The sequence below is a fragment of the Zeimonas sediminis genome (assembly GCF_023721795.1).
Lineage (GTDB): Bacteria > Pseudomonadota > Gammaproteobacteria > Burkholderiales > Burkholderiaceae_E > Zeimonas > Zeimonas sediminis.
On the sequence record NZ_JAMQYE010000001.1, the window covers coordinates 949636 to 1062163 of the forward strand.

Sequence of the window (112528 nt, forward strand, 5' to 3'; positions counted from 1 at the left end):
TCTACACCGGTCTGATCTACGAAGGGCCGGCGCTGGTGGGCGCCTGCGCGCGTGCGCTGCGCGACGCGGCGCGCGTCAGTCGGCCTTGAGCAGGCTCGCCGAACGGGCCACCCGCGCGTAGGCGCGGATCGCCTCGCGGTGCGAGGCCAGCTGCAGCGGGCCAGCCAGGTCCTTGTCGTGCAGCAGGCGCTCCAGCGCGTCGAGCCAGTGCAGCCAGTAGGTGTCGCCGAGGTCCGGGTCGCCGTCGGCCTGCGCGTCGCGGATCGCCTGCGACAGGCAGCGCACCCACTCGGGCCAGGAGAAGTGGCCGGCCTCGTGCATCGCCAGCGTGATCGCGAAGAGTTGCGCCTGCCAGGGCTCGGCGAAGGCCGCGCCGGTGCTCTCGGGCAAGCCGCAGGCGGCGACCGCGTCGGCGATCGAGCGGATCTCGCTCACGCCGGCTCCAGGTACGGCTCCCAGCAGTCGACGTAGACCGCCGAAGCGGTCGTGTCGGGCCCCCACAGGTCGGCCGCCTCGAAGCGCACCGAGTACAGCCACTGCGGGTTCTCGCCCTTGCCGTTACCGCTCGAGTCGGGGAACACGTGCACGCCGTGCACGATCGCGATCGTTCCGGGCCTGCCACGCGCGTAGCGCGGCAGGCGGGTGTGGCCGACCGGGTTCATCAGCTGCGTGCGAACCCGGTCGCCGACCGCGAAGCGCGCCGGCTGCGCGGCCTCGCGCTCGCTCGGGCCGCCGCGCGCGAGCATCGGCCCCACCTGTCCGGCCGACAGCGCCGGCGGGATCGCCGCCCGCGGGGCGAGCGCCTTGCCGGCAGCGATTTCCTCCGCGCTCAGGATGCCGCGCTCGGTCATCAGTTTCTCGAGCCCGGCGAGCCAGATCTCGTAGTAGCTGCTCGACAGGTACTGCGCGGGCGGCAGCGACTCGCGCGCCGCGCGCGACTGATCGATGTTCCAGCCGCCGATCGGGCCCATCAGGATGGTCATCGCCATCGCGTGGCGCTCCCACTCGTCGTGGAAGACCGGCTCGTTCGGCTCGGGGACGACCGGGCCGAAGCCGTGCTGGCCGCCGAGGTCCTGCGCGCCGTTCATTGCCTGTCCTCCAGTTGCACCAGGGCCGTGCCGATCATCGAATCGCGGGTCACCCGCTCGGCCAGCGCCTCCGCACTCCAGCCTTCGGTGCCTGCCGGCCGCATCGGTATCACCAGGTAGCGAATCTCGGCGGTGGAGTCCCAGACCCGCACCTCGACATCGGGCGGCAGCTCGACGCCGAACTCGGCGAGCACGCCGCGCGGATCGGCCACCGCGCGGGAGCGGTACGGCGCCGACTTGTACCAGACCGGCGGCAGGCCCAGCACCGGCCACGGGTAGCAGGAGCACAGCGTGCAGACCACCAGGTTGTGCACCGTGGGCGTGTTGCGCACGACGACCATGTGCTCGCCCTGCCGGCCGGTGTAGCCCATCGAAGCGATCGCGGCGGTGGCGTCGCGGTCGAGCCAGCGGTCGAACTCGGGGTCGGTCCAGGCCCGCGCCACAACCCGCGCGCCGTTGCGCGGACCGATCCGGTTCTCGTAGGTGTCGAGCAGTTCGTCGATCGCGGCTGGCTCCACGTAGCCCTTGGCGACGAGCAGCGACTCGATCGCCTTGACCCGCACCGCGATCGGCGATGCCGGATCGCCGTGCGCCGCCGCCGGCTGCGCCTGCGCCGCGCCGCCGCCCGTGTTGCCCGCCCCCGGCCCGGGGCCCTTGCTCGCTGTCGATGACACGTGACGAATCCTCCTCGGTGCGAGAATAACGCGATGGCCGACATCCTGCTCGTCACGCTGAACGCGCGCTACAGCCACGCCTCGCTGGGGCTGCGCTGGCTGAAGGCCAACCTCGGCGAGCTCGAGCCGCGCTGCGAGATCCTGGAGTTCGTGACCGGCGCGCGAAACGAGGCCATGGCGCAGCGGATCCTCGCGCGCCGGCCCCGCATCGTCGGCTTCGGCACCTACATCTGGAACGTCGACGAGACCGCGCGGCTCGCGGCGATGCTGCGCGCGATCGATCCGTCGCTGAAGATCGTGGTGGGCGGCCCCGAGGTGAGCCACGAGACCGACGCGCAGCGAATCTGCCGCGAGGCCGACCACGTGATCACCGGGCCAGGCGAGCTGGCCTTTCGCGCGCTCTGCGAGCGGCTGCTCGGGGGGCGGGCGGCGACGGCGGCCGATGGCGGCAGCGCGGCCGCCGATGCGGCAGCGCCGAACGCGCCGCCGAAGGTCATCGCCGGCGCCGTGCCCGACCTCGACGCACTGGCCCCGCCCTACCGGCTCTACGACGATCGCGACATCCGCGAGCGCTACCTGTACGTGGAGGCCTCGCGCGGCTGCCCGTTCAAGTGCGAGTTCTGCCTGTCGGCGCTCGACCGCACGGCGGTGCCCTTCGACACCGACCGGCTGCTCGGCGAGCTCGACGCGCTGCACAGGCGCGGCGCGCGCACCTTCAAGTTCGTCGACCGCACCTTCAACCTGAAGGTCGACACCAGCCGGCGCATCCTCGAATTCTTCCTCGCGAAGATCGAGGCCGCGCCCGAGGACCCGGTGTTCGCGCACTTCGAGCTGGTGCCCGACCACCTGCCCGAGCGGCTGCGCGAGACGATCGCGCGCTTCCCGCCCGGCGCGCTGCAGTTCGAGATCGGGATCCAGACCTGGAACCCCGAGGTGCAGAAGCTGATCAGCCGGCGGCAGGACGACGCGAAGGCCGAGGCCAACATCCGCTGGCTGGTCGAGAACAGCCAGGCGCACCTGCACGTGGACCTGATCGCCGGCCTGCCGGGCGAGGACCTGGCCAGTTTCGGCGCCGGCTTCGACCGGCTGCTCGCGCTGCGGCCGCACGAGATCCAGCTCGGCATCCTGAAGCGGCTGCGCGGCGCGCCGATCGCGCGGCACACCGAGGCCTACGGGCTGCGCTTCAACCCCGACCCGCCGTACAACGTGCTGGCGACCGACCGGATCCCGTTCGCCGACATGCAGCGGATCGCACTGTTCGCGCAGCTGTGGGACCGGGTCGCGAACTCCGGGCGCTACCCGCGGGCGCTCGCGGCGATGCTGGGCGACGTCGAGGCGGGCGGCGGCGACACCGCCCCCGGGTCGGCTCACGGCTCGCCGTTCTCGCGCTTCCTGGCATTCACCGACTGGATGGCCGCGCGCGACGACGGAACCGCGCGCTGGTCGGACGAGCGCCTGCGCGCATCGATCGGCCAGTGGCTGCGCGAGGAAGCCGGTGTCGACCCCCAGGCGGTGGACGCCGCGCTGGCGCCGGCAGACCGCCGCGCGCAGCGATCGGGCCGACGCGGCGCGACCGGTGAGCCGGCGTGCGCCGATGCTGCCCGCAGCGAGCGCAAGCGCGCCGGCCTGGAGCGGCAGTCGCGGCGCTGAGCGCCGCCTGCGAGCGCCTCAGCGCGTGCGCTGCTGCCAGCGCTCCTTGAAGGTCGGGCCCGACGGCGTCGGCATGTCGCGGGTACCGGTCCAGCCGCCGGCCAGCGGCAGCGAGCTGACCCGGCGCTTGTCGCCGCCGATCCACTTGAGCACCCGCGCGGCCAGCCGCACCATCGGCCGGTAGAGCGCCGGCCGCGTGGCCGCGAAGCGCCAGGCCGCCAGACCGAGCCGCTCGCCGAGCGGGCGCAAGCCGCGGTCGAACTGCTTCTCGCGCAGCTTGCGCAGCAGGTCGGGCAGCGGGATCTTCATCGGGCAGACCACGTGGCACTCGCCGCACAGCGTGGCCGCCTGCGGCAGGTCGAGCGCCTTGTCGATGCCCACGTACGAAGGCGTGAGCACCGAGCCCATCGGCCCCGGATACACCCAGCCGTAGGCGTGGCCGCCGATCTTCTGGTAGACCGGGCAGTGGTTCATGCAGGCGCCGCAGCGGATGCAGCGCAGCATGTCCTGGAACTCGCCGCCCAGCAGGCCGCTGCGCCCGCCGTCGACCAGCACCACGTAGGAGTGCTCGGGGCCGTCGCTGTCGCCCTCGCCGCGGGTGCCGGTCAGGATCGAGAAGTAGTTCGAGACCGACTGGCCGGTGGCCGAGCGCGGCAGCAGCCGCGCGATCGCGGCCAGGTCGTCCAGCGTGGGCAGCACCTTCTCGATGCCGGTGACGGCCACGTGCACCTTGGGCAGGATCGTGCACATGCCCTCGTTGCCCTCGTTCGTGAACAGCGCGACCGAACCGGTCTCGGCGATCACGAAGTTGCCGCCCGACACGCCCATGTCCGAGGACAGGAAGTGCGGGCGCAGCACTTCACGGGCCTCGTGCGTGAGCTCGCCGATGTCGGTGAGCCTGGGCTTGCCGTGCACCTTCGCGAAGAGCTCCGAGACCTCTTCCTTGTCCTTGTGCACCACCGGCGCGATGATGTGCGACGGCGGTTCCGAGTCGTTGATCTGCAGGATGTACTCGCCGAGGTCGGTCTCGACCGGCTGGATGCCGGCGGCCTCGAGCGCCTTGTTCAGCGCCATCTCCTCCGAGACCATCGACTTCGACTTGGTCACCTTGCGAACGCCGTGCTTCTTCGCGATCTCGACGACCAGGCGCGAGGCCTCGGCCGGGGTCTCGGCGAACAGCACCGTGGTGCCGCGCGCGGTGGCGGCCTTCTCGAATCGCTCGATCCACACGTCGAGGTCGGCCAGCGCCAGGTTGCGGCGCGCGACCGCGTCGTCGCGCGTGGCCTCGAAGTCGTCGAGCTCGGTGATCGCCTGCGCGCGGCCGGCCACGAACTTGGTCGACAGCTTGCGCAGGTTGGCCTGCAGCCGGACGTCGGCGAGCTTCTGGCCGCTGCGCGGCTTGAAATGCATCGACTGGACCTGCATCGCTCAGCCCTCCCCGGCCAGCACTTGCGCCACGTGCAGCACGCGGGTCTCGTTGTCGCCCTCGCGGCGCAGCCGCCCTTCGATGTTCAGCATGCAGCCGAGGTCGCCGAGCACCACGCACTTCGTGCCGGCGCCGCGGATGTTCTCGATCTTCTCGTCGACGATCGCGGTCGAGATGTTGCCGTACTTGACCGCGAAGGTGCCGCCGAAGCCGCAACAGGCGCGCGCGTCCTTCATCTCGGTGACGCGGATCTTCGGGTTCAGCGCCATCAGCGCGCGCGGCTGCTGCTGCACGCCGAGCTCGCGCAGGCCGCTGCACGAGTCGTGGTAGGTGACCTCGCCCTCGAACTCGCCGGGCAGCCTGTCGATCTTCAGCACGTCGTGCAGGAAGGAGGTGAGCTCCCAGGTGCGCGCGGCGAGCGCCTCGATCCGGTTGCGGATGTCGGGGTCGTCGCGGAACAGGTCCGGGTAGTGGCAGCGGATCATGCCGCCGCATGAGCCCGACGGCGCCACCACGTAGTCGAAGGACTCGAACTCGGCCAGGTACTTCAGCGCCAGCTCGCGGGCGGCGCCGGTGTCGCCCGAGTTGTAGCCGGGCTGGCCGCAGCAGGTCTGGCTCATCGGCACCTCGACGGTGCAGCCGGCCGACTCGAGCAGCTTCACCGTGGCCATGCCGATCTCCGGCCGCATCACGTCGACCAGGCAGGTAACGAACAGTCCGACTCTCATGGATTCTCCTCCGGGCACCGGATTATCGACGCTGTCGCTCCGCCCGCCAAACGCTCCGGGGCTCCGCGGTCTTCCCGATGCGTTGCCGCGGGGGCGCGAACGCGCTGCCGTGACAGCCATTTCACGACATGGTATAAGATCCCATCCATATGCTGCACCGCCGCATCGCCGCGGCATCCTCGCTCCATGGCCCGACCGAGAACCTCGACGAACGACGAAGGCAAGACCGCGATCCAGGTGATCGAGAGAATGGTTTCGCTGCTCGACGCGCTGGCCGAGCAGCCCGATCCGGTCAGCCTGAAGGACCTCTCCGGCCGCACCGGCCTGCACCCGTCGACGGCGCACCGCATCCTGAACGACCTGGTCACCGCCCGCCTGGTGGACCGTGCCGAGCCCGGCACCTACCAGCTCGGCATCCGCCTGCTCGAGCTCGGCAACCTGGTCAAGGCGCGGCTGAACGTACGCGACGCGGCGCAGGGCCCGATGCGCGAACTGCACCGCGCGACCGGGCAGCCGGTGAACCTGTCGATCCGCCAGGGCGACGAGATCGTCTACATCGAGCGCGCGGTCTCCGAGCGCTCGGGCATGCAGGTGGTGCGGGCCGTGGGCGGCCGCGCGCCGCTGCACCTGACTTCGGTGGGCAAGCTCTTCCTGGCCTTCGACGACCCCAGGAACGTGCGCGCCTACGCGACGCGCACCGGCCTGGCCGGGCACACGAAGAACAGCATCACCGACCCGGCGCGGCTCGAGCGAGAGCTGGCACTGGTCAAGGCGCGCGGCTACGCGCGCGACAACGAGGAGCTGGAACTGGGGGTGCGCTGCATCGCCGCCGGCATCCGCGACGACTCCGGCAAGCTGGTGGCCGGGCTGTCGATCTCCGCGCCGGCCGACTTCGTGCAGGACGACTGGATCGACCAGGTCTGCCGCACCGCCGCGCAGATCTCGGCGGCGCTGGGTTACGAGTCGCGCGAGGCCTGAGCCGACGCGTGCGGCACGCCGTTGCTGCGCGGCTGGCCCTCGAGCCAGGTGCGCAGCCGCTGGGCGTCGCCGAAGCGCGAAAGCTTGCCGGTGGCGTCGAGCAGCACCAGCACGACCGGCCGGCCTTCCACGCGCGCCTGCATGACCAGGCAGTTGCCCGCCTCGGAGATGTAGCCGGTCTTCTGCAGGCCGATGTCCCAGTCCTCGCGCGAAACGAGGCGGTTGGTGTTGCGGAAGGCGACGAGGCGGGTGCCGGCCTCTACGGTCAGCGACGGCGCGGTCGAGTACTCGCGGATCAGCGGATAGCCCGAGGCCGCGCGGACCAGCTTGGCCAGGTCGAGCGCGCTGGACACGTTGCGGCTCGACAGGCCGGTCGGCTCGACGAACCAGGTGCTCTCCATGCCGAGTTCGGCCGCCTTCTCGTTCATCCGCGCCACGAAGGCATCGAGGCCGCCGGGGTAGTGCCGGCCCAGCGCGTTGGCGGCGCGATTCTCGGAAGCCATCAGCGCCAGGTGCAGCATCTCGTCACGGGTGAGCACGGTGCCCACGCGCAGGCGCGAGCGCGTGAACTTCTCGGTGTCGATGTCGTCGTTGGTGACGGTCAGCCGCTCGTCGAGCGGCAGGCCGGCGTCCAGCACGACCATCGCGGTCATCAGCTTGCTGATCGATGCGATCGGCAGCACCGCTCGCGCGTTCTTCTCGAAGAGGACCTCGCCGGTGAGCGCGTCGACGGCGAGCGCCACCGACGAATGCAGCGACAAGGGATCGTAGACCTCGTGCAGGCCGATCGCCTGGCCGATGGACGGGCGCGCGGTCGAGACCGCGGCGGCGCCGGCGGCCGCCTTGACCGCCACCGTGCGCGCGCTGCCGGAGTCGGGACGCGCCGGCTTCTTGCCCTTGGCCACCGACTGCTTGCGGGCCTGCGGCGCCTTGTCGGTCGCCTTGCGGGTGGACTTCCGCGCGACCGGCTTGCCGGTGCCCTTGTTCGCGGCGCCGGAGACACGGGATTTCGACGGCGACTCGGCGCGCGCCTCGCCGGCGCTGCCCGGGGCTGCGAAACCTGCCGCCAGCGCGAAGGCCGCGGCAAGCGCGCCCGAAGCGATTCGCCCGAAAAGCCTTGCCCGCAAACGGCCGGGGCGCGAACGCCCGTCCTCGGTTCTTGCCTGATTCACCCGAAATCCCCCTCACCCGATAGCGCAAAATCGGGCGCGTACGCCCGATTCGTCGACAGTCTAACCAAAAATTCCAGAAAACAGAGAGGTTTAGCGAAAGAATCTGAGCCGGAATCTAGAAACCGTCGCCGATCCACCGCTCGCCGGCGGCCTGGACTGGACCGACGGCAAGCTCCGGGAGCCGCCGGCCCGGGCCGCCGCCGGCTCACCAGCCCAGGAAGCGAGTGAAGGCCTCCACCGGCTCGCGCTCGGTCACCAGGCCGTTCTCGGGCGCGTCGGGATCGGCGTAGCCGAGCGACATGCCGCACACGAGCATCCGCTCTGGCGGCAGTTCCAGGAACTCGCCGATGATCCGGTGGAAATGGGTGAAGGCTGCCTGCGGGCAGGTGTCGAGCCCGCGGGCGCGCGCGGCGACCATCAGGTTCTGCAGGAACATGCCGTAGTCGAGCCAGCTGCCCTGCTGCATCACCCGGTCGATCGTGAAGATCAGGCCGACCGGCGCGTCGAAGAAGCGGAAGTTGCGCGCGTGCTGCGCGTGCATCCGCTCCTTGTCGCCCTTGGCGATGCCGAGCAGCGTGTACAGGTCCCAGCCGACCTTGCGCCGCCGGTCGATGTAGGGCGACACCCATTGCCGCGGGTAGTAGTCGTACTCGTCGCGCTCGGCGGCCATCGCGGCGGGGTCGTCGTACACGGCCAGGATGCGCCGGCTCAGCTCGACCTTCGGCTCGCCGGCGAGCACCGTCACCTGCCAGGGCTGGGTGTTGGTGCCCGAGGGCGCCCGGGCGGCGACCTCGAGGATGTCCTCGACGACCTCCTTCGGCACCGGCTTGTCCAGGTAGGCCCGGATCGACCTGCGGCCGGTGATCGCCGCGTCGACGTAGCGGTAGCTGTGCGGGTAGTCCATCGCCTTCTCCTCAGATCGTCAGTGGCTCGAGCGCCGCGCGCAGCGCAGGCGGCAGCGACACCGGGCGCCGCGTGGCGCGGTCCACGCACACGTGCACGAACTGGCCGAAGGCGGCCGCCTCGTCCTCGTCGTCGGCGAACAGGCCGATCTCGTAGCGCACGCTGCTGTTGCCGAGCCGCGCGATCCGCAGGCCCGCCACCACCGTCTGCGGGAACGCGATCCCGGCGAAATAGCGGCAGCCGCTCTCGACGACGAACTGGATCACGTCGCCGGCCTCGTAGTCGAGGACCCCGCGTTCGATCATGTAGTGGTTCACCGCGGTGTCGAAGTAGCTGTAGTAGACGACGTTGTTCACGTGGCCGTAGACGTCGTTGTCCATCCAGCGGGTGGTGATCGACACGAAGTGCCGGAAGTCGGCGCGGCGGGGCCGCTGCTCGCGCGCGGCGTCGGCCTTCGGCTCGCTCGATCGGGATTTCTCTTCGTTCATCGGGTCTCCGTCGGAATGTCGTCTCTCGTCGAGCTCGTCGCGGGCCTCGTGTCCGCCGCGTCGCGCAGGGCCGGCGCGCCGTGAGCATGCCTGAATGCTTCGCCGACCGTGGCCAGGTGGATCTCGACGATCTCGTCGACGCTCGGGCAGTAGCCGCCGCCCATCGCGACCGCCACCGGCAGGCCGCGCCGGCGCGCGAAGCCGAACACCCGTCGGTCGCGCTCGAGGATGCCGGCGCGGGTCAGCGAGAGCCGCCCGAGCCGGTCGCCTTCGTACACGTCCGCACCCGCCAGGTAGAGGACCAGGTCCGGGGCGAAGCGCCGCCCCATCTCGCCGAGCGCGCGATCGAGCGCGTCGAGATAGGCGTCGTCGCCGGTGCCGTCGGGAAGCGCGACGTCGAGGTCGCCGACCGCCTTGCGGAACGGGTAGTTGCGCTCGCCGTGCACCGACAGCGTGAACACGCTGTCGTCGCGGGCGAGTATCTCGGCGGTGCCGTTGCCCTGGTGCACGTCGAGATCGACGATCGCCACCCGCCGCGCCCGCCGCTCGGCCTGCATCAGCCTCGCCGCGATCGCCAGGTCGTTGAAGCAGCAGAAGCCTTCGCCGCGCGCGGCGCCGGCGTGGTGGGTGCCGCCCGCCAGGTTGACCGCCGCGCCGTCGCGCAGCGCGCTGCGCGCCGCCTCGACGCTCGCGCCGGCCGAGCGCCGCGAGCGCTCGACCATGCCCGGGCTCCAAGGGAAGCCGATCGCGCGGATCTCGTCGGCCTGCAGCCGGCCCTCCGTGAGCCGCGCGACCCAGTCCGGATGGTGCGCCAGCGCCAGCACGCCGTCACTGGCGGCCGCGGGCTCGAGCAGGCGCACGCCGGGCAAGGCCGCCGCGACCCGGTGGCGCAGCCGCTCGTACTTGACCATCGGGAAACGGTGGCCGGCCGGCAGGGGCAGGACGAAACGATCGCTGTAGAAGGCGTCCACGATGCTCGGAAGTCCGGAAGGCCGCCGCATTGCGGGAAGGCCGCCGCGTTGCGCGGCGCGGCGGCCGAGTCTAGCACGAGGCCTCCCCTCGCCTCGTCACGGTCCTGAAAAATTCCTTTTGCATCATGTGCTTGCAGTCGTTCCAGCCAGACCCCCGGCCGATTTATGCTGCGATGCAAAAATTTCTCTTGACATCCCGTGCCGGGTCACTAGAATGACGATTGTTGCGATGCACAAATGCATCGATCCGAGTTAACCAGCCCATCACGGAGGCTCTCATGATCTCTACTCCCGAACAGTTCGTGCAGCTGCACAAGTCCGCGCTCGACTCGTTCCAGGCCGCCGCGCTGGCGTCGATGGAAGGCTTCGAGAAACTGGCCGAGCTGAACATCCAGGCCGCCAAGGCCTCGATCGACGAAACCACCGAGACGATGAAGTCGCTGCTCGAGGCGAAGGACGTCAAGGCGATCGCCGACCTGACCAGCGCCGGCGCCCAGCCCGCCGCCGAGAAGTTCGCGGCCTACGCCAAGCACGTCTACGAAATCACCAGCGCCACCAACGGCGAGCTGGTCAAGCTGGTCGAGAAGCAGTTCGCCGACTCGAACAAGCAGCTGTACAGCGCGATCGACGCCATGGCCAAGAACGCCCCGGCCGGCAGCGAAGGCGTCGTGAACATGGTCAAGCAGGCCGTCTCGACCGCGAACACCGCGTTCGACCAGGTCAGCAAGGCCACCAAGCAAGTCGTGGAACTGGCCGAGGCCAACATGGCCGCCGCCGCCAAGAGCTCGCCGGTGCGCGCCGCCAAGAAGGCCGCCTGAGTGCTCTGAAGTTCCGGAGGATGCTCTCCTCCTGACGCTGCCTCCCCTCCTCCTCGGGTGGCGTCATTGGGCCCGGTCGAAAGACCGGGCTTTTTCTTTGGTGCGCGGCCCCGGCCGGAACATCCAGGCCAGCGCCGCCCCGGCGCCGAGCGTGAAGCCGAGCATCAGCAGGCCGAGATTCGTCGCGTCGTCGTGGGAGACCAGGCCCACCGCGTAGCCGCCGGCGGCGCCGATCGACTGCTGCATCAGCCCTGCCACCGCCGCGGCCGAGCCTGCCAGCGCGGGCACCATGCCGAGGGTGCCGGTGAGCGCGGCAGGCGTCAGGAACCCGTGCCCGATCCCGAGCAAGGCCAGGGGCATTGCGAAGGCCAGCGGCGTGTGCAGGCCGGCCAGCCCCAGCGCGAGCATCGACGCGATGCCGGCCAGCGTGCACAGTTGCCCGCCGATCATCATCGCGCGCTCGCCGATGCGGTGCACCAGGCGGCTGGCCAGGAAGTTCCCGACGATGTACGCCGCCGGCACGAACATGATGTACCAGCCGATGCTCTCCGGGCCGACACCGTAGCTGCGCAGCACGATCGGCGCGCCGGCCAGGAAGGTGTAGAAGGTCGCCGTGGTCAGCGACAGCACGCACACGTACAGCGGAAAGGCCGGCTCGCGCGCCAGGCGCGCATACGCCGCGGCCATCGCGCGCAGCCAGTGGGAATCCCGCGCGTGAAGACCCTGGTGCGCCGGCAGCCCTCGCCAGGCCGCGAGCAGCAGCACGAAGCCGAGCGCGGCGATCAGCACGAAGTTCGCCCGCCAGCCGAGGTGCACGTGCAACTGCCCGCCGACCAGCGTCGCCAGCGGCGGGCACAGGCCCATCGTCATGCCGACGTAGGCCATCACCCGCGTGCGCTGGCTGCCTTCGTAGCGGTCCTGCACGAGCGCCCTGCCGACGACCATGCCCGCCGCGCCGCCCGCGCCTTGCAGGATTCGCGCGAGGATCAGCGTTTCGATCTGCTGGGCGAAGAGCGCGAGCATCGAGCCCGCGCTGGCCACCGTCAGACCGGCGAGCAGCACCCGCTTGCGGCCGAACCGGTCGGACAGCGGGCCGTAGACCAGCTGCAGCGCGCCGCTGGCCATGACGTAGCCGCTGAAGGTGAGCTGGACCGACGCCTGGTCTGTGCCGAAGATCGAGCCCCACTCCTGCATCGAGGGCAGGCAGATGGTCATCGCCAGCAAGCCGAAGGCCAGCTGGGCCAGCAGGTTGAGCATCAGTCGCGCAGCGCGGCCGAGAGCGCCTCGAAGCCCGGGTAGCGATCGGCCGCGATGCAGTACTTGCGCGCGAATCCGCTCCACGGCTCGCCGCGCGCCATCGCGTCGACGAAGCCGTCGCGATCGACGATCGCGGTGCCGCCGAGCACGGTGACCCCGCGCGCGAACAGCGGATCCGGCAGGCAGCCGCCACCTGGCCCGACCAGCGCCAGGTAGCGCGCGCCCGTGCAGGCGGCAAGCACCTGCTCGACCGTGTCGTTGAGCAGGATCGTGGTCGTCGACAGGATCTTGTCGCAGCCGGCCAGCTCGCCCGGATCGAGCGTGACGCGCCAGCCGTCGAAGTCGCCGGCCAGCTCGGGCTTGAGCTCGAGCACGGTGAGCCGCGCGCCCTTTCCGACGATGCGCTCGACCAGGCCGCGGAACAGCCCGACCATGCCGATCCGCTCGCCGGGCTGCGGATCGAGCATCCCGATCGAGTCGACCGACGTGTCGAACCGGTAGCCGCTCTCCCTGAAGAAGCGCTGCGAGATCGCGTTGACCGCCGCGAAGCCGAGGGTTCTGCGGACCGGATCGGCGTCGGCGTACCAGCCGGCCAGCTCGCGCGCCGGCATGCCTGCCAGGCTGGCGCCGGGGCGCGATGCCAGCAGCGCCTGCAGCGTGTCGCCGAGCAGCACGTAGGAAAGGCCGAGCGAGCGGTCGGCCAGTTCAACCGCGCAGAATTCGCCGTCGCGCGTGCCCTCGGCCTCGGGGCTGGGCAGGTGCAGCGCAGCGACCGGCGGCAGCGGACCGAGCGCCTCGATCCGGTCGATCAGCGCGAGCATCTCGGCGGTCAACGCACCCGGCATGTCCGGCCTTCCTCGCGCCGTTCGCGCAACGCTCGCGCACCCCGCAGGGCGTTCGCGCGCCTCGACCGGCTCGCCGGCCTCACGCCGCCGCCTGCAGCGGCCGGGCCGCCTCGAAGGCCTGCAGCAACTCGGCGCGCCGCGCCTTCGCGGCAGCCAGGTTGCGTTCCTTGACGTGACCGTACCCGCGGATCTCCTCGGGCACCGAGGCGATCTGCACCGCGATCGACAGCTTGTCGCGATCGAGCCTGCCGAGCAGGCCCTCGATCGTGCGCCGGTACTCGTCGATCAGTGCCCGCTCGGTGCGCCGCTCCTCGGTGCGTCCGAACACGTCGAGCGGCGTGCCGCGCAGGCCCTTGAGCTTCGCCAGGATGCCGAAGGCCTTGAAGACCCACGGGCCGTACTCGGCCTTGACCAGTTCGCCCCTGGCGTTGCGCTTGGCGAGCAGCGGCGGCGCGAGATGGAAGCCGAGGCGGAAGTCGCCCTCGAACTGCCGGTTCAGCTTCTCGAGGAAGCGGCCGTCGGTGTACAGCCGCGCGACCTCGTACTCGTCCTTGTAGGCCATCAGCTTGGAGTAGTAGCGGGCGACGGCCTCGGTGAGCTTCAGCGCCGCCCCCTCGCCGACCACCCGCTTCTCGGCCTCGCGCACCTTCGCGACCAGCTCGGTGAATCGCCTCGCGTAGCGCGCGTTCTGGTAGCCGGTCAGGAACTCGGCGCGCTGCGCGATCAGGTCGTCGAGCGACACCGGCGCCGGCTTGCGCACGATGCTGATCGCGGTGACCGGCGCGGCCGCCTTCTCGACCCGCTCCGGGTCGACCGCCGCGACGCGACCCCAGGCGAAGGCCGCCTTGTTCTGCTCGATCGCCACTTCGTTCAACTCGATCGCGCGCTCGATCGCCTCGGCCGAGACCGGCACCAGGCCGCGCTGCCACGCATAGCCGAGCATGAACAGGTTGGTCGCGATCGCGTCGCCGAGCAGCGCGGTGGCCAGGCGCTGGCCGTCGATGAAGTCCGCCGCCGCCCGGTCGCCGACCGCCTCGACGATCTTCGCTTCCATCTCGCCCAGCGGGAACTTCCAGTCGGCGTTGCGGGTGAAGTCGGCGGTGGGCGTGGACGCCACGTTCGCCACCACGCGTGTCCGCCCGGGCACCATGCGCGCCAGCGCCTCGCGCCCTGCGGTGACGACGATGTCGCAGCCGAGCACCGCGTCGGCCGAGGCGGTGCCGATGCGCGGCGCGTACAGCGGCTCGCCCGACTTGCCGAAGCGCACGTAGCTCATCACCGCGCCGTTCTTCTGCGCGAGCCCCGCCACGTCGAGCACGGTCACGTTCTTGCCTTCCAGGTGCGCGGCCATGCCGAGCAGCGCGCCGATCGTGACGACGCCGGTGCCGCCGATGCCGGTGATCAGCATCGCCCAGGAACCGTCGATCGACGGCAGCGCGGCGGCGGTCAGGCCCTCGGCGAGCGACTGAGCGATCGGCGTCTTCACGGTGGCCGGCGCCCCGGCCTGCGCTGCTGCCGCGCCCCCTGACATTGCACCCGACCCCGCGCCCTGTCCCGCGCCGCCGGCCACGCCGATGCCGCGGCGCAGCTTGCCGCCGTGCACGGTCACGAAGCTCGGGCAGAACCCGTTCACGCAGGAGAAGTCCTTGTTGCAGGCCGACTGGTTGATCTTGCGCTTGCGGCCGAACTCGGTCTCGACCGGCTCGATCGACACGCAGTTCGACTGCACGCCGCAGTCGCCGCAGCCCTCGCAGACCGCCTCGTTGATGAAGGCGCGCTTGGGCGGGTCGGGGAACTCGCCGCGCTTGCGCCGGCGCCTCTTCTCGGCCGCGCAGGTCTGGTCGTAGATCAGCACCGACACGCCCGGGTACTCGCGCAGCTCGCGCTGCACCTCGTCGAGCTTGCTGCGGTGATAGACCGGGATGCCGGCCTCGAAGTAGCCGGCCGGGTACTTGTCGGGCTCGTCGGTGACCACCACGATCTTCTCGACGCCCTCGGCGGCGACCTGCCGGGCGATCATGCGCGGCGACAGCTGGCCGTCGTGCTTCTGGCCGCCGGTCATCGCGACCGCGTCGTTGAACAGGATCTTGTAGGTGATCGGCGTCTTCGCGGCGACCGCCTGGCGGATCGCCAGCGAGCCGGAGTGGAAGTAGGTGCCGTCGCCGAGGTTCTGGAAGACGTGCTTCGTCTCGCTGAACGGGAACTGGCCGACCCAGCTCGTGCCCTCGGCGCCCATGTGCGTGAAGGTGGCGGTGCTGCGGTCCATCCACATCGACATGTAGTGGCAGCCGATGCCGGCCAGCGCGCGCGAGCCCTCGGGCACCCGGGTCGAGGTGTTGTGCGGACAGCCCGAGCAGAAGTACGGGATCCGCTCGATCGAAGGCGGCTGCGCGGCGAGCGCCTGCTCGCGCGCGTCGATCCGGGCCAGCTGGGCGTCGCAGCGGGCGAGCACGTCCTCGAGCCGGCCGCCGCGCTCGTCGGCGCCGACCTCGTTCGAGCGGCGCAGCCGGGCGACGATCGTGCGCGCGCAGATCGCCGGCGTCAGCTCGCCCCACTCGGGCAGCATGGTCGCGCCGCGCTCGTCGAGCTTGCCGACGATGCGGGGCCGCCAGTCGAGCGCGTACAGGTGCTCCTTGAGCTGCGCCTCGATCAGCGAGCGCTTCTCCTCGATGACCAGGATCTCCTCGCAGCCGGCGCAGAATTCGCGGATGCCCTCGGGCTCGAGCGGCCAGGGCATCGCGACCTTGTAGACGCGCAGGCCGATCGCCTTCGCGGTGGCGTCGTCGATGCCCAGGTCGGCCAGCGCCTGCATCGTGTCGAGCCAGCTCTTGCCGGTGCTGACGATGCCCAGCCGCGCCGGCTCGCCGTCGGGCCGGCCGAACACGTTGCGGTCGAGCCGGTTGGCGCGCGCCCAGGCGAGCGCCGCCGGGATCTTCCAGCGGGTGAGCCGCTCCTCCATCTTCAGGAAGGGCTCCTCGGGCCAGCGCAGGTTCAGCCCGCCCTCGGGCATTGCCACGCCCTCGGGGGTGACCAGCTGCAGCCGGTCCGGCGAGACGTCGACGATGCCGGCGACCTCGATCGTGTCGGTCACCGCCTTGAAGCCGACCCACAGGCCCGAGTAACGGGACATCGCGAAGCCCTGCAGGCCGAGATCGACGTAGTCCTGCACCGTGGCCGGCGCCAGCACCGGCATCGAGACCGCCTTGAAGATGAAGTCGGTCTGCGCGGCCATCGTCGACGACTTGGCGCCGTGATCGTCGCCGCCCACCGCCAGCACGCCGCCGTGCCGCGAGGTGCCCGCCTGGTTCGCGTGGCGCAGCGCGTCGCCGGAACGGTCCACGCCCGGGCCCTTGCCGTACCAGATGCCGAAGACGCCGTCGTACTTCGCGCCCGGGAACTCGTTGAGCTGCTGCGTGCCCCAGATCGCGGTGGCGGCCAGGTCCTCGTTGACGCCGGGCACGAACTTCACGTGGTGCTTCTCGAGGTGCTTGCGCGCCTTCCACAGCGCCTGGTCGAAGCCGCCGACCGGCGAGCCCCGATAGCCCGAGATGTAGCCGGCGGTGTTGAGCCCCGCGGCCAGGTCGCGCTGGCGCTGCATCAGCGGCAGGCGGACCAGCGCCTGGGTGCCGGTGATGTAGACCGCGCCCTCGCGGGCCTCGTACTTGTCCTCGAGCGTGACCTGCCTGAAGGCCGGATCGAGCGGAGCGTTCATGCTGCGGGTCTCCCTTGTTTCGTGTGTTCGTGCGGGTTCGACGGGTTCATGCCGCCCGGTCGACGAAGCCGAGCTTGCGCGAGACGCGCAGCGCGGCGGCGCGGATCATCTCGACGTAGCCTGCCTCGCCGTCGGCGAAGCGATAGGTGGGGATCGACACGCTCATCGCGGCGATCGCCTTGCCTTCGTCGTTGCGGATCGGCGCGGCCACGCAGGTCAGGCCCGGCACGATCTCCTCGCGATCGAAGGCGATGTCCGCGCCGCGGATCGACGCAAGCTCGCGCTCGAGGGCGCCGAGGTCGGTGATCGTGGCCGGCGTGAAAGGCTTGAGTTCGACATTGTCGAACACTCGCCTGACTTCTTCCCAAGGCCGCAAGGCCAGCAGCATCTTGCCGCAGGCCGAGCAGTGCGCCGGCTGGCGCAGGCCCACCCGCGACATCAGCACCTGCGTGGCGAGCGAGGCCTGCACCTTCTCGACGATCACAGCCTGGTGACGCTCGAGCACCATCAGGTGGCTGGATTCGCCGTGCCGCTCGACCAGCTCCTGCATCGCGCGCCGGCCCTCGCGGACCATCGGCGTCGCCTCGAGCAGCATCTGGTTCAGCTCGAAGAAGCGCCAGCCCAGGCGGAAGCGGCCGCGCGGCGTGCGCTCGACGAAGCCCTGCCCCGCCAGGCTGGCGAGGATCTCGCTGACCGTCGACTTGGGCCAGGACAACTCGGCCGACAGCTCGGTGACGCCCAGCTCGGTGCGATCGAAGGAAAACAGGGACAGGATCGTGCCGATCTTGTCGACGATCTGTCGCATCCGCGCCTTTCCGGGTTGAAGATGACCCGAGTATGACGCTGCCGGCGCGGCAGGACAAGGCATCCGTTCGGTATCGCCGAACGCAGTTCCGGTCCAGCGCGTCGGGGCCGCGTGCGCCCTGCCCGCCGACGCCCGCCGACGCCCGCCGACGCCCGCCGACGCCCGCCTGCGCGCCGACGCCCGCCTGCGCGCGGACGGTCGCTCAGCCGATCTCGGCGCCCAGCCCCCGCGCGCCCGCCTCGAGGCGCTCGAGAGCCGGCGCCACCAGGTGCTCGGGGCCCTTGACGCCGAGCTCGATGTGCCGGCGCCGGCCGTCCTCGCCCACCGAGGGCAGGCTGAAGGTCTTCACCCCGGGGAAGTCCCGCTCGACCTGCTCCATCAGCGGCGTGACCGCCGACTCGGGCACCTCGTAGGCCATGAAGGACTTCTCGGCCCGGCGCTCGCGGTGGAACAGGTCGGCGAAGCGGTTGTCGAGCACCCACTCGATCATCGGCCAGGCCATCACCGGGAAGCCGGGCACGAAGAAGTGGTTGCGGATCTCGAAGCCGGGAATCCGGTTGAACGGATTCGGGATGATCCCGGCCCCGGCCGGAAACTCGCCCATCTTCAGCCGCTGCCGGTTCTCGGGCGTGCTCATGTCGGCGCTGCCCCGGCCCTCGGCCGCCATCTCGGCGGTGCGCTGGGCGATCAGCTTTGCCGCTTCCGGGTGCAGCTCGAGCTCGAGCCCCAACGCGATGCCGGCCGCCTGGCGGGTGTGGTCGTCGGGCGTGGCGCCGATGCCGCCGCACGAGAACACGACGTCGCCCGAGGCGAAGCTGCGCTGCAAGGTGGCCACCAGGCGCTCGCGATCGTCGCCGAGATACTCGGCCCACGACAGCTGCAGCCCGCGCGCGGCCAGCAGCTCGACCACCTTGGGGAAGTGCTTGTCCTGCCGCTTTCCCGACAGGATCTCGTCGCCGATGATGATCAGTCCGAAGTTCATGGGTTCGCAGCCTGCGGGAGTGGAGCGGCGCGCCGCTCGTCGAGCCGCGCCAGCGAGTAGTGACCGAAGGCCAGCGCCGACAGCACCGGCGTGACCAGGAAGAGCGGCGGGATCAGGTTCAGCGCGCTGACGACCATCGCCAGCAGCAGGTACTCGCGCCGGTAGCGCTGCTCGAGCGCCCGGCGCTCGTCGGGCGCCGCGAATTCGACCAGGCTGTCGAGCCGCATGACCCGCGCGGTCAGCCAGCTCCACCAGAACCAGGGCACGACCAGCGCCAGCGGCGGGATCAGCCAGAGCGGCAGCGTCAGCAGGTAGCCGATCGCGAACAGCGGGATCGCCAGCAGCAGGTTCCAGATGCCCGGCAGCGGCGAGCCGGTGCCGCGCCGCGCCACCGACGGATAGTCGCGCGTCGCCAGGAAGCGCATGACCAGCGGCATCGCGAAGATCGCCACGATCGCCACCGCGGTGACCCAGCTCGCCGGAACGACCAGCAGCAGCGCGATCAGCGCCGGAATCCAGTCGCGGATGCCGCCCAGGCCCGCGCCCTGCGCCCAGCCGTACACGCCGCTGAGCCAGCCGTCGAAGATCGCCGCGGCCAGCCAGTCGGTGAGCGGGCTCCAGACCAGCCAGGCAGTCAGGATCCAGAACAGCAGCGACACGACGAAGGGCAGCACCAGCAGGCCGAGCATCTTCGGGTGCAGCTGGCTGACGATCGAGCGGCCGAAGGCCTTCAGCACTCTTTCCATGGCGGCGATGATACCGGGGCGCCCGGGCGAGTCCGGCTAAGAGGCGAATCAGGATCGTCCGACCGGGACGCGCTCAGGCGCGCCCCGCCCAGCGCAGCAGCGCCCGCCACTGCTGCGACCAGAAGCCGCGGCCGTAGTCGCGCCCGTCGAGCTGGTCGCGGATGCCGGTGGGCACCCAGCCGGGCCGGAAGTCGGCGGTGCCGCCGAGGATGTCCCAGATCGGGAACAGCACCGCGAAGTTGCAGCCGTGCCTGCGCCCCTCGTGGCCCACGCCGATCGCGTGGTGCCTGCGATGGAAGGACGGGCTCACCAGCAGCCGCTCGCCGATCGCGCCGAAGCGCCAGCGCAGGTTCGCGTGCTGCAGGCTCTGGAGCACCCGCGAGACGACGACCAGCATCACGAACTGGCCGGGCGCCACGCCGATCGCGATCGCCAGCAGCGCCAGCAGCCCGTCGCGCAGCAGATCGTCGAGCAGGTGGTTGCGGTTGTCGCTCCAGAAGGTCATCTGCCGCTGGCTGTGGTGGACCGCGTGCAGCGTCCACCACCAGCGCCAGCCGTGCTGGGCCCGGTGGATCAGGTAGTCGGCCAGGTCGAGCACGACCAGGTAGACGACGAAGGCCGCCAGCGGGCGCCCGTCCAGCCCCGGCACCAGCGACTCCAGGTTCAGCCGGGAGAAACCGGCCAGCCGCAGCCAGCCCTCCAGCGCGTCGAACAGCGGCGTGACCAGGAAGAAGATCGCGACCGGGACCGCTCCCAGCCGGTGCAGCAGCGTGTAGACGATGTCGGTTCGCACGGCCCGCCGGTCGGTCAGCGGTTCCGCCGGCCACAGCCGCTGGGCGCCGCCGAGCAACGACGCGAGCACGGCGATCTCGAGCACGCCGATCACGAACCATTCGGTCGCGTCGAACGCGTCTTCCTGCCAGCGCATCAGCCCGGCCGAGAACATGACCGGCTGGACGATCGTCTCGAACAACCACTGCTGGACCGTCGCGATCAGTTCTACGACGGCGCCCGACAATGCATCGAACATCTTCACCTCAACCTCGCGCCAGCGCCGTGCCGGTGCCCGCCTTGTCGCCCGCCGCGCGCCCCGCTGGCCCGTCCGCCTTGCGCCAGCGCGGATGCTCGGGAATCGTGGCGAAGCACATGCCCTTCGCCTTGAGCCCCGCGATCAGCGGATCGAGCATCGGCGCGTATGGATCCTTGCGCGACCAGATGCCCAGGTGGGCGATCAGGATGTCGCCGTCGCCGATCGCCTTCAGTTGCCGGGCGAGCAAGCGGTCGTTCGGGAATTTCTCGGACGGCAGCTCGTCGCCGAGGAAACCGGCCGGCGTCCACGGCACGTGCGACCACCCGCATTCGGTGGCGAAGCGGTCGACCGCCTCCGGGAGCCTGCCCCCCGGCGCGCGCCAGATCGCATCGAGCGGCCGGCCGGCCAGTTCGCGAAAACGCGCGTCGACCCGGGCGATCTCGGCGCAGACCGCGCCGGCGTCCCAGCGCTGCTCGCGGCCCGCCTGCGCGCCGAACTGCGGCTTCGCTCGCACGCGATCGCCCGCCGCGCCCGAGAAGTACACGTGGTCCATCGTGTGCGAGCCGAAGGCATGCCCCTCGGCCGCACGGGCCCGCCACCAGTCGCGCCAGCCGTCGTCGAGCGCGTGGTCGCCGCGCACAGTCTTCTCGTTGGCCAGGAAGAAGGTCGCGCGAACGCGGTGCCGGGTGAGCGTGGCGGCGATCAGCTCGGCATCGCGCATGTTGCCGGTGTCGAGCGTCAGGTAGACGGTGCCACGGCAGATCTGCCCGGCCCGACCGGGATCTGCCTGCGCCGCCCGCGCCCCCTGCGCCTCCCGAAAACCCTGCCCCGCTGCGCCGGCGACCGGCACGAGCGCCCCGGCCGCGGCGAGGACGAGCGCAAGGCCGGCCGGCAACGCCGAAGCGAAAAGCCTGTCGTGGATTCGCCGCATTGCCTCGAGCATGACCGCCGGCCCGCCGGGCCGGCAGCTCTCTCCCTTCAGAGCAGTGGCGCCCGGTCGTGCAGGTAGAGCCCGTGCGGCGAGCGCCCGACCGGGATGGTCCTCACCACCTTGCGCTGGGCGATGTCGACCACCGCGACCCGCTTCGCCCAGCGGGTGGTCACCCAGAGCTCGCGCCCGTCGGCGGTGACTTCCAGGCAGTCGGGGCCCCCGGACACCGGGATCGTGCCGACCACCGCCAGCTTCTGCATGTCGAGGATCGAGACCGTGTTCTCGACCCGGTTCGACACGAAGAGGTGACGGCGGTCGCCGAGCCCGCGGAAGTTGTGCGCGCCGGCGCCGGTGACGATGCGGCCGACCGTTCGCCGCTCGCGCCAGTCGATCACCTGGACGTGGTCCTCGCCCATGACGCCGACCAGCAGGTACCGGTCGTCGGGCGTGACGACGATGCCGGCCGGCTGCCGGCCGGTGGGCAGCTTCCAGAGCAGCTCGCCGCGCTCGACGTCGATCGCGGCCACCTCGTCGCTCTCCTGCAGCGTGACGAAGACGGTCCGGCTGTCGGCCGAGAACCAGAGGTGGCTGGGCGCCTTCGGAAGCGGCAGGCGCGTGGCGGGCTTCAGCTCGCCCTGCTCGTGCCGGTACAGGTCGACCCGGTCGAGCCGCAGCGCGGCCACCGCGAACCAGCGGCTGTCCGGAGAAAAGCCGATCTGGTACGGATCGGGGATGTTGGGCACCCGCTTCTGCAGCGCGCCGGTGACCGGGTCGAAGAAGTGCAGCTCGTCGCTGACCGCGTTGGCCACGATCAGCGACTTGCCGTCCGGGGTCGGGTACAGGTGGTGCGGCTCCTTGCCGACCGGGATCCGCTCGACCTCGGCCTGCCGCGCCCGGTCGATCCGGGAGACGTTGGCGTCGCGCGAGTTCAGCACGAAGAGAGGCAGCGGGGGGCGGGAACCGGGCGGGTTCGGCGCGACGGCTGCCGGGGACGCCGAAGCCGTCGCCGTCGCAAGTGCGGGCGCGGCAGGCGGCGGACTGGACGCGGTCGCGAGCGGCAGCAACGCCGCACAGGACAAGGCCGCGAGCCAGCGCGCAAGCGGCCGGACGAGGCGGCGCACGAGCGGCCGAAGCGGCGGCCGGGGCAGCGAGCGGAGGGAACCGGAGAACGCCATCTGGACAAGCATCCGGAACGGGTCGGGCCGAAGATTATGCCGCACCGGCATACACTTCGGGGACCATGCTCGCAGTCCTGGAAGTCACCCTGCCGGTGTTCGCGCTGGTCTTCTGCGGCTACGTCGCGGCGGGCAGGAAGATGCTGCCCGACAAGGCGGTCGAGGGCATCAACGCCTTCGTGTTCCGGTTCGCGCTGCCGGCGATGCTCTTCAGGGTGATCGCGCTGCGACCGATCGGGGAGCTGATCGACTGGCGCTACACGATCGGCTACGTGATCGCCGCGCTGGCGGTCTACGCGCTGGTCTACCGGCTGGCCCGGCAGGGCAAGCTCGGCGGCCCGCCGGCGGACGGCGCCCACGCCGCCGCCCTGTCGCTGCACGTGACCCACGGCAACGTCGGCTACCTGGGCCTGGCGCTGGTGGCCGAGGTCAGCGCCAAGGCCCTGCCCACGGTGGCGCTGACGATCATCCTGGACATCGTCGTCATCGTCGTGCTGTCGATGGTGCTGATGGAGCTGCAGCGCGGCCGCGAGCGCGCCGGCGGCAGCTCGCCCTGGGTGCCGGTGTTCGCCAGCCTGTCGCGCTCGCCGCTGGTGCTGTCGATGGCGGCCGGCCTGGTGGTCTCGTTCGGCGGCTGGCAGCTGCCCACGGTCGTCGACAACTTCACCCGCCTGCTCGGCGGCGCCGCGGGCCCGGGCGCGCTGTTCGCGATCGGCGCGGCGCTCGGCGGCGCACGCCTGCGCTTCGACCGCGAGATCTGGGCGCTGCTCGCCGCCAAGCTGGTGCTCTACCCGGTGGCGGTCGCGCTGTCGCTGTTCCTGGTCTTCCGGCCCGACCCCTTCGTGGCGGCGATCGGCGTGCTGTGCGCCACGCTGCCCGGCGCGAGCAACAGCTTCATCATCGCGCAACGCTACGGCGTGCCGACCGGCGCGATCAGCGCGGCCACCGCCGGCGGCACCGCGCTGTCGGTGTTCACGGTGAGCCTGGCGATCTGGCTGCTGGGCCTTCGCTGAACGAGCCTCGACCGGAGACGCCGCGCAACCGCCGGCCGGCCCGGGAACTGGCGGCCTGCCCCCGACTGCCTGCCTGCCGTTCATGAGCCGTGCGCCGCCGGGCGTCGGCCGCCGCGAGCCGGCCGTCGCCGAGCGAGGTGCGCCCAGGCGACGGCCTGCCTACTCTCCGACCTCAAGCCGATCGTGGCCCCACGCTGGAGAGTCAGGATGTTCTCGATGCGATGGCTCCGAAACTTCGCCGGGGTCCTGGTTGCCGCCCTGGCGCTCTCCGCCTGCGGGGGGGGATCCGGCGACGGATCCGCGGGCAACGTCGCCGGTGTCGCAGGCCAGTCGGCCTGGTCGCCCGCCGACCTGCCCGCCAGCAAGAGCGCGGCCGCGCGCTTCCTCTCGCAGGGCAGCTTCGGCGCCAGCGACGCCGACGTCGCCCGGGTCGAATCCCTCGGCTACTCGGCGTGGATCGAGGATCAGTTCGCCAAGCCGGCCTCCACGCACCTGGGCCACTATGCGGCGCGAACCGCGGCGCTCGAGGAGAACCAGCGCCCCCGGACCGAGTGGGTCTACGAGAGCTTCTGGAAGAACGCGATCGCCGGTGAGGACGCGCTGCGCCAGCGCGTGGCCTTCGCGCTGTCCCAGATCTTCGTCGTGTCGCTCACCGACGGCGCGGTAGCCCAGTACCCGCGCGGCGTGGCCGGCTATCTCGACATGCTCGGCGAGAACGCCTTCGGCAACTTCCGCAAGCTGATCGAGGACGTCTCGCTGCACCCGATGATGGGGCTGTACCTGTCCCATCTGCGCAACCAGAAGGCCGATCCAGCGACCGGACGGGTGCCCGACGAAAACTACGCGCGCGAGCTGATGCAGCTGTTCACGATCGGTCTGCACGAGCTGAACCAGGACGGCACGGTGAGGCTGGACTCCCGCCGCGAGCCGATCGAGACCTACACGAACGAGGACGTCACCGGGCTGGCGCGCGTGTTCACCGGTTTTTCCTGGGCCGGTCCCGATTCGTCGAGCGCGCGCTTCTTCGGCGGCGTGGCCGAGTCGTATCGGGACATCACGCCGATGCGCGGCTACCCGCAGCATCACGAGGCCGGCCCCAAGAGCTTCCTGGGAACCACGGTCACCGCCACGACGCCCGAGTCGAGCCTGAAGGCCGCCCTCGATCACCTGTTCGCCCACCCCAACGTCGGGCCCTTCTTCGGCAAACAGCTGATCCAGCGCCTGGTCACCAGCAATCCGAGCCCCGCCTACGTGGCGCGCGTGGCCGGGGCGTTCGCCGACAACGGACAGGGCGTGCGCGGCGACATGAAGGCGGTCATAAGGGCCGTCCTGCTCGACCCAGAGGCGCGCGACGAGCTCCTGGCCGATCGCCCCACGTGGGGCAGGCTGCGCGAGCCGATCCTTCGGGTCAGTGCCTGGCTGCGCGCCTTCGGCGGACGCTCGACCAGCGGCAACTTCACGATCCCGCAGACCGACGACCCGGTCTCCTCGATCGGCCAGACGCCGATGCGGGCGCCCTCGGTCTTCAATTGGTACCGGCCCGGCTACGTCCCGCCGAACAGCGCGATCGCCGACGCCGGAATGGTCGCGCCCGAGATGCAGATCACGCACGAGAGCTCGGTGGCCGGCTACCTGAACACGATGCGCTCGGCGGTGCAGAACGGTTTCGGCTCGAACGATCCGGCGACCGGCAGGCGCGACGTGCAGCCCGACTACTCGCGGGAGCTCGGGCTCGCCGGGCAGCCCGAACTGCTGGTCGACAGGGTCGCCCTGCTCCTGACCGCCGACCGGATGTCGCCGGACACCCGCGCGATGATCCGGGACGCCGTCGCCTCGGTGACGATCTCGACGACCAACCAGGCCGCCGCGGAGACTGCGCGGCTCAATCGCGTGCGGCTAGCCGTCTTCCTGACGCTGGCCTCGCCCGATTTCCTCGTCCAGAAGTGAGAGCCGCCATGAGCCTCCGGAACGCCTCCCGCCGCCGCTTCGTCCGCACCGCGTCGGCGCTCTCGATCGCAGGCCCGGCCGGCCTTCCGTTCGCGCTGAACCTGGCGGCCATCGGCGCAGCCGCGGCACAGACGAGCGGCGACTACCGGGCGCTCGTCTGCCTGTTCATGTTCGGCGGCAACGATTCGCACAACATGGTGCTGGCCACCGACCCCGATTCGTGGACGGCCTACCGCGCGGTGCGCAGCGTGGCGCCGTCGCCGATCGCGTTGCCGGCGCCCGGCGAGGCCGGTGGCGTGCTGCCGATCACCCCGGTCACCGCGCAGCCCGGTCGCAGCTTCGCGCTGCACCCGAACATGGGCGCGCTGCGCGACCTTTTCGCGGCCGGCCGCGCCGCGGTCGTCGCCAACGTCGGGCCGCTGATCGCGCCCACCAGCAAGCAGCAGTACGTCGCCCGCTCCGTGCCCCTGCCGCCGAAGCTCTTCTCGCACAACGACCAGCAGTCGACCTGGCAGGCGCACGCGCCGGAAGGCGCGCGGGTCGGCTGGGGCGGGCGCCTGGGCGACCTGCTGGCGTCGGCGAACGGCAATGCGACCTTCACTTGCATCTCCGCGAGCGGCAACGCGGTCTGGCTGTCCGGCGAGTCGACGCTGCAGTACCAGGTCGGCGCGGGCGGGGCCGTCGCGATCGGCGGACTGACCGGCGGCCTGTTCGGCGCCTCGGCATCGGCGAACCCGCTGCAGGCGATCGTCGCCGGCGACCGAACGAACCTGTTCGAGAAGGAATACAACCGCGTCACCCGGCGATCGATCGACGCGCAGCAGGCACTGAACGCCGCGATGGTGCCGGCCGCCGGTCTCGAGGCCCCTCCGGACGGCAACGGCCTGGCCAGTCAACTGCTCACCGTGGCCCGCCTGATCGGCGGCCGGGCGGCGCTCGGGGCGCGACGGCAAGTCTTCTTCGTGAGCATCGGCGGCTTCGACACGCACGACAACCAGACGGCGAACCACGGCACGCTGATGGGGCGGGTCTCCCAGGCGATCGCGTACTTCGACCGACTGCTGGCCTCGCCGGCGGTGAACGCGCTGGCCGAGACCACGCTGTTCACCGCGTCCGACTTCGGGCGCACGCTCACCAGCAACGGCGACGGCACCGACCACGGCTGGGGCGCGCACCACCTGGTCGTGGGCGGGTCGGTCCGCGGCGGGGACCTGTACGGACGCTACCCCGTGATCGGCGTCGGCACCCAGGACGACGTCGGTCAGGGCCGGCTGCTGCCGGCACAGTCCGTCGACCAGTACGGAGCGACGCTGGCCCGCTGGTTCGGTCTCTCCGACGCGCAGATCGCGGACGTGTTCCCGAACATCGGGAACTTCTCCGCCCGGGACCTCGGGTTCATGGCCTGAGCGATGCCGCAAGCGCGGCCCTGGGCCGTCAGCCCCGCAGCGCCTCCAGCGCCTTCTGCAGCCGCTTGACCGACACCGGCGTCGGCGTGCGCAGTTCCTGCGCGAACAGCGACACCCGCAGCTCCTCGAGCAGCCAGCGGAACTCGTCGAGCCGCGGGTCTGCCTGGCCGCGTCGCTGCGAGGCGATCCGGCGCCAGGCCTGCAGCAGCGGCGCCATCTCGGACATCTTCTGGGCGTCGCGCGCCGGGTCTGCGCGCAGCTTGTCGAGCCGGTTCGACACGCCCTTCAGGTAGCGCGGCAGGTGGCGGAAGCGCTCGGGCGGCGTGGCCGACACGAAGCGCTTCGGCAGCAGCTCTTCGAGCTGCCTGCCGATGTCCTCGGCCGCCTGGGCGTGGGCGCGCGCGGCCTGCAGCTTGCGCAGGATGGCCTGGTGCTCGGCCAGGATGCCGGCCAGGGTCCGCGCGACCTCCTGGCCGATCAGGTTGACCCGGGAACGGGCCTCGGCGAGCCGCGCCGCGAACGAATCGGCATCGTCGGGCACCGGCTCGCCCAGGCAGGCGCGCTCGATCACCGCCGCCACCAGGTCCCGCTTCAGCTCGTCGCCGCTGCCGAAGCTCGCGAACTGCAGCGACATCTTCTGGAAGTCCGGGATGTTGCGCTCGAAGAACTTCAGCGGCTCCTTCAGCGCGAGCGCGAAGAGGCGGATCGTGCCGCCGCGCTGGGCGGCCTTGGCGGACTCGGGCTCGTCGAAGAGTTGCAGCTCGACCGCGTCGCCGACGTCGACCACCGCGGGGAAGCCGATCAGCGCCTGCCCGCGCCCGCGCTGCGGGATCTCGAGCAGCTCGGGCAGCCTGCCGAAGGACCAGTCCGTGAAGCGCTGGCCCGGCGACAGGCCGGCCGATGCGCCCGCCTGCTCGCCGCCGCCCACCGCCATTCCGGCAGCGGCAGCCCGGCCGGCAGCCGCGGCGGACGGACCGCTCGTCGGGCCCCCGCCCTCGCCCGGCCGCCCAGGACCTGCCGCCTGGCCGACGCGCTCGCCACCGCGAGGCGAAGCCGCCTCGGCTGGCGCTGCCGAGACCTTCAGCCGGTCCCCCAACTGCGCCAGCGCCGCCTGGAAGGCGGTCTGCGCCCGCGCGCCGTGGTCGGCCTTCAATTGCGGCAGGTTTCGCGAGGCCGCGATCCGCGCGCCGTGCGCATCCACCAGCCGGAAGTTCATGGACAGGTGCGGGGGCAGCGTTTCGGGCCGGAAGTCCTCGCGCTGCAGGCGGATGCCGTGCTGCTCGCGCAGGTCGTCGATCAGCGCGTCGACCAGCGGCTTGCCGGCGATCCAGCCCCCTTGCGCGGCGCCCTTGTCGGCCTCCCGCGCCGCCACGCGCCCGACGAAGGCCTCGGCGCTGTCCGGCAGCGGCACGAGGTGGCGCCGGTGCTTCTGCGGCAGCGACTTGTACAGCCCCTGCACCTTGTCCTTCAGCATGCCCGGCACCAGCCACTCGCATCGCACCGGGTCGACCTGGTTCAGCGCGGCGATCGGCACGGTCATGGTGACGCCGTCGTCGGCCGCGCCGGGCTCGAAACGGTAGTCGAGCTCGAAGCCGATGCCGGCCATCTCCAGTCGCCTCGGGAAGGCGTCGCTGCCGATGTCGCCGGCGTCCTTCTTCAGCAGCGCGTCGCGCGACAGGAACAGCAGCTTCGGGTCGTCCTTCGACGCGGACCGCCACCAGTTCTCGAGCGCCTGCGCCGACCAGACCTCGGCCGGGATCTTCGCGTCGTAGAAGTCGAACAGGTAGCGGTCGTCGACAAGCAGGTCGGGCCGGCGGATCTTGTGCTCGAGCTTCTCGATTTCGGCGACCAGCTTCCGGTTGTGCACGAAGAACGGCAGCCTGCCGTCCCAGTCGCCCTCGACCAGGGCCGCGCGTATCATCGCTTCGCGGGCCATCGCCGGGTCGCGCGGGCCATAGGCGACGCGCCGCTGCGCGTAGATCGTGAGCCCGTACAGCATGCCGCGCTCGTGCGCGACCACCTGGCCCGAGTTCTTCGACCAGGCCGGATCCGACCAGCTGCGCTGGATCAGGTGGGCGGCGGCCTGCTCGATCCACTCGGGCTCGATCTTCGCCACGGTGCGCGCGTAGAGCCGGCCGGTGTCGACCAGCTCGGCGGCCATCAGCCAGCGCGGCGCCTTCTTCGTCAGGTACGAGCCCGGGTGGATCGCGAACTTCACCTGGTGTGTGCCCGCGTACATCGGCTCGTCGAGCGGCTTGAAGCCGAGGTTGCCGAGCAGGCCGGTCAGCAGCGCGCGATGGATCGCCTCGGGCTTCGCCGGCGCTTCGTTGGCCTTCCAGTGCATCTCGCCGACCGTCTCGGCCAGCTGCGAGTGCACATCGGCCCACTCGCGCAGCTTGCGCGGGGACAGGAACTCGCGCTCGAGCTGGTTCGCGAGCCGCCGGTTCGACTCCTTGCCCGCCTGCGCCGCCTGCCAGTGGTTCCACAGTTTCAGCCAGCCGACGAAGTCCGAGTTCTCGTCGGCGAAGCGCTTGTGCGACTGGTCAGCCGCCTGTTGCGCCTCGGGCGGCCGCTCGCGCGGATCCTGCGAGGACAGGGCCGCGGCGATCACCAGCACCTCGCGCAGCGAGCCCAGCTCGCGCGCGGCCAGCAGCATCCGGCCGATGCGCGGATCGAGCGGAAGCCTGGACAGCGTGCGCCCCACCTCGGTCAGCTCGCGCGATTCGTCGACCGCGCCGAGCTCGTGAAGCAGCGCGAAGCCGTCGGCGATCGCCTTGCGCGGCGGCGGATCAAGGAAGGGGAAGGCCTCGATGTCGGGCAGCCGCAGCGCCTTCATCCGCAGGATCACGCCCGCCAGCGACGAGCGCAGCACCTCGGGGTCGGTGAAGCGCGGCCGCTTCAGGAAATCTGCCTCGTCGTAGAGCCGGATGCACACGCCGTCCGACACCCGCCCGCAGCGGCCGGCGCGCTGGTTCGCCGCCGCCTGCGAGATCGGCTCGATCTGCAGCTGCTCGACCTTGTTGCGGTAGCGGTAACGCTTGACCCGCGCCAGGCCCGAGTCGACGACGTAGCGGATGCCCGGCACCGTCAGCGAGGTCTCGGCCACGTTGGTGGCCAGCACGATCCGCCGGCCGCGCGAAGGCGAGAACACCCGCTGCTGGTCGGCGGCCGAAAGCCGCGAGTAGAGCGGCAGGATCTCGACCGGGCCGCGCGCCCAGACCGAGGCGCCGGCCGCTCCGCGCGCGCTCTCGCGCGCGACCAGCCGCCGCAGGTGCTCGGCCACGTCGCGGATCTCGCGCTCGCCCGGCAGGAAGACCAGCGCGTCGCCGGGCGCCTCGCGCCACAGGCTCTCGATCGCCTCGTCGATCCGCGACGGCAGGTCGGTCTCGTCGTCGTCGTCGCGGTGGCTGTCGTCGAAGCCCTGCCAGCGGATCTCGACCGGGTACAGCCGCCCCGACACCTCGACGACCGGCGCCGGCTCGATCACCGGCTTGCCGTGCTCGTCGACGCGACCGGTGTCGCGGCCGAAGTGCCGGGCGAAGCGCTCGGCGTCGATCGTGGCCGAGGTGATCACGATGCGCAGGTCGTCGCGCCGCGGCCCCTCGACCAACTGCTTGAGATAGCCGAGCAGGAAATCGATGTTCAGGCTGCGCTCGTGCGCCTCGTCGACGATGATCGTGTCGTAGTCGCGCAGCAGCGGATCGGACAGCGTCTCGGCCAGCAGGATGCCGTCGGTCATCAGCTTGAACGACGCGCCGGCGGCCAGCTTCTCGTTGAAGCGGATCTTGTAGCCGACGTGGGTGCCCAGCGGCGAGCCGAGCTCCTCGGCGATGCGACGCGCCACCGCGGTGGCGGCGATCCGGCGCGGCTGGGTGTGGCCGATCAGGCCGGCCTGCCCGCGGCCGGCCATCGCGCAGATCTTCGGCAGCTGCGTCGTCTTGCCCGAGCCGGTCTCGCCGCTCACGATGACCACCGGATGCGCGCGGATCGCGGCCGCGATCTCGTCGCGGCGCGCCGACACCGGCAGGGACTCGGGAAAGCTCAGCGGGGGCAGCGGCCGCGGCTCGAAGCGGCGCGCCGGGCCGGCGGCTCGGCGACCGGAGCCGGCTCGACCACCGGCGCCGGCTCGACCGGCGGCGCCGGACGGACGATCGGTGCTGCGCGCGGAAGCGCCCGGCCGCGGCGAATCCTGCTGCTGCCCGCGAGGGCGCTGGGGCGAAGACATGGCGCGAAATTATAATGACCGGATGAACACGCCAAGTCGCGCCGCCGACACCGCCGGCCCCCCTTCCCCCGCCGGCGACCTCGCTCCGGCGGCCGCGGTGCCGCCGGCCGTGCCGGAGCCGGCGCAGTTCGTCACCTGGCTGCGCGCGGTCGCCCCCTACATCCACGCCTTTCGCGGCAAGACCTTCGTCGTCGGCGTGCCCGGCGAGCTGATCGAGGCCGGCCGGCTGAACACGCTGGTCCAGGACCTCAGCCTGCTGCACGCGATGGGCATGCGGATCGTGGTCGTGCACGGCTCGCGACCGCAGGTCAACGAGCAGCTGAGGCTGCGCGGCGTCGAGCCGCAGTACGCCGACGGCCTGCGGATCACCGATCCGGCCGCGCTCGAGTGCGCGAAGGAAGCCGCCGGCGAGCTGCGCCTGGACATCGAGGCCGCCTTCTCGCAGGGCCTGCCCAACACGCCGATGGCCCACGCCTCGGTACGGGTCGTGTCGGGCAACTTCGTCGTCGCCCGGCCGGTCGGCATCGTCGACGGCGTCGACTTCCAGCACACCGGGCTGGTTCGCAAGATCGACATCCAGACGGTCCGTTTCGCGCTGCAGAGCAACGCGATCGTCCTGCTCTCGCCGCTCGGCTACTCGCCCACCGGCGAGGCCTTCAACCTGACCATGGAAGACGTCGCGGTGAGCACCGCGGTGGCGCTGGACGCCGACAAGCTGATCTTCCTGGCCGAGCCCGCCGCGCTGACCACCGTCGACGGCGAGCTGCAGCGCGAGATCTCCGAAGCCGAGGCCCACAAGCTGCTGCGCTCGGAGCGGCTCGCGCCCGATGCGGCCTTCCTTCTGCGCAACGCGCTGCGCGCGTGCGACGGCGGCGTGGCGCGCGCCCACATCATCCCGCTGCAGCTCGACGGCAGCGTGCTGCTCGAGCTGTTCCAGCACGACGGCGTCGGCACGATGCTCGTCGAGGAGACCCTCGAGGAGCTGCGCGAGGCCACGGCCGACGACGTCGGCGGCATCCTTGCGCTGATCCGCCCGCTCGAGGAAGACGGCACGCTGGTCAAGCGCGACCGCTCGCTGATCGAGCGCGAGGTCGAGAACTTCACCGTGATCGAGCACGACGGCGTGATCTTCGGCTGCGCCGCGCTCTACGCCTTTCCCGACGAGAAGATCGGCGAGATGGCCTGCCTGGCGGTCAACCCGAAGGCGCAGAGCCGCGGCGACGGCGAGCGGCTGCTCAAGCGCATCGAGCAGCGCGCCCGCGCCGCCGGCCTGAAGCGGCTGTTCGTGCTGACCACCCGCACGATGCACTGGTTCCTGAAGCGCGGCTTCACGCTCGCCTCGGTCGACCAGCTGCCGCTCGAGCGGCAGAACATGTACAACTGGCAGCGCCGCTCGCGCGTGCTGATCAAGCAACTCTGAGGAATCGAATGTCCCGCACCGTTTTCTGCGTGAAGCTGCAACGCGAGGCCGAAGGCCTCGACTTCCCGCCCTATCCCGGCGAGCTCGGCAAGAAGCTCTACGAGAGCGTGTCCAAGGAGTCCTGGCAGGGCTGGGTCCGCCACCAGACCATGCTGGTCAACGAGAACAGGCTGAACCTGGCCGACGCGCGGGCGCGCAAGTACCTGGCCACGCAGATGGAGAAGTACTTCTTCGGCGATGGCGGGGACAAGCCGGCCGGCTACGTGCCGCCTTCCGCCTGACCGGCCTCGCTCGGCGTTCGCTGCCGGACCGCGTCGATCGTTTCGATGCGCCCGGCCGGGGAGGCGGGACTGGCTTGCCGGACATACGGCTGCGCCCCTCGCCTTCGGCGAGGGGTTCCGGCGTCTACCTCGTCGCCGGCGGGTCGGAGCTCAACTCGCGAGCCCTGCGGGCTCGCTCAGACAGAGCTCCTCCCTTTTCGCCGGCTCCTTCGGTAGCCCGCCGCTTGCCCAATGTCCGGCAAGCCAGTCCCGCCACCCCGGCCTCGACGATGTGCCCTGCGCGCGGCCGGAGGCGCTCGCCTCGCTCGCGCCCTGGGTTCCAGGCACTGCCGTAGATCCTGATCGCAGCCCCGATCGATTTCGGCTCATCGAGGCTGAAGCGGCCACACTGGCGGGCGCGGTCGCTCGCCCCGCACCGACGCATCGAAGCGCGCGGACGGGGTGCCGGCGGGCAAGCGCTTGTGCGCTGGCGCGGGAGCGCAGCGAAGACCCGGCGAGCGAAGCGAGAGCGGAACGCTGTCTGAGCCCGCCAAAGGCGGGCGAGTTGCGTTCCGCGACGGGGCTGAGCGTCCGCGCGACCAAGCGTTTCCGCGAAGCGGACAGCGCACCTGCGCTTGCCCGCCGGCACCCCGTCCGCGCGCCCGCCAACCGCAACGCAGGCGATCGATCCGCGCCCGCCAGAGAGGCCCTTCAGCCGCCCGGCTTGCGCCAGCGCCAAACGTGCATCGGCGGGATGTTCAGGAACTCCATCTCCTGGTACTCCGGCGCCCCGAACACCGGCCGCGCCAGGCGCGCGACGACGTCGCGGAACTGGTAGGCGACGAAGCAGCCGCCCGGCGCGAGCGCCTCGCGCACGGCCTGCACGATGCGCTGGCCGACCTCGGCGGGCATCGTGGAGAAGGGAATCCCGGATATCACTGCCTGCGGCGACCGCTGGCGGTACGCGGCGAGCGTCTGCACGATGTGCTCCGCGCTGCCCTGGTGGACCACCAGGCGCGGGTCGCGCACGGTGTTGCGGACATGATCGGCGAACAGCGGGTCGAGCTCGATCGCCATCAGCGCCGAGCCGGCGGGCATCGCCTTCAGGAAGGCCCGCGTCGTGCCGCCGGTGCCGGGGCCGAGCTCGACGACCGACTCGGCGCTGGCGAGGCCGGCCACGCCGACCAGCCTGCGCTCCATGAAGCGAGAGCTCGGGATCACCGAACCGACACCCCTGGGCTCGCGCAGGAAGCCCTGGAGGAAAGTCAATCGTTCATCGCGCTGGGTTCGTGCCGGCTGCTCGCCGTGCACGAGCGTTTCGTCGTCTCCGGCCAGGTCCGTTCGCGGCGATCGAGATGACACGCGGCTCTCCTGTCTGTCGTTCTATGTCCCGCCGCGCAACGACCTGCGTTCGATGCCGCCCGGCTTCGCTATCAATACCATGTCGGCCGGGCGACTCGCAAACAGGCCCACGGTGACGACGCCGGGCCACTGGTTGATGCGCGTTTCCATTTCCACCGGATCTTCGATCCGCAGCCCCGCGACGTCGAGGATCAGGTTGCCGTTGTCGGTCACGAAACCGGCCCGCTCGACCGGATGCCCGCCGAGCTCGCGCAGCCGCGACGCGACCAGCTCGCGGGCCATCGGGATCACCTCGACCGGCAGCGGGAATGCGCCGAGCCGCTCGACGAGCTTGGACGCGTCGACGATGCAGACGAAGCGCCCGCACGCCGCGGCGACGATCTTCTCGCGGGTCAGCGCCCCGCCGCCGCCCTTGATCATCCGCAGGCCGGCGTCGATCTCGTCGGCGCCGTCCACGTACACCGGGATCGGGCGGCCGGCGGCCACGACCTGGTTCAGGTCGAGCACCTCGATGCCGCGCTCGCGCAGTCGCGCGCTGCTCTTCTCGGAGCTCGACACCGCGCCCGCGACGCGGTCGCGGCGCTCGCCGAGGAAGTCGATGAAGAAGTTGACGGTCGAGCCGCTGCCGACGCCGACGATCGCGCCGTCGACCAGCTCGTCGAGCGCGGCGCGGGCCGCGAGCTTCTTGAGTTCGTCCTGGTTCATGACGGCAAGTCTAGCCGAACCCCGGCCAGGCAACGCTCGGCTGCGCAGCCGTCGCCCGATCGCGCAACCGGAGGCGGATCCGGAACGCGCTCCGGCGTCCGGCGCTGCACAATGTCCGGCAACTTCCAGGCCCCGACAGGAGGAGCACGATGACGACCGATGCAAGCGCCGCCCCGTGGGCCGACGGGCGCTCCGAACTGCTCGAACGCCTTCGCGACTGCGTCGGCGCGAATCACGTGCTGGCCACCGCCGACGACATGGCCCCCTACACCAGCGACTGGCGCGGGCGCTACCGCGGCGAGGCGCTGGCTGTCGTGTTTCCCGCCAGCACCGACCAGGTGGCCGCCGTGGTGCGCGCCTGCGCCGCGGCCGGCGTGCGGGTAGTCCCGCAAGGCGGCAACACCGGCCTCGTCGGCGGCTCGGTGCCGACCGGCGCGCGCATCGCCGACGGCAGCGCGCCGGTCGTGGTGGCGCTGCGCCGGATGAACCGGATCCGCGAGGTCGATCCGCTCGGCAACACGCTGGTGGCCGACGCCGGGTGCGTGCTCGAGACGATCCAGCAGGCGGCCGACGCGCACGGCCGGCTCTACGGCGTTAGCCTCGGCGCGCAGGGCTCCTGCCATATCGGCGGCAACGTGTCCACGAACGCTGGCGGCACCGGCGTGCTGAAGTACGGCAATACCCGCGAGCAAGTGCTCGGCCTGGAAGTGGTCCTGCCCGACGGCCGCGTGTGGAACGGCCTGCGGACGCTGCGCAAGGACAACGCCGGCTATGCGCTGAAGCAGCTGTTCATCGGCGCAGAGGGCACGCTCGGCATCGTGACCGGCGTGGCGCTGCGCCTGCACCCGAAGCCGGCTGCGATCGCGGCGGCCTGGCTCACCCTCGACAGCGTGAACGACGCCCTGGCTGCTCTGGAAGCCGTGCAGTCTGTCGCCGGCGAGCGGATCAGCGGCTACGAGCTCCTGAATCGCGCCGAGCTCGAGACGGTCGCCGCCCAGTTCCCCGACGTGCGCCTGCCCACCGACCCCGAGGCGCCGTACGCGGTGCTGCTCGAGCTGTCGGACACCTGGGCTCGCGCCGACCTTGCCGGGCTGCTCGAGGACGCGCTTGGCCGCCTCGTCGAGGCCGGCCGCCTGCGCGACGCGGCGATCTCGGCCAGCGAGGCGCAGCGGCAGGCCTTCTGGTTCATTCGCCACGCGATCGCCGAGGCCAACCGGAAGTCCGGCATGGGGCTGGCCTGCGACGTGGCCGTGCCTGTGCGCGCGCTGCCCGAGTTCATCGAGCGAGCGAGCAGCACGATCCGGACGCGCTGGCCGAACGCCACGATCGTGCTGGCCGCGCACATGGGCGACGGCAACGTGCACTTCATCCCTCGTTTCTCCTTCGAGGACTGGCAGGCGCTCGAGGATCCCGCCGCGTTCGCGGACGAGGTGCGCGCCGCGGTCCACGACGAGGCTGCGGCGCTCGGCGGAACCTTCAGCGCCGAGCATGGCATCGGCCGCGTGCTGCCCGGGGAGCTGGCGCGGCTGCGTGCGCCGCTGGAACTGGAGCTGATGCGGCGGGTGCGCGATGCGATCGACCCTGCGAGCACGATGAATCCTGTGATCTTCGCGAACGGCTGACAGCCCTGCCCCGGAATCGGCACCGGGGCCGGCCGCCCGCTGCCGGCAGACGCCGGACGCCACGCGCGCGACACGGCTTCCGGATCTGGAACTGCGCTCGCCATCCGGCTATCCTGAACGCGGACCGCCAAACCCCGCCCACAGACGGGAGCCGGGCCCCACTACGAACACAACGGAGGAGGATCAGATGAACCGTCTGAGGATCGCGCTCGCATGCTGCACCCTGTCGCTCGCGGCCCTGTCGGGCTGCGCGACCGGCCCCGAACCCCAGTCCTCTGCCGGCGGCGGCAAGGCCGCACCGGCGAAACTCGCCACGATTCCGCCCAAGAAGGACAACGACCTCAAGCTCTACCTCGCCGACGGCCGCATCGTGAAGGGCGCCGAGGCGCTGGGCCGGATGCAGAAGGAGGCCGACCTGGTCCTCTGGCTGGCCGGCAATCAGTTCTTCGCGATGGACGACGTCGTCGCCGCGTTCCAGAAGCAGGCGCCCGGCGCCGTGGTGGGCCTGATCACCCTTCCGCCCGGCCTGCTGCTCAACGCGATCGAGGGGGGCGGCTGGGTCTACGACGGCAAGGCCTATCCGGGCCGTCCGGACGTGTACGCGTCGGTGAATCTCGGCCATCTGCAGCGCCTGAAGAAGCAGGGCTTGATGGACACCTACGCGATCTACCTGCACAACGAGATGGAGCTGATGGTCGCGAGGGGCAACCCGAAGGGAATCAAGGGGATCAAGGACCTGGTCCGGCCCGACGTCCGCACCTCGCTGCCGAATCCGGTCAACGAAGGGATCATGCGCTTCTACGGCAAGAAGGTGCTGCAGCGGCACGGCGTCTGGGACCAGATCTCGGCGGGCAAGGAGTGCTTCTCCTGCCAGACCACGCCGAACAACTGGTTCACCGCGGTGCACCACCGCGAAACGCCCGAGCGGATCAAGGCAGGCACCTCGGACGTGGGCATCGTCTGGGTGACCGAGACGATCGAGGCGAAGCGCGACGGCGCCGACGTCGACAGCGTCCGTCTGCCCCCGGAGGACAGTCTGCGCAACGAGGTGTCCTACGCGATCGGGGCGCTCACCGACAGCCGCCGCAGCGCACTGGCCCAGCGCTACCTCGCGTTCCTGGCCACTGCGGAGGCAAGGCAGGCCTACGGAAAGTTCGGCTTCGTCGAGGCGAGCCCGGCGGAGCAGCGACTGCGGCCGATCCCCTGAGGCGACGAGGCGGCGCGGCTTGACACGCGTCAAGCCGCCGCCGCGCTCGGGGCGGGAACATTGGACTGTTGCCTGATGACAGGTCTTCCAGGAGAGAGTCCATGACCGGTGCCGCATCCGCCCGAACCGCCGCCAGCCCGCGCCAGCCGGATCGGGCGAAACGCCCGGCCCGGCCCGCGCAGACCCGACGCGTCGAGGCCGGGGACACGCTGCCGCACGCCGGGCCGCGCACTGCGCAGGCCGACCGGATCGCTCGCCGCACCAGCGCCACGCAGACGGTCTACGAGCAGGTAGTGGCCGGCCTGTTGTCGCGCGCGCCCGGCGGCGCGCCGGACGACGAAACCCTGCGACGCGTGCAGGCCGTGATCGACGGTGCCTCGCCGGACGAGGTCAAGGCGCTCAGGCGCACGCTCTTCAGGCGAGAACAGCCCGACCTGGCGCCCGGCGTCGACCCGGACCTCGAGCTGAACCCCGGCTGGCGCGAGGGCGCCTACCCTTATCGCAACCTGCTGTCGCGCAAGAACTACGAGCGGCAGAAGTACCGGCTGCAGGTCGAGTTGCTGAAGCTGCAGGCCTGGGTCAAGGAAACCGGCCAGCGGGTCGTGATCCTGTTCGAGGGCCGCGACGCCGCCGGAAAGGGCGGCACGATCAAGCGCTTCATGGAGCACCTGAATCCCCGCGGCGCGCGGGTGGTGGCCCTCGAGAAGCCGAGCGAGATCGAGCGCGGCCAGTGGTACTTCCAGCGCTACATCGAGCACCTGCCCACCCGCGGCGAGATCGTGCTGTTCGACCGCAGCTGGTACAACCGAGCCGGCGTCGAGCGGGTGATGGGCTTCTGCACCCAGCCCGAGTACGACGAGTTCCTGCGCCAGACGCCCGAGTTCGAGCGCCAGCTGGTCCGTTCGGGCGTGCACCTGTTCAAGTTCTGGTTCTCGGTGAGCCGCGCCGAGCAGCGGCGGCGGTTCAAGGAGCGGCAGGCGCATCCGCTCAAGCAGTGGAAGCTCAGCCCGATCGACATGGCCTCGCTCGACAAGTGGGACGACTACACCCGTGCCAAGGAGGCGATGTTCCTGCACACCGACACGTCGGATGCGCCGTGGACCGTGATCAAGTCCGACTGCAAGAAGCGCGCGCGCCTGAACGCGATGCGCTACCTGCTGCACCGGCTGCCCTACGGCAACCGGGACCTGTCGGTGATCGGCTCGGTCGACCCGCTTATCGTGGGCCGGCCCTCGCTGGTGCCTGCCGTCACCGGCGAAGACCAGCTCGCAGTGCCCGGCGCGAGCTGAGGGCGGGGCGCGGATCCATCACGCGCCAGGACCGCGCGGCCGAATGAAAAAGGGCGCCCGGGGCGCCCTCTTTCGACAATCGAGTGGGGTGGCTGATGGGACTCGAACCCACGACAACCGGAATCACAATCCGGGACTCTACCAACTGAGCTACAGCCACCACTGAAACTGGCCTGCCCGACAGGATTCGAACCTGTGACCCTCGGCTTAGAAGGCCGATGCTCTATCCAACTGAGCTACGGGCAGCGGGGTCGGACCTTGTCGGGCCGGTTCCGGGAATCGCCGCTGGCATCGGCGCGGCCCGGGAACAACATGGTCGGGGCGAGAGGATTCGAACCTCCGACATCTTGCTCCCAAAGCAAGCACTCTACCAGGCTGAGCTACGCCCCGGAGGACGCGAATTGTAGCGTAAAAATCAGGAGGCTGCCCCGACCGCATCGGCAAGCCGCTGCGCCATCGCGCGCGCCGCGCCTTCGTCCCGCGCCTCGACCATCACGCGCAGCAGCGGCTCGGTGCCCGAGGGCCGGATCAGGATCCGACCGGCATCGCCGAGCTCGGTCTCGACCTCGCGACGGGCGCGCAGCAGGCCGTCGTGCTTCTGCCAGTCGAAGCCGCGCTCGACCCGCACGTTGATCAGCGTCTGCGGATAGAGCTTCAGCTCGCCGCAAAGCTCGGCCAGGGTCCTGCCCTCGCGCCGGATCGCGGCCAGCACCTGCAGCGCGCTGATCGTTCCGTCGCCGGTGCTGTGCCGGTCGAGGCACAACAGGTGGCCCGAGCTCTCGCCGCCGAACAGCCAGCCCTTCTCGCGCAGGCGCTCGAGCACGTAGCGGTCGCCGACCTTGGCGCGCTCGAAGCCGACGCCCATCTTGCCGAACGCCTGCTCCAGCGCCAGGTTGGACATCAGCGTGCCGACCGCGCCCTGCACCGGGCCCACGTTCATCCGGTCGCGCACGATCACGTACAGCAGCTCGTCGCCGTTGTAGATGCGCCCGCCCGCGTCGACCATCAGCAGGCGGTCGGCGTCGCCGTCGACCGCGATGCCCAGGTCGGCCCGCTCCTCGAGCACCCTGGCCCGAAGCGCCTCGGGCGCGGTCGCGCCGACGCCATCGTTGATGTTGAAGCCGTTGGGCGAGGCGCCGATCGTGACCACCTCGGCGCCGAGTTCGTCGAACACGTGCGGCGTGGTGTGATAGCCGGCGCCGTTCGCGCAGTCCACCACCAGCTTCATGCCGCGCAGGTCGAGGTGCGACGGGAAGCTGCTCTTGCAGAACTCGATGTAGCGGCCGGCGGCGTCCTCGATCCGCCGGACCCGTCCCAGCCCGTCGGACCGCACGCAGCCGAAGGGTTCTTCGATCGCCGCCTCGATCTCGGCCTCGACCTCGTCGGGCAGCTTGTCGCCGTCGGCCGAGAAGAACTTGATGCCGTTGTCGTCGTACGGATTGTGCGACGCGCTGATCACCACGCCGGCCGACAGTCGCCAGGCGCGAGTGAGATAGGCGATCGCCGGCGTGGGCAGCGGGCCGGTCAGCAGCACCTGCATGCCGGCCGACGAAAAGCCGGCCTCGAGCGCCGACTCGAGCATGTAGCCCGAGATCCGGGTGTCCTTGCCGATCAGCACGGTGCGTCGCTGGCCGTCGGCGCGCCGCGCGAGCACGCGCCCGGCGGCCTGCCCGAGCCTGAGCACGAAGTCGGGGGTGATCGGCGAGTCGCCGACCCGGCCGCGGATGCCGTCGGTGCCGAAATACTTGCGGGACATTCTTTCCATTCTCCTCACGCCTGCGCAGGCCGGAAATTCAGCCGGCGCTCGCCTCCTCGATCGCCTGCCACACGCGCAGCGCGTCGCGCGTCTCGGGCACGTCGTGCGCCCGCACGATCTTCGCGCCGCGTGCCACCGCCGCCAGCGCGGCCGCGATGCTGCCGGCCAAACGCTCGCCGACAGGCCGGCCGGTCAGCGCGCCGACCAGCGACTTGCGCGACACGCCGACCAGGATGGGCTGGCCGAGCGCCGCGAACTCGTCGAGCGCCTCGAGCAGCCGCAGGTTGTGCTCGACCGTCTTGCCGAAACCGATGCCCGGGTCCACGCAGATGCGCGCCGGCGCGACGCCCGCCGCCTCGAGCGCGGCGACCCGCTCGCGCAGCCAGTCCTGCACCTCGGCCACCACGTCGGCGTAGGCCGGCGCCTGCTGCATCGTGCCGGGCTCGCCCTGCATGTGCATCACGCACAGCCCGCAACGGCTGGCGGCGACCGCCTCGACGGCGCCCGGCGTGGCGAAGCCGGCGATGTCGTTGATCATGTCGGCGCCGGCGGCGAGCACCTCGCGCATCACTTCCGGCTTGCGGGTGTCGACCGACAGCGGCACGCCGCAGCCGGCCAGCGCCTCGATGACCGGCAGCAGGCGGCGGATTTCCTCGCCGGGCGAGACCGTGGCGGCCCCGGGCCGGGTGGACTCGGCGCCCAGGTCGAGAATGTCGGCGCCCTGCTCGACCATGGCCAGCGCGGCGTCGATCGCCGCCCGCGGGTCGAGGTGGCGCCCGCCGTCGGAGAAGGAATCGGGCGTGAGGTTGACGATCGCCATCAGCAAGGGCCGGTCGAGCATCAGCTCGAAACGGCCGCATCGCAGGACGGCTTGCTGCCGGCGCGGCATCGACAGGCGCTGGAAAGGCAGGAACGATGAAACGGCGAAAGGCCGCCCGATTGCTCGGGGCGGCCTTTCGCGCGCTTACTGGGCGGCAGGCTCGGCCGGCGGCGCAGAGGGCGCGGCCGGCGCCGGCGGCGTCACGGTGGCGCTGCCCGATCCGCCGGACCCGGAGGTGCTGCGCTCCTTCGGCGGGCGCGGCGGGCGGCCGGCCATGATGTCGTCGATCTGCTCGGCGTCGATGGTCTCCCACTCGAGGAGCGCCTTGGCCATCATCTCGACCTTGTCGCGGTTCTCCTCGAGGATCTGCCGCGCCCGGGCGTACTGCTCGTCGATGATGCGGCGGATCTCGCTGTCGACCTTGCGCATCGTCTCTTCGGACATGTGCGTGGTCTTGGTGATCGAGCGGCCGAGGAAGATCTCGCCCTCGTTCTCGGCGTAGACCATCGGGCCCAGCAGGTCGCTCATGCCGTAGCGGGTGACCATGTCGCGCGCGATCGCGGTGGCCCGCTCGAAGTCGTTCGACGCGCCGGTGGTCATCTGGTTCATGAACAGCTCTTCGGCGATCCGGCCGCCGAACAGCACCGCGATCGTGCTGAGCATGCGCTCGCGGTCCATGCTGTAGCGGTCGCCCTCGGGCAGCTGCATGGTGACGCCCAGCGCGCGTCCGCGCGGGATGATCGTGACCTTGTGAACCGGGTCGGTCTTGGGCACGACCCGCGCGACCACCGCGTGGCCGGACTCGTGGTACGCGGTGTTGCGGCGCTCTTCCTCGGGCATGACGATCGAGCGGCGCTCCGCGCCCATGATGATCTTGTCCTTGGCGCGCTCGAAGTCGATCATCTCGACCAGCCGCGCGTTGCGCCGCGCCGCGAACAGCGCCGCCTCGTTGACAAGGTTCGCCAGGTCGGCGCCCGAGAAGCCCGGGGTGCCGCGCGCGATCACGTCGGCGCGCACGTCGGAGCCCATCGGCACCTTGCGCATGTGCACGTTGAGGATCTGCTCGCGGCCGCGGATGTCCGGCAGCGGCACGACCACCTGGCGGTCGAAGCGGCCCGGGCGCAGCAGCGCCGGGTCGAGGACGTCGGGGCGGTTGGTCGCGGCGATCACGATGATGCCCTGGCCGGTCTCGAAACCGTCCATCTCGACCAGCAGCTGGTTCAGCGTCTGCTCGCGCTCGTCGTTGCCGCCGCCCAGGCCGGCGCCGCGCTGGCGGCCGACCGCATCGATCTCGTCGATGAACAGGATGCAGGGCGCGTGCTTCTTGGCGTTCTCGAACATGTCGCGAACACGGGCGGCGCCCACGCCGACGAACATCTCGACGAAGTCGGAGCCCGAGATCGAGAAGAACGGCACCTTGGCCTCGCCGGCGATCGCCTTGGCGAGCAGGGTCTTCCCGGTGCCGGGCGAGCCGACCATCAGCACGCCGCGCGGAATGCGCCCGCCGAGCTTCTGGAACTTGGACGGATCGCGAAGGAACTCGACCAGTTCCTGGACCTCTTCCTTGGCCTCGTCGCAGCCGGCCACGTCGGCGAAGGTGATGTTGTTGTTGCTCTCGTCGAGCATCCGGGCCTTCGACTTGCCGAACGAGAACGCGCCGCCGCGCCCGCCACCCTGCATCTGCCGCATGAAGAACACCCAGACGCCGATCAGCAGCAGCATCGGGAACCAGGACACGAAGATGTTGAGCAGCAGCGACTGCTCCTCCTCGGGCCGCACGTTGACCTGGACGCCGTACTTCATCAGGTCGCCGACCATCCAGATGTCGTTCGGCGCGTTGACGGTGACCGGCCGGCCATCCTTCGTGCGGGCGCGCAGGGTCTTGCCGTCGACGACGACGCTGTCGATGCGGCCGTCCTTGGCCTCGGCCATGAACTGCGAATACGGCATGTCGCCGCTGCGCGTCTGCCTCGTGTCGAACTGCTTGAACACGGAGAACAGCACCAGCGCTATGACCAGCCAGACCGCAGCCTTGGAGAACGCGTTGTTCACTAACCACTCCTTATCGGGGCCCAGGGCCCTCTCAGGGCCTTCCAGGGCCCGCCAGCACGCCTCGATTCTACGCCGATTGGCCGGCACGCCGGCCCGATCCCTTTCTGGGTCAGCGGCACGCCCGTCGCCTTTCAGCGGCCTCCGATCGATCGGCCCGCCAGGCGCCCGGTTCGGCGGCCGGCGACGGGCCGGCCAGCCCCGCCGCCCGGTTCAGTCGTCCGCCACCGGCTCGATCGGCCCGGCCTGCTTGAGCCCCCTGCCCAGCAGGTAGGTCTCGGCCGACTTGTCGCGCGAGGCCTTCGGCTTGCGGCTCGCCACCTTCACGAAGGTCTTCCTGAACAGCTCGACGAGCTGGCTGTAGCCGCTGCCGTGGAAGCACTTGACCAGCAGCGCGCCTTCGGGCCTGAGATGCTCGCCGGCGAATTCGACTGCCAGCTCGATCAGGTCGGCCATTCGCGCGGCATCCGCCATCGCGACACCGCTCAAGTTGGGGGCCATGTCTGAAACCACAAGATCGGCCTTGCGCCCGCCGAGCGCCGCCTCGAGCCGCGCCAGCACCGCGTCGTCGCGGAAGTCCCCCTGGATGAATTCGACCGACTCGATCGGCTCCATGGGCAGCAGGTCGAGCGCGACGATCCGCCCGTCGATCCCGCCGCCGTCGGCGGCCGGCCTCGCGAGCCGCTCGCGCAGCACCTGGCTCCAGGCGCCGGGTGCCGACCCCAGGTCGACGACCGTCATGCCGCGCCGCAACAGCTTGTCCTGGTCGAGGATCTCGATCAGCTTGAAGGCCGCGCGCGAGCGATACTGGTGCTTCTGCGCGAGCTTCACGTACGGATCGTTGATATGCTGCGCGAGCCAGGCGCGATCGACCTTGCGTTTCTTCATGAGACCACCGAGAACATGACATCCGACCCGAATTCCGCGGCCGCCCGTCGCCCCGCGCCCGAACTGAGCCCCGCCGAGCGCAAGGCGCTGCGGGCCCAGGCCCACCACCTCGACCCGGTCGTGGCGGTCGGCGACGCGGGCCTGACGCCCGGCGTGCTGGCCGAGACCGGCCGTGCGCTGGCGGCCCACGGCCTGATCAAGATCCGCGTGCACGGCGACGACCGCGAGCGCCGGCTGGCCATTCTGGACGAAATCTGCGCCAGCCTGGGCTGCGCGCCGGTGCAGACGATCGGCAAGCTGCTGGTCGTGTGGCGCGAGAAACCCGAGACCGGCACCGGCGGCGATGCGGGCACCGCGCGCCGTCGCGCAGGCCGGCAGACCAAGAAGGCCGCCGGCTCGGGCCAGAAGGCCTCGGCCGCGAAGCGCAAGCCCGCCGCGAAGGCGCCTTCGCGGGCCAGGCCCGCCACGGCCGGCGCCTCGCCGGCGCGCAAGGCTCCCGGAACCGGGCCGGCACGCCAGGCCGCTGGCGCTTCGCCCGCGCGCAAGGCCCCGGCCGCCACGTCCGGCGGCACCGGCGCCCGAAAGCCGGCCGCCAAGGCCGCCACCGGCGGCGCGCGCAAGCCGGCAGCCGCCGGCCTCACTCGTAGCGCACGTCCAGGATCTGGTACTCGCGCACGCCGCCGGGCGCCTTGACCTCGGCCACGTCGTCGGCGCTCTTTCCGATCAGCGCGCGCGCGATCGGGCTGGAAACCGAGATCCGGCCGGCCTTGATGTCGGCCTCGTCGTCGCCGACGATCTGGTAGGTCACGGTATCGCCGGACTCCATGTCCTCGAGGTCCACGGTCGCGCCGAACACGACGCGACCGTCGGCGTCGAGCTCGGCCGGGTCGATGACCTGGGCGTTGCCCAGCTTGGCCTCGATCTCGGCGATCCGGCCCTCCACGAAGGCCTGCCGCTCGCGCGCGGCGTCGTATTCGGCGTTCTCCGACAGGTCCCCTTGCGCGCGGGCCTCGGCGATCGCGTTGATCACCGCCGGCCGCTCCACCGACTTGAGCCTCTGGAGCTCTTCCTTGAGCAACTCCGCGCCGCGGCGCGTGAGCGGAATCGTCGCCATTTGAAATCCCCTCAAAAGAATTCGGACCGCGGGCCCTCGCAGGCCCGCGGTCCGATCGAATTGCCCCGATTGTAACGCCAAGCGGCTCAGAGCGCCGCGTGCAGCTCCTGCAGCGAGTACACGTCGAGGCGCTCGAGGTGCCGCATGCCCTCCACCGCCGCCCGCGCGCCGGCGATCGTGGTGTAGTAGGTCACCCGCTGCGCCAGCGCGGTGGTGCGGATCGAGCGGGAGTCGTGGATCGCGCCGCGCTTCTCGTCGACCGTGTTGATGACCAGCGAGATCTCTCCGTTCTTCAGGATGTCGACCACGTGCGGACGGCCTTCCTGCACCTTGTTGACCGCGGTGACCGGCAGGCCGGCCTCGGCGATCGCCGCCGCGGTGCCCTTGGTGGCGACCAGCGAGAAGCCCATCTCGTGCAGCGTTCGCGCGATCGACACCGCCTTCGGCTTGTCGGCGTTCTTGACCGACACGAAGACGGTGCCGGATTCGGGCAGCCGCACGCCGGCGCCCAGCTGCGACTTCACGAAGGCCTCGCCGAACGAGTAGCCGACGCCCATCACTTCGCCGGTCGACTTCATCTCGGGACCGAGGATCGTGTCGACGCCGGGGAACTTCACGAACGGGAAGACCGCTTCCTTGACCGAGAAGTACTTCGGCACGACCTCTTCGGCGACGCCCTGGTCGGCCAGGCTGCGGCCGGCCATGCAGCGCGCCGCGATCTTGGCCAGCTGCAGGCCGGTGGCCTTCGACACGAAGGGCACGGTGCGCGAGGCGCGCGGATTGACCTCGAGCACGTAGACGGTGCCGTCGCCGCCATCGGGGTCCTGCTGGATCGCGAACTGCACGTTCATCAGGCCGCAGACCTTCAGAGCCTGCGCCATCAGGCCGGTCTGCCGCTTGAGCTCGGCCACCACTGCCGGAGACAGCGAGTACGGCGGCAGCGAGCAGGCGGAGTCTCCCGAGTGAACGCCGGCCTGCTCGATGTGCTCCATGACGCCGCCGATGAACACGCGCTCGCCGTCGGACAGGCAGTCGACGTCGACCTCGATCGCGTCGTTCAGGAAGCGGTCGAGCAGCACCGGGCTCTCGTTGGAGACCTTGACCGCCTCCCGCATGTAGCGCTCGAGGTCCTTCTGCTCGTGAACGATCTCCATCGCGCGGCCGCCGAGCACGTAGCTCGGGCGCACGACCAGCGGGTAGCCGATCTCGGCGGCCAGCTCGATCGCCTGCGCCTCGGTGCGCGCGGTGCGGTTGGGCGGCTGCTTCAGGCCCAGGTCGTTGAGCAGCTTCTGGAAGCGCTCGCGGTCCTCGGCCACGTCGATCGACTCCGGCGAGGTGCCGATGATCGGCACGCCGTTGGCCTCGAGCGCCAGTGCGAGCTTCAGCGGCGTCTGGCCGCCGTATTGCACGATCACGCCGACCGGCTTCTCGATCGCGACGATCTCGAGCACGTCCTCCAGCGTGAGGGGCTCGAAGTACAGGCGATCGGAAGTGTCGTAGTCGGTCGAGACGGTCTCCGGGTTGCAGTTGACCATGATCGTCTCGTAGCCGTCGTCGCGCAGCGCGAAGGCCGCGTGCACGCAGCAGTAGTCGAACTCGATCCCCTGCCCGATCCGGTTCGGACCGCCGCCCAGCACCATGATCTTCTTCCGGTCGGTCGGCTGCGACTCGTCCTCGTCCTCGTAGGTCGAGTACAGGTAGGCGGTGTCGGTCGCGAACTCGGCCGCGCAGGTGTCGACCCGCTTGAAGACCGGCCGCACGCCCAGCTCGTGGCGGCGCGCGCGCAGCGTGTCGGCGTTGGTGTCCAGCAGCAGGGCCAGGCGCCTGTCGGAGAAGCCCTTCGCCTTCAGCCAGCGCAGTTCTTCGGCCGACAGCGCCGCCAGCGACAGGCCCTTCAGCCTTCGCTCGATGTCGACCAGCTCCCCGATCTGCGCGAGGAACCAGGGGTCGACGCCGGACTCGTCGTGGATCTCCTCGACGCTCATGCCCACGCGGAAGGCGTCTGCCAGGAACAGGATGCGCTCCGGACCCGGCTCGCCGAGCTCGGTCGCGATCTCGTCGCGATCGGTGCTGCGCTCGTCGAGGCCGTCGATGCCGGTCTCCAGGCCGCGCAGCGCCTTCTGGAAGCTCTCCTGGAAGGTGCGGCCGATCGCCATCACCTCGCCGACCGACTTCATCTGGGTGGTGAGGCGCGAGTCGGCGAGCGGGAACTTCTCGAACGCGAAGCGCGGGATCTTTGTGACCACGTAGTCGATCGTCGGCTCGAACGAGGCCGGCGTGGCGCCGCCGGTGATCTCGTTCCTCAGCTCGTCGAGCGTGTAGCCGACGGCCAGCTTGGCGGCGATCTTGGCGATCGGGAAGCCGGTGGCCTTCGAGGCCAGCGCCGACGAGCGCGAGACCCGCGGGTTCATCTCGATGACGATCATCCGGCCGTCGCGCGGGTTGACCGCGAACTGAACGTTCGAGCCGCCGGTCTCCACGCCGATCTCGCGCAGGATCGCGATCGACGCGTTGCGCATCAGCTGGTACTCGCGGTCGGTCAGCGTCTGTGCCGGCGCCACCGTGATCGAGTCGCCGGTGTGCACGCCCATCGGGTCGAGGTTCTCGATCGAGCAGACGATGATGCAGTTGTCGGCGCGGTCGCGCACGACCTCCATCTCGTACTCTTTCCAGCCGATCAGCGACTCCTCGATCAGCAGCTCGTTGGTGGGCGAGGCCTCGAGGCCGCGCTTGCAGATGGTCTCGAACTCTTCCCCGTTGTAGGCGATGCCGCCGCCGGTTCCGCCCAGCGTGAAGCTCGGGCGGATGATGACCGGGAAGCCGATGTTCTTCTGCGCGGCCCAGGCCTCGTCGAGCGAATGCGCGATCGCCGAGCGGGCCGAGCCGAGACCGATCTTGGTCATCGCCTCCTTGAACTTCTGGCGGTCCTCGGCCTTGTCGATCGCCTCGGGCGAGGCGCCGATCAGCTCCACGCCGTACTTCTTCAGCACGCCGTTCTTGTGCAGGTCGAGCGCGCAGTTCAGTGCGGTCTGCCCGCCCATGGTGGGCAGGATCGCGTCGGGCTTCTCCTTCTCGATGATCCGCTCGACGACCTGCCAGGTGATCGGCTCGATGTAGGTGACGTCGGCCGTCTCCGGGTCGGTCATGATCGTGGCCGGATTGCTGTTGACCAGGATGACCCGGAAGCCTTCCTGGCGCAGCGCCTTGCAGGCCTGTGCGCCGGAGTAGTCGAACTCGCAGGCCTGGCCGATGACGATCGGGCCGGCGCCGATGATCAGGATGCTGTGGATGTCGGTGCGCTTGGGCATGTTGCCTCGGTATTCAATGCTGTTCGTGGGCCGCGCCGTTCAGGCCCGTGTGCCGGACGACTGCTTCGCCCGGTCCTGCGCGCCCTCGCCCTGCTTGCCCTGCTCCATCAGCTCGATGAAGCGGTCGAACAGGTAGTGGATGTCCTGCGGCCCGGGGCTGGCCTCGGGGTGGCCCTGGAAGCAGAAGGCCGGCCGGTCGGTGCGCTCGAGGCCCTGGATCGAGCCGTCGAACAGCGACACGTGGGTGACCCGCAGATTGGCCGGCATGCTCGACGCATCGACCGCGAAGCCGTGGTTCTGGCTGGTGATGTGCACCTTGCCGCTGTCCAGGTCGCGCACCGGATGGTTGGCGCCGTGATGGCCGAACTTCATCTTCATCGTGCGCGCGCCCGAGGCCAGGCCCATGATCTGGTGGCCGAGGCAGATGCCGAAGGTGGGCAGCCCGCGCTCGATCAGCTCGCGGCTGGCGGCGATCGCGTAGTCGCAGGGTTCGGGATCGCCGGGGCCGTTCGACAGGAAGATGCCGTCGGGCTGGTGGGCCAGCGCGTCGGCCGCGCTGGCCTGCGCCGGCAGCACGATCAGCTCGCAGCCGCGGTCGGCCAGCAGCCGCAGGATGTTGCGCTTGACGCCGAAGTCGAACACGACGACCTTGAAGCGGCGCGTGGGGGACGACACGAAGCCGGTGCCCAGCCGCCAGGAGCCCTCGGTCCAGTTGTAGGGCTCGGTGGTGGACACCACCTTGGCCAGGTCCATGCCCGCCAGGCCCGGGAAGGCGCGGGCCGCCGCGATCGCCGCCTGCTCGTCGATCGTGTCGCCGGGCCGGGCGGCCGCCACCAGGCAGCCGTTCTGCGCGCCCTTGTCGCGCAGCAGCCGGGTGAGCTTACGGGTGTCGATGCCGGCGATCCCGGGAACGCCCTGGGCGACCAGGTAGTCGGTCAGCGTGCCGGTGCTGCGCCAGTTCGACAGCCGCGGCGGCACGTCCTTCACGATCAGGGCCGCCGCGTGAACCCTCGCCGCCTCGACGTCCTCGTCGTTGACCCCGTAGTTGCCGATGTGCGGATAGGTCAGCGTGACCAGCTGCCGGCAGTAGCTCGGGTCGGTGAGGATCTCCTGGTAGCCGGTCATCGCCGTGTTGAACACGACTTCACCGACCGCCTGCACCGGCGCGCCGATCGAACGGCCACGGAACACGGTGCCGTCGGCCAGGGCCAGCAGGGCGGGAGCGGACTCGGGGATGAGACCCGCGCCGTCGGGCCGGGCGGGGTCGTTCTTCAGGTCGGGTGACAACGGCAACTCCTGGGGCGGAATTCACCGGCGCACCCCTCGTCCGACCAACCCGATCGACATCGGTACCCCGGCCATGCGGCGTCGGTCGACGTCGGGCGGAGCGGGTCGGCGGAGTGTGAAATGACTGGAGGCAGGCGCTAGCCGGTGGGCATCGGTTAAACCTTCGAATTATATCACCCGCGGGACCCTTCCCCGGGGCGCGCCGCCGCCGCCGCCCGCCGCGCCGCCTTGTCGCGCGCCCCCCGCGGCGGGCCCTGGCTCACCGCTTCGGTGCGGCAACGCACCATCGACGCGCGATCGATCCGTTCCGACCCGGTTCCGACGGCCCTTTTCCGCATGGCACAAATGTTGCGTACCGGTCTGTATACCGCCCTGGATGCGGTCGACCGCTCAACCGAAAGGAGTAGAGATGAAACGTCGCGACCTGCTGAAGTCTTCGGGCGCCCTGCTGGGCGCTGCCGCGTTGCCGATGCTGAAGACCTCGGCCGCCTGGGCCGCTCCGGCCGACACGGCCGTGATCCTGATCGGCAACACGATCAACAGCCTGGACATCCATCGGCCCGGCACCAACCGTCCCAGTTACCAGGTCGCGGTCAACTGCTACGACCGGCTGGTCACCTTCGGCACGAAGACGCTCGCCGACGGCACGCTGGTCTACGACTACGACACGATCGAGCCCGAGCTGGCAGAGAGCTGGACGATCGCGCCGGACCGCAAGTCGATCACCTTCAAGCTCAAGCCGACCGCCAAGTTCTGGGACGGCACGCCGGTGACCGCCGAGGACGTCAAGTGGTCCTTCGACCGGGCGCTCGCGCTGGGCGGCTTTCCGAAGGTGCAGATGGGCGCGGGCGGCTTCGTCGAACCGGCGCAGTTCGTGGTCGTCGATGCGCAGACCTTCCGGATCGACCTGAAGAAGCCGTCCAAGCTGTCGCTGCCGAACCTCGGCGTGCCGGTGGCGGTGATCATCAACTCGAAAGCGGCGAAGGCGAAGGCCACGGCCAGCGACCCCTGGGCCGCGGAGTTCCTGCACAAGACCCCGCTGGGCAGCGGCGCCTACAAGGTCGAGCGCTGGGACTCCGGCCAGCAGCTGGTCTACGTGCGCAACGACGACTGGGTCGGCGGACCCAAGCCGGCCCTTCGCCGCGTGATCATCCGCGAGGTGCCCTCGCTCGCCACGCGGCGCGCGCTGATCGAGCGCGGCGACGTCCACCTGTCCTTCCAGATCCCGAACAAGGACGCGCAGGAACTGACTGCCAACAAGAAGGTCAAGGTGGTCGGCGCGCCGATCGACAACTGCATCTACGTCGCCTGCCTGAACCAGAACTTCGAGCCCTTCCGCGACGCGAAGGTGCGACAGGCGATCGCCCACGCGATCCCGTACGAGCAGATCCACAAGCAGGCCGCCTACGGGCGCGGCGTGCCGATGTGGGGCGGCAAGTCGGCGAAGCCGACCGAGGCGGTCTGGCCGCAGCCCTTCCCGTACACGACCGACCTCGACAAGGCGAAGGCCCTGCTCGCGCAGTCGGGCTTCGCCAAGGGATTCGAGGTCCCTCTGTCCTACGACCTGGGCGAGGCCGACTGGGGCGAGCCGGCGGCGCTGCTGATCCAGGAGAGCCTCGGCAAGATCGGCATCAAGGTCACGCTCGACAAGATCCCCGGCGCGAACTGGCGCACCGTGGCGCTGGTCGAGAAGAAGCTGCCCTTCCTTCTTGAGAACTTCGGCGGCTGGCTGAACACGCCCTGCTACTACTTCTACTGGGCCTACATCAAGGGCAACCTGTTCAACGCGTCGAACTACGACGACGCGCAGGTCAAGGCGCTGGTCGAAGAGACGCTGCACATGGAGAAGTCGGACCCCGCCTACGCGCCGAAGATCCTGCAGCTGATCGAGAAGGCCTTCGTAGACCTGCCGCGCATCCCGCTGTGGCAGCCCACGCTCGAGTCCGCGATGAGCCCGGCGCTGGGAGGCTACGAGACCTGGTTCCATCGCCAGGTGGATGCCCGCTCGATGAAGCTCTCCTGAGCGGGCGCCGTGTCGACCTTCGTCGTGATCCTGGGCCGCCTGCTGCAGGCGGTCCCCACGCTGTTCGGCATCGTGGCGGTCGTGTTCCTGATGACCCGGGCCCTGCCCGGGGATCCGGCGGTCTTCTTCGCCGGTCCGGCCGCCACGCCCGAATCGATCGCCGAGATCCGGGCGCAGCTCGGGCTGGACCAGAGCCTCGCCACCCAGTTCGTCCAGTACCTGGGCGCGCTGGCGAGCGGCGACCTGGGCCAGTCGCTGTCGACCGGACAGCCGGTGGCCGACGAGCTGATGCGGCGGCTTCCGGCCTCGCTCGAGCTGACGCTGGTCGCGCTGCTGATCTCGGTGTCGATCGCGGTGCCGCTCGGCGTGCTGGCGGCGGTCCGGCAGGACAGCTGGATCGACCAGCTCTGCCGCTTCGTCGTGACCGCCGGGGTCAGCCTGCCGACCTTCTTCACCGGCCTTCTGCTGCTCTACGTCTTCTACTTCCTGCTCGGCATCGCGCCCGCGCCGCTGGGCCGGCTGGACATCCTCTTCGTGCCCCCGCCGCACGTGACCGGCTTCTACCTGGTCGACGGCGCGCTCGCCGGGCAATGGGACGTGGTCGGATCGGCCGCCGCCCAGATCGCGCTGCCCAGCGTCACGCTCGCGCTGTTCACGCTCGCCCCGCTCGCGCGGATGACGCGGGCCGCGATGCTGCAGGCGCTCGGCTCCGAATACATCCGCACCGCCCGGGCGGCGGGACTGTCGCGGGCGCGCGTGCTGTTCGTGTACGCCTTCCGCAACGCGCTGCTGCCGGTCGTGACCACGCTCGGGATGGTGTTCTCTTTCTCGCTCGGCGCGAACGTGCTGGTCGAGAAGGTGTTCAGCTGGCCGGGGATCGGCTCGTTCGCGATCGAGGCGCTGGTCGTCTCCGACTACGCCGCGGTGCAGGGCTTCGTGCTGTCGATGGCGGTGCTGTTCGTGCTGCTCAACCTGTGCGTGGACCTGCTCTACACGCTGATCGACCCGAGGGTGCGACTCGATGCCTGAACGGTTCTCCTGGTGGCGCCACCTGCGCTACGTGATGGCCTCGAACCCGGTCACGATGCTGGCCTTCGGCCTGTTCGCGCTGATCGCGATCGTCGCCGTGTTCGGGCCCTGGCTCGCCCCGTACGACCCTCTGGCCTCGTCGCCGGAGAAGGCGCTGCAGCCGCCGAGCGCCGCGCACTGGTTCGGCACCGACCAGCTGGGCCGCGACGTGCTGTCGCGGGTCATCGTGGCCACCCGGCTCGACCTCGCGATCTCGCTCAGCGCGGTGGCGATGTCCTTCGTGTTCGGCTCCGCGCTGGGCGCGGTGGCCGGATTCCGGGGCGGCTGGCCCGACCGCGTGCTCGGCCGGATGCTCGACACGATCATGGCCTTTCCGCTGTTCGTGCTGGCGATGGGCATCGTGGCGGCCGCGGGCAACTCGGTGCAGAACGTCGTGATCGCCACCGCGATCATCAACCTGCCGTTCTACGCGCGGGTCGCCAGGGCCGAGGTCATGGTGCGCCGCGACCTGGCCTGGGTGCAGGCCGCGCGCCTGGCCGGCAACCCGCCGGCGCGCATCCTGTTCGGCCGGATCCTGCCGAACGCGCTGCCGCCGATGATGGTGCAGATCTCGCTGAACATGGGCTGGGCGATCCTGAATGCGGCCGGGCTCTCCTTCATCGGCCTGGGCGTGCAGGCGCCGACCGCCGAGTGGGGAATCATGGTGGCGGAGGGCGCGAGCTACATCGTATCGGGAGAGTGGTGGCTCGCGATGTTCCCGGGCCTCGCGCTGATGCTCGCGGTCTTCACCTTCAATCTCCTCGGCGACGGTCTGCGCGACCTGGTCGACCCCCAGCGCAGGACCTGACATGAGCACGCAAGTACCCCTGCTGCGGGTCGACGACCTGGCCGTCGACTTCCGGACCCGGCGCGGCACCGTGCACGCGGTGCGCGGCGTTTCCTTCGAGCTTCACAAGGGGCGCACGCTGGGCATCGTGGGCGAATCCGGCTCGGGCAAGTCGGTCACCTCCTACGCGGTGATGAAGATCCTCGACCGGGCGGCCCGGATCGCCGGCGGCGCGATCGAGTTCGGCGGCATCTCGATCGCCGGCGCGAGCGAGGCCGTGATGGGCGACCTGCGCGGCCGCGAGATCTCGATGGTGTTCCAGAACCCGCGCGCCGCGCTGAACCCGATCCGGCCGATCGGCCGGCAGATCGAGGACGTCCTGATCCGCCATGCGCAGGCGACGCGGGCCACGGCCCGGGCGCGGGCGATCGAGACGCTGGAGAAGGTGCGGATCCGCGACGCCGCCGCGCGCTACCACGCCTATCCGTTCGAGCTCTCCGGCGGCATGTGCCAGCGCGTGGTGATCGCGCTGGCGCTGGCCTGCCGCCCGCAACTGCTGATCGCGGACGAGCCCACCACCGGGCTGGACGTGACGACACAGAAGGCGGTGATGGAGCTGATCCGCGACCTGATCCGCTCCGAAGGCATGGCGATGGTGCTGATCACCCACGACCTGGGGCTGGCCGGCGAGTACTGCGACGACATCGTCGTGATGGAACGTGGCCTGGTGGTCGAGGCGAAACCCGCGCGAGCACTGTTCACCGAACCCGAGCACCCGTACACCCGGCGGCTGATCAGGGCCACCCCGCACGGCGCGGCGAGCGTCGCCGACCTGCTGCCCGTCGACGACGAGCCGCGGGCCGCCGTCGAGCACCCGCAGGCCGCCGCCCCGACACGATCCTCGGCTGCGGCCGCGGAAGCGCGGCCGGCGGTCCCTCTGCTCGAGGTCGTCGACCTGTCCCGGCACTACCCGGCGCCGGCCACGCTGCGCACCATGCTGAAGAAGCGCTCCGAGCGGCCGGTCTACAAGGCGGTCGACGGGATCAGCTTCTCGATCATGCCGGGCGAGAGCGTCGGGCTGGTCGGCGAATCGGGCTGCGGCAAGTCGACGACCTCCAGCATGCTGATGAGGCTGCTCGAGCCGTCGGGCGGGAGCATCCGCTTCCAGGGCAAGGACATCAGCCTGATCCGCGCCGCCGATTTCGCGCGCTCGCCCTTGCGCCGGGAACTGCAGATGGTCTTCCAGGACCCGACCGAGAGCCTGAACCCGCGCTCGACCGCGTTCGACGCGATCGCGGACCCCTTGCGCAGCCTGCTCGCAATGCGCGACGAGGCGGCGGTTCGAGCCCGGGTCGGGGAACTGGCCGCGCAGGTCGGCCTGCCCGGCGAACTGCTCGACCGGCTCCCCCACCAGCTCTCCGGCGGCCAGAAGGCGCGCGTGGGCATCGCGCGAGCGGTCGCCACGCAACCATCGCTGCTGGTGCTCGACGAGCCGACCGCCGCGCTCGACGTGTCGGTGCAGGCGGTCGTGCTGAACCTGCTCGCCGATCTGCGCCGCCGCTACCGGATGAGCTACCTGTTCGTGAGCCACGACCTGGAGGTGGTCCGCCTGCTCTGCGATCGGGTGATCGTGATGCGCGCCGGCCGCATCGTCGAGCAGGGACCGGCCGCCGAGGTGCTGTCCAATCCCGCCGATCCGTACACGCGGGCGCTTCTCGAAGCGATCCCGCGCCCGCCCTTCCTTCGCCGGGCCGCCCCCGAACCACTCGCGCTGCGAGCCGCCTCATGACCGACAGACCCTTGCCCCACACGATCCGGGAGTCCCTGCAGTCGGGCCCCCCTGCCTGCGAAGAAGTCGCGCGCCGGATCCGCGCCCGCTGGCAGGCGATCCTGGCGCTGAAGCAGGCGCCGGGCGGCGATCCCGCATGGATCCACGTGGCCACGCCGGAGCAGATCGATGCCCAGCTCGAGGCGCTGGCGAGCCGGGACCCGGCCAACTGCCCGCTCTACGGCATCAGCTTCGCGGTCAAGGACAACATCGACGTGGCCGGCTGGCCCACGACCGCCGCCTGCCCGGGCTTCGCGCACGTCGCCGAGCGCACGGCCGAGGTGGTCCGGGCGCTGCTCGAGGCCGGCGCGATCCTGCTCGGCAAGACCAACCTCGACCAGTTCGCGACCGGCCTGGTCGGCACCCGCTCGCCGTACGGCGCGGTGCCGAATGCCTTCTCGCCCGACCATGTCAGCGGCGGCTCCAGCTCGGGGTCGGCCTCGGTGGTGGCGCGCGGGCTGGTGCACTTCTCGCTGGGCACCGACACCGCGGGGTCCGGGCGCGTGCCGGCGGGCTTCAACAACCTGGTGGGCCTCAAGCCGACGCCCGGGCTGGTGAGCAACGAAGGCGTGCTGCCTGCCTGCCGGACCCTCGACTGCGTGTCGGTGTTCGCGCTGACCGCCGACGATGCGGCGCTGGTCTTCGAGCAGATCGAGGGGAACGAGCGAACGCTGGCCGCGACGCCGCGCTTCCACCCGCCGGTCGTGCCGCGCCTGGACTTCGGCCCGGCGCCCAGGCTCGGCGTTCCCGATGCGCCGGTCTTCGGCAGCGAGGCCTGGCGCGAAGCCTTCGGCGAGAGCGTTGCCAGGGCGAGCGGCCTGGGCCTGCCTGTCTCGCAGTTCGAGATGGCGCCGCTCTCCGAGGTCGCCCGCCTGCTGTACGAGGGCCCCTGGGTCGTCGAGCGCCGGATCGTGGCCGGCGACGCGATCGTCCGCGGCGCCGACGGGATCGACCCGGTCGTGGCGAAGGTGATCTCCGCGGGCGGCGCCTACACCGCCGCCGACGCGTTCTCGGCCCTGTACCGGGTCCGCGAGATCGGCGCCTCGCTGGCCGGGCTGTGGGACCGTTTCGATGCGCTGATGGTGCCCACCGCGCCGGGGCTCCCCACGATCGCCGCAGTCGCCGCCGAGCCGATCGCCCGCAACAGCGAGCTGGGCTTCTACACGAACTTCGTCAACCTGCTCGGCTGGTCGGCAGTGGCCGTGCCGGCCGGCTTCACCCCCGACGGGCTGCCCTTCGGCGTGACCTTCATCGGACCGGGCGGCGCCGACCGCGCGCTGCTCGCGCTGGCGGCGCGCTGGCAGCGCGCGCTCGGCCTTCCGCTGGGCCGCCGGCTGGCGCCGATTCCGGCCGCGCCCGACGAGGCCCCGCCGTCGGCGGCACCGGCGCCGCGCGGCACGGTCCGCCTCGCGGTGGTCGGCGCCCACCTGCGCGGCATGCCCCTGCACTGGCAGCTGGTCGAGGCCGGCGCCGCCTTCGTCGCCGAGACCGCCACATCGGCCCGCTACCGGCTGTACGCGCTGGCGGGCACGGAGCCGGCAAAGCCCGGGCTGGTCCGCACCGCCGAGGGCGGCGTGCCGATCGCGCTGGAGCTCTACGACGTGCCGCTCGGGCGCTTCGGGGCCTTCGTGGCGCAGGTGCCGCCGCCGCTGGGGATCGGCAACGTCGAGCTCGCCGACGGCAGCTGGGTGAAAGGCTTCGTCTGCGAGCCCTGGGCGCTGGCCGCGGCCAGCGACATCTCGGCGCACGGCGGCTGGCGAGCCTGGCTGGCCGCGCGCTGATCGCCCCGTACCCTGCGATGAACCCGATGCACGCGACGAGCCCGCCACTGTCCGGCGCCCCGCAGGCCCGGCGCCTGGCCGACCAGGCCTACGCCACGCTGAAGTCCTGGCTGTTCGCGTTCTCGCTGATGCCCGGCGACCGGCTCTCCGAGACCGAGCTCGCCTCGAAGCTCGCGGTCAGCCGAACGCCGCTTCGCGAGGCGCTGCATCGCCTGCAGCACGAAGGCCTGGTGCAGACGCTGCCCAAGGCGGGCTGGATCGTCGCGCCGCTGGACTTCGCGAGGATCGACCAGCTCTACGACTTCCGCATCCTGATCGAGCGCCATGCGGTGTCGCGCCTGTGCGCGCTGGGCGGCGCAGGCCTGCCCGTGGAGATCGACGCACTGGAAGCGATCTGGGCCTGCGCGCCCGGCGATCGGCAGACCGATCCGCGGGTCGTCGGCGAGCTCGACGAGGGCTTTCACGCCTCGCTGGTGGCCACGCTGCGCAACGACGAGATCCTGAAGTCGCACCGCGAGATCACCGACCGGATCAGGATCGTGCGGCGCCTCGACTTCACCCAGCCCGAGCGCGTCGCGGCGACCTACGACGAGCACGCCCGGGTCCTGTCGGCGGTCCGCGCGGGGCAGGCCGACCTCGCCGAAGGGCTGATCGGCGCGCACATCGAGCACAGCAAGCGCGAGGTGCGCAAGATCACGCTCGAGATGCTCGACCGCGCGCGGGTCAGATCTTTTCCGTCTCCCCGCTCTTAGGCTGCCACTTCATCAGCCGCTTCTCGACCACCCCCACCACCCAGTCGAGCACCAGCGCGAATCCGGTCAGCACGACGATGCCGGCCATCACGGTGTTCATGTCGAAGGTGCCCTCGGCCTGCAGGATCAGGTAGCCGACACCCGCGGCCGAGCCGAGGTATTCGCCGACGACCGCCCCCACGAAAGCCAGCCCGACCGACGTGTGCAGGCTGGAGAACACCCAGCTGGTGGCGCTCGGCAGGTACACGTGGCGCAGCAGCTGGCGCTTGTTGGCGCCGAGCATCCGCGCGCTGGCCAGGATGTTCGGGCTGACCTCGCGAACGCCCTGGTAGACGTTGAAGAAGACGATGAAGAAGACCAGCGTGAAGCCGAGCGCGACCTTGGACCACACGCCCAGGCCGAACCAGACCGAGAAGATCGGCGCAAGGATCACCCTTGGCATCGAGTTCATCGCCTTGATGTACGGGTCGAGGATGGCCGCGGCGGTAGGCGACAGCGCGAGCCACATGCCGACCGCCAGGCCCGACACGGTGCCGATCACGAAGGCCGCCATCGTCTCGAAAAGCGTGATGCCCAGGTGACGGTAGATCTCGCCGCTGACGAACCACTCGACGACGCGGCCGAACACCTTCAGCGGCTCGCCGAAGAAGAACGCGGCCTGGTTGGGGTTGTCGAAATAGAAAGGCGGCAGCAGCGTGGGGCTGGTCATCACGTGCCAGAAGCCGAGCACTCCCGCGAGCACCAGCGCCTGCCACACGCGCAACTGGAAAGAGGAAATCTTCATCTGCCTGGACCGGAAATCGTTCGATGCAGGGGCGCCCGGGCGGGGCCCCGCTCACGCAACGCGCTTCTGTTGCGCGTAGCCTTTCAGGACCTCCTCCCTGAGCACCGCCCAGATCCGCTCGTGCAGCTCGATGAAGTGCGGCTGGGTGCGGATCTCGGCCACGTCGCGCGGGCGCGGCAGGTCGACCGTGAACTCGCCGATCGGGTGCGAGGCCGGGCCGGCCGACAGCACGACGACACGGTCGCTCATCGCGATCGCCTCGTCGAGGTCGTGGGTGATGAACAGGACCGCCTTGCGGCTCGCGGCCCACAGCTCCAGGACCTCGTTCTCCATCAGCTGGCGGGTCTGGATGTCGAGCGCCGAGAAAGGCTCGTCCATCAGGATGATGTCGGGATCGAGGATCAGGGTCTGGGCAAGCGCGACCCGCTTGCGCATGCCGCCCGACAGTTGGTGCGGGTAGCGGTCGCCGAAACCGCCGAGGCCGACCCGGCGCAGCCACTCCTCGCCCTGCGCGCGGGCCTCGGCGTCGGGCACGCCGCGGAACTGCAGGCCGGCGATCACGTTGTCCAGCGCGCTTCGCCAGGGCATCAGCGCCTCGGCCTGGAACATGTAACCGGCGCGCGCGTTGATGCCCGCTAGCGGCTGGCCGAACACCTCGACCTTGCCGGTCGAGGGTTCGAGCAGGCCCGCGCCCACGTTGAGCAGCGTCGACTTGCCGCAGCCGGTCGGCCCGACGACCGACACGAACTCGCCGGGCGCGATGCGCAGGGTGACGTCGCGCACCGCCGTGTAGCGCTGCCCGGGGTCGTCCCGGGAAACGAAGGTGCAGGTGACCCCTTCGAGCGAGAGCGCGGGCGTCGTCGACATCACTTCGCGCGCGCGAGCGCCTTGCGGACGAAGGCGTTGGTGTAGGTCTTCGACAGGTCGATCGCCTTGCCCTGCAGATTCTTGTCGAAGGCCTGCAGCGTGCGCAGCGCCGTCTTGCTGCCGGCCTCGGGGATCAGGCCGTCGGGCGACATCGCCTCGCGGACCTTTGTCCAGGCGGCGAGGTAGAGCGCGCGGTCGCCGAGCAGGAAGGACTCGGGCACCGTCTTCACGATGTCCGAGGGCCCGGCCTGCTGGAGCCACTTGAGCGCGCGGACCATCGCGCTGGCCAGCGCCTGCGCGGTGTTCGGGTTGTTCTTCACGAAGGCCTCGGGCGCGTACAGGCAACCCGCCGGCATCGGGCCGCCGAACACCGCCTCGGTGTCCTTCAGCGTGCGGGTGTCGGAAACGATCTTCAGCAGGCCCTGCGCATCCAGCATCGAGATGACCGGATCGAGGTTGGCGATCGCGTCGACCTGGCCGGACTGGACCGCCGAGATCGCGCCCTTGCCGGCACCCACCCCGATGAAGGAAACGTCGGTGGGCTTGAGCCCGCCCTTGGCGAGCACGAAGTTGGCCATCATGTTCGTGGACGAGCCCGGCGCGGTCACGCCGATCTTCTTGCCCTTCAGGTCGGCGATCGTCTTGTACCCGGGCATCGTCTTCGTGGACACCGCCAGCACGATCTGCGGCGCCCGGCCCTGCAGCACGAAGGCGGTGAAGATCTGGCCCTTGGATTGCAGGTTGATCGTGTGCTCGTAGGCGCCGGAGACGACGTCGGCCGAACCGCCCACCACCGCGCGCAAGGCCGCCGAGCCGCCGGCGAAGTCCACGATCTCGACGTCGAGGCCCTCGTCCTTGAAGTAGCCGAGCTGCTCGGCGATCGTCAGCGGCAGGTAGTAGAAGAGGTTCTTGCCGCCGACGGCGATCGTCACCTTCTTCTTCTCGATGCCCTGGGCGAGCGCCGAAGCGGGCAGCGCGGCGATCGCTGGCACGGCCGTCATCGCGGCCAGGACTGTTCTGCGTTGGGTCATCTCGTTCTCCTCGTTGTTCGTCGACGGCTCTCGCGGCCGGCAAGCGGGTCCATGCGTGGCCGGAAGGTTAACCGATCGGCCTCAGATCACGCCATCGGCCCTCAAGGCAGCGATCCGCGCCGCGTCGTAGCCCAGCTCCGCAAGCACCGCGTCGGTGTGCTCGCCCAGCCGCGGCCCGGGCCAGCGGGTGGCGCCCGGCGTGTCCGACAGCTTGGGCACCGCGGCCGGCATCGCCAGCGGCGTGCCGTCGGCGAGCACGGCGCGCTCGATCATGCCGCGCGCCCGGTACTGCGGATCGTCGACCATGTCGGCCACGCTGTAGATGCGGCCGCTGGGCACATCGGCCGCTTCCATCACGGCCAGCCCTTCGTCGAGCGTATGGGCCGAGGTCCAGGCCGCGATCGCGTCATCGACCTCCTGCGCGCGCGCCGCGCGGCCCGCGTTGTTCGCGAGCCCCGGGTCGTCGGCGAGATCGTCGCGGCCGATCGCGCGCATCAGCCGCTTGAAGATCGAGTCGCCGTTTCCGCCGATCACGATGTGCCTGCCGTCGGCGGTCGGATAGGTGTTCGACGGGACGATGCCGGTCAGGTTGGTGCCGGTGCGCTCGCGCACGATGCCGTAGCGGTCGAACTCGGGCAGCGTGCTCTCCATCATGTTGAACACCGCCTCGTAGAGCGCCACGTCGACCACTTGCCCCTTGCCGGTCTCTCGCCGGTGGTGCAGCGCCATCAGCGCACCGATCACCGCGTGCAGCGCGGCCAGCGAGTCGCCGATCGACAGGTTCATCCGCACCGGCGGGCGGTCCGGAAAGCCGGTCACGTAGCGCATGCCGCCCATCGACTCGGCGATCGCGCCGAAGCCGGGCCGGTCGCGATAGGGCCCGGTCTGGCCGTAGCCCGACAGTCGCACCAGGATCAGGCCCGGGTTCGCGGCCGACAGCTGCTCGTAGCCCAGCCCCCATTTCTCGAGCGCCCCGGGCCGGAAGTTCTCGACCACGATGTCGGCGCGCGCGGCCAGCTCGCGCACGATCTGCTGGCCGGCCTTCGCCTTCAGGTCGACGGTGACCGAGCGCTTGTTGCGCGCCTGCACCGACCACCACAGCGAGGTGCCCGACGGATCGTCGGGGTGCAGCTTGCGCCACTTTCGCAGCGGGTCTCCACCCTCGGCGCCCGCGCGGGCCGGCGGCTCTACCTTGATCACGTCGGCGCCGAAGTCGGCCATCATCCGGCCCGCGAAAGGCCCGGCGATCAGCTGGCCGAGTTCGAGCACGCGCAGGCCGGCCAGCGGGCCGGCGGCGGACGCCCCGGGTGTCGCGGGGCTCGCGACCTTCTCGTTCATCGAAGGAATCTCCTGGTCACACCGAGCGCCGATCGCGCATCGCCTGCGCGATCGTGCTCGGGTCCACGTATTCGAGCTCGCTGCCAACCGGCACCCCGCGCGCCAGCCGGGAGACCTTGAGCCCCCGCGCGCGCAGCAGCTCGCCGATGTAGTGCGCGGTGGCCTCGCCTTCCTGCGTGAAGTTGGTGGCCAGGATCACCTCGCGAAGCGCGGGGTCGGCGGCCCGCTCGAGCAGGCGGGCCAGGCCGATCTGCCTGGGCCCGATGCCGTCGAGCGGCGACAGCCGCCCCATCAGCACGAAGTACAGGCCGTTGTAGGCCATCGTCTGCTCGACCATCAGCTGGTCGGCGGGCGTTTCCACCACGCACAGCTGCGAGGGATCGCGGCGCGGCGACGAACAGGTCTCGCAGACTTCGAGCTCGGTGAAGGTGTTGCAGCGGCTGCAGTGACGGATACGCCCCACCGCCTCGGACAGGGCACGCGCGAGCAGCGCCGCGCCCTCGCGGTCGTGCTGCAGCAAGTGGTAGGCGAAGCGCTGCGCGGAGCGCGCGCCCACGCCGGGCAGCCTGCGCAGGGCTTCGGTCAGCGCTTCGAGCGGAGCCGGCGCCTTCATCGGGCGTCGCGGACGCGGCCGGCCTTGCTCAGAACGGCATCTTGAAGCCGGGGGGCAGCGGCAGGCCGGAAGTGACCGAACCCATCCTCTCGGCGGCGGTCTGCTCGGCACGGCGCAGCGCGTCGTTCATGGCGGCCACGACCAGGTCCTCGAGCATGTCCTTGTCGTCGGCGAGCAGGCTGGGGTCGATGCTGATGCGCTTGACGTCGTTGCGGCAGGTGACGACGACCTTGACCAGGCCAGCGCCGGACTGGCCCTCGACCTCGACCTGGGCCAGCTGCTCCTGCATCTTCTTCATGTTTTCCTGCATCTGCTGGGCCTGCTTCATCAGGCCCGCGAGCTGGTTCTTCATCATCGCTTCATTCTCCTGGGGTTGGATTGCCGGCGGCCGGCCGGACCGAGCCGGGCACGATCGTGCCGCCGAAATCCTTCAACAAGGTCTGGACGAACGGGTCGGCATCGATCGCCGCCTCGGCCTCGGCCTGCTTCTCGGCGCGCAGGCGGCTGGCCACCGCCGCGGCGGTCGGCCCCTGGACCGCGCCGACCTCGACGCTGAGCCGCACCTCGGCTCCGAAGTGGGCCGCGAGGGCCTCGCGCGCCCGGTTGACGGTCGCCGGTTCGGCGAGCGGACGGATCGGCACCTTCAGCCTGAAATGCAGCCCTTCGTGGGCCACCAGCGCGCTCTGCTGCAGGAACTGGGCGGCCATGCCGCCGGCCCTCACCTGCGCGACCAGCGCCGGCCAGTCGCCGTCGAAGGCGGCGGCCGAGTCGGCGACCGCCGCCCGGGGCTGCGCGGCCCGGCCGGACACATCGCCCGCGCGTTCTCCCGGCGGCGCGCCGGCAGCGCGATCTGCCGGCGAAGCCGCCGGCCGCGCCGCGAACTCGGCACGCGCAGGCGGCGGCGCCTTCAGCGCCGCGCTGCGGGGCGTGGCCTGCGGCCTCGGAGACGCCGCGATCGCGGGTGCGGCTGCGGGGCCGGGTGCTGGCGCACCCGGCCTTGCGGCACGGCCCCCGGCCTCGGCCGGTCCTCCGGCCGCGTCGTCGGGCCGGAAGGCCAGCATCCGCAGCAGTGTCATCGTGAAGCCGGTGTGCGGGTCCGGGGCGAGAGGCAGGTCGCGCTGCGCGTGGATCGCGATCTGGTAGTGGACCTGCACCTCCTCGGGCGGCAGCTTCTCGGCAAGGCGCTCGAGCAGCGGCGCCTCGTCTCCCGGCACCGCCACGCCGGCCTGCACCAGCGCGACCCGCTGCAGCAGCACGGCCAGCTCGGAGAGCGCCGTCTCGAACGGCGCGTTGGCCTCGAGCATCGCGTCGGCCTGGCCGACCAGCGCGGCACCGTCTCGCATCGCCAGCGCGTCGAGGATGCGCTCGAGCCAGGCGCGGTCGACGACGCCGAGCATCTCGCGCACCGCCGCCTCGGTGAGCACGCCCCCCGAGAAGGCGATCGCCTGGTCGAGCAGCGACAGCGCGTCGCGCATGCTGCCCGCAGCCGCCCTGCCGATCTGCGCCAGCGCGCCGGGCTCGCCGTCGATGCCCTCCGCCTGCAGGACCCGCTGCAGGTGCGCGGCCACGGTGGCCGGCGGCATGTTCTTCAGGCTGAACTGCAGGCATCGCGAGAGCACCGTGACCGGCACCTTCTGCGGGTCGGTGGTGGCCAGCACGAAGACCACGTGCGGCGGCGGCTCCTCCAGCGTCTTGAGCATCGCGTTGAACGCGTGGTTGCTCAGCATGTGGACTTCGTCGATCACGTAGACCTTGTAGCGGCCCACGGTCGGCGCGTAGACCGCGTTCTCGAGCAACTGGGTCATGTCCTCGACGCCGCGATTCGAGGCGGCGTCGAGCTCGATGCAATCGACGAAGCGCCCGGCGTCGATGCCGGTGCACGCCGAGCAGGTTCCGCAAGGCCTGGAGCCCACCCCGGTCTCGCAGTTCAGCGCCTTGGCGAGGATGCGCGCGATCGTGGTCTTGCCGACGCCGCGGGTGCCGGTGAACAGGTAGGCGTGGTGCAGGCGCCCGCTGTCGAGCGCGTGCGCGAGGGCCCGCACGACGTGCTCCTGCCCGACGAGCGAGCCGAAGTCTCGCGGGCGCCACTTGCGGGCAAGCGCCTGGTGGGTCATCGGCAGTCGGTGCTCTGGTGGCGCGTGGCGGAAAGCCGCATTGGAGAAATCGGGGGGCGAGCCGGAACCCCGGCACACGCGGGGAAAGGCTATGGCTGCTTCCTTCCGGACCTGACCAGGTTCACCCGTCCGCGCTGCGGGGAGGCCCGCCCGGCCCGGATTCTATCAGCCGGAGCGGCGACGACCCCGACGCGCCTCCGGTCGCCCGCGCGAAACCCGGCGCCGACGGCGTTATCATCCGGTTTCCGACGACGCAGCCGGTGCGTGCAACCGATCTCGATGGGCGAGCGGGCGCGCCGGCGGGAGCCAGAATGTCCATCCAGCACATCTCCGACGACAGCTTCGAGCAGGAAGTCCTGAAATCCGACCTGCCGGTCCTGGTCGACTACTGGGCCGAGTGGTGCGGCCCCTGCAAGATGATCGCGCCCATCCTCGACGAGGTCGCCCGCGACTACGGCGAGAAGGTCCGCGTGGTCAAGGTCAACGTGGACGAGAACCAGTCGGTGCCGGCCAAGTACGGCATCCGCGGCATCCCGACGCTGATGCTGTTCCGCAACGGCGCGGTCGTCGACACCAAGGTCGGCGCGCTGTCCAAGTCGCAGCTCACGATGTTTCTGGACAGCCATCTCTGATTCGTTGTAAAGTCGCGCCGCCGGGCTTCCGGCGGCCGGCCTGACGCCTTTCCGGGCCGGAGCCGTCCAAGCCTCCGGCCTCGGCGGCAAATTCATCGGCAGCGGCCCTGCTTTCCCGGCCAGCGCCCAGCCCGCCGGCCCCGGATCCTCGCGATCCGCCGAATTCCCGATCAGGCCATCCCCGGCGGTCGTCGCGCCGCCCAGCCAATCGTCCGACTTTCCTTCATCCGACGCACTTCCGTTCGTCCACGTCCCCAGCGGGGAGCCCGTCTACATGCATCTGTCCGAACTGAAAGCTCAGCACGTCTCGCAGCTGATCGAACTGGCCGCGAGCCTCGACATCGAGAACGCCAATCGCCTGCGCAAGCAGGAGCTGATGTTCGCGATCCTCAAGCGGATGGCGAAGACCGGAGAGCAGATCTTCGGCGACGGCGTGCTCGAGGTGCTGCCCGACGGCTTCGGCTTCCTGCGTTCGCCCGAGACCTCCTACCTGGCGAGCACCGACGACATCTACATCTCGCCCTCGCAGATCCGGCGGTTCAACCTGCACACCGGCGACTCGATCGAGGGCGAGGTGCGCACGCCGAAGGAAGGCGAGCGCTACTTCGCTCTGGTCAAGGTCGACAAGATCAACGGCGCGCCGCCCGAGGCGAGCAAGAACAAGATCCTGTTCGAGAACCTGACGCCGCTGCACCCGAACAAGCCGCTGGTGCTCGAGCGCGACATCAAGGCCGAGGAGAACATCACCGGCCGGATCATCGACATGATCGCGCCGATCGGCAAGGGCCAGCGCGGCCTGATCGTTGCGCCGCCGAAGGCCGGCAAGACGGTGCTGATGCAGCACATGGCGCACGCGATCACCGCCAACCACCCCGACGTGGTCCTGATCGTGCTGCTGATCGACGAGCGCCCCGAGGAGGTCACCGAGATGAGCCGCTCGGTGCGCGGCGAGGTCGTTGCCTCGACCTTCGACGAGCCGGCCACCCGCCACGTGCAGGTCGCCGAGATGGTGATCGAAAAGGCCAAGCGCCTGGTCGAGCACAAGAAGGACGTGGTCATCCTGCTCGACTCGATCACCCGCCTGGCCCGCGCCTACAACACGGTGGTGCCGGCCTCGGGCAAGGTGCTGACCGGCGGCGTCGACGCCAACGCGCTGCAGCGGCCCAAGCGCTTCTTCGGCGCGGCGCGCAACATCGAGGAAGGCGGCTCGCTGACCATCATCGCCACCGCCCTGATCGACACCGGCAGCCGGATGGACGAGGTGATCTACGAGGAGTTCAAGGGCACCGGCAACATGGAGCTGCACCTGAACCGCCGGATGATGGAGAAGCGCGTCTACCCCGCGATCGACATCAACCGCTCGGGCACCCGTCGCGAGGAGTTGCTGATCAAGCCCGACGTGCTGCAGAAGATCTGGATCCTGCGCAAGCTGCTGCACGACATGGACGAGCTCGAGGCGATGGAGTTCCTGCTCGACAAGGTCCGCCAGACCAAGAGCAACCAGGAATTCTTCGAGATGATGCGCGGATCCTCTCGCTGACTTGCCAGAACGGTCCCGGATTTCCTATAATTCAAGGCTTTGCTGAACGGATTCGCTCGCTGAAAAGGGCGAAGCGGCCGGAAACCTCGTGCGGCGCGATCCCGACGCCGCGCGAGCCAGCCCAACAGAGGTACTCCCGATGAAAGAAGGCATTCACCCCGACTACCGCGAAGTCGTGTTCCAGGACATGGCCAGCGACTTCCGCTTCATCACGCGCTCGACCGTGAACACCCGCGAGAAGATCACGATCGACGGCAAGGAATACCCGCTGTTCAAGCTCGACGTGAGCTCCGAGTCGCACCCGTTCTACACGGGCGCGCAGCAGCGCGTCAGCGAAGCCGGCCGGGTCGAGAAGTTCCGCCAGAAGTTCGCCCGCTCCGGCAAGGCGGGCTGAGCCCGGGGGAAAGCCGCTCCGGGCACCGCCCCGTGGCCGAGGCCCGGGCGGGTTTCCGGAAACCGAAAAGGGCAGCTTCGGCTGCCTTTTTTCGTTGCGGCGGCCGGCGTTAACCTTCGCTCGAGCATGCGTCCGTTCATCGTCACCGACATCGAGGCCGGCAAGCTGCCCCGCTGGGGGCTGCTGCTGCTGTGCGTGCTGTACGTGGCGCCCGGCTTCGTGGGCCGCGACCCGTGGCGCACCGACGACGCCGCAGGCTTCGGCATCGCGCTGACGATGGCGCGCGGCGGCGCCGCCGACTGGCTGATGCCGAACATCGCCGGCGACGCCATGCCCGGGCAGGGACCCCTGCCCTTCTGGATCGCCGGCGCCTTCGCGAAGCTTGGCGTGCCCTGGTCGGCCGACGCGCTGCTGACCGAACACCTGATGGTCAGGCTGGCGACCGCGCTGCTCCTGGCGGCCACCCTGTCGCTGGTCTGGTACGCGAGCTTCTCGCTGGCCCGCCGGCCGGGGGTCCAGCCCTCCGACCCGTTCGGCGCGTCGGCCGGCAGCATCGATTTCGCCCGCGCGATCGCCGACTCGGTGCTGCTTGTGCTGATGGCCAGCTTCGGCCTGATCTTCCGGATGCACGAGACCACCGGCGACGTCGCGCAGCTGACCTGGGTGGCGGCCTTCCTTTTCGGCTGCGCGCTCGCGCTCGAGCGCCCCGGGCGGGGCGGCGCGATCGCCGGCGCCGCGATCGCGGCCACGCTGCTGACCCGCGGCCTGCCGCTGGCGATCGCGCTGCTGGCGGCGCTGGTCGCGCTGCCGTTGCTGGTTCGCGAGTTCCGCCTGGTCGCTGCCCGGCTGCTTCGCAGCGCGTTGCCGGTCGCGCTGCTCGGCATGCTCGCCTGGCCGCTGGCGCTGCTCGCCGGCGACGACGCCGCCCGCGCGCACCTCGCGGCCTGGCTCGCCGCGCAGGCCCATGCCGCCTCCGGGCCCACGCTCGAGGGGATCGCCTACTTCGTCCAGACCACGCCCTGGTTCTACTGGCCTGCCTGGCCGGTGGCCACCTGGGCGATCTGGCGCTGGCGGGGCCGCTGGGCCGAGCCCGCAGTGGCCTTGCCGATACTGGCGGCTGCAGCCTTCAGCGCGCAGGCACTGATCGCCCCCAGCGGCGCCGAGGGCCGGCTGTTGCCCGCGGCCGCGCCGCTCGCCCTGCTGGCGGGTATGGGCCTGCCGACCCTGCGGCGCGGCATCGTGAGCCTGATCGACTGGTTCGCGGTCACCAGCTTCACGCTGTTCGGAATCGCGATCTGGGCATGGTGGATCGCGCTGATGACCGGCTTCCCGCCGCGCATGGCCTATCGTGCCTCGCGCCTGGCGCCCGGCTTCGAGCCGTCGTGGATCGTGATCGACATCGTGCTCGGCGGCCTGGCGACCGTCGCCTGGCTGGCGCTGGTGCGGTGGCGGATCTCGCGCCGGCCGCGGATGATCTGGCGCGCGATGGCGCTGTCCTGCGGCGGCCTGGTCCTCGCCTGGTTCCTGCTGATGACGCTGTGGCTGCCGGTGTTCAACGAGCGCAACACCTATCGCGACGTGGCGATCGGCCTGGGCGCGGCGCTGGCCGCCGCGCCGCACGACTGCGTCGCGACGCGCAACCTGGGTTCGGCCCAGCGCGCGAGCTTCCTGTACTTCGCGGGCCCGAGGTTCGGCCCGACCGTCGGCGCGATGCCCGACGAGGGCGCCGCGGCGGCCGGCGACCGGGCTTCCTGCGGATGGCTGCTGGTGCAGGACACCGGCCCGATCGCCCAGACCCGGACGTCGCCGCTGGCCGGCGCCGAGCTCGCCTGGGAGGGCCAGCGGCGCGCCGAGCGCGGCGAGCGCTTCCGGCTCTACCGCCTGCGCTCGCCCGGGCGGTGAACCGCGACATCCTGAAGCTCGCCTGGCCGGTCTTCGTCGGCCAGGTGGCGGTGATGCTCAACGGCGTCATCGACACGATGATGGCCGGCCGGCTGTCGGCGGTCGACGTCGCCGCGGTCGGGCTCGGGGCCAGCATCTACATCTGCGTCTACGTCGGCCTGATGGGCGTGCTGCTCGCGCTGGCGCCGATCGCCGCCCAGCACTGGGGCGCGGGACGCCACGACCGGATCCGGGAAGCCGCCGGCCAGGCGATCTGGCTGGCCCTTGCGCTGGCCCTCCCGGGCTGCCTGGCCCTGGGCTGGACCGAGCCCTGGCTCGCGTTCGCGCAGGCGCCCGACGAGGTCGCCGCAGTCGCCCGCGGCTACCTGGTCGCGGTGGCGGCCGGGCTGCCGGCGGCGCTGCTGTTCCGGGTCTTCTACGCGCTGTCGAACGCGATCGCGCGGCCCGGCACGGTCATGGCGATCAACGTCGCGGCGGTCGCCGCGAAGCTGCCGCTCAACGCGCTTTTCATGCAGGGCTGGCAGACGGACGCTGGCACGACGATCGTGCCCGCGCTGGGCGGCGCCGGCGCCGGCGTGGCCACCGCGATCGTGCTGTGGCTGTCGCTGGCGCTCTCGATCGTCGCGCTGCGCGCGATGCCGGTCTACCGCGCGCTGCGCATCCGGTGGCCGATCCGCCCCGACACCGCGCAGCTGCGCGAGCTGCTGAGGTTCGGCCTGCCGATCGGCGGCGCCTACCTGGTGGAGGTCACTTCCTTCGCGTTCATGGCCCTGTTCCTGGCGCGCCTCGGCGCCACGGTGGCGGCCAGCCACCAGATCGCGGCCAACCTCGCCGCGCTCGCCTACATGGTGCCGCTCGCGCTCGCCAACGCCACGAGCACGATGGTCGCGCAATCGATCGGGGCCGGCCGCCCGGATCGGGCGCGCGACTACGGCCGCCGCGGCCTGCGCCTCGCGATCGCGATCGCCTGCGCGGTGTCGGCCGCGCTGTGGCTGGGCCGCGAGGGGATCGTGCGCGCCTACACGACCGATGCCGCGGTGATCGCCGCGGCCTTGCCGCTGGTCGCGCTGGTCGCGGCCTTCCACCTGTTCGACGCGATCCAGGCCACCGCCACCTTCGTGCTGCGCGCGCACCGGATCACCACGCTGCCGATGCTGGTCTACCTGGTCTGCCTGTGGGGCATCGGGCTCGGCGGCGGCTGGTGGCTCGCCTTCGTGGCCGGCGCCGGCGATTCGCCGCTGGCGCAGGCGGTCGCCGGTGCGAAAGGGTTCTGGATCGCGGCCGGGGCGAGCCTGCTCGCCGCGTCGGCGCTGCTGGCGGCGATCGTGGGCCGCGTCTGGAAGGAATGCGAGGCGCCCGCGCCAGGCGCCGCCCCGCCCCTTCAGACGGGCGGCGGCAGGCCGCTGGCCGCGGCGCCTTCGCCGGGCTCGCCGGACATCACGAGGAATCGGTCGCGGTAGTAGCGCAACTCGTCGATCGATTCGAGGATGTCGGCCAGCGCGGTGTGCGCGCCACGCTTGGCGAAGCCCTTCGCGAGCTCGGGGCGCCAGCGCCGGCACAGTTCCTTCAGCGTGCTGACGTCGAGGTTCCTGTAGTGGAACCAGCCCTCGAGCGCGGGCATGTAGCGGGCCATGAAACGCCGGTCCTGGCAGACCGAATTGCCGCACATCGGCGACTTGCCGGGCGGCACCAGCGGGGCGAGGAAGGCGAGCATCGCCTGCTCGGCCTGGGCCTCGCTGCAACGCGAGGCGCGCACCCGCTCGAGCAGGCCGGAACGGCCGTGCGTGGACTTGTTCCACTGGTCCATCGCGTCGAGCACCGTGTCGGGCTGCGCGATCGCGATCGCGTCGCTCTGCGCCACCGGGTTCAGCGCACTGTCGGTGACCACGATCGCGATCTCGATGATCCGGTCCACGCCGGGATTCAGGCCGGTCATCTCCATGTCGACCCAGATCAGGCGGGTCTCGTCGGGCGCGGCGACGCGCGTCGCCGGGCCGGGATGCGCGTAAGTCTGCGGGGAGGGCTGTGACATAATTTTCTCCGGCCGGCATTGTCCCACAGGCCTTCTTCCTGCCATCCGCCCCGACCCGCCCCCTCCAGCCCGCAGCGCCTTGACCGACTCCCCCGCACCCCTGCACCCGTTCACGATCCTGTTCGTCGCGGCGCTGCTGCTGTCGGTCGGCCTGCGCTTCTGGCTGGCCTCGCGGCAGGTCCGGCACGTCGCCCGCCACCGCGATGCGGTCCCGGCCGGCTTCGCCGACCGGATCGGCCTGGCCGCGCATCGCCGCGCGGCCGACTACACGATCGCGCGCGTGCGGCTGGGCATCGTCGAGACCGCGATCTCCGCCGCGCTGCTGATCGCTTTCACGCTGCTCGGCGGCCTGCAGTGGCTGATGCAGGCCGCGCTCGCGGTTGCGCCCGGCTCGCCGTTCGCGGCAGCCATCGTCTTCGTGGCACTGGTGGTGCTCGTCGGGGCGATCGTCGACCTTCCGATCGAGGCCTGGCGTCGCTTCAGGCTCGAGCAGCGATTCGGCTTCAACCGGATGACGCCGGGCCTGTTCGTCGCCGACACGCTGAAGGCGGCGCTGGTCGGCGCCGCGCTCGGCCTGCCGCTGCTCGCGCTGGTGCTGTGGCTGATGCGCGCGAGCGGCGAGCTCTGGTGGCTCTGGACCTGGCTCGCCTGGATGGCTTTCAACCTGGCGGTCATGGTGCTGTTCCCGACGGTGATCGCGCCGCTGTTCAACAAGTTCGAGCCGCTGCCCGAGGGCGAGGTGCGCGAGCGCGTGCAGGCGCTGCTCGCGCGCTGCGGCTTCCGCAGCCGCGGCCTGTTCGTGATGGACGGCAGCCGCCGCTCGGCGCACGGCAACGCCTACTTCACCGGCCTGGGCAAGGCCCGGCGGATCGTCTTCTTCGACACGCTGCTCGCGCGGCTCGACGCCGACGAGATCGAGGCGGTGCTCGCGCACGAGCTGGGCCACTTCAGGCTCAGGCACATCCCGAAGCGGATCGGGCTCACCTTCGCGATCAGCCTGGCCGGGCTGTGGCTGCTCGGGTGGCTGTCGCGACAGCCCTGGTTCTACCAGTCGCTGGGCCTGACCCCCGATCCGTCGATGGCCGACGCGGCAGCGCTCGTCCTGTTCTTCCTGGCGCTGCCGGTGTTCGCCTTCCCGCTGCAGCCCCTTCTCGCTCTGGCGTCGCGACGCCACGAGTTCCAGGCCGACGCGTTCGCGGCGGCCCAGACCGACCCGAAGCACCTGGCCAGCGCGCTGGTCAAGCTCTACGAGGACAACGCGTCGACGCTGACTCCCGACCCGGTGTATTCGGCCTTCCACGACTCGCATCCGCCCGCCGTCCAGCGCATAGGACGGCTGTCGGCCGCGCACGCAACCTGAAGCCGCAGCGATGAAACCTGCCCTGACCCGCCAGCAACTCGTGTCGCGCAAGTCCCGCCCGATGGAGGGCGAGCGCGCCTACACCGACAGCGAGATCGAAGTGCAGCTCTCCGAGCTCGCAGGCTGGTCGCACCGGGACGGCGCGATCGAGCGAAGCTACGCGTTCCGCGATTACCACGACACGATCGCCTTCGTGAACGCGCTGGCCTGGATGGTCCACGGCGAGGACCACCATCCCGACCTGCAGGTCGGCTACAACCGCTGCACGGTGCGCTGGAACACGCACTCGGTGGGCGGCATCTCCGAGAACGACTTCGTCTGCGCCGCGAAGTCCGACGCGGTCTTCACCCGAGCGCTCGGCTGAGCGGCGCGATGGGCGCTCCGGCCCGGGCGGCCGAGCCCGCTCTGGTCTCGGCCAGCTACGGCCGCCACTACCTTGTGCGGCCTTCGGGCGGCGGCGAGCTCGTGGCCGTAACCCGCGGCAAGCGCACCGACGCATGCGTCGGCGACCGCGTCGGCATCCGCCGCACCGGCGACGGCCAGGCGGTCATCGAGCAGATCGCTCCGCGCGACAACGAGATACGCCGCACCGACCAGTGGCGCAGCAAGCTGCTGGCAGCCAACGTCGACCAGGTCGCGATCGTGATCGCCGGCGACCCGCCCTTCTCCGAGGAATTGCTGCTGCGCATCCTGGCCGCGGCCGCGGTCGCCGGCGTGCCGGCCGCTCTGATCGCCAACAAGTGCGACCTCGCCGCGCCGCACGCGTCGATCCGCGCGCGGATCGACGCGCATCGCGCGCTCGGCCTGCCGGTGTTCGAGATCGCGGCCAAGGGCGACCCCTCGCAGGTGCGGGACACGCTTCGCGACTTCCTCGCCGGGCGCACCACGCTGCTGGTCGGGCAGTCCGGAATGGGCAAGTCGACGCTGGTGAACACGCTGGTCCCCGACGCTGACCTGCGGACCCAGGCGATCTCGACCGCGCTGGCGACCGGGCGCCACACGACGACCTTCACCCGCCTGTTCGATCTGCCGGAGTCGGTCGCGCCCGACGCGCGGCTGATCGACACGCCGGGCTTCCAGACCTTCGGCGTGGCGCATCTTTCGGCCTCGCAGCTCGCGCACGCGATGCCCGAGTTCGCGCCGTTTCTCGGCCGCTGCCGCTTCAACGACTGCACCCACCGCGACGAGCCCGGCTGCGCGGTCCGGGACGCGGTGCAGGCCGGCCGGATCGACGCCCGTCGCTTCCAGCTCTACGGGCGCCTGGTCGACGAGACGCTCAGCGCCCCATCCAGGCAGAGACCGTGATCAGCGCGAACAGGCCCAGCCACAGCAGCAGCGAGCGCCAGACCAGGCCCGCCGCCGCCGGCAGGCTGCCGGGCTGGGCCTCCGCGCCGGGGCATTCGAAGGCGCGGGGCGCGGCCGCCCAGCGCGCTTCGAGCGCGGGGTCGGCGAGCCGCACGCCGATCGCCCCGCTGCCGACCGCCATCAGCACCGAGCGCGAATCCCAGGGTCCAACGGCAGCGGTCGCAGCGCGCCAGCAGTAGACCGCGTCCTCGAAGTTGCCGACGATCGCGAAGCCGGCGGCGGTCAGTCTCGTGGGCACCCAGTCGACGACCGCGAAAGCCCGGTTGGCGAAAGCAGGCCACGGCGACCGGGCGGCGGAGTCGCTGCCCGGCGCCGCTTCGCCCGGACCTTCGCCCGGACCTTCGCCCGGACCTTCGCCCGCGCCTTCGCCCGCCCCCTCGCCGCGCCGCTGCCAGTGCCGGGCCAGCATTTCGGTGACCCGGTACAGGACCGGCCCCAGCGCGCCGGGCAGCACCACGTAGCAGAACAAGGGCCCGAGCACGTGGCGGTGGGCAGCCAGCAGCGCGTGGGCGATCGACTGCCGGCAGGTCTGGCCAACCGACGCGCCGGACTCGGCAGCTGCCTCCTCGGCCGGGTCCTCGCCGCGCAGCCATCCCGACAGCACCCGTCGCGCGCCTTCGGCGTCATCGGCAGCGAGCGCCACCCTGATCTCGGTGAAGGACTCGCTGAACTGCCGGAAGCCGACGGTGCAATAGAGCACGAAGACGTGCAGCGCGAACAGCAGCAGCGGATGGATCGCCCCGGCGATCCGCTCCGCGAGCGCGACCACGGCGAGGCTCGCGGCGACGACGATCGCCCAGCCGATCGCGCCCTGCCGCCGCTCGCCGCCGTCGAAGTTACGGCGGATCATCGCCGCAAAGCCGGCGAATGCCGCGTGGACCCGGTTGCCGGGCCGCAGTGGTCGGGCCTGCTCGATCAGCAGCGCCAGGACGAGTGCGAAGAAACCCATCTCCCTGTCTCCATCGAACGGGGTCGCGTCAGGCGCTCAGCAGGCGATACAGGTTCCTGAGCATCGCTGCCGTGGCGCCCCAGATGAAATACTCGTCGGCGGCCGGGTGCGGCCGCCAGGGCATCGCCCAGAAGATGCGCTGCGCGCCGCCCACCTCGACCAGGCGGCGCTGGTGATGGCGGGGATCCATCAGGAAGCCGAGCGGCACCTCGAAGACGTCGGCGACCTCCTGCGGATCGGGGCGCAGTTCCAGGCCCGGCGCGACCAGCCCGACCACCGGCGTCACCTGGAAACCGGTGCCGGTCAGGTAATCGGGCAGGCGCCCGATCACCTCGACCCGCGCCGGGTCCAGGCCGACTTCCTCGTGCGCCTCGCGCAGCGCGGTGTGCACCGGGGTGCGGTCGGCCGGCTCGTAGCGCCCGCCGGGAAAGGCCACCTGGCCCGAGTGCTGGCGCAGGTGCAGCGTGCGCTGGGTCAGCAGCACCGACGGAGCCCCGGCGTGCGCGACGATCGGCACCAGCACCGCCGCCGGCCTGGGCGGCCCGGCGTGCAGGCGGATCCGGTCGCCGGTCATTTCGGGCGCCCACTGCGGCGGCTTGCTGAATCGCTCGCGCAGCCGCTCCGGCGCGAGCGCCTCCCCCGCCACCGCGGGCAGGACCTGCGTGTCGTCGGCCACCAGCGGCGAGAGGCGCGGATCGAAGGCCGGCCCGCGGGGACTTTCAGATGCTGGTCCGATCGACGAGGTCATCCTGGATGGCACGCGAGGAAGCGAAAGCGGGACGAACGAGAAGGCGGAACGAACGAAACGAGGCTCGCACGACGAAAAAAGGGGCGCAAGACTGCGCCCCCTTCTTTTGCCACGTTCCTGCGCCCGTTTCGCGCGCCGCGTGGCAAGGCGCACGCAAGCGCCTGCACCGGTCGTCGCGCCGGCCGCCGCTCGCGCGACGGCCCGGCCCGACCGGCCCGACCGTCAGGCCGCGGCGTTGCCCGACGACTTGCCGGGCAGCTTTTCCTTGATCCGCGCCGACTTGCCCGAGCGCGCACGCAGGTAGTAAAGCTTGGCGCGACGGACGTCGCCGCGGCGCTTGACCTCGATCGAGGCGATCAGCGGCGAATACAGCTGGAAGGTGCGCTCGACGCCCTCGCCCGACGAGATCTTGCGGACGATGAACGAGGAGTTCAGGCCGCGGTTGCGACGGCCGATCACCACGCCCTCGAAGGCCTGGACGCGCTTGCGGCTGCCCTCGACGACGTTGACGTTGACGACCACGGTGTCCCCGGGGGCGAACTCGGGGATGGTCTTGCCGAGCCGGGCGATCTCTTCCTGCTCGAGCGTTTCGATCAGATTCATGCTTGCTCCTTGGCCATCGTGCGCCGGGGGGTTCGAGGAGTATTGACCCGGGCAGAGGATGGGGTTCGCGGATTCCCGCAAAGCCGTCGATTATAGCCGTTCGGCGCGTTTCCTGCCAAGCAGGGCGAGCAGGCGCGGCGCGACCAGCAGCAGCGCCGCGATCGCCAGCAGGGTCCCGGACAGCGGCCGGGTGGCGAAGGTGGTCCAGTCGCCCTGCGCGATCGTCAGGGCCTGGCGCATCGACTGCTCCATCATCGGCCCGAGGATCAGCCCGACGACCAGCGGCGCGACCGGGAAGCCGAAGCGGCGCATCGCGTAGCCGAGCGCGCCGAAGGCGTAGAGCAGGCCGACGTCGAACAGCGAGTTCCCGGCGCCGTACACGCCGACGGTCGAGATCACGACGATGCCGCCGTACAGCAGCGGCGCCGGAATCGACAGCAGCCGCACCCAGATGCCGACCAGCGGCAGGTTGAGCAGCAGCAGGATCACGTTGCCGATGTACAGGCTGGCGATCAGCGTCCAGACCAGGCCCGACTGCTGGGTGAACAGCATCGGCCCCGGCTGGATTCCGTAGCTCTCGAAGGCCGACAGGATCACCGCCGCGGTGGCCGAGGTCGGGATGCCGAGCGTGAGCAGCGGCATCAGCACGCCGGCGGCCGAGGCGTTGTTGGCCGCCTCGGGGCCCGCCACCCCCTCGATCGCGCCGTTGCCGAACTCCTCGGGATGGCGCGTCAGCTTCTTCTCGGTGTAGTAGGACAGCAGCGTGGGCAGCTCGGCGCCGCCGGCCGGCAGCGCCCCGATCGGGAAGCCGAAGGCCGCGCCCCGCAGCCAGGGCTTCCAGCTGCGGCGCAGGTCGTCGCGAGTCAGCCATACCCTGCCGCCGACCTTCAGCACCTCGTCCTTGCCGGTGCGGCCCTGCCAGGCGAGGAACAGCGCCTCGCCGACCGCGAACAGGCCGACCGCCGCCGCGGTGAACTCGACGCCGTCGAGCAGCTCGGCCGCGCCGAAGGTGAAGCGCGGCTGGCCGCTCTGAAGGTCGATGCCGGTCAGCCCGACGAGCAGCCCGAGCGCGAGCGCGACCAGGCCGCGCAGCACCGAGTCTCCCAGCACCGCCGACACCGCGACCAGCGACAGCAGCATCAGGCTGAAGTATTCGGCCGGGCCGAACTTCAGCGCCGCCTCCACGACCAGCGGCGCGACGAAGGTGAGCGCGATCGTCGCGATCGTGCCGGCCACGAAGCTGCCGATCGCCGCGGTGGCCAGCGCCGCCCCCGCCCGGCCCCGGCGGGCCATCCTGTAGCCCTCGAGCGCGGTGACCACGGTGGCCGACTCGCCGGGCGTGTTGATCAGGATCGAGGTGGTCGAGCCGCCGTACATCGCGCCGTAGTACACCCCGGCGAACATCACGAACATCGCGGCGGCGGGCACCTTGAAGGTCAGGGGCAGCAGCAGCGCGATCGTGAGCGCGGGACCGATGCCGGGCAGCACCCCGACCATCGTGCCGAGCAGGCAACCGAGGAAGCCGTAGAGCAGGATCGACGGCTCGAGCGCCGCCGCGAAGCCGCCCATCAGGGCGTTCAGCGCCTCCACCTCAGCCGCCCAGCCTCAGGAAGGGGCCGAGCTGGACGCCGAGCAGGCGGTCGAACACGAACCAGATCGCAAAAGCGAAGATCGCGCCCGCCACCGCGTCGCGCAGCCAGCGGCGACTGTCGAAGGCGCGCGCCACCAGCACGAAGCACGCCGCGCTCGCCGGGCCGATGCCGGCCGCCGGCAACAGGCCCAGCATCGCCGCGAGCCCCGCGGCGAGCCAGGCCAGGCGCCCCCTGGCGCCGGGCAGCGGGCCCTCGACCGGGTCGCGCGCGGCGTCTTCGGCATCGCCGCGCCACGCCTGAACCAGGTAGGCGAACGACAGCGCAGCCAGCAAGCCGGCGAGCGCGCCCGGCATCGTGCTCGGCCCGACGTCGGAAGCGACCGGCGGTGGCGGGATCAGCCAGACCTGCCAGCCCGCGACCGCGGCGAGCGCGAGCAGGGCCGCGGCCATTGCGAGCGGGCCGCGCCGGCCGCCGGGCGCCGGGCGATTCGGCATCGTTCGAAGCGCGTCGGGCGCGGCCGGATCAGGCCAGCCCCAGGTCCTTCATGACCGCCTCGGTGTCGGCGATGTCGGTCGTGAGCACCTTGGCGAACTCGTCGCCGGCGAGGAACACGTCGGTCCACTTGCGCTGCGCGAGCAGGTCCTTCCAGCCCTGCGCGTCGTGCATCTTCGTGAGCAGCGCGACGAGCTGGTCGCGCTGCGCGGTCGAGATGCCGGGCGCGCCGAACACGCCGCGCCAGTTGGCGGCGGTGACCGGCAGGCCGAGCTCGGTCAGCGTGGGCACGTCCACGCCCGGGATGCGCCGGTTGCCCGAGACCGCGAGCGGGCGCATGCGACCCGCCTGGATCTGCTCGGCGAACTCGGAGTAGCCGGAGATGCCGGCCGTGACCTGTCCGCCGATGATCGCCGCATTGGCCGGGCCGCCGCCAGCGAAGGCGACGTAGGCGGCCTCGCGCGGATTGCGGCCCAGCGCCTTGACGATCTTGCCGAGCAACTGGTGATCGGTGCCGCCCGACGAGCCGCCGGCCACGCTGACCGCCTTCGGATTTTCCTTGATCGCGGCCTCGAGGTCCTTCCAGGTCTTGTGGGGGCTCGACGACGGCACGACGATGACGCCGGCCTCCTCGGTGAGCCGCGCCAGCGGGACCACGTCCTTGATCGTGACCGGGCTCTTGTTCTGGATGCCGGCGCCGACCATGACCGAGCCGCCGACCATCATCGCGTTCGCCATGCCCTTGCGCTGGTTGACGAAGCGCGGCAGGCCGACCATGCCGCCGGCCCCGCCCACGTTCTCGAACTGGAAGGCGCCGACCAGGCCGGCGCCCTTGCAGGCCTGCTCGATCGCGCGACCGGTGCCGTCCCAGCCGCCGCCGGGCGCGGCCGGCACGAACATCAGGATCGATTCGAAGAGCTGCTGCGCGAGCGCCACGCGCGGCAGCGAAGCGGCAATCGGAGCCGCGGCGGCAGCCGCGATCAGGTTGCGACGCGAGATCGTCATGGGGGTCTCCTCGGTGATGCCGGATTATGGGCCCGGGAAGACCGCCCTGACTACTCAGTCGCGCGGGGCTCGTCGCGCAAAACCCTCACGCGCATCGCCGCCCGCGAGCCGGTCGCGCGGCCCGCCCGCGCGGGCGGACCTGCCCGCCGACGCGCCGGCCTTCCAGGAGGAAGCGCCACGGCCGGCCTTCCAGCCGTTCGTGTCGCCGCTGGCGGCCTTCCAGCCGCTCCCCTCGCCGCCTCGGGCTTTCCAGCCGTTCGCGTCGCCGTTGCCTGCCCGCCAGCCTTGCTGGCCGCCATTGCCGCCGGCACCCCAGCCGCCAGGCCTTGCCCCGGCAGGCCGGTGCCCGCCGCCCGGCTTGCCTCGCCAGCCGCCCGGCTTTCCTGCCGGACGCTGCGGCCTGGCGCGAGGCTCCAGCCCCGGGATCGTGTCGATGCGCAGCGGCTGGCCGGTGTAGCGCTCGATCACGCGGGCGCGATAGCCCTCGTCGTGCCTGAGCAGCGTGACCGCGACGCCGCTGCGTCCGGCCCGGCCGGTGCGGCCGATGCGGTGCACGTAGTCCTCGGCCTGGCGCGGCGCGTCGAAGTTGATCACGTGGGTGATGCCGGCCACGTCGATGCCGCGCGCGGCGACGTCGGTCGCGACCAGCACGCGCGTGCGCCCGTCGCGCAGGCGCTCCAGCGTGCGGTTGCGCTGGCCCTGGTGCATGTCGCCGTGCAGGGCCGCGACGCTGAAGCCGCTCGCCGCGAGCTGCTCGCGCAGGTCCTCGGTCGACTGCTTGGTGGCGGCGAAGACCACGCACTGCTGCAGGTCGTCGCGACGCAGCAGCGCGTCGAGCAGGCGCGACTTGTGCGACAGGTCGTCGGCGAACATCAGGACCTGCTCGATGTCGGCCTTGTGCGCCTGCGTGGCGGCCACGTCGATGCGACGCGGCGCGCGCGTCAGTCGGCGCGCGAGATCGCCCACCACGCCGTCCAGCGTGGCCGAGAAGAGCAGCGTCTGCCGGTCAGCCGGCGCGGCGGCCACGATGCGCTCGATGTCGCCGAGGAAGCCCATGTCGAGCATCCGGTCGGCCTCGTCGAGGATCAGCACCTCGAGGCGCGAGAAGTCGATGCGACCGGCCTCGAGGTGATCGATCAGGCGGCCCGGGGTCGCGACCACCAGGTCGAGCGGGCGAGACAGCAGGCGCATCTGCGGGGCATAGGGCGCGCCCCCGACCAGCGCGGCGCTGGTGAAGCGGCGCACGCCTGCGGCGTAGCCGGTGGCGGCGTCCTTGACCTGCAGCGCCAGCTCGCGCGTAGGGGCGAGCACCAGGATCCGCGGCCCCTTGCCGGGGCGCGCCGACTGGCCCAGCAGCCGCTGCAGCGAGGGCAGCATGAAGGCGGCGGTCTTGCCACTGCCGGTCTGGGAAGAAACGAGCAGGTCGGCGCCTTCGAGCGCTGCCGGAATGGCATCGCGCTGCACCTGCGTGGGCTGCGTGTAGCCGGCCTCGGCCAGCGAAGCGAGGAAAGGGGCGGCCAGCCCCAGGTCGGAAAAACTCATGGAGACCTCTGGAACATCAACGGAATGACGCGCGGCGATCGGCTCGATCGCCGCGAGGCGTCGGGCATCGGCGCCAGACGGATTCCGGATGGCCCGGCCAGACAGGCCGGATCGCTAACAGAGGTCGGGGGACGATGAACGAATGAGCGAGGCAGCGCAAGCCCGGTCGCGACGGAGATCGGTTTCCCCGCGCACGCCGGTTGCTGCAACGCACAATCGGACTATACCGGCAATCCGTCGCCGGCGCGAGCGAAATCTGCAGGGGGCGAGATCGGCAGCCGATGCCTGGAGGACGAACCTGGAGGGGAGACCTGGGGAAAATACCGTGCGCGGATGCCCCGAGCGGACGCAAGCAGCGACGGCCGGCGCCGAGCCGAGCGGCGCCGCTCTCTACCCTTCCCCCTTCCCCCTTCCCGCATCCCCTCCCTCAGCCCCTGCTGCCAGCGACGCGAGAAACGCCTCGTCCTGCCGGTCGAGCAGGCCCCGCCTTCTCGCCTCGTCGATCAGGTCGGGGCGCCGCCTCAGCGTCGTTTCGAGCGAGCGATCCCGCCGCCAGCGCGCGATGCGCGCGTGATGACCGGAAAGCAGCACCTCGGGGACCGGCAGGCCCTCGAAGACCTCGGGCCGCGTGTAGTGGGGGCAGTCGAGCAGCCCGTCGGCGAAGGAATCGTGCGCCGCCGAAGCCTCGTCGTTCATCGCCCCGGGCAGCAGCCTGACGACTGCGTCGATCAGCATCATCGCCGGCAGCTCCCCGCCGGACACGACGAAGTCGCCGATCGAGATCTCCTCGTCGACGTGGCGATCGAGCAAGCGCTGGTCGATCGCCTCGTAGCGGCCCGCGACCAGCACCATGCCGGGCAAGGCGGCGAGCCGGCGGACCTTCGCGTCGTCGAGCGGCGCGCCCTGCGGCGACAAGGCGATCACGGGTCGCCGCCCGGCGGCGAGCGCCGCGCCGATCGCGTCGGCCAGCGGCTGGCCGAGCATGACCATTCCCGGGCCGCCACCGTAGGGCCGGTCGTCGACCCGCCGGTAGGCGTCGGTGGTGAAGTCGCGCGGGTTGTGGACGGCGAACTGCCACAGGCCCCTCTGCAGGGCCCGTCCGGTGATGCCGAAGCGGGTGAGCGCGTCGAACATCTCGGGGAAGATCGAAACGACGTCGATGCGCATGTCGGAACGAAGGCCGGGCCGCGCGGTGCGGCGGCCTCTCTAGAAGTCCGGGTCCCAGTCGGCGACGATGCGCCGGCCGACCAGGTCCACCTCGGGCACGTGCGCCTCGACGAAGGGAATCAGGCGCTCTCGCCCCTCGCGATCGCGAAGCCGCAGCAACGGATGCGCGCCGTGGTCGTCGACCGCCTCGACGCTTCCGAGGCCGACGCCCGACGGCGTGACGACCTCGCAGCCGATCAGGTCGACCCAGTAGTACTCGCCTTGGGCGGGCTCGGGAAAATCGGCCCGGCTGACCGCGACCTGGCAGCCACGAAGGGCGTCGGCGACCTCCTTGACCTCGATGCCGGTCACGGTGGCCACCAGGCTTCCCCCGTGCGCGCGGCAGCGAGTCACGCTGACCATGGCAGGCAACGGAAACGGCCGCTCGACGCGACCGGGCGCGCGAACGCCGGGGTCGGCGGACGGGGCGCTCAGGTACCAGCGACGCGCCGTCAGCAGCACCGAATCCTCCGGCTCGTTGAACGGCTCGATCCGGAGCGCGCCGCGCACGCCCCAGGAGCCGCCGACACGGCCGACGACGACGCTGTCCTGCGGCAACGCAGGAACGGTGACGATGTCGGAGCCCGCTCCGGCGGCGATCGCCGCGCGGCGCGAGGAGGAGGGAGGGCCCCCCGGTGAAGAGGACCCTGACGCCGGGCGGCGAGACGAGGCGGAACCGCGCCCGGAATGCCGGGTTTCAGATCCGCCGGCCACCTGGCGCCCGCCGGGAAGCGTCAGGCCGCAGCGGCCGTGGCAGCCTGCGCCTTGGTGTACTGGCGAACCAGGCGCTCGACGGTCGGCGACAGCTGGGCGCCGTTCTGCTGCCAGTAGCCGATGCGATCCATCGACAGCACGAGACCGTTCTCGTTGGCGGCGGCAACCGGGTTGTAGAAGCCGATCCGCTCGATGAAGCGGCCGTCGCGGCGGCTCTGTTTGTCGGTGGCGACGATGTGATAGAAGGGGCGCTTCTTGGCGCCGCCGCGCGTGAGGCGGATGACGACCATATCGGTATCCTTTGTCCGTGGGCGGAAAACCCTAAATTATAGCCGGGCCCGGGCTTCGGGGCAATCGAACGACCCGGCCGCGTCGGCCGGACGTGCCCGGGGCCCCGGCGGGCCGCTCCCGGGATCTCAGAACAGACTGCCCTGCGCCTGCTGGGCCTCGGGCTCGGCGAACGCACGCCCGGCCCGCTTTCTCTCGGGCGGCACGAACAGGTCGGTGCGAAGGACCAGCCGGTCGCGGTTCAGGCCGAGCCGCCGGATCGCGAGGTCGTAGCGCAGGCGCAGCAGTTCGGCCCACGCGCCCTGGCCCTTCATCCGATGGAAGAACCTGGGGTCGTTCAGGCGACGTTCCCTGCCCGCCGCGGCCGGGCGCATGTCGCCGAGCCGGTTCATGATCCTGGCTGCGCGATCCGGATGGACCGAGCGCAGCCAGTCGACGAAGACCTCCCGCAACTCGTGCGGAAGCCTGAGCACCGTGTAGAAAGCCGACGTGGCCCCTGCGTCGCGCGCCTGCTCCAGCACGCTCTCGAGTTCGGGTTCGTTCAGAAAGGGGACGACCGGCGCCACCGCCACGCCGACCGGAATGCCCGCGTCGGCGAGTCGGCGGATCGTGCGCAGGCGCCTCCACGGCGCGGCGGCGCGCGGTTCCCATGCGCGGGCGAGATCCGGGTCGAGCGACGCGAGCGACACGTGGACGGACGCGAGCCCGCGCCTTGCCATCGGGGCCAGCAGGTCGATGTCCCGCTCGACGAGCGCGGACTTGGTGACGATGGTCAGCGGGTGCGAACACTCGGCCAGCACTTCGAGGATGCCGCGGGTGATTCGCCTTTCGCGCTCGATCGGCTGGTAGGCGTCGGTGGCGGAGCCGATGTTGACCGGCTCGCAGCGATAGCCGGGCGCGGCAAGCTCGGCGCGCAGGCGCTCGGCAGCGTTGACCTTGGCACGCAAGCGGGTCTCGAAGTCGAGGCCCGGCGACAGCCCCAGCCAGGCGTGGGTCGGCCGGGCGAAGCAGTAGGTGCAGCCGTGCTCGCAGCCGCGATAGGGGTTGATCGCCCGGTCGAAGGGAACGTCGGGCGAATCGTTGAAGCTCAGGATTCGGCCGGCCCGTTCTTCGGTGACCTCGGTCCTGGGGAGATCGGGCTCCCGGTCGTCCTGGAACCAGCCGTCGTCGATCGTTTCGCGGGCCAGCTTCTCGAAGCGACCCGCGGGGCTCGACACTGCGCCGCGACCACCGGGAGGCCGCACGCCGGAGCGCGCCGCGCCGGACACGACCGCCGACGGCTGGGAGCGAGTGCGCCGGATACTGTTCATTGTTACAGTATCGAACGGAAAGGCCTCCGTGGCAAGCACATCGCGCTATCCTCGCCGACGCGAGGAGGTTCGAACGATGATCGTCAGCTGTCCGGCCTGCGGGGGCGGCAATCCGCCTTGGGCGAAGCGTTGCGCGAAGTGCGGCGCATTGCTCGGCGAGCAGAAGCGCCAGGTCTTCGGCACACCCGATGACGACGCGACGGCCGACAATCGCACGGTAGCGCCGCGTCACGCACAGACCTCCCCGCCAGCGAGCCGGATCCCGACAGGCGCCGATGGCCGCCAGCCGACGCTCCCCTCCGGGGCCCGGAACCCGCCGCCCCGGCAGGCGCCGGCTCCCGGCACGCAGGAGCCGTTTCGCGAGCGGGCGCTGCCCCCCGGATCCGCGGCCGCGCTGGCGGAACTCCTGGCGAGGCGCAGGCCGGCCGACGATCCGCTGTCCCGGCTGTCCCCGCCCGAGGAGGCCGAGCCGCGACTGCCGGAGCACTTCGACGAAGAGGACTGGCTCGACGAACCCGCGCTGACCCGCGCGACGGTCGACGCCGAGCCCAAGCGCTCACCGACGCCCGCCATGCCGAGTCCGGCCGAAAGGCCGCCCGGCCTGCGGCACCGCAACGAACGTCCGGCCAGGCCAACTCTGCGAAGCGCTGCGATCGAGATTCCCGTCACCCCGCGCCGCCGTGGCTGGCTTGCGGCGCTGGCCATAGTGCTCGTGCTGGCGGCCGGCGTCGGGGCCTTCCTGGCAGTCTGGATGACCGCGCCGGAGCGGCCGGTGGCAGGCATCGACGTCGGCGAGATCGCCGACCGCGTCCGCGACCGGCTCGCCGACTGGGGCTGGCTGGCGCGCTGAGCGTCGCGGCACGCGCGCCGGCCCGGGCCCGGGATCTTCCAGGCTCGGGTCCGCTCGGCGCCGGCCTCAGCCCAGGACCGGCCTCCGCCCAGGACCGGCCTCAGGGCCTCAGAACAGCTCGGCTTCCAGCGCCATGACCCCGGCGGCGCCGTCGACGATCGAGCTGGCCAGGCCGGGCGCCTGGCTCAGGATGTGGTCGGCGTGGAAGCGCGCGGTCGCGATCTTGGCCGCCATGAAGCCGGCGTCGCCGCTGGCCGCCTCGCGCAGCGCCGCGGCGGCGAGCGCCGCGCGCCCCATCTGCCAGCCCGACAGCACGATGCCGGCCAGCTTCAGGTAGGGGACGCTGCCCGCGAAGACCGCGCGGACGTCGGACTTCATGCTGGCCACGACGAAGTCGACCGCCGACTCGAGCGCGTCGCAGCCGGCCGCCAGCCGGCGCCCGATCGCCTGCAGGTCGGCGTCGGACGCGCCGGCCAGCTCGGCGGCGGTGCCGCGCGCCTGGCCGATCAGCCCCTTCGCGACCGCGCCGCCGTCGCGCGCTGTCTTGCGCCCGACCAGGTCGTTGGCCTGGATCGCGGTGGTGCCCTCGTAGATCGTCAGGATGCGCGCGTCGCGGTAGTACTGCGCCGCGCCGGTCTCCTCGATGAAGCCCATGCCGCCGTGCACCTGCACGCCGAGCGAGGTGACCTCGAGCGACATCTCGGTCGACCAGCCCTTGACGATCGGCACCAGGTATTCGTAGGCGGCCATGCTGCGCTGGCGCTCGGCCTCGTCGGCCGCGTGATGGCCGGCGTCGGACAGCGCGGCCGCCACGTAGGCCAGCGCGCGCGCGGACTCGGTGCAGGCGCGCATCGTCATCAGCATCCGGCGAACGTCGGGGTGGTTGACGATGGCGACCGGACCGCTGGAGCCGGCCACGTCGCGGCTCTGCACGCGGTCCTTCGCGTAGGCCGCGGCCTTCTGGTAGGCGCGCTCGGCGATCGCGATGCCCTGCATGCCGACCGCGAAACGGGCCGAGTTCATCATGATGAACATGTACTCGAGGCCGCGGTTCTCCTGGCCGACCAGGTAGCCGATCGCGCCCTCGCCGACCTCGCCCTTGCCGTCGCCGTAGACCAGCACCGAGGTCGGGCTCGCCTTGATGCCGAGCTTGTGCTCGATCGACGTGCACCAGACGTCGTTGCGCTTGACCGGCTCGCCCGCATCGTCGAACAGGAACTTCGGGACGATGAACAGCGAGATGCCCTTGACCCCCTCGGGCGCGTCCGGCGTGCGAGCCAGCACGAGGTGGACGATGTTGTCCGCCATGTCGTGCTCGCCGAAGGTGATGAAGATCTTCTGGCCGAAGATCCGGTAGCTGCCGTCGCCCTGCGGCACCGCCTTGGCGCGCACCAGCGCGAGGTCGGAGCCGGCCTGCGGCTCGGTCAGGTTCATCGTGCCGGTCCACTTGCCCGAGATCAGGTGGGGCACGTAGCGCATCTTCTGCTCGTCGGAGCCGGCGGTGAGCAGCGCCTCGATCGCGCCGTCGGTCAGCAGCGGGCACAGCGCGAACGACAGATTGGCCGCGTTCAGGATCTCCACGCAGGGCGTGCCGATCGACTTGGGCAGGCCCTGCCCGCCGAACTCGAGCGGGTGCTGGACGCCCTGCCAGCCGCCGTCGGCGAACTGCCGGAAGGCCTCGCGGAAACCGGGCGTGGTCGTGACGACGCCGTTGCTGAGCGTCGAGGGTTGCGTGTCGCCGGTCCAGTTCAGCGGGGCGACCACGCCCTCGTTGAACTTCGCGCATTCCTCGAGCACCGCCTGCGCGGTGTCCAGGCCGGCGTCCTCGAAGCCCGGCAGCTTCGCGACCGCTTCGAGGTTCGCGACGTGCTCGAGCGTGAACAGCATGTCCTTGAGCGGGGCTTTGAACGACATTTCGTCACTCCATGCGGATGTGGAAACGGCCGATCCGTTGCCGGTCGGCCGTTCGTGCGTCTGTTCGCCGGACCGGCGCGCGCTGGCGCGCGAGCCCGGCGTCGGGCATCAGCCCAGCTTCTCGGTCAGCTCGGGAACGGCCTGGAACAGGTCTGCGACCAGTCCGTAGTCGGCCACGCCGAAGATCGGCGCTTCCTCGTCCTTGTTGATCGCGACGATGACCTTGCTGTCCTTCATGCCGGCCAGGTGCTGGATCGCGCCCGAGATGCCGATCGCCACGTAGAGCTGCGGCGCGACGATCTTGCCGGTCTGGCCGACCTGCCAGTCGTTCGGCGCGTAGCCGGCGTCGACCGCCGCGCGCGAGGCGCCCATCGCGGCGCCCAGCTTGTCGGCCAGCGGCTCGAGCAGCTTGAAGTTCTCGGCCGAGCCCATGCCTCGGCCGCCCGACACGACGACCTTGGCGGCGGTCAGCTCGGGGCGGTCGCTCTTGGCGATCTCGCGGCCCACGAAGCTCGACTTGCCCGAATCGGCGACCGCGTCGATCTTCTCGACGGCGGCCGAACCGCCGCTGGCAGCGGCGGCATCGAAGGCGGTGCCGCGCACCGTGATCACCTTGACCGCGTCGGCCGACTGCACGGTGGCGATCGCGTTGCCCGCGTAGATCGGGCGGGTGAAGGTGTCGGGCGACTCGACGCTGGTGATCTCGGAGATCTGGGCCACGTCGAGCAGCGCCGCCACGCGCGGAAGGATGTTCTTGCCCGAGGCGCTGGCCGGGGCGAGGATGTGCGAGTAGCCGCCGGCCACCGCTACGACCTGCGCCGCCACGTTCTCGGCGAGCTGGTCGGCAAGGTGCGGGGCGTCGGCCACCAGCACCCTGGCCACGCCCGCCGCCTGCGCGGCGGCCTGGGCCGCGGCGTCGCAGCCGGAGCCGGCGACCAGCACGGTGACGTCGCCGCCGCACTGCGCGGCCGCGGTGATCGTGTTCAGCGTCGCCGGCTTCAGCGTCGCGTTGTCGTGTTCGGCGATAACGAGGACTGCCATGTCGTGCCCCTTGTTCAGATCACTTTCGCTTCGTTCTTCAGCTTGTCGACCAGCGCGGCGACGTCGGCCACCTTGATGCCGGCCTTGCGACCCGGCGGCTCGCTGACCTTCAGCGTCTTCAGGCGCGGCGCCGGGTCCACGCCCAGGTCGGCCGGCTTGACGTTGTCGAGCTGCTTCTTCTTGGCCTTCATGATGTTGGGCAGCGTCACGTAGCGCGGCTCGTTCAGGCGCAGGTCGGTGGTGACCACCGCGGGCAGCGAGATCTCGACCGTCTCCAGGCCGCCGTCGACCTCGCGGGTGACCTTCGCCTTGCCGTCGGCGATCTCGACCTTCGACGCGAAGGTGGCCTGGGGCATGCCGGCCAGCGCGGCCAGCATCTGGCCGGTCTGGTTGGCGTCGTCGTCGATCGCCTGCTTGCCCAGGATCAGCAGCTGCGGCTGCTCCTTGTCGACCAGCGCCTTCAGCAGCTTGGCCACGGCCAGCGGCTGCAGCTCGGCGTCGGTTTCGACCAGGATGCCGCGGTCGGCGCCGATGGCCATCGCGGTGCGCAGCGTCTCCTGGCAGGCCGCCGGGCCGCAGGACACCGCGACGATCTCGGTCGCCACGCCCTTCTCCTTCAGGCGCACGGCCTCTTCGACAGCGATCTCGTCGAACGGGTTCATCGACATCTTGACGTTGGCGATGTCCACACCGGTCTGGTCGCTCTTGACGCGAACCTTCACGTTGTAGTCCACCACTCGCTTGACGGGGACGAGAATCTTCATCGAGGCCTCACGAAGTCGGTTGGAGGGGAAAGGGTCGATTTTACAGGCGGCGGCCCTGCCGACGGGTCCCGGCGGCGTCAACCCTGGTTGACAGTTCGATTATCGCGGTGCAACATCCGCATGTCAACCAAAGTTGACGCAAAGAGCACGAACACCGGGAAGGATCAGCCGATTCCGGACCGGAGACCGCCGCCCCCTTTCCGGAAGCAGCCCCGCCCGCCGTGTCCGCCAACCTGAAACAGCTGCTGATCGCGCGCTCGGACTGGTTCGCGCGCGAAATCATGCGCGCGGTGAAGGCCGGCGAGCACGCGTACATCACCCCGGCGCAGAGCCGCCTGCTCGCCCACATGGCCGGGCGGCCCGCCAGCATGGCGGAACTCGCGCGCCAGCTGGCGATCTCGCGCCAGGCGGTGCACAAGACCGTGGCGGAACTGGTGCGCCGGGGAATCCTCGAAGTTCGCGACGACCCCGGGCGCGGCAATGCCAAGCTGGTCGTCTACACCGAGAAGGGCCGGCAGGTGAACCGGGCCGGCGCGAAGATCATCGAGCAGATCGAGCAGCGCCTCGCCCGCCGGCTCGGGCCCGACGGCGTCGAGAAGCTCAGGGAGCTGCTTTCGGCCGACTGGGAATGAGCCGCCCGCCGGGCGTTCGGTCGCCCTCGCGTTCCCTTGCCCGGGCCGGCTCCCTGCCGGCGTCCGGCGCCGGCGCAGGCCTCAGCCCGGCTTCCAGTCCGGTGCCCGCTTCTCGATGAAGGCCTGCACCCCCTCGAGGGCGGCCTCGTCCATCATGTTGCAGGCCATCGTCTGGCCCGCAAGCTGGTAGGCCGCCTCGATGCCCATCTCCAGCTGCCGGTAGAACAGCCCCTTGCCGGCGGCGATCGCCACGGCGGGCTTCGCGCAGATCGAGGACGCGATCCGCGTGATCTCGGCATCGAGGTGGTCGGGCGGCACGACCGCGTTGACCAGCCCCTTGTCCTTCGCCGCCCAGGCATCGATGAACTCGCCGGTGACCAGCATCTCGAAGGCCTGCTTGCGGCCCAGGTTGCGCGACAGCGCCACCGACGGCGTCGAGCAGAACAGCCCGAGGTTGACCCCGGACACCGCGAACCGGGCGCCTTCGGCGGCCACCGCCAGGTCGCACATCGCGACAAGCTGGCAGCCCGCCGCGGTGGCGATGCCGTGCACCCGCGCGATGACCGGCTGCGGCATCCGCTGGATCGTCATCATCATCCGCGAGCACTGCGCGAACAGCTTCTGGTAGTAGTCGAGCGACGGCTGCGCGCGCATCTCGCGCAGGTCGTGGCCGGCGCAGAAGGCCTTGCCCGCCGCCGCGATCACGACGACCCTGACCGCCGGGTCGGCAGCAGCCCGCTCGAGCTCGATCTGGAGCGCGGACATCAGCTCCGACGACAGCGCGTTGAACTGCGCCGGGCGGTTCAGCGTCAGCGTCAGCACGCCGCCGTTGCGCGAGGCGAGCACCGGCGCGTCGGCCGGCGCGCCCTGCCCTGCTGAAGGTACTGCGGACATTCTCCTGTCTCCCTGTTGGCTGGATTGCGGACCAGGTGCCGGCGCCCGGGCGCGCCTTGCGCCGTCGCCACGACGGACTGCCGCTCGCACCGGTCATCGCACCGATTATCGGCGCGCCGCGGCCAATGGCCAACCCGCGAGACCCGCGGCACGATTCGCGCCGCCGCCGCGGTTTACACTCGCCCCGACTCTCCCCACTCAGGAACTTCCCCGGATGCTCGAGCGGATACAGGCGGTCGCCGCCCAGGTCGGCTCGGTCGTCGTGGGCAAGCAGGCCCAGATCCGGCTCGCGCTGGCCTGCCTGCTCGCGCGCGGCCACCTGCTGATCGAAGACCTTCCCGGCGTCGGCAAGACGACGCTGGCCCACGCGCTGTCGATCTCGCTGGGGCTTCAGTTCAAGCGCGTGCAGTTCACGAACGACCTGCTGCCGGCCGACGTGGTCGGCGTCACCGTGTTCGACCGGGACAAGTCGGCCTTCGTGTTCCACCCGGGGCCGGTCTTCTCGCAGGTGCTGCTCGCCGACGAGATCAACCGCGCCTCGCCCAAGACGCAGTCCTCGCTGCTCGAGGCGATGGAGGAGCGCCAGGTGTCGATCGAGGGCAGCCCGCACCCGCTCCCCGACCCGTTCTTCGTGATCGCCACGCAGAACCCGCAGGACCAGATCGGCACCTTCCCGCTTCCCGAGTCGCAGCTCGACCGCTTCCTGATGTGCATCGAGATCGGCTATCCGGACCCGAAGTCCGAGCGCGCGATCCTCGAGGGGCAGGACCGCCGCGCGATGCTCGACACGCTCGCGCCCGCGATGACGCCCGCGCAGCTGCTCGACGCGCAGCGCCTGGTGCGGCAGATCCGCTGCGCGCCGCCGCTGATCGACTACATCCAGAACCTGCTGACGCACAGCCGCCGCAGCGCCGCGCTCTCCGAGGGCCTGAGCCCCCGCGCCGGCCTCGGCCTGATCCAGGCGGCGCGCGCCTGGGCCATGCTCGACGGCCGCAACCACGTGCTGCCCGAGGACGTGCAGGCGGTTCTCACCTCCGTGGCCGGCCACCGGCTCAGGCCGGCCCGCGGCGTTGCGACCTCGCACCGCGCCCGCGCGGAGCTGGTGGCCGAGCTGATCAAGGCGGTGCCGGTTCCGTGACGACGGCCCGGTCGTCCGACCCGGCGAGCCAGCCGGGCTGGCTCGCCCGGCTCGTCGCCGCCAGGCATCGCCCGGTGGCCGGCGACCACCGGCTCGGCCAGCGAAACGTGTACGTGCTGCCGACCCGCGCGGGGCTGCTCTTCGGCGCGGTCGTGTTCACGATGCTGGTCGCCTCGATCAACTACCGGCTTTCGCTGGGGTACGCGCTGAGCTTCCTGGTGGCCGGCGTCGCGATCGTGGCGATGCTGCAGACCTGGCGCAACCTGTCCTCGCTGGTGCTGCGCCCCGGCCGCGCCGAGCCGGTGTTCGCCGGCGACTTCGCCACGCTCACCGTGATCGTCCGCAATCCGGGCAAGGTCGAGCGCTTCGCGCTCAGCTTCGTCGCGCCCGGCATGGCCAGCCCCGAGGACTTCGACGCCAGCCCCGGCGCCGAGCAGATCGTCTCGCTCGCGCTGCCCGCCACGGAGCGCGGCTGGCATCCGGTGCCGCGGCTGCGGCTGGAAACGCGCTTCCCGCTGGGGATCTGGCGCTCCTGGACCTGGTGGCAACCGGCCTTGCGGGTGCTGGTCTACCCGAGGCCCGAGCCCCCGGGCGCCCCGCTGCCGGCGCGGCTGGCCAGCTCCGGCGACGGCCAGGCGCGCGGCGGCGGCGAGCAGGACCTCGCCGCGCTTCGCCCCTGGCAGGAGGGCGACTCGCCTCGCCGGATCGCGTGGAAGGCGATGGCGCGCACGGCCTCCGAGGACCTGATCGTGCGCCAGTACGAAGGCGGCGACCTCGGCGAGCTGGCCCTCGAGTGGTCGCAACTGCCTGCCGGCTGGGACGACGAGCGCAAGCTCTCGAGGATGACCCGCTGGGTGCTCGACGCGGACGCGCTGGGCGTGCCCTGGGCGATGCTGCTGCCGGGCGTCTCGATCGGTCCCGACGCGGGCCCGTCGCATCGCGAGCAGTGCCTGCGCGCGCTGGCCACCTGGGGGCTGCCGGGCGGCGGGCGGGAGTCGGCAAGGTGAACCGCTGGATCGGGTTTCGGCTCTCGCTGCGCGCGCTGGGCGGACGCCTGGGCGACCAATGGGAGCGCGACCGCCGCGACACGCTTTTCCTGATGCTGCCGGTGTTCGTGGCGGTGCTGCCCCACTTCGGGTGGATGCCCTGGTGGGTCGGCGCCGGCTTCGTCGTGCTGTTCGCGTGGCGGCTGGGCCTGCTGTTCTCGGGTCGCGGGCTGCCAGGGGCCCCGGTGCGCTGGGCGGGCGCGGTGGCCGCCACCGCCGCGGTCTGGGCGCACTACGACACGCTGGTCGGGCGCGAACCGGGTGTCGCGCTGCTGATCCTGTTCCTCGGCCTGAAGCTGATGGAGATGCGGGCCCGCCGCGACCTGTTCGTCGTGATCTTCCTGTCGCTGTTCCTGCTGCTGGCCGCCTTCCTGGATTCGCAGTCGATCGGCACCGCCGCGCTGGTGCTGGCCGGTTTCGCCGGGCTGCTCGCGGCGATGCTCACGATGCAGTACCGCCGGCACGAGGCCCCGATCGCCGGGCGAATGAAGGCGGTCGGCGTGCTCCTGCTGCAGGCGCTGCCGCTCGCCGCGGTCTTGTTCGTGCTCTTTCCGCGCCCCGGCGGCCCGCTGTGGGGCATGCCCTCGGACGCGGCCCGCGCCCGAACCGGGCTCAGCGAGACGATGACGCCCGGCGAGTTCTCGGAGCTCGGCGAGTCCCCGGAAATCGCGTTCCGCGTGCGGTTCGAGACGGCGATGCCGGCGCCGGCGCAACTGTACTGGCGCGGCCCGGTGTTCGGCGACTTCGACGGCAAGACCTGGCGAGCGCTGGGTCCCGGCTCCGCCGCGCAGGTCGTGCCGCCGCCCCGGCCGCAGGTCCGCCACGCGCCCGACGCCACGGTGACCTACGAGATCACGCAGGAGCCGTCGGCGCGCAACTGGATGTTCCCGCTCGAGATGCCCGTCTCGGTCGAACCGCCTCAGGGCCTGGCCGCCTCGCTGCTGCCCGACCTGCAGTTGGTCGCTTCGAGGCCGCTCGGCGCGCGGACCCGCTATCGCGTCGAGTCCTCGCTCGCGTGGCAGGCCGGCCTGAACGAAACGCGCACCTCCCTGCAGAACTGGCTCGGCCTGCCGCCCGGATTCAACCCCCGCACGCTGGAGATGGCCGCGCAATGGCGCGCCGAAACGCTCGCCGCCGCCAGCCGGGACGGGCGCGTGCCGGCGCGCGGCGAGCCCGCGCTCGACCGCCTGCTCGTCGACCGGGCGCTCGCGATGTTCCGGGAGCAGGACTTCCGCTACACGCTGCAGCCCCCGCTGCTGGGGCGCGACAGCGTCGACGACTTCCTGTTCGGCACGAGGGCCGGCTTCTGCGAGCACTTCGCCGGCGCCTTCGTCGTGCTGATGCGCGCGCTGGACATCCCGGCGCGCGTGGTCACCGGCTACCAGGGCGGCGAGCGCAATCCGGTCGACGGCTGGTGGCTGGTCCGGCAGGCCGATGCGCACGCCTGGGCGGAGGTCTGGCTCGCGGGCAGCGGCTGGACGAGGGTCGATCCGACCGCCGCGGTCGCGCCCGAACGGATCGAGCGCGGCGTGCGGCTCGAGGCGCAGTTCGCCGGCCTGCCCGGGCTCGACGCCGCCACGCCGCTGGTCGACGCACTGCGCTTCCGGCTCGATGCGCTGGGCAATGCGTGGAACCAGTGGCTGCTGTCCTACGACCGCGGCAAGCAGCGCCGCCTGCTCGAGCGGATCGGCCTGGAGGCCGACGACTGGCGCGCGATCGCCGGTCTGCTGGCCCTGTCGCTGACCGCGATCGTGGGCGCGATCGCCGTGCTCACGCTGCACCCGCGCCGCGCGCGCGATCCGGTCGAGCGTGCCTGGGACGACTTCTGCCAGCGGCTCGCGGTGACCGGCCTGCCGCGGCAGCCTCACGAGACGGCCAGCGCCTACCTGGGGCGGGTCGAGCGCCTGGTCGAGCCCGAGCGGATCGGCGAGGCGCGCCGCATCGTGGCGCTGTACAACCGCCTGCGCTACGGTATCGCCGAAGGCGCGGAAACTGCTCCGCGCGAGCACGTGCGACACTTGCAGCAATGCGTACGCCGGTTCAGACCCTGAGAGCTTTCCTGCCCCGCCTCTTCGCCGCCGCCTGCATGGCGCTCGCAGCGGGTTGCGCGAGCCCGCCCGAGGCCGTGGCGCGCGACTACCCGGCGCGGCCCGAGGTGCGCGCGTTCATGGAGGCGCTGGCCGAGCGCCACGCCTTCGACCCGTCGGCGCTCGACGAGATCTTCGCGCGAGTGCGCCGCAGCGATGCGGCGATCCGCCTGATGACGCCCGCCCCGCCCACGGTCAAGCGCTCCTGGAAGGTCTACCGCTCGCGCTTCATCGACGACACCCGGATCTCCGCGGGCGTGCGTTTCTGGCGCGAGCACGAGGACGTCGTCGCGCGCGCCTCGAAGCGCTACGGCGTTCCCGAGGAGATCATCGTCGCGATCATCGGCGTGGAAACGGTGTTCGGGCGCATCACCGGCGACCACCGGGTCATCGACGTGCTCACGACGCTGGCCTTCGACTACCCGAGGCGCGCCGACTACTTCCGCAGCGAGCTCGAGCAGTACCTGCTGCTGACGCGATCGGAAGGGCTGGACCCGCTGTCGGTGCGCGGCTCCTACGCCGGCGCGATCGGCCTGCCGCAGTTCATGCCCGGCAGCATCCGGCGCTGGGCGGTCGACTTCGACGGCGACGGCCGGATCGACCTGCGCGAGAGCCCGGCCGACGCGATCGGCAGCGTCGCGAACTTCCTGGCCGAGCACGGCTGGGTCGCCGGCGAGCCGATCCGCTACGCGGCCCGGATCGCGGACCCCGACCGGCTGTCGCCTCTGATCGAGGCGGGCATCACGCCGGTGTTCACGATCGAATCGCTGCGCGACTACGGCGTGACCAGCCGCGACCCGGTCTCCTTCGACACGAAGCTCGCGCTGATCGACCTGCCCAACGGCGACGAGGCCCCGGACTTCTGGCTTGGCGCGAAGAACTTCTACGTGATCACCCGCTACAACCGCTCGAGCTTCTACGCCTCGGCGGTGATCGAGCTGGCCGAGGCGCTGCGCGACGCGATCGGCCGCTGAGGCCTCGCGCCGGGGCCGCTGCCGCGCGCAAGGCGCGCCCTCCCCCGCTACTCCTCGAGCGCGCGCACCGGCATCCGGTTGCGGATCGCCATGACCACGCCGGTCGAGACGATCAGCGCGAGCCCGAGCAGGGCCGGCAGGTCGGGGAACTGGCCGAAGAAGACGAAGCCGAAGACCAGCGCGGACGCCGCGTGCGCGTAGCCGTAGGGCGCCAGCGAGGAAGCCGACGCGATCTCGTAGGCGCGCACCAGCATCAGGTGGCCGAGCGCGCCGATCGCGCCGGTGGCCACGAACATCAGCGCGTCGAGCGGGCTGGTCGGCAGGCTCCACGCGCCGGGCGCGAACAGCGACAGCAGCGCGGCCGCGACCGCGCCGCCGATGAACAGCGTGGCCAGGCCGTTGTCGACGCCGCTCAGTTGCCGCGTCAGCAACTGGTAGCCCATCGCGAACACCGCGGTGAGCACCGGCAGCAGCGCCGCCCAGCCGAACAGCGCGCTGCCCGGCCGCACGATCAGCAGCACGCCGGCGAAGCTCGCCGCCAGCGCCCACCAGGTCCCCGGCGGGGTGCGCTCCTTCAGCCACCAGACCGCCCCGGCGGTCACCAGCACCGGTGCGATCGCGACGATCGCGGTCGCCTCGGCGAGCGGCAGGAAGGCAATGCTCGAGAAGAAGCAGATCGACGACATCCCCAGGCAGAGCCCTCGCGCCACCTGCAGGCCGGGGCTGCGGGTCACGAACAGCCTGCGCCCCATCGTCGGCGCGAACACGGCGACCATGATGACCACGTGGAACACGTAGCGCGCCCAGGCGACCATCATCGGCGAGTGGGTCTGCGACAGGTGCTTGGCGATGCTGTCGAGCAGCGAGAACATCACGCAGGCCCCGACCGCCAGCAGCACGCCGCGCAGGGGCGCGCGAAGCGGCGCGCCGATCGCAGCGGCGGCCGGCGCCGGTTGCGCCGGCGCCTCGGCGCGCGCGACCGCCTCGGCCGGCAGCGCGGGCGCGCCATCGGGCGCGAGCACCGGGCCCGCGATCGCGGCGGCGCGCTCCTCGACCTGCGGCGCCTCGCGCTCGACCGCCGGCGCAACCGGCGCCGCCCGGCCGCGCAGCGCCATCGTCACGCCGGTCAGCGCGATCAGCCCCATGCCGGCCAGCGCGACCAGGTCCGGGAAGTTGCCGAACACCAGCCAGCCCAGCGTGAGCGCCGCCACGATCTGCAGGTAGATGAAGGGCGCGAGCAGCGAGGCCGGCGCCCGCTCGAACGCGCGCACCAGCAGCAGGTGGCTGAAGGCGCCCATCGCGCCCATCGCCAGGAACAGGCCCGCGTCGGCCCAGCTGCGCGGCCACTCCCAGAAGAACGGGGCGACGAAGCTCGCGAGCACGGTCGCGACCAGCGCGCCGATGAACAAGGTCGACAGGCCGTCGTCCAAGCCCGCCAGCTTGCGGGTGAGCAGCTGGTAGCCGGCGAAGCAGAAGGCGGTGGCCAGCGGGAACAGGGCCGCCACGCTGAACACCTGCCCGCCGGGGCGCACGATCAGCAGCACGCCGGCGAAGCTGACCGCCAGCGCCCACCAGGTGCCCGGCGGCGCGCGCTCGCGCAGGAAGCGGCGCGCGAGCAGGGTCAGCAGGATCGGCGCGATCATCGTGATCGCCGAGGCCTCGGCCAGCGGCATCAACGAGATGCCCGACACGAAGAACAGCGTGGACATCGCGAGCACCACGCCGCGCGCGACCTGCAGGCCCGGACGCTTCGTGGCGACCAGCCGGGGCCCCATCCGCGGCCACAGCAGCGCGACCATGATCGCCACGTGGAAGAAGTAACGCGCCCAGATGACCAGCGGCAGCGGGTAGGTCTGGGTCAGGTGCTTGGCGAACGAATCGAGGATGGAGAACGACGAGACCGCGGCGACGACCAGCAGGATGCCGACGAAATGCCGGCCGCGTTGCGCGGCGTCGCTCACGCCGGGAACACGCCGGTCGACAGGTAGCGGTCCCCGCGGTCGCAGACGACGAAGACGATCGTCGCGTTCTCCACCTCTTCGGCGATGCGCAGCGCGATGCAGCAGGCGCCGGCCGCCGAGATGCCGCAGAAGATGCCCTCCTCGGCGGCCAGCCTGCGCGCCATCTGCTCGGCGTCGGCCTGGGTGACCGACTCGGTCCGGTCGACGCGCGCGTGGCGGTAGATCTTCGGCAGGTACTCGACCGGCCACTTCCGGATCCCGGGGATCGACGAACCCTCTGCCGGCTGCGCGCCGACGATCTGCACCGCCGGGTTCTTTTCCTTCAGGTAGCGCGACACGCCGGTGATCGTGCCGGTGGTGCCCATCGCCGACACGAAGTGGGTCACCTGGCCCCGTGTCTGCTCCCAGATCTCCGGGCCGGTGGTCTCGTAGTGCGCCGCCCAGTTGTCGTCGTTCGAGAACTGGTCGAGCACCTTGCCCTTGCCCTCGGCCTGCATCCGGTCGGCCAGGTCGCGGGCGCCTTCCATGCCCTCCTTCTGGCTGACCAGGATCAGCTCGGCGCCGTAGGCCTTCATCGATTGCCTGCGCTCGACCGACAGGTTGTCCGGCATGATCAGCACCATCCGGTAGCCGCGGATCGCCGCCGCCATCGCGAGCGCGATGCCGGTGTTGCCCGAGGTGGCCTCGATCAGCGTGTCGCCGGGCCGGATCTCGCCGCGCGCCTCGGCGCGCGCGATCATCGCCAGCGCGGGCCGGTCCTTCACCGAACCGGCCGGGTTGTTGCCCTCCAGCTTGCCGAGGATCAGGTTGCCGCGCGCCTCGTTGGCGGCGCCGGGCAGGCGCTGCAGGCGCACCAGCGGGGTGTGGCCGATCGTGTCTTCGATCGTCGGATAGCGCGGGCGTTCGATCATGTTGGAAATCCGTTCTCTCGCCGCCGACCCGACGGGGCGGCGGTTCAGTGACTGACGGCCGGCTCGCCGGGCAGCATGGACACGCCCGGCAGCCCGGCCTGCAGGATGGCCTTGCGAAGCGCCTCGATCGCCGCGCGCCGCGAGTAGCTCTTGCGCCAGACGAGCGACACGCGCCGGTAGGGCTCGGGGCGCTCGAACGGCAGGTAGGTGAGCAGCCCGTCGTCGCTCAGGTCGGGCCGGGCCATGCGAGGCAGCACGGTGACCCCGATGCCCGAGGCGACCATGTGCCGGATCGTCTCGAGCGACGAGCCCTCGAAGGTCTTCTGGATGCCGGCGCTCGCCTGCGAGAAGCGCGACAGCTCGGGGCAGACCTCGAGCACGTGGTCGCGGAAGCAGTGGCCGGTGCCCAGCAGCAGCATCGTCTGCTCCTTCAGCTCCTCGGACCGGATCGACTTTCGCTTCGCCCACGGGTGGCTCTTCGGCACGGCGACGATGAAGGGCTCGTCGTAGACCGCCTGGGTGACCAGGCCCGCGTCGTGGAAGGGGTCGGCGAGGATCGCGACGTCGATGTCGCCCTGCCTGAGCAGCTCGAGCAGCTTGGTGGTGAAGTTCTCCTGCAGCAGCAGCGGCATCTGCGGCGCGTCCTCGATCATCCGCTTGACCAGGTGCGGCAGCAGGTAGGGACCGATCGTGTAGATGACGCCAACGCGCAGCGGGCCGGCGAGCGGGTCGCGCCCCTGCGCGGCGATCTCGCGGATCGCGTTGCTCTGCTCGAGCACGTGCTGCGCCTGCTCGACGATCTGCTCGCCGACCGGCGTGACGGTGATCTCGCCGCCCCCGCGCTCGAACAGTTGCACGCCGAGCTCGTCCTCGAGCTTCTTGATGGCGACCGAAAGCGTCGGCTGGCTGACGAAGCAGGCTTCCGCGGCGCGGCCGAAGTGGCGCTCGCGCGCCAGGGCCACGATGTACTTGAGTTCGGTGAGCGTCATGGGGTTGCGGCGATGATAGCAAGCCGCCCGGCCGGGCCCGTGGCTCGGGCATACTTTGGCCATGGATCCGGAACAGCCCCTCGCAGCGCTGCCGGCCGCCCTGGCGGCCCGCGCGAAACTGATCGCCCTCGACTGGGGCACCACCTCGCTGCGCGGCTGGCTGCTCGACGATCGCGGGCAGGCGCTCGATCGGCGCGAAGCGCCGCTGGGCATCCTGAACGTGCGCGACGGCCGCTTCGCCGAGGCCTTCGAAGCCCTCTGCGCGCCGTGGCTCGCCGCCCGCCCCGACCTGCCGGCGATCGCCTCGGGCATGATCGGCAGCCGCCAGGGCTGGCGCGAGGCGCCCTACGTGGCCACGCCTGCCGGCTTCGACGCGCTGGCCGCCGGCCTGCTCGCCCTCGACGATGCGGCCGGGCGGCGTTTCCGGATCGTTCCCGGGCTGGTCGACCGTCCGCCCGGCGGGTCGCCCGACGTGATCCGGGGCGAGGAGACCCAGGTGTTCGGCGTGCTCGGCGCAGCCGCCACGCAGAGCGAAGCCGGGGACCGCCGGCTGTTCCTGCTGCCCGGCACGCACAGCAAGTGGGTCGAGACCCGCGGCGCGTCCGTGGCCGGGTTCCGCACCTGCATGACCGGCGAGCTCTACGCGGTGCTGCGCCAGCATTCGATCCTGGGCAGGCTCTGCGAGGAGCCCGAGTCGCCCGACGCCCCGGGGCCGCTGTCGGCCTTCGACGACGGCGTCGAGCGCGGGCTGGCCGACCCGGGTGCGCTGGGTCACCTGCTGTTCACCGTGCGCTCCGAGGGGCTGCTCGGCCAGCGACCGCCCGATCACCTGCCCGGCTACCTGTCGGGCCTGCTGATCGGCGCCGAGATCGGCGACGCGCTGAAGGCCTTCGCGAGCGCCGGCCCGCCCTGCGTGATCGCTTCGCCGGCGCTGGCCGCGCGCTACCTCCGGGCGCTGCACCGCGCCGGGGTGCCCGCCACCGCCGCCGAAGGCGAACCCGCCCGAGCCGGCCTGTTCGCGATCGCGGCGCACGCCGGGCTCGCGGGCTGATCCCCCCGCCTTGCTTCGCCGCCGCCCCGCCTCGCCTGCCCCCTACCGACCCGAGACGAGACCGACCGTGACGACCGCCGACCATCCGCAACTGCGCGACGCGCTCGAAGCGCTGCCGCTGGTCGCCATCCTGCGCGGCCTCACGCCGGCCGAGGCGCCTGCGATCGGCGACGCCCTGCGCGAGGCCGGCTTCCGGCTGATCGAGGTGCCGCTGAACTCGCCCGAGCCGCTGGCCAGCATCCGGCTGCTGGCCGAGCGCCTGCCCGACTGCGTGGTCGGCGCCGGCACCGTGCTGCGGGCCGCCGAGGTGCGCGCGGTGCGCGAGGCCGGCGGCGGCCTGATCGTGTCGCCGAACTTCGATCCGGAGGTGGTCGAAGAGTCCGTGGCCCTCGAGCTGCCGTCGGTGCCGGGCGTGGCCACCCCGTCCGAGGCCTTCGCGGCGATCAAGGCCGGCGCGGCGGCGCTGAAGGCCTTCCCGGCCGAGGGCATCCCGCCCGAAGTGCTGAAGGCCTGGCGCGCGGTGATCCCGGCCAGTGTGCCGATCCTGCCGGTCGGCGGCATCGTGCCCGAGAAGCTGGCCGCCTATCGGGTGGCCGGTGCTTCGGGCTTCGGCCTGGGCTCGGCGCTGTACCGGCCCGGCGACGACGCGCGCGCGGTCGGCGAGCGCGCCCGCCGCTTCGTCGCCGCCTGGGATGCGGCCAACGGCCGGTTCACCGCCTGAAGCGGGTCATCCCCGGCGGTTGCGCTGCTCGATCTCGTCGTGGCGCCGGCGCACCTCGTCGGGCCAGGTCGACCTGATCCACGCGAGCACCGCCCAGATCTCCGCGTCCGACAGCCTGCCTGCGTAAGCCGGCATGTCGCTCTCGTAGCCGGCCGGCGCGTAGGCCTGCACGCCGTGCTTGACGATGCCGAACAGCACCGCCGAAGGGTGGTGCCAGGTGTGGCCCGACGCGTCGTGCGGCGGCGCCGGCAGGCGCCCGTTCGGCAACCGCCGCTGCCAGTCGGGCTGGCCTTCGAGCTGCGCGCCGTGACAGCTCGCGCAATCGCGGCGGTAGACGTCCTCGCCCAGTGCGAGCACGCGCGGATCGGTCGTGTCCATCGCGCTCGCGGCGGTGCTGCCGAACTGCCACCAGCCGAGCCCGGCGACCGCCGCGACCAGCAGGCCGCCGGCCGCCAGTCGCAGGACCTTGCCCCCCAGGCGTCCTCGAGTTCCGTCGTTCATCGATTCGTCTTTCCGTGAATTGCGGGGGCCGCTGCCCCCGCCCGGCCCGCCGTCGCCAGCCGATCGAGCGGTGCCGCCAGCCGATCGAGCGTCGCAGTCATCCGGCGCGCCGGAGACGCAACGCGTTCCCGACCACCGAGACCGAGCTGAAGCTCATCGCCAGCGCCGCGATCATCGGCGACAGCAGCCAGCCGAACACCGGATAGAGGACGCCGGCCGCGATCGGCACGCCGAGCGCGTTGTACACCAGCGCGAAGCCCAGATTCTCGCGCATGTTCCGGACGGTCTGCTCGGAGATCGCTCTCGCCCGGGCGATCGCCCGCAGGTCCCCCTTCACCAGCGTGACATGGCCGGCATTCATCGCCACGTCGGTGCCGGTGCCCATCGCGATGCCGACGTCGGCGCGCGCAAGCGCGGGTGCGTCGTTGATGCCGTCGCCGGCCATCGCGACGCGGCTGCCGCTCGACTGCAGCCGTTCCACCAGCGCCACCTTGTCCTCGGGCCTGACTTCGCCGTGGACCTCGTCGATCCCCAGCCTCTCGGCGACCGCGCGCGCGGTCGTCCATCCGTCGCCGGTCGCCATGACCACCTTCAGGCCGGCCTCGTGCAGCAGGGCGAGCGCCTCCGGGGTCGACGCCTTGAGCGGATCGGAAACCGCCAGGAGCCCGGCGAGCTCGCGGTCGACCGCCAGGTGCATGACGCTCGCGCCCTGCCCGCGAAGCGCCTCGGCCTGCGCCGACATCGACTTCCACGAAACGCCCTCGTCGTCCATCAGGGCGCCGTTGCCCAGCGCGACCCGCCGCCCGGCCACCCGGCCGCGCACGCCGACGCCGCTCGACGATTCGAAGCCTTCGACCGCGTCGAACGCGAGGCCGCGTCGCCGCGCCTCGGCCACGATCGCCTGCGCGAGCGGGTGCTCGGCGCCCTGGTCGAGGCTTGCCGCGATCCGCAGCACCTCCTGCTCGTCGCGCCCCGGCGCGGGCACGACGCGATCGAACGCCGGCCGACCTTCGGTCAGCGTGCCGGTCTTGTCGACGACCAGCGTGTCGATCCGCCGGAACGATTCGATCGCCGCCGCGTCCCGGAACAGGATTCCCTGGCGGGCGGCGTTTCCCGTCGCGACCATGATCGACATCGGCGTGGCCAGCCCGAGCGCGCAAGGGCAGGCGATGATCAGCACCGCCAGCGCGTTCAGCGTGGCGAAGACCCACGCAGGCTCGGGACCGAGCCAGCCCCAGGCCAGGAAGGTCGCGACCGCGATCGCGACGACCGCCAGCACGAACCAGCCGGCGACCCGGTCGGCCATCCGCTGCATCGGCGCCCTGGAGCGCTGCGCCTGGGCGACCATCGCCACGATCTGGGAGAGCATGGTTTCGGCGCCGACCCGCTCGGCCTTCATCGTCAGCGTCCCGCTTGTGTTCAGCGTCGCGCCCACCACCTTGTCGCCGGCGCGCTTGGCGACGGGAATCGGCTCGCCGGTCAGCATCGATTCGTCGACCGGGCTCTCGCCGTCGACGACGGTGCCGTCGACCGGCACCTTCTCGCCCGGGCGCACGCGCAGCACGTCGCCGACGTGGACGTGGCCAAGGGGCACGTCTTCCTCGCTGCCGTCGGGCGCGATCCGGCGCGCGGTCTTCGGCGCCAGCCCCAGCAGGGCCTTGATCGCGGCCGAGGTCTGCCCGCGGGCCTTCAGCTCCAGGACCTGGCCCAGCAGCGTGAGCGACACGATGACCACCGAGGCCTCGAAGTACACCGCGACCCGCCCGTGGGCCTGGAAGGACGCCGGGAACAGCCCCGGCGCGACCTTGGCCGCGACGCTGTAGACGAAGGCCGCGCCCACTCCGAGCGCGATCAGCGTCCACATGTTCGGGCTGACGTTGCGGATCGACTGCGCGCCGCGAACGAAGAACGGCCAGGCGGCCCAGAGCACGACCGGCAGCGACATCGCCAGTTCCACCCACGAGCGCATCGACGGGGACGCGAGCGCGAAGCGGTGGCCGAACATCGCGAGCACGGCCACCGCCACGGTCAGCGGCAGCGTCCACCAGAAGCGGCGAGAGAAATCGCGCAGCTCGGGATCGTCGTCCTCCCCGAGGGCGGGCAGCAGCGGCTCGAGCGCCATGCCGCAGATCGGGCAGCTCCCGGGTCCGGGTTGCCGGATCTGCGGGTGCATCGGGCAGGTGTAGACCGCCGCGGCGGCCTGCCCCGCCGCGTCGCCGCCCGCCTCGCCCTGGCCCCTGGAACCACCGGTCGAGGCGCGCGGGCCCGTTCGATGTCTGTGCTCGGTCATGGCCTTTTCACCTTGCGCCCCAAGCCGACAAGGATCAAGATTGACGCTTTCGACAGTGATTGTCATCACGAGCCCGCGTACCCGGCGATGGCCTTCGGCCGGCGTCCCGCCTTCAAGGCTCGTTCCGCTCTGGCGACGCTTCCACTGGCGCCAGACGCCCGTCCCACCTTCCGACTGCCGGCGGGACCGCGCTCACTCCTCCCAGGCAGTCGCGGCGACTCGAGCCGGTCCGTGCCTGTTCCGGCGACTCGGGGCGCCCTACAGGAGACGAACATGAAACGCTTGTTCCTTGCATCGGCGCTCGCGCTGGCCGCCGGCATTGCCGCCGCCCAGCCCGCGCCGGATGCTCAGGCCCCCGGAATGATGGGTGGCTACGGACCCGGCTACGGCATGGGCCCCGGCATGATGGGCGGCTACGGGCCCGGTTACGGCATGGGCCCCGGCATGATGGGCGGCTATGGCCCGGGTTACGGCATGGGCCCGGGCGCGCGCGGCGGCTACGGCCCCGGCTACCACATGGGGCCCGGCGGTCGCGGTGGCTGGGGACCGGGAATGATGGGCGGCTACGGCCCAGGTTGGGGAATGGGGCCCGGCATGATGGGACCGGGAATGATGGGCGGCTGGGGCGCCGGCATGATGGGCCCCGGCATGATGGGCGGCTGGGGCTCCGGCATGATGGGCGGGGCCGGCTTCGGGATGATGGGGCTCGGTGCGGGGCGCGCGCTGTGGCTGCCCGATCTGAACGACAAGCAGCGCGCCGAGCTCTCGAAGATCCAGGACGAGACCCGCCGCAAGCAGTGGGAGATCGCCGGCAAGATGCAAGACGAGATGGCGAAGATCCGCGACGCGATGGACGCCTCGGGCAAGCGCGACCGCGCCGAAGTGATGGCGGCGTTCGACCGCATGACCGCGCTGCGCAAGCAGCGGCTCGAGATCGCGCTCGACACCGCCGAGCGCGTCGACCAGGTGCTCACGCCGGAGCAGCGCGAGAAGCTGCGCCGCTGGGGTCCGTGGTGGGGTCCCGACGGCGAGGGTCGCCAATGATGTGGGGCGGCGGCATGTACGACGGCGGCTGGGGCATGGGCTGGGGCATGATGGGCATGCTCCACGGCCTGCTCTGGCTGGTGCTGATCGTGCTGGGCATCTTCGTGCTGGCCCGCTGGCTGCGCAGCGATTCCGCTTCGCCGGGCGGCGGGTCGGAGAGCGCCCTGGACATCCTGAAGAAGCGCTATGCGCGCGGCGAGATCGGCAAGGAAGAGTACGAGGAGAAGAAGCGCGACCTGAGCGCCTGAGCAGGCGCGGCCCGTGCGGCAGCGCCCCTCAGGCCTTCAGGAACTCCTCGCGCCCGCCGAGCCAGCGCTCCAGGTGGGCGTCGACCGCGGCCGGATCCTCGCGCAGCATCCGGTCGGCCGTCTCCCGGGCGATCGCGACCAGCTCCGAATCGCGCTCCAGGTCGGCGAAGCGCAGCAGCATCTGGCCCGACTGGCGCGCGCCGAGCAGCTCGCCGGGCCCGCGCTGGACCAGGTCGCGGCGCGCGATCTCGAAGCCGTCGGTCGTCTCGTACATCGTGCGCAGCCGCTCGCGGGCGGTCGCCGACAGCGGGTTGCGGTACATCAGCACGCAGAAGCTCTCGGTGCTGCCCCGGCCCACCCGCCCGCGCAGCTGGTGCAGCTGCGCGAGGCCGAAGCGCTCCGCATGCTCGATTATCATCAGCGACGCGTTCGGCACGTCGACGCCGACCTCGATCACGGTCGTGGCCACCAGCACCTGGATCTCGCCGCGCACGAAGCCGTCCATCACCGCCTGCTTGTCCGCGGGCGCCATGCGGCCGTGCACCAGCCCCACCCGGATCGGCGCGAGCTCCTCGGTCAGCCGGGCGTGCGTGTCGATCGCGGTCTGCAGGTCCAGCGACTCGCTCTCCTCGATCAGCGGGCACACCCAGTAGACCTGGCGCCCGGCGGCCGCGGCGGCTCTCAGCCGATCGATCACCTCGTCGCGCCGCGCCTCCGAAACGAGCTTCGTGACGACCGGCGTGCGGCCGGGCGGCAGCTCGTCGATCACCGACACGTCGAGGTCCGCGTAGTAGGACATCGCCAGCGTGCGCGGGATCGGGGTGGCGCTCATCATCAGCTGGTGGGGCAGCAGGCGGGTGCCGGCGCCCGGCCCGCCCGCCGTCGCCGATCCGGCTGCCGCACCAGCCGGGTTCTCGAGCTTCGCGCGCAGCGCCAGCCGCTGCGCGACGCCGAACCGGTGCTGCTCGTCGACGATCGCCAGCCCGAGCCGCGCGAAGCCCACCGTGTCCTCGATCAGCGCGTGCGTGCCGACCAGCAGGTCGACCTCGCCGGCCGCAACCGCGGCGCGCACCGCCTTCTTCTCCGACTCGCGCAGCGAGCCCGACAGCCAGGCGATCCGCGCACCGATCGCCTTCAGCCACGGTTCGAGCTTGCGCAGGTGCTGCTCGGCGAGCAGCTCGGTGGGCGCCATCATCGCGGCCTGCCAGCCGCTGCCGATCGCCTGCGCGGCAGCCAGGGCCGCGATCACCGTCTTGCCGCTGCCCACGTCGCCCTGCAGCAGCCGGTTCATCGGCTGGGCCCGCGCCAGGTCGGCCGCGACCTCGGCCCAGGCGCGCTGCTGCGCGCCGGTGAGCCGGAAGGGCAAGGCGCCGAGCAGCTTGCCGACGGCGTCGCGCGAGGCCAGCGCAGGCGCGGCGAGGCTTGCCCGGGCCGCGCGCGCCCGCTTCAGCGACAGCTGCTGCGCGAGCAGCTCGTCGAAGATCACCCGACGCCACTCCGGCGTCGCGCGCTCCTGAAGCGCCTCGAGCGACACGCCCGGCGCCGGCTGGTGCAGCGCGCGCAGCGCGTCGGCCACCTGCGGCAGGCCGAGCCGACGCACCACGTCCGGCGGCACGGTCTCGGGCCATGCGAGCCTCCTCAGCGCGCCCAGCACCGCCGAGCGGATCCTCGCCTGGCCGATCCCGGAGACGGTCGAGTAGACCGGTGTCAAGCGGTCGGGGACCGCCTCGCCCTCGTCGACCAGCCGCCAGCGCGGATGGACCAGCTCCAGACCGAACAGGCCGCCCCTCGCCTCCCCGTGGGCGCGCACCCGCCGGCCGGAAGAGAACTGCTTGAGCTGCGAGCCCCAGAAGTTGAAGAAGCGCAGGTCGATCCGGTCGCCGGCATCGTCGCGCAACTCGACCAGCAGCATCCGCCGCGGCCGCGGCACGATCTCGGTCCGCGCGACCCGGCCCTCGACCTGCACCGTCTCGCCGGGCCGCACCTCGGCGACCGGCACGATACGGGTCTCGTCCTCGTAGCGGATCGGCAGGTGAAGCGGAAGGTCCTGCTCGCGGCGGATGCCGAGCTTGGCGAACGGCAGTGGTTCGGCCGACCGGGAAGGGCCGGATCGCGGCGGCTTCGAGGACACGGGGTTCGGGCGCGGCGCGCGGCCGCGCCGGCCGTCAGACGAGTTGCTCGAGCGCCAGCACCGCCTCGACCTCGAACTGCGCGCCGCGCGGCAGGCTGGCCACGCCGACGGTCGAGCGGGCCGGGTACGGCGCCCTGAAGTGGCGCTGCATGATCTCGTTGACCGTGCCGAACTGGCCCAGGTCGGTCAGGAAGAGCGTGAGCTTGACCACCTGGTCCATCGTGCCGCCGGCTGCCCGCACCACCGCCGCCAGGTTCTGGAAGGCGCGCTCGACCTGCGCCGGGAAGTCGCCGTCGACCAGTTGCCCGGTGGCAGGGTCGAGCGGAATCTGGCCCGACAGCCACACGGTGTCGCCGACGCGCACCGCCTGCGAGTACGGGCCGATCGCGGCGGGCGCTTCCTGGGTGGCAACGATCTGTCGGGGCATCGGCGGACTCCGTTGGCTGTGGACTGCGCCGATGTTAGCCGATCGTTTCCTGCGGCAACGGGAAGATCAGGCAGGTGGTGGTGGCGTGCGCGTAGAGCTTGCCGCCAGCGTCGACCAGCCGCCCCTCGGCGGTGCCGATCTGCCGCGACACGCTGATCACCCGGCCCTCGGCGCGCACCGGGCCGGTCCGGTCGGTCAGCGGCCGGACGTAGTTGAGCTTGAGTTCCAGCGTCGTGTAGCCGAAGCCCCTGCGCAGCATGGTCTGCACCGCGCACGCGACCGCCGAGTCGAGCAGCGTGGCGATGTAGCCGCCGTGCACCGAGCCGATCGGGTTGTAGTAGTCGGCCTTGGGCGTGCCCTGGAAGACCATCCGCCCTTCCTCGCATTCGACGGGCACGTAGTCGAGCGCCTGGAAGATCGGCGCCGACGGCAGCTCGCCGCGCCCGATCCGACGCAGGAACTCGAGGCCGGACGTCTTCGCGATCTCCTCGAGCGGGATCTTGCCGGGCTGGGCGAGCAGCAGGCGCACCTCGCGCTCGCGGGCGAGCCAGCGATCGATCGTCGCCGCCCTGTCGTCGCCGGACGCGTCGCCGGCCTGGTCGCCGGATTGCTGCGGCGTCGGATCCATGGGTTCGATTTCCTTGAAACTGCCCCGTATATACCACTTTCGTCGCTGGCATAGACTTCGGTCTTGCCCCGAACCCGCGCGGGAATCCCTTTACCGTCGATGAACCAGACCGAGCGCTTCTACCGGATCGACCAGCTGATCAACCAGCGCGGCACGGTCCCGTTCGACGAGCTGATGCGCGAGCTCGAGGTCTCGCGGGCCACGCTCAAGCGCGACCTGGCCTACCTGCGCGAGCGGCTGAACGCGCCGATCGTCTGGGACCGCGACCGCCGCGGCTATTGTTTCGCCGGCGGCGCCACCACCGGCCCCCAGTACGAGCTGCCCGGGCTCTGGTTCAACGACCGCGAGATCCTCGCGCTGCTCACGATGCACCGGATGCTCGAGGAGCTCGACACCGGCGGCATGCTGGGGCCGCAGATCGCGCCGCTGATCGCCCGGCTCAAGGCCCTGCTCGGCACGGCCGAGGGCGATCCCGACGAGATCATCCGCCGCGTCAGGCTGATCCCGGCGCAGAACCGGCCGGTGCCGCCGGTGCGCTTCGAGGTGATCGGCAGCGCGCTGGTCAAGCGCCAGCGGATCGAGATCGCGTACTTCACCCGCTCGCGCAACGCGCGCAGCGTGCGGGAAGTCTCGCCGCAGCGCCTGGTCCACTATCGCAACGCCTGGTACCTCGACGGCTGGTGCCATCGCAGCGAATCGCTGCGCGTGTTCGCCCTCGACGCAGTGGAAGACGCGCGGCTGATCGACCGGCGCGCGCGCGACCTGTCCTTGCGCACCGTCGAGGCCGAACTCGGCTCCGGCTACGGCATCTATCGCGGCACCCGGCTGCGCTGGGCGGTGCTGCGCTTCTCGGCCGACGCGGCCCGCTGGGTGCGCGCCGAAGTCTGGCACCCGCAGCAGCAGGGCGCCGAGCTCGACGACGGCCGCTACGAGCTGCGCGTGCCGTACTCGCAGTCGCCCGAGCTCGAGATGGACATCCTGCGGCACGGCGAGGAGGTCGAGGTGCTCGCGCCCGACGGACTGCGCAAGCGGATCGCGCAACGCCTCGCCGCCGCGGCGGCGGCCTATCGCTGAGGAGCGCCCTTGCGTTTCGCCTTCATCCACGCCGCCGACCTGCACGTCGACAGCCCGCTGCGCGGCCTCGACGCCTACGAGGGCGCGCCGGTCGAGCGGCTGCGCGGCGCGACGCGGCAGGCGCTGGTCGCGCTGGTCGATCTCGCGATCGACGAGCGGGTCGCTCTGGTCCTGCTCGCCGGCGACATCTACGACGGCGACTGGGCCGACTTCCGCACCGGGCTGTTCTTCCGCGAGCAGATGCTGCGCCTGGCGCGCGCCGGGATCCGCGTGTTCGTCGTGAAGGGCAACCACGACGCCGAGAGCCAGATCACTCGCCAGCTGCCCGAAGTCGAGGGCGTGCACGTGTTCAGCTCGATGAAGAGCGAAACGGTCGACCTGCCCGAGCTCGGCGCGGCGGTGCACGGCAGGAGCTTCCCGAACCGCGCGGTGCCCGAGGACCTGGTCCCGCTCTATCCCGACCCGCTGCCGGGGCGCTTCAACATCGGCCTGCTGCACACCAGCCTGACCGGCCGCGAGGGGCACGACCCCTACGCCCCCACCACGCCCGACGCGCTCGCGGCCAAGGGCTACGACTACTTCGCGCTCGGCCACGTGCACGCCCGCGAGGTCGTGCGCGAAGCCTCGCCGCGCATCGTGTTCCCCGGGAACCTGCAGGGCCGCAACGCGAGGGAGACCGGGCCGAAGGGATGCGAGCTGGTCGTCGTCGAGCACGGCGCGATCACGTCGGCGCAGTTCGTCGCGCTCGACGTCGTGCGCTGGCACCGGGTGAGCCTCGATGCCGGCGGGCTGGCCGGCGTCGAGGCGCTGGCCCGGCGCTTCCGCGAGCTCGGCGCCTCGCTGGCGGCCGAGGCGCGCGACCGGCTGCACGCGGTCCGCGTCGTCGTCGAAGGGGAGTCGCCGCTGCACCGGGTCGAGGCCGAGCAGCCCGGCACGATCGCCGCGGCGATCCAGGCCGCCGCGCAGGACATCGACGGGGCCGACGTCTGGATCGAGACCGTGCGCCTCGCGCTGCGCTCGCCGATGGACCGCGGCGCGGTCGCGCAGCGCGACGACGCGGTCGGCGAGGTGGTTCGCCTGGTCGACGCGCTGTCGGCCGACGACGAATCGATGAGGGCCTGGGTGCTGGCGCAGCTCGACGAGCTCGGGCCCCTGCCCGCCTCGCTCGCCGATGCCGACCCCAGGTCGCTCGACCCCGCGTCGATCCGGGCGCTGCTCGGCGATGCCGAGGCCACCGTTCTCGCGCAGCTCGCCAGCGAAGCGCCGGGGGGCGACGACCGATGAGGCTGCTGCGGCTGCACCTGAAGGCATTCGGGCCCTTCACCGACCGGGTGCTGGACTTCGGCCCCGAGGCGCGCGGCCTGGTGCTGGTGCACGGCCCGAACGAGGCGGGCAAGTCGTCGGCGCTGCGCGCGATGACCGACCTGCGCTTCGGCATCCCCCAGCAGAGCGCCGACAATTTCGTCCACCCCCATCCGGAGATGCGGGTCGGAGGCGAGTTCGTCGACCGCTCGGGACGCCGCCACGCGCTGCTTCGCCGCAAGGGGCGCGCGCCGACGCTGTTCCTGACCGACTTCGCCGACCCGGCCGCGCCGCTGGTCGAGCCGGCGCCTCCCGAGCTCGAGTCGCTGCTTACCAGCGGCCTGGACCGGGCGGAGTACGAGACCGGCTTCGCGCTCGACCACCGGCGGCTGCGCGAAGGCGGCCGGGCCCTGCTCGAGGGCGAGGGCGAGATCGGCGCCGCGCTGTTCGAGGCCAGCGCCGGCGTGCGCAGCATCCCGCGAATCCTGGAGCGGATCGACCAGTCCGCGCGCCGCTTCTTCATGCCCGGCGCGCGCGGGCGCAACGCACGGATCAACGAGGCGCTGCGCGCGCTCGACGAGAGCCAGGCGGCATTTCGGCAGGCGCTGGTGCGACCCTCGCAGTGGGCCGAGCTCTCGAAGAAGCACCGCGCCGCCGCCGACGCGCTGGCCGGGCTGGAGGCGCGACAGCGCGAGCTGCTCGCCCGGCTGCAGCTGATCGGCGAGCTGCGCGCGGTCGCCCCGCTGCTGGCGACCCTCGATCATGCGGGGCAAGTGCTGGACGCGCTGCGCGACGCGCCGCTGCTGGCCGAGACCGCCGCGGGCGAGCGCGCGGCGGCGGAGTCCGGGCTCGCGACCGCGCGCGAGGACGCGGACGCCGCGGCGGCCGAGGCCGAGCGACAGCGCCGGCGACTGGCCGGGCTCGCGGTCGACCGCGCGGTCCTCGACGTGGCGCCGGCGGTGCGGCGGCTGATCGCGTCGTCCGAGGCGATCGACCGCTACCGCGCCGAGCTCGCGGCGGCCGGCGCCGAGCTCGCCGCGGAGTCGCGGCGGATCGAGGCGCTCGCGAGCCGGCTCGACCCTCTCGCCGGCGTCGACGCAGTGCTCGCGCGCGCGCCCGATGCCGCCCGCCGGACCGGCATCGAGCAGGCGGTCCGGGCCCTCGAGCGCGCCGAGGACGCGCTCGCGCAGCAC

The 112528-nt window shown here is 71.3% G+C and carries 99 protein-coding genes, 3 tRNA genes and 1 other RNA gene (2 of these 103 running past the window's edge); 40 read left to right on the forward strand and 63 right to left on the reverse strand.

The annotated features are described in order from the left end of the window. A protein-coding gene (locus M6I34_RS04425) for a quinone-dependent dihydroorotate dehydrogenase (protein ID WP_272484496.1) crosses the window boundary here: on the forward strand, positions 1–89 show its 3' end. Its footprint begins 952 nt before the window's first position; the window shows 89 of its 1041 coding nt (coding positions 953–1041); the start codon falls outside the window, past its left edge; the stop codon is at positions 87–89. On the opposite strand, the gene M6I34_RS04430 is transcribed toward M6I34_RS04425, so the two are convergent. Genes M6I34_RS04430 through nthA form a run of 3 tightly spaced genes read right to left on the reverse strand, consistent with a single transcriptional unit; the run spans position 76 to position 1657 of the window. Then, positions 76–435, reverse strand: coding sequence for a nitrile hydratase accessory protein (locus M6I34_RS04430; RefSeq protein ID WP_272484497.1), 360 nt, complete (start codon positions 433–435; stop codon positions 76–78). The two genes, M6I34_RS04425 and M6I34_RS04430, sit on opposite strands and share 14 nt — an antisense overlap. Continuing rightward, positions 432–1088: a nitrile hydratase subunit beta gene (gene nthB / locus M6I34_RS04435; protein WP_272484498.1), complete on the reverse strand. Its 657-nt coding sequence runs from the start codon at positions 1086–1088 to the stop codon at positions 432–434. Before nthB ends, M6I34_RS04430 begins: the two co-directional genes overlap by 4 nt. Continuing rightward, positions 1085–1657 carry a nitrile hydratase subunit alpha gene (gene nthA / locus M6I34_RS04440; RefSeq protein WP_272486603.1) on the reverse strand — a complete coding sequence of 191 codons (573 nt, stop codon included), beginning with the start codon at positions 1655–1657 and terminating at the stop codon, positions 1085–1087. Before nthA ends, nthB begins: the two co-directional genes overlap by 4 nt. A gap of 138 nt (positions 1658–1795) precedes the next feature. Here nthA and M6I34_RS04445 point away from each other — a divergent pair, with 138 nt between their 5' ends. Beyond that, entirely contained in the window at positions 1796–3412 is a 1617-nt protein-coding gene (locus tag M6I34_RS04445; protein WP_272484499.1) for a B12-binding domain-containing radical SAM protein, read from the forward strand. An 18-nt stretch (positions 3413–3430) separates the two neighbouring features. On the opposite strand, the gene M6I34_RS04450 is transcribed toward M6I34_RS04445, so the two are convergent. Together M6I34_RS04450 and M6I34_RS04455 are read right to left on the reverse strand one after the other, a co-directional pair. Continuing rightward, positions 3431–4837 (reverse strand): LutB/LldF family L-lactate oxidation iron-sulfur protein, encoded by a 1407-nt coding sequence (locus M6I34_RS04450; RefSeq protein ID WP_272484500.1) that lies wholly within the window; start codon positions 4835–4837, stop codon positions 3431–3433. Positions 4838–4840: 3 nt separating this feature from the next. Further along, positions 4841–5566, reverse strand: a complete 726-nt coding sequence (locus M6I34_RS04455) for a (Fe-S)-binding protein (protein ID WP_272484501.1) — start codon at positions 5564–5566, stop codon at positions 4841–4843. Positions 5567–5752: 186 nt separating this feature from the next. Between M6I34_RS04455 and M6I34_RS04460 the strand changes: the two genes are divergently transcribed. Next, on the forward strand, positions 5753–6544 hold the full coding sequence (locus M6I34_RS04460) for an IclR family transcriptional regulator (RefSeq protein WP_272484502.1): 792 nt from the start codon (positions 5753–5755) through the stop codon (positions 6542–6544). On the opposite strand, the gene pbpG is transcribed toward M6I34_RS04460, so the two are convergent. From pbpG to M6I34_RS04480, 4 genes are all read right to left on the reverse strand, one after another. Continuing rightward, positions 6523–7716, reverse strand: coding sequence for a D-alanyl-D-alanine endopeptidase (pbpG, locus tag M6I34_RS04465; protein WP_272484503.1), 1194 nt, complete (start codon positions 7714–7716; stop codon positions 6523–6525). The two genes, M6I34_RS04460 and pbpG, sit on opposite strands and share 22 nt — an antisense overlap. Before the next feature lie 205 nt (positions 7717–7921). After that, positions 7922–8620, reverse strand: a complete 699-nt coding sequence (locus M6I34_RS04470; RefSeq protein ID WP_272484504.1) for a nitroreductase — start codon at positions 8618–8620, stop codon at positions 7922–7924. A gap of 10 nt (positions 8621–8630) precedes the next feature. After that, positions 8631–9107, reverse strand: coding sequence for an acyl-CoA thioesterase (locus tag M6I34_RS04475; protein ID WP_272484505.1), 477 nt, complete (start codon positions 9105–9107; stop codon positions 8631–8633). Continuing rightward, entirely contained in the window at positions 9104–10078 is a 975-nt protein-coding gene (locus tag M6I34_RS04480) for a histone deacetylase family protein (protein ID WP_272484506.1), read from the reverse strand. Before M6I34_RS04480 ends, M6I34_RS04475 begins: the two co-directional genes overlap by 4 nt. A gap of 278 nt (positions 10079–10356) precedes the next feature. On the opposite strand from M6I34_RS04480, the gene M6I34_RS04485 reads away from it, so the two are divergent. After that, positions 10357–10896: a phasin family protein gene (locus M6I34_RS04485; RefSeq protein WP_272484507.1), complete on the forward strand. Its 540-nt coding sequence runs from the start codon at positions 10357–10359 to the stop codon at positions 10894–10896. A gap of 63 nt (positions 10897–10959) precedes the next feature. Here the strand turns inward: M6I34_RS04485 and M6I34_RS04490 are convergent, their stop codons facing one another. From M6I34_RS04490 to M6I34_RS04530, 9 genes are all read right to left on the reverse strand, one after another. Continuing rightward, on the reverse strand, positions 10960–12153 hold the full coding sequence (locus tag M6I34_RS04490; RefSeq protein ID WP_272484508.1) for a multidrug effflux MFS transporter: 1194 nt from the start codon (positions 12151–12153) through the stop codon (positions 10960–10962). Then, entirely contained in the window at positions 12153–12998 is an 846-nt protein-coding gene (locus tag M6I34_RS04495) for a Rossmann-like domain-containing protein (RefSeq protein WP_272484509.1), read from the reverse strand. The genes M6I34_RS04490 and M6I34_RS04495 overlap by 1 nt, the downstream gene beginning before the upstream one ends. Before the next feature lie 79 nt (positions 12999–13077). Continuing rightward, positions 13078–16710, reverse strand: a complete 3633-nt coding sequence (locus tag M6I34_RS04500) for an indolepyruvate ferredoxin oxidoreductase family protein (RefSeq protein ID WP_272484510.1) — start codon at positions 16708–16710, stop codon at positions 13078–13080. 46 nt (positions 16711–16756) lie between these two features. Next, complete coding sequence (locus M6I34_RS04505; RefSeq protein ID WP_272484511.1) at positions 16757–17515, reverse strand: IclR family transcriptional regulator; 759 nt, start codon at positions 17513–17515, stop codon at positions 16757–16759. Between the two features lie 202 nt (positions 17516–17717). Next, a complete protein-coding gene (locus tag M6I34_RS04510; RefSeq protein WP_272484512.1) occupies positions 17718–18497 on the reverse strand; it encodes a competence/damage-inducible protein A in 780 nt (259 codons plus the stop codon). After that, positions 18494–19243, reverse strand: coding sequence for an EI24 domain-containing protein (locus tag M6I34_RS04515; RefSeq protein WP_272484513.1), 750 nt, complete (start codon positions 19241–19243; stop codon positions 18494–18496). The genes M6I34_RS04510 and M6I34_RS04515 overlap by 4 nt, the downstream gene beginning before the upstream one ends. 73 nt (positions 19244–19316) lie before the next feature. Further along, a complete protein-coding gene (locus M6I34_RS04520; RefSeq protein ID WP_272486604.1) occupies positions 19317–20273 on the reverse strand; it encodes a sterol desaturase family protein in 957 nt (318 codons plus the stop codon). A gap of 7 nt (positions 20274–20280) precedes the next feature. Next, the gene (locus tag M6I34_RS04525; protein ID WP_272484514.1) at positions 20281–21216 is read right to left on the reverse strand and encodes a polysaccharide deacetylase family protein; all 936 of its coding nucleotides are present in this window, start codon (positions 21214–21216) and stop codon (positions 20281–20283) included. Between the two features lie 35 nt (positions 21217–21251). Then, on the reverse strand, positions 21252–22325 hold the full coding sequence (locus tag M6I34_RS04530) for a YncE family protein (RefSeq protein WP_472926567.1): 1074 nt from the start codon (positions 22323–22325) through the stop codon (positions 21252–21254). A 119-nt stretch (positions 22326–22444) separates the two neighbouring features. On the opposite strand from M6I34_RS04530, the gene M6I34_RS04535 reads away from it, so the two are divergent. The 3 genes from M6I34_RS04535 (at position 22445) to M6I34_RS04545 (ending at position 26745) form a co-directional block, all read left to right on the forward strand. Further along, the gene (locus tag M6I34_RS04535) at positions 22445–23392 is read left to right on the forward strand and encodes an AEC family transporter (protein WP_272484515.1); all 948 of its coding nucleotides are present in this window, start codon (positions 22445–22447) and stop codon (positions 23390–23392) included. Between the two features lie 216 nt (positions 23393–23608). Next, positions 23609–25339 carry a DUF1800 domain-containing protein gene (locus M6I34_RS04540; RefSeq protein ID WP_272484516.1) on the forward strand — a complete coding sequence of 577 codons (1731 nt, stop codon included), beginning with the start codon at positions 23609–23611 and terminating at the stop codon, positions 25337–25339. A gap of 8 nt (positions 25340–25347) precedes the next feature. Continuing rightward, positions 25348–26745, forward strand: a complete 1398-nt coding sequence (locus tag M6I34_RS04545) for a DUF1501 domain-containing protein (RefSeq protein WP_272484517.1) — start codon at positions 25348–25350, stop codon at positions 26743–26745. A 28-nt stretch (positions 26746–26773) separates the two neighbouring features. Here the strand turns inward: M6I34_RS04545 and hrpA are convergent, their stop codons facing one another. Continuing rightward, positions 26774–30970 (reverse strand): ATP-dependent RNA helicase HrpA, encoded by a 4197-nt coding sequence (hrpA, locus tag M6I34_RS04550; protein WP_418953447.1) that lies wholly within the window; start codon positions 30968–30970, stop codon positions 26774–26776. A gap of 22 nt (positions 30971–30992) precedes the next feature. Between hrpA and argA the strand changes: the two genes are divergently transcribed. Continuing rightward, positions 30993–32390, forward strand: coding sequence for an amino-acid N-acetyltransferase (argA, locus tag M6I34_RS04555; protein WP_272484518.1), 1398 nt, complete (start codon positions 30993–30995; stop codon positions 32388–32390). Between the two features lie 8 nt (positions 32391–32398). Next, positions 32399–32671: an oxidative damage protection protein gene (locus M6I34_RS04560; RefSeq protein ID WP_272484519.1), complete on the forward strand. Its 273-nt coding sequence runs from the start codon at positions 32399–32401 to the stop codon at positions 32669–32671. A gap of 690 nt (positions 32672–33361) precedes the next feature. On the opposite strand, the gene M6I34_RS04565 is transcribed toward M6I34_RS04560, so the two are convergent. Both M6I34_RS04565 and rpiA read right to left on the reverse strand, forming a co-directional pair. Beyond that, positions 33362–33919 (reverse strand): class I SAM-dependent methyltransferase, encoded by a 558-nt coding sequence (locus M6I34_RS04565; RefSeq protein ID WP_272484520.1) that lies wholly within the window; start codon positions 33917–33919, stop codon positions 33362–33364. A gap of 114 nt (positions 33920–34033) precedes the next feature. Further along, positions 34034–34717, reverse strand: a complete 684-nt coding sequence (rpiA, locus tag M6I34_RS04570) for a ribose-5-phosphate isomerase RpiA (RefSeq protein ID WP_272484521.1) — start codon at positions 34715–34717, stop codon at positions 34034–34036. A 149-nt stretch (positions 34718–34866) separates the two neighbouring features. On the opposite strand from rpiA, the gene M6I34_RS04575 reads away from it, so the two are divergent. From M6I34_RS04575 to ppk2, 3 genes are all read left to right on the forward strand, one after another. Next, a complete protein-coding gene (locus tag M6I34_RS04575; protein ID WP_272484522.1) occupies positions 34867–36339 on the forward strand; it encodes an FAD-binding oxidoreductase in 1473 nt (490 codons plus the stop codon). 187 nt (positions 36340–36526) lie between these two features. Beyond that, positions 36527–37546 carry a molybdate ABC transporter substrate-binding protein gene (locus M6I34_RS04580; RefSeq protein ID WP_272484523.1) on the forward strand — a complete coding sequence of 340 codons (1020 nt, stop codon included), beginning with the start codon at positions 36527–36529 and terminating at the stop codon, positions 37544–37546. Between the two features lie 101 nt (positions 37547–37647). Then, positions 37648–38835 (forward strand): polyphosphate kinase 2, encoded by a 1188-nt coding sequence (gene ppk2, locus M6I34_RS04585; protein ID WP_272484524.1) that lies wholly within the window; start codon positions 37648–37650, stop codon positions 38833–38835. A gap of 84 nt (positions 38836–38919) precedes the next feature. Here the strand turns inward: ppk2 and M6I34_RS04590 are convergent. The 7 genes from M6I34_RS04590 to M6I34_RS04620 form a co-directional block, all read right to left on the reverse strand. Beyond that, positions 38920–38995: transfer RNA gene (locus M6I34_RS04590), tRNA-His, on the reverse strand. 9 nt (positions 38996–39004) lie between these two features. Beyond that, positions 39005–39081 (reverse strand) — tRNA-Arg (locus M6I34_RS04595). Between the two features lie 67 nt (positions 39082–39148). Then, positions 39149–39225, reverse strand: a tRNA-Pro gene (locus M6I34_RS04600). A 25-nt stretch (positions 39226–39250) separates the two neighbouring features. Next, positions 39251–40591: a phosphoglucosamine mutase gene (glmM, locus tag M6I34_RS04605; RefSeq protein WP_272484525.1), complete on the reverse strand. Its 1341-nt coding sequence runs from the start codon at positions 40589–40591 to the stop codon at positions 39251–39253. A 37-nt stretch (positions 40592–40628) separates the two neighbouring features. Beyond that, entirely contained in the window at positions 40629–41432 is an 804-nt protein-coding gene (folP, locus tag M6I34_RS04610; protein ID WP_272484526.1) for a dihydropteroate synthase, read from the reverse strand. A 123-nt stretch (positions 41433–41555) separates the two neighbouring features. Beyond that, on the reverse strand, positions 41556–43463 hold the full coding sequence (gene ftsH, locus M6I34_RS04615; RefSeq protein WP_272484527.1) for an ATP-dependent zinc metalloprotease FtsH: 1908 nt from the start codon (positions 43461–43463) through the stop codon (positions 41556–41558). Between the two features lie 210 nt (positions 43464–43673). Beyond that, positions 43674–44348 (reverse strand): RlmE family RNA methyltransferase, encoded by a 675-nt coding sequence (locus M6I34_RS04620; protein ID WP_272484528.1) that lies wholly within the window; start codon positions 44346–44348, stop codon positions 43674–43676. Between the two features lie 15 nt (positions 44349–44363). Here M6I34_RS04620 and M6I34_RS18250 point away from each other — a divergent pair, with 15 nt between their 5' ends. Further along, on the forward strand, positions 44364–45041 hold the full coding sequence (locus M6I34_RS18250) for a YhbY family RNA-binding protein (RefSeq protein WP_272484529.1): 678 nt from the start codon (positions 44364–44366) through the stop codon (positions 45039–45041). Here the strand turns inward: M6I34_RS18250 and greA are convergent. From greA to carA, 3 genes are all read right to left on the reverse strand, one after another. After that, positions 44986–45462, reverse strand: a complete 477-nt coding sequence (gene greA, locus M6I34_RS04630) for a transcription elongation factor GreA (protein ID WP_272484530.1) — start codon at positions 45460–45462, stop codon at positions 44986–44988. The genes M6I34_RS18250 and greA overlap by 56 nt on opposite strands. Positions 45463–45548: 86 nt before the next feature. Further along, a complete protein-coding gene (gene carB, locus M6I34_RS04635) occupies positions 45549–48770 on the reverse strand; it encodes a carbamoyl-phosphate synthase large subunit (RefSeq protein WP_272484531.1) in 3222 nt (1073 codons plus the stop codon). Between the two features lie 39 nt (positions 48771–48809). Further along, positions 48810–50006 (reverse strand): glutamine-hydrolyzing carbamoyl-phosphate synthase small subunit, encoded by a 1197-nt coding sequence (carA, locus tag M6I34_RS04640; protein WP_272486606.1) that lies wholly within the window; start codon positions 50004–50006, stop codon positions 48810–48812. 460 nt (positions 50007–50466) lie between these two features. Between carA and M6I34_RS04645 the strand changes: the two genes are divergently transcribed. The 6 genes from M6I34_RS04645 to M6I34_RS04670 are packed head-to-tail and all read left to right on the forward strand — an operon-like array spanning position 50467 to position 58296. After that, positions 50467–52080 (forward strand): ABC transporter substrate-binding protein, encoded by a 1614-nt coding sequence (locus M6I34_RS04645; protein WP_272484532.1) that lies wholly within the window; start codon positions 50467–50469, stop codon positions 52078–52080. Between the two features lie 9 nt (positions 52081–52089). Further along, complete coding sequence (locus M6I34_RS04650; protein ID WP_272484533.1) at positions 52090–53109, forward strand: ABC transporter permease; 1020 nt, start codon at positions 52090–52092, stop codon at positions 53107–53109. Continuing rightward, complete coding sequence (locus M6I34_RS04655) at positions 53102–53956, forward strand: ABC transporter permease (RefSeq protein WP_272484534.1); 855 nt, start codon at positions 53102–53104, stop codon at positions 53954–53956. The genes M6I34_RS04650 and M6I34_RS04655 overlap by 8 nt, the downstream gene beginning before the upstream one ends. Before the next feature lies 1 nt (position 53957). Further along, entirely contained in the window at positions 53958–55724 is a 1767-nt protein-coding gene (locus M6I34_RS04660) for a dipeptide ABC transporter ATP-binding protein (RefSeq protein ID WP_272484535.1), read from the forward strand. Next, positions 55721–57544, forward strand: coding sequence for an allophanate hydrolase (gene atzF, locus M6I34_RS04665; RefSeq protein WP_272484536.1), 1824 nt, complete (start codon positions 55721–55723; stop codon positions 57542–57544). The genes M6I34_RS04660 and atzF overlap by 4 nt, the downstream gene beginning before the upstream one ends. A gap of 26 nt (positions 57545–57570) precedes the next feature. After that, positions 57571–58296: a GntR family transcriptional regulator gene (locus M6I34_RS04670; RefSeq protein WP_272484537.1), complete on the forward strand. Its 726-nt coding sequence runs from the start codon at positions 57571–57573 to the stop codon at positions 58294–58296. Here the strand turns inward: M6I34_RS04670 and M6I34_RS04675 are convergent. The 8 genes from M6I34_RS04675 to ffs all read right to left on the reverse strand — a co-directional run bounded on the left by M6I34_RS04675 (position 58268) and on the right by ffs (position 65194). Beyond that, the gene (locus tag M6I34_RS04675) at positions 58268–59080 is read right to left on the reverse strand and encodes an ABC transporter permease (protein WP_272484538.1); all 813 of its coding nucleotides are present in this window, start codon (positions 59078–59080) and stop codon (positions 58268–58270) included. The two genes, M6I34_RS04670 and M6I34_RS04675, sit on opposite strands and share 29 nt — an antisense overlap. A gap of 51 nt (positions 59081–59131) precedes the next feature. Next, positions 59132–59947: an ABC transporter ATP-binding protein gene (locus tag M6I34_RS04680; protein ID WP_272484539.1), complete on the reverse strand. Its 816-nt coding sequence runs from the start codon at positions 59945–59947 to the stop codon at positions 59132–59134. Further along, complete coding sequence (locus tag M6I34_RS04685; RefSeq protein WP_272486607.1) at positions 59947–60948, reverse strand: ABC transporter substrate-binding protein; 1002 nt, start codon at positions 60946–60948, stop codon at positions 59947–59949. Before M6I34_RS04685 ends, M6I34_RS04680 begins: the two co-directional genes overlap by 1 nt. A 111-nt stretch (positions 60949–61059) precedes the next feature. Beyond that, entirely contained in the window at positions 61060–62316 is a 1257-nt protein-coding gene (locus M6I34_RS04690) for a CaiB/BaiF CoA transferase family protein (protein WP_272484540.1), read from the reverse strand. Between the two features lie 16 nt (positions 62317–62332). After that, a complete protein-coding gene (gene recR / locus M6I34_RS04695) occupies positions 62333–62929 on the reverse strand; it encodes a recombination mediator RecR (protein ID WP_272484541.1) in 597 nt (198 codons plus the stop codon). Positions 62930–62957: 28 nt separating this feature from the next. Further along, complete coding sequence (locus M6I34_RS04700; protein WP_272484542.1) at positions 62958–63284, reverse strand: YbaB/EbfC family nucleoid-associated protein; 327 nt, start codon at positions 63282–63284, stop codon at positions 62958–62960. 4 nt (positions 63285–63288) lie between these two features. Then, complete coding sequence (gene dnaX / locus M6I34_RS04705; RefSeq protein WP_272484543.1) at positions 63289–65043, reverse strand: DNA polymerase III subunit gamma/tau; 1755 nt, start codon at positions 65041–65043, stop codon at positions 63289–63291. Between the two features lie 52 nt (positions 65044–65095). Continuing rightward, positions 65096–65194: signal recognition particle sRNA small type (gene ffs, locus M6I34_RS04710), an RNA gene on the reverse strand. A gap of 160 nt (positions 65195–65354) precedes the next feature. On the opposite strand from ffs, the gene trxA reads away from it, so the two are divergent. The 5 genes from trxA to M6I34_RS04735 all read left to right on the forward strand — a co-directional run bounded on the left by trxA (position 65355) and on the right by M6I34_RS04735 (position 70971). Further along, positions 65355–65675, forward strand: coding sequence for a thioredoxin TrxA (gene trxA / locus M6I34_RS04715; protein ID WP_272484544.1), 321 nt, complete (start codon positions 65355–65357; stop codon positions 65673–65675). Positions 65676–65949: 274 nt separating this feature from the next. Continuing rightward, positions 65950–67215, forward strand: coding sequence for a transcription termination factor Rho (rho, locus tag M6I34_RS04720; protein ID WP_272484545.1), 1266 nt, complete (start codon positions 65950–65952; stop codon positions 67213–67215). Positions 67216–67354: 139 nt separating this feature from the next. Beyond that, positions 67355–67609, forward strand: coding sequence for a type B 50S ribosomal protein L31 (locus M6I34_RS04725; RefSeq protein ID WP_272484546.1), 255 nt, complete (start codon positions 67355–67357; stop codon positions 67607–67609). A gap of 126 nt (positions 67610–67735) precedes the next feature. Next, positions 67736–69511, forward strand: coding sequence for a glycosyltransferase family 39 protein (locus tag M6I34_RS04730; protein WP_272484547.1), 1776 nt, complete (start codon positions 67736–67738; stop codon positions 69509–69511). Beyond that, complete coding sequence (locus M6I34_RS04735; RefSeq protein WP_272484548.1) at positions 69508–70971, forward strand: MATE family efflux transporter; 1464 nt, start codon at positions 69508–69510, stop codon at positions 70969–70971. Before M6I34_RS04730 ends, M6I34_RS04735 begins: the two co-directional genes overlap by 4 nt. Here the strand turns inward: M6I34_RS04735 and orn are convergent. Next, a complete protein-coding gene (gene orn / locus M6I34_RS04740; protein WP_272484549.1) occupies positions 70893–71543 on the reverse strand; it encodes an oligoribonuclease in 651 nt (216 codons plus the stop codon). The two genes, M6I34_RS04735 and orn, sit on opposite strands and share 79 nt — an antisense overlap. Positions 71544–71643: 100 nt before the next feature. On the opposite strand from orn, the gene M6I34_RS04745 reads away from it, so the two are divergent. Genes M6I34_RS04745 through rsgA form a run of 3 tightly spaced genes read left to right on the forward strand, consistent with a single transcriptional unit; the run spans position 71644 to position 74208 of the window. After that, entirely contained in the window at positions 71644–72903 is a 1260-nt protein-coding gene (locus tag M6I34_RS04745) for a M48 family metallopeptidase (RefSeq protein ID WP_336254638.1), read from the forward strand. A 10-nt stretch (positions 72904–72913) separates the two neighbouring features. Continuing rightward, complete coding sequence (locus tag M6I34_RS04750; RefSeq protein WP_272484551.1) at positions 72914–73267, forward strand: 4a-hydroxytetrahydrobiopterin dehydratase; 354 nt, start codon at positions 72914–72916, stop codon at positions 73265–73267. Positions 73268–73275: 8 nt separating this feature from the next. Beyond that, positions 73276–74208: a ribosome small subunit-dependent GTPase A gene (gene rsgA, locus M6I34_RS04755; RefSeq protein ID WP_272484552.1), complete on the forward strand. Its 933-nt coding sequence runs from the start codon at positions 73276–73278 to the stop codon at positions 74206–74208. Here rsgA and M6I34_RS04760 read toward each other — a convergent pair. The 11 genes from M6I34_RS04760 to M6I34_RS04810 form a co-directional block, all read right to left on the reverse strand. Beyond that, the gene (locus tag M6I34_RS04760) at positions 74180–75217 is read right to left on the reverse strand and encodes a cobalamin biosynthesis protein (protein WP_272484553.1); all 1038 of its coding nucleotides are present in this window, start codon (positions 75215–75217) and stop codon (positions 74180–74182) included. The two genes, rsgA and M6I34_RS04760, sit on opposite strands and share 29 nt — an antisense overlap. A gap of 28 nt (positions 75218–75245) precedes the next feature. Then, positions 75246–75965, reverse strand: a complete 720-nt coding sequence (locus M6I34_RS04765; RefSeq protein WP_272484554.1) for a CoA pyrophosphatase — start codon at positions 75963–75965, stop codon at positions 75246–75248. 222 nt (positions 75966–76187) lie between these two features. Next, positions 76188–76568: a 50S ribosomal protein L19 gene (gene rplS, locus M6I34_RS04770; RefSeq protein ID WP_272484555.1), complete on the reverse strand. Its 381-nt coding sequence runs from the start codon at positions 76566–76568 to the stop codon at positions 76188–76190. A gap of 90 nt (positions 76569–76658) precedes the next feature. Further along, positions 76659–78158: a tripartite tricarboxylate transporter permease gene (locus M6I34_RS04775; protein ID WP_272484556.1), complete on the reverse strand. Its 1500-nt coding sequence runs from the start codon at positions 78156–78158 to the stop codon at positions 76659–76661. Position 78159: 1 nt separating this feature from the next. Continuing rightward, a complete protein-coding gene (locus tag M6I34_RS04780; protein WP_272484557.1) occupies positions 78160–78654 on the reverse strand; it encodes a tripartite tricarboxylate transporter TctB family protein in 495 nt (164 codons plus the stop codon). Positions 78655–78682: 28 nt separating this feature from the next. Further along, the gene (locus M6I34_RS04785) at positions 78683–79657 is read right to left on the reverse strand and encodes a Bug family tripartite tricarboxylate transporter substrate binding protein (protein WP_272484558.1); all 975 of its coding nucleotides are present in this window, start codon (positions 79655–79657) and stop codon (positions 78683–78685) included. A 54-nt stretch (positions 79658–79711) separates the two neighbouring features. Continuing rightward, positions 79712–81199, reverse strand: coding sequence for a DEAD/DEAH box helicase (locus M6I34_RS04790; RefSeq protein ID WP_272484559.1), 1488 nt, complete (start codon positions 81197–81199; stop codon positions 79712–79714). 390 nt (positions 81200–81589) lie between these two features. Next, positions 81590–82366 (reverse strand): tRNA (guanosine(37)-N1)-methyltransferase TrmD, encoded by a 777-nt coding sequence (trmD, locus tag M6I34_RS04795; RefSeq protein WP_272484560.1) that lies wholly within the window; start codon positions 82364–82366, stop codon positions 81590–81592. 39 nt (positions 82367–82405) lie between these two features. Then, a complete protein-coding gene (rimM, locus tag M6I34_RS04800) occupies positions 82406–82963 on the reverse strand; it encodes a ribosome maturation factor RimM (RefSeq protein ID WP_272484561.1) in 558 nt (185 codons plus the stop codon). Between the two features lie 176 nt (positions 82964–83139). After that, positions 83140–83409, reverse strand: a complete 270-nt coding sequence (gene rpsP, locus M6I34_RS04805; protein WP_272484562.1) for a 30S ribosomal protein S16 — start codon at positions 83407–83409, stop codon at positions 83140–83142. Between the two features lie 126 nt (positions 83410–83535). Further along, positions 83536–84717, reverse strand: a complete 1182-nt coding sequence (locus tag M6I34_RS04810; protein ID WP_272484563.1) for a PA0069 family radical SAM protein — start codon at positions 84715–84717, stop codon at positions 83536–83538. A 148-nt stretch (positions 84718–84865) separates the two neighbouring features. On the opposite strand from M6I34_RS04810, the gene M6I34_RS04815 reads away from it, so the two are divergent. Next, positions 84866–85567, forward strand: coding sequence for a hypothetical protein (locus M6I34_RS04815; protein ID WP_272484564.1), 702 nt, complete (start codon positions 84866–84868; stop codon positions 85565–85567). A 108-nt stretch (positions 85568–85675) separates the two neighbouring features. On the opposite strand, the gene M6I34_RS04820 is transcribed toward M6I34_RS04815, so the two are convergent. The 3 genes from M6I34_RS04820 to M6I34_RS04830 all read right to left on the reverse strand — a co-directional run bounded on the left by M6I34_RS04820 (position 85676) and on the right by M6I34_RS04830 (position 89286). Continuing rightward, positions 85676–87481, reverse strand: a complete 1806-nt coding sequence (locus M6I34_RS04820) for an acyl-CoA dehydrogenase (RefSeq protein ID WP_272484565.1) — start codon at positions 87479–87481, stop codon at positions 85676–85678. Between the two features lie 108 nt (positions 87482–87589). Further along, entirely contained in the window at positions 87590–88522 is a 933-nt protein-coding gene (locus M6I34_RS04825; RefSeq protein ID WP_272484566.1) for an electron transfer flavoprotein subunit alpha/FixB family protein, read from the reverse strand. A 14-nt stretch (positions 88523–88536) separates the two neighbouring features. Then, on the reverse strand, positions 88537–89286 hold the full coding sequence (locus M6I34_RS04830) for an electron transfer flavoprotein subunit beta/FixA family protein (RefSeq protein ID WP_272484567.1): 750 nt from the start codon (positions 89284–89286) through the stop codon (positions 88537–88539). A 221-nt stretch (positions 89287–89507) separates the two neighbouring features. On the opposite strand from M6I34_RS04830, the gene M6I34_RS04835 reads away from it, so the two are divergent. After that, entirely contained in the window at positions 89508–89918 is a 411-nt protein-coding gene (locus M6I34_RS04835; RefSeq protein ID WP_272484568.1) for a MarR family winged helix-turn-helix transcriptional regulator, read from the forward strand. An 81-nt stretch (positions 89919–89999) separates the two neighbouring features. Here the strand turns inward: M6I34_RS04835 and M6I34_RS04840 are convergent, their stop codons facing one another. Next, on the reverse strand, positions 90000–90812 hold the full coding sequence (locus M6I34_RS04840; RefSeq protein ID WP_272484569.1) for an enoyl-CoA hydratase: 813 nt from the start codon (positions 90810–90812) through the stop codon (positions 90000–90002). Positions 90813–91026: 214 nt separating this feature from the next. Here M6I34_RS04840 and M6I34_RS04845 point away from each other — a divergent pair, with 214 nt between their 5' ends. Genes M6I34_RS04845 through mltB form a run of 4 tightly spaced genes read left to right on the forward strand, consistent with a single transcriptional unit; the run spans position 91027 to position 96057 of the window. Then, the gene (locus M6I34_RS04845) at positions 91027–91950 is read left to right on the forward strand and encodes an AAA family ATPase (RefSeq protein WP_272484570.1); all 924 of its coding nucleotides are present in this window, start codon (positions 91027–91029) and stop codon (positions 91948–91950) included. After that, positions 91947–92957: a DUF58 domain-containing protein gene (locus M6I34_RS04850; protein ID WP_272484571.1), complete on the forward strand. Its 1011-nt coding sequence runs from the start codon at positions 91947–91949 to the stop codon at positions 92955–92957. Before M6I34_RS04845 ends, M6I34_RS04850 begins: the two co-directional genes overlap by 4 nt. Then, positions 92954–95047, forward strand: a complete 2094-nt coding sequence (locus tag M6I34_RS04855; protein ID WP_272484572.1) for a transglutaminase TgpA family protein — start codon at positions 92954–92956, stop codon at positions 95045–95047. The genes M6I34_RS04850 and M6I34_RS04855 overlap by 4 nt, the downstream gene beginning before the upstream one ends. Continuing rightward, positions 95023–96057 (forward strand): lytic murein transglycosylase B, encoded by a 1035-nt coding sequence (mltB, locus tag M6I34_RS04860; protein ID WP_272484573.1) that lies wholly within the window; start codon positions 95023–95025, stop codon positions 96055–96057. The genes M6I34_RS04855 and mltB overlap by 25 nt, the downstream gene beginning before the upstream one ends. Positions 96058–96104: 47 nt before the next feature. Here the strand turns inward: mltB and M6I34_RS04865 are convergent, their stop codons facing one another. Genes M6I34_RS04865 through M6I34_RS04875 form a run of 3 tightly spaced genes read right to left on the reverse strand, consistent with a single transcriptional unit; the run spans position 96105 to position 99918 of the window. Next, on the reverse strand, positions 96105–98018 hold the full coding sequence (locus M6I34_RS04865; RefSeq protein WP_272484574.1) for a DMT family transporter: 1914 nt from the start codon (positions 98016–98018) through the stop codon (positions 96105–96107). Next, positions 98015–98929, reverse strand: coding sequence for a cysteine synthase CysM (gene cysM, locus M6I34_RS04870; protein ID WP_272484575.1), 915 nt, complete (start codon positions 98927–98929; stop codon positions 98015–98017). Before cysM ends, M6I34_RS04865 begins: the two co-directional genes overlap by 4 nt. A gap of 44 nt (positions 98930–98973) precedes the next feature. Then, a complete protein-coding gene (locus M6I34_RS04875) occupies positions 98974–99918 on the reverse strand; it encodes a LysR substrate-binding domain-containing protein (protein ID WP_272484576.1) in 945 nt (314 codons plus the stop codon). Between the two features lie 61 nt (positions 99919–99979). Between M6I34_RS04875 and M6I34_RS04880 the strand changes: the two genes are divergently transcribed. Continuing rightward, positions 99980–100969: a 2-dehydro-3-deoxygalactonokinase gene (locus M6I34_RS04880; protein ID WP_272484577.1), complete on the forward strand. Its 990-nt coding sequence runs from the start codon at positions 99980–99982 to the stop codon at positions 100967–100969. A gap of 67 nt (positions 100970–101036) precedes the next feature. Continuing rightward, positions 101037–101690 (forward strand): 2-dehydro-3-deoxy-6-phosphogalactonate aldolase, encoded by a 654-nt coding sequence (locus M6I34_RS04885; RefSeq protein ID WP_272484578.1) that lies wholly within the window; start codon positions 101037–101039, stop codon positions 101688–101690. 6 nt (positions 101691–101696) lie between these two features. On the opposite strand, the gene M6I34_RS04890 is transcribed toward M6I34_RS04885, so the two are convergent. Together M6I34_RS04890 and M6I34_RS04895 are read right to left on the reverse strand one after the other, a co-directional pair. After that, the gene (locus M6I34_RS04890; RefSeq protein WP_272484579.1) at positions 101697–102191 is read right to left on the reverse strand and encodes a c-type cytochrome; all 495 of its coding nucleotides are present in this window, start codon (positions 102189–102191) and stop codon (positions 101697–101699) included. Positions 102192–102288: 97 nt separating this feature from the next. After that, positions 102289–104481 carry a copper-transporting P-type ATPase gene (locus M6I34_RS04895; protein ID WP_336254414.1) on the reverse strand — a complete coding sequence of 731 codons (2193 nt, stop codon included), beginning with the start codon at positions 104479–104481 and terminating at the stop codon, positions 102289–102291. 273 nt (positions 104482–104754) lie between these two features. Between M6I34_RS04895 and M6I34_RS04900 the strand changes: the two genes are divergently transcribed. Continuing rightward, the gene (locus M6I34_RS04900) at positions 104755–105525 is read left to right on the forward strand and encodes a Spy/CpxP family protein refolding chaperone (protein ID WP_272484581.1); all 771 of its coding nucleotides are present in this window, start codon (positions 104755–104757) and stop codon (positions 105523–105525) included. Then, positions 105522–105773 (forward strand): SHOCT domain-containing protein, encoded by a 252-nt coding sequence (locus M6I34_RS04905; RefSeq protein WP_272484582.1) that lies wholly within the window; start codon positions 105522–105524, stop codon positions 105771–105773. The genes M6I34_RS04900 and M6I34_RS04905 overlap by 4 nt, the downstream gene beginning before the upstream one ends. Before the next feature lie 28 nt (positions 105774–105801). On the opposite strand, the gene recG is transcribed toward M6I34_RS04905, so the two are convergent. The 3 genes from recG to M6I34_RS04920 are packed head-to-tail and all read right to left on the reverse strand — an operon-like array spanning position 105802 to position 108959. Then, positions 105802–107904: an ATP-dependent DNA helicase RecG gene (recG, locus tag M6I34_RS04910; protein ID WP_272484583.1), complete on the reverse strand. Its 2103-nt coding sequence runs from the start codon at positions 107902–107904 to the stop codon at positions 105802–105804. A gap of 34 nt (positions 107905–107938) precedes the next feature. Next, positions 107939–108331 (reverse strand): RidA family protein, encoded by a 393-nt coding sequence (locus M6I34_RS04915; RefSeq protein WP_272484584.1) that lies wholly within the window; start codon positions 108329–108331, stop codon positions 107939–107941. A 34-nt stretch (positions 108332–108365) separates the two neighbouring features. Next, on the reverse strand, positions 108366–108959 hold the full coding sequence (locus M6I34_RS04920; protein ID WP_272484585.1) for a PaaI family thioesterase: 594 nt from the start codon (positions 108957–108959) through the stop codon (positions 108366–108368). 99 nt (positions 108960–109058) lie between these two features. Between M6I34_RS04920 and M6I34_RS04925 the strand changes: the two genes are divergently transcribed. The 3 genes in view from M6I34_RS04925 to M6I34_RS04935 are tightly spaced (at most 9 nt apart) and all read left to right on the forward strand, a layout consistent with a single transcriptional unit that may run on beyond the window. Beyond that, positions 109059–110033, forward strand: coding sequence for a helix-turn-helix transcriptional regulator (locus M6I34_RS04925; RefSeq protein WP_272484586.1), 975 nt, complete (start codon positions 109059–109061; stop codon positions 110031–110033). A gap of 9 nt (positions 110034–110042) precedes the next feature. Further along, a complete protein-coding gene (locus tag M6I34_RS04930; protein ID WP_272484587.1) occupies positions 110043–111317 on the forward strand; it encodes a metallophosphoesterase family protein in 1275 nt (424 codons plus the stop codon). Continuing rightward, on the forward strand, positions 111314–112528 hold the 5' portion of the coding sequence (locus M6I34_RS04935; RefSeq protein ID WP_272484588.1) for an ATP-binding protein. It continues 2313 nt past the right edge of the window; the window shows 1215 of its 3528 coding nt (coding positions 1–1215); the start codon lies at positions 111314–111316; its stop codon lies off the right edge, out of view. Before M6I34_RS04930 ends, M6I34_RS04935 begins: the two co-directional genes overlap by 4 nt.

Bases quoted from the DNA above. Each gene is read 5' to 3' on its own strand.
- nthB (WP_272484498.1), bottom strand. From the start codon at position 1,088: ATGAACGGCGCGCAGGACCTCGGCGGCCAGCACGGCTTCGGCCCGGTC.
- M6I34_RS04445 (WP_272484499.1), top strand. From the start codon at position 1,796: ATGGCCGACATCCTGCTCGTCACGCTGAACGCGCGCTACAGCCACGCC.
- M6I34_RS04450 (WP_272484500.1), bottom strand. From the start codon at position 4,837: ATGCAGGTCCAGTCGATGCATTTCAAGCCGCGCAGCGGCCAGAAGCTC.
- M6I34_RS04455 (WP_272484501.1), bottom strand. From the start codon at position 5,566: ATGAGAGTCGGACTGTTCGTTACCTGCCTGGTCGACGTGATGCGGCCG.
- M6I34_RS04460 (WP_272484502.1), top strand. From the start codon at position 5,753: ATGGCCCGACCGAGAACCTCGACGAACGACGAAGGCAAGACCGCGATC.
- M6I34_RS04470 (WP_272484504.1), bottom strand. From the start codon at position 8,620: ATGGACTACCCGCACAGCTACCGCTACGTCGACGCGGCGATCACCGGC.
- M6I34_RS04475 (WP_272484505.1), bottom strand. From the start codon at position 9,107: ATGAACGAAGAGAAATCCCGATCGAGCGAGCCGAAGGCCGACGCCGCG.
- M6I34_RS04485 (WP_272484507.1), top strand. From the start codon at position 10,357: ATGATCTCTACTCCCGAACAGTTCGTGCAGCTGCACAAGTCCGCGCTC.
- M6I34_RS04490 (WP_272484508.1), bottom strand. From the start codon at position 12,153: ATGCTCAACCTGCTGGCCCAGCTGGCCTTCGGCTTGCTGGCGATGACC.
- M6I34_RS04495 (WP_272484509.1), bottom strand. From the start codon at position 12,998: ATGCCGGGTGCGTTGACCGCCGAGATGCTCGCGCTGATCGACCGGATC.
- M6I34_RS04500 (WP_272484510.1), bottom strand. From the start codon at position 16,710: ATGAACGCTCCGCTCGATCCGGCCTTCAGGCAGGTCACGCTCGAGGAC.
- M6I34_RS04505 (WP_272484511.1), bottom strand. From the start codon at position 17,515: ATGCGACAGATCGTCGACAAGATCGGCACGATCCTGTCCCTGTTTTCC.
- M6I34_RS04510 (WP_272484512.1), bottom strand. From the start codon at position 18,497: ATGAACTTCGGACTGATCATCATCGGCGACGAGATCCTGTCGGGAAAG.
- M6I34_RS04515 (WP_272484513.1), bottom strand. From the start codon at position 19,243: ATGGAAAGAGTGCTGAAGGCCTTCGGCCGCTCGATCGTCAGCCAGCTG.
- M6I34_RS04520 (WP_272486604.1), bottom strand. From the start codon at position 20,273: ATGTTCGATGCATTGTCGGGCGCCGTCGTAGAACTGATCGCGACGGTC.
- M6I34_RS04525 (WP_272484514.1), bottom strand. From the start codon at position 21,216: ATGCTCGAGGCAATGCGGCGAATCCACGACAGGCTTTTCGCTTCGGCG.
- M6I34_RS04535 (WP_272484515.1), top strand. From the start codon at position 22,445: ATGCTCGCAGTCCTGGAAGTCACCCTGCCGGTGTTCGCGCTGGTCTTC.
- M6I34_RS04540 (WP_272484516.1), top strand. From the start codon at position 23,609: ATGCGATGGCTCCGAAACTTCGCCGGGGTCCTGGTTGCCGCCCTGGCG.
- M6I34_RS04545 (WP_272484517.1), top strand. From the start codon at position 25,348: ATGAGCCTCCGGAACGCCTCCCGCCGCCGCTTCGTCCGCACCGCGTCG.
- hrpA (WP_418953447.1), bottom strand. From the start codon at position 30,970: ATGTCTTCGCCCCAGCGCCCTCGCGGGCAGCAGCAGGATTCGCCGCGG.
- argA (WP_272484518.1), top strand. From the start codon at position 30,993: ATGAACACGCCAAGTCGCGCCGCCGACACCGCCGGCCCCCCTTCCCCC.
- M6I34_RS04560 (WP_272484519.1), top strand. From the start codon at position 32,399: ATGTCCCGCACCGTTTTCTGCGTGAAGCTGCAACGCGAGGCCGAAGGC.
- rpiA (WP_272484521.1), bottom strand. From the start codon at position 34,717: ATGAACCAGGACGAACTCAAGAAGCTCGCGGCCCGCGCCGCGCTCGAC.
- M6I34_RS04575 (WP_272484522.1), top strand. From the start codon at position 34,867: ATGACGACCGATGCAAGCGCCGCCCCGTGGGCCGACGGGCGCTCCGAA.
- M6I34_RS04580 (WP_272484523.1), top strand. From the start codon at position 36,527: ATGAACCGTCTGAGGATCGCGCTCGCATGCTGCACCCTGTCGCTCGCG.
- ppk2 (WP_272484524.1), top strand. From the start codon at position 37,648: ATGACCGGTGCCGCATCCGCCCGAACCGCCGCCAGCCCGCGCCAGCCG.
- glmM (WP_272484525.1), bottom strand. From the start codon at position 40,591: ATGTCCCGCAAGTATTTCGGCACCGACGGCATCCGCGGCCGGGTCGGC.
- folP (WP_272484526.1), bottom strand. From the start codon at position 41,432: ATGCTCGACCGGCCCTTGCTGATGGCGATCGTCAACCTCACGCCCGAT.
- M6I34_RS04620 (WP_272484528.1), bottom strand. From the start codon at position 44,348: ATGAAGAAACGCAAGGTCGATCGCGCCTGGCTCGCGCAGCATATCAAC.
- M6I34_RS18250 (WP_272484529.1), top strand. From the start codon at position 44,364: ATGACATCCGACCCGAATTCCGCGGCCGCCCGTCGCCCCGCGCCCGAA.
- greA (WP_272484530.1), bottom strand. From the start codon at position 45,462: ATGGCGACGATTCCGCTCACGCGCCGCGGCGCGGAGTTGCTCAAGGAA.
- carB (WP_272484531.1), bottom strand. From the start codon at position 48,770: ATGCCCAAGCGCACCGACATCCACAGCATCCTGATCATCGGCGCCGGC.
- M6I34_RS04645 (WP_272484532.1), top strand. From the start codon at position 50,467: ATGAAACGTCGCGACCTGCTGAAGTCTTCGGGCGCCCTGCTGGGCGCT.
- M6I34_RS04655 (WP_272484534.1), top strand. From the start codon at position 53,102: ATGCCTGAACGGTTCTCCTGGTGGCGCCACCTGCGCTACGTGATGGCC.
- M6I34_RS04660 (WP_272484535.1), top strand. From the start codon at position 53,958: ATGAGCACGCAAGTACCCCTGCTGCGGGTCGACGACCTGGCCGTCGAC.
- atzF (WP_272484536.1), top strand. From the start codon at position 55,721: ATGACCGACAGACCCTTGCCCCACACGATCCGGGAGTCCCTGCAGTCG.
- M6I34_RS04670 (WP_272484537.1), top strand. From the start codon at position 57,571: ATGCACGCGACGAGCCCGCCACTGTCCGGCGCCCCGCAGGCCCGGCGC.
- M6I34_RS04675 (WP_272484538.1), bottom strand. From the start codon at position 59,080: ATGAAGATTTCCTCTTTCCAGTTGCGCGTGTGGCAGGCGCTGGTGCTC.
- M6I34_RS04680 (WP_272484539.1), bottom strand. From the start codon at position 59,947: ATGTCGACGACGCCCGCGCTCTCGCTCGAAGGGGTCACCTGCACCTTC.
- M6I34_RS04685 (WP_272486607.1), bottom strand. From the start codon at position 60,948: ATGACGGCCGTGCCAGCGATCGCCGCGCTGCCCGCTTCGGCGCTCGCC.
- M6I34_RS04690 (WP_272484540.1), bottom strand. From the start codon at position 62,316: ATGAACGAGAAGGTCGCGAGCCCCGCGACACCCGGGGCGTCCGCCGCC.
- recR (WP_272484541.1), bottom strand. From the start codon at position 62,929: ATGAAGGCGCCGGCTCCGCTCGAAGCGCTGACCGAAGCCCTGCGCAGG.
- M6I34_RS04700 (WP_272484542.1), bottom strand. From the start codon at position 63,284: ATGATGAAGAACCAGCTCGCGGGCCTGATGAAGCAGGCCCAGCAGATG.
- dnaX (WP_272484543.1), bottom strand. From the start codon at position 65,043: ATGACCCACCAGGCGCTTGCCCGCAAGTGGCGCCCGCGAGACTTCGGC.
- trxA (WP_272484544.1), top strand. From the start codon at position 65,355: ATGTCCATCCAGCACATCTCCGACGACAGCTTCGAGCAGGAAGTCCTG.
- rho (WP_272484545.1), top strand. From the start codon at position 65,950: ATGCATCTGTCCGAACTGAAAGCTCAGCACGTCTCGCAGCTGATCGAA.
- M6I34_RS04725 (WP_272484546.1), top strand. From the start codon at position 67,355: ATGAAAGAAGGCATTCACCCCGACTACCGCGAAGTCGTGTTCCAGGAC.
- M6I34_RS04730 (WP_272484547.1), top strand. From the start codon at position 67,736: ATGCGTCCGTTCATCGTCACCGACATCGAGGCCGGCAAGCTGCCCCGC.
- orn (WP_272484549.1), bottom strand. From the start codon at position 71,543: ATGTCACAGCCCTCCCCGCAGACTTACGCGCATCCCGGCCCGGCGACG.
- M6I34_RS04750 (WP_272484551.1), top strand. From the start codon at position 72,914: ATGAAACCTGCCCTGACCCGCCAGCAACTCGTGTCGCGCAAGTCCCGC.
- rsgA (WP_272484552.1), top strand. From the start codon at position 73,276: ATGGGCGCTCCGGCCCGGGCGGCCGAGCCCGCTCTGGTCTCGGCCAGC.
- M6I34_RS04760 (WP_272484553.1), bottom strand. From the start codon at position 75,217: ATGGGTTTCTTCGCACTCGTCCTGGCGCTGCTGATCGAGCAGGCCCGA.
- M6I34_RS04765 (WP_272484554.1), bottom strand. From the start codon at position 75,965: ATGACCTCGTCGATCGGACCAGCATCTGAAAGTCCCCGCGGGCCGGCC.
- rplS (WP_272484555.1), bottom strand. From the start codon at position 76,568: ATGAATCTGATCGAAACGCTCGAGCAGGAAGAGATCGCCCGGCTCGGC.
- M6I34_RS04780 (WP_272484557.1), bottom strand. From the start codon at position 78,654: ATGCCGAATCGCCCGGCGCCCGGCGGCCGGCGCGGCCCGCTCGCAATG.
- M6I34_RS04785 (WP_272484558.1), bottom strand. From the start codon at position 79,657: ATGACGATCTCGCGTCGCAACCTGATCGCGGCTGCCGCCGCGGCTCCG.
- M6I34_RS04790 (WP_272484559.1), bottom strand. From the start codon at position 81,199: ATGAGTTTTTCCGACCTGGGGCTGGCCGCCCCTTTCCTCGCTTCGCTG.
- trmD (WP_272484560.1), bottom strand. From the start codon at position 82,366: ATGCGCATCGACGTCGTTTCGATCTTCCCCGAGATGTTCGACGCGCTC.
- rpsP (WP_272484562.1), bottom strand. From the start codon at position 83,409: ATGGTCGTCATCCGCCTCACGCGCGGCGGCGCCAAGAAGCGCCCCTTC.
- M6I34_RS04810 (WP_272484563.1), bottom strand. From the start codon at position 84,717: ATGAACAGTATCCGGCGCACTCGCTCCCAGCCGTCGGCGGTCGTGTCC.
- M6I34_RS04820 (WP_272484565.1), bottom strand. From the start codon at position 87,481: ATGTCGTTCAAAGCCCCGCTCAAGGACATGCTGTTCACGCTCGAGCAC.
- M6I34_RS04825 (WP_272484566.1), bottom strand. From the start codon at position 88,522: ATGGCAGTCCTCGTTATCGCCGAACACGACAACGCGACGCTGAAGCCG.
- M6I34_RS04830 (WP_272484567.1), bottom strand. From the start codon at position 89,286: ATGAAGATTCTCGTCCCCGTCAAGCGAGTGGTGGACTACAACGTGAAG.
- M6I34_RS04840 (WP_272484569.1), bottom strand. From the start codon at position 90,812: ATGTCCGCAGTACCTTCAGCAGGGCAGGGCGCGCCGGCCGACGCGCCG.
- M6I34_RS04845 (WP_272484570.1), top strand. From the start codon at position 91,027: ATGCTCGAGCGGATACAGGCGGTCGCCGCCCAGGTCGGCTCGGTCGTC.
- mltB (WP_272484573.1), top strand. From the start codon at position 95,023: ATGCGTACGCCGGTTCAGACCCTGAGAGCTTTCCTGCCCCGCCTCTTC.
- cysM (WP_272484575.1), bottom strand. From the start codon at position 98,929: ATGATCGAACGCCCGCGCTATCCGACGATCGAAGACACGATCGGCCAC.
- M6I34_RS04875 (WP_272484576.1), bottom strand. From the start codon at position 99,918: ATGACGCTCACCGAACTCAAGTACATCGTGGCCCTGGCGCGCGAGCGC.
- M6I34_RS04880 (WP_272484577.1), top strand. From the start codon at position 99,980: ATGGATCCGGAACAGCCCCTCGCAGCGCTGCCGGCCGCCCTGGCGGCC.
- M6I34_RS04890 (WP_272484579.1), bottom strand. From the start codon at position 102,191: ATGAACGACGGAACTCGAGGACGCCTGGGGGGCAAGGTCCTGCGACTG.
- M6I34_RS04895 (WP_336254414.1), bottom strand. From the start codon at position 104,481: ATGACCGAGCACAGACATCGAACGGGCCCGCGCGCCTCGACCGGTGGT.
- M6I34_RS04900 (WP_272484581.1), top strand. From the start codon at position 104,755: ATGAAACGCTTGTTCCTTGCATCGGCGCTCGCGCTGGCCGCCGGCATT.
- M6I34_RS04905 (WP_272484582.1), top strand. From the start codon at position 105,522: ATGATGTGGGGCGGCGGCATGTACGACGGCGGCTGGGGCATGGGCTGG.
- M6I34_RS04915 (WP_272484584.1), bottom strand. From the start codon at position 108,331: ATGCCCCGACAGATCGTTGCCACCCAGGAAGCGCCCGCCGCGATCGGC.
- M6I34_RS04920 (WP_272484585.1), bottom strand. From the start codon at position 108,959: ATGGATCCGACGCCGCAGCAATCCGGCGACCAGGCCGGCGACGCGTCC.
- M6I34_RS04925 (WP_272484586.1), top strand. From the start codon at position 109,059: ATGAACCAGACCGAGCGCTTCTACCGGATCGACCAGCTGATCAACCAG.